Consider the following 115343-nt stretch of genomic DNA (forward strand, 5'->3'; position numbering starts at 1 on the left):
GCCGTCCGCGAACGAGCCCGAGCCGACGGAGGCGCCCACGGCCGGCCGGCCGTCCCGGTAGCGGCTGCGGATCGGCTCACGATGCCCGGCGGCCGTCGGCCACGGATCCTCCGTGGTGCCCAGGGCCGCGAAATCTGGCGCACGTCCCTCCGTGCGCCCACAGCGATGCCGTCGAGGTCGGTCGGTCAGGTATGCCTCCCGCGCCGGTCCGATGCCTTCCCGGGATGTCAGCCGACCGGGGCGGGGTTGCGGGGGTCGGCCGGGCGGGGGACGAAGACCGGGGAGTCCGACTGGTAGAAGAGGTCGATGTCGGCCTCCTCGCCGCCGACGATCAGGGTGTCCCAGGCACCGCTCTCCCGCAGGGTGCGGAGGGTGGCCGGGGCGATCGAGGCGAGGTGGGAGCGGAGTTCCCCGTCGCCGGGCAGGCCGGGCATTCGGGGCGCCAGCCGTTCGCGGATTTCGGCCATCCGGTCCAGCAGTGCGTCCAGGTCGCTCTCGTCCGAGGCGTAGGCGGAGCCGGCGGCCGCACCTCCGCCGGCCTCCGTGCTGCGCGCGATGACGTCCTTGATGGCGCGGGTGACGCCCTGTTCGTCGGTGGTCACCATGGCGTTCCAGGCCCGGCTCTTGTGCCGGTACTGGAGCATGGACATCGCGGCCTCGTGCCGGATGAAGTCGGCGTCCCGCAGCGGCTTGCCCCGCCAGGCGCGGCTGAGCGAGCGGGCCAGCGAAGTGGCCGAGGCCAGGCCGCTGTTGAGGCCACGGCCCGGCCAGAAGTGGATGGCGTTGGCCGCGTCGCCCAGCAGGAAGCCGTAGGTGCCGGGAGCGGTGGCGGTGGGCCGGTGCAGCTGGGCGGTGAACCGCGGGCGCTGCACCATGTCCAGGCGGAACGAGGTGATCGCGGACAGGTCCTCCTCGGCGACACCGAAGAGGCTGAGTCCCTGCCGGATCTCCTTCCACAGCGGGGAGCCGCGCAGCAGGGCGGGCAGGAAGAGGGTGCCGTGGGTGGGGCAGCGGAACTCGTTGTCCTCCTCCTGCCGGCTCATCAGGCAGGGGCGGGCGGCGATGCACTCCTCGAAGACCTGGCGTACCGGGTCGATGCCGATGACGCTCTTGGTTTCCTCCCGGGTGAGCCGCATGTTCAGGAAGCCCTCGCCGCGCAGCGAGTTGAGCAGGAACCGGTTCTGCGACACGGTGAGCAGCACGCTCATCGGGTCCGGCAGCTTCGACTTGACGCGCAGCCCCAGCACGATGTCCTGGAGGTGCTCGCCGTCGAGGGAGTAGATCGAGGCGTCAGCCGCGCCGAAGCGGTCGGCGTAGTGCTCGCGGGTGTGGGAGCGGCCGCCCTCGGCGACCACCAGGACGTGTTCCCGGGTGATCCGGTTCTGCTCCTCCGCCGCGTCGAATCGCTTGGGAACCAGGCGGATCGAGGGCCGCCGGTTGGCCAGGTCCAGCAACTTGTCCTCGATGTGGGCGATCCGGATGTTGCGGGGCGGGCGGCCGTCGACCGAGTCGGGGCCGACGGGCCACATCTCGGAGTAGGCGCCGCCGTCGTCGAAGAGGGCGTCGAGCACCTCCTCGGACAGGGCGAGGTACTGCCGGCTCTGGACGGTCACCACCTGCTGGCGGCGGAAGTTCCCCTGGGTCTCGTCCTTCCAGACGACCGAGGAGCCCTTCCTGGTCCAGCGCCCGTCGTAGACGGTGATGGCGGTCCGGCCGGGCAGCAGCTCGTCGAGCGCCAGGGCGAAGGCGAGGCCCACCGGGCCGCCGCCGGTGACGGTGACCCGCAGGGTGCCGGGATCCGCGGCGCTCGGCCGGGGCACTTCCAGGAGGGAGAGGTCCATGACCGTCTCCATGACGTCCGAGGCCTCGTAGAGGAACGTTTCGTCGCCGATCCGGATGGAGTCGTTCGGACGCAGCACATGCCGTGTGACCCGCTGGCCGTTGACGAACGTGCCGTTGCGGCTGTCCCGGTCGTAGAGGACGAAACCGGCATCCTCGTCAAGGATCTCGGCGTGCAACCGGGAGGCGCTGGGGCTGACGATCACGACGCCGTTGTCGCTCTTGCGCCCGAAACTGAGGGGCTCCCTGCCCAGGACCACGCTCTGCCCGGTGAAGGGGCCCGTGCTTCCCACGATGACCGACGGCACGCCACACTCCTTGAATAGGACGCCTGCTGACTCCTCGTACGCCAGCAACACGCCATGGCGAACGTGTTCGGTTCAACCATTCTCGAGAAATCTCGGCCACTCCGTTGAACCGGAGGTCCAGGTCCGTACGTGATGTCGGCGTCGGTAGGCGATCAGAGGAGAGCGGCCCATGCACAACGAGGAATCCGAGACCGTGGCGGAGAGCGCGCTCGCCGCCACCGTCGCGGGCACGACCGCGGCCGCGACGGTCGCATCGGTCGCACCGAGCACCGAACGGTTGATCGCCGGCCGCTACCGGCTGCTGTCCCGGCTCGGCGAGGGCGGTATGGGCACCGTGTGGCGGGCCCGCGACGAGACGCTGCACCGCGAGGTCGCCATCAAGGAGGTCCGGGCCCCGGCCCACCTGCGGGCCGGAGACATCGCGCGGATGTACAGCCGGCTGGAGCGGGAAGCGTGGGCGGCGGCCCGGATACCCGACCGCAATGTGGTGACGGTCCACGACGTGGTCATGGAGGACGACCGGCCCTGGATCGTCATGGAGCTGATCCGAGGGCAGTCGCTGGCCGATCTGCTGCGCGCCGAGGGGCCGCTCACGCCGCGCCACGCGGCGCACATCGGCGCGGAGGTGCTGAGCGCGCTGCGCGCCGCGCACGCCGCCGGGGTGGAGCACCGCGATGTGAAGCCGGCGAACGTGCTGCTCGCCGAGGACGGGCGGGTGGTGCTCAGCGACTTCGGCATCGCGGTGGTCGAGGGCGGCACCGCGCTGACCATGACCGGCGAGGTGGTCGGCTCGCCCGAGTACTTGCCGCCGGAGCGGGCGCTGGGGCGTCCCTCGGGCCCCGAGTCGGACCTGTGGTCCCTCGGCGTGATGCTGTACGCGGCCGTGGAGGGGATCTCGCCGTTCCGGCAGGACTCCGCGCTGAGCACGCTGCGGGCCGTCGTGGACGAGGAACCGCCGGAGGCGACTCGGGCCGGCCCGCTCGCCCCGGTCATCGCGGGGCTGCTCCGCAAGGAACCGGCCGAGCGTACTCCCGCCGCGGAAGCCGCCGCGGCCCTGAGGGGCATCGCCCACGAACCGGACGCCACCACGAGCGCCGCCCGCGTCCTGTCGGCCCCGGCGGAACCCGACACGGCAACGGCCGCAACAGCCGAGGCAACGGCTCCCAGCCTGATGGCGCCCACCCCCTCGGAGCCCGCCGTGGCCGCGCCCGCGGACCCGACCGCCGAGGCGCCGGCCGCCCCGCCCGGCAAGCGACGCCGTACGGCTGCCTTCGTCTCGGCAGGCGTGGCCGCGTGCGTACTGATCGCCACCGGGCTGGCCTACGCCCTCAGTGGCAACGACGAGGAACCCGAGGCCGGTTCGGGCGGCGTACGGATGTCGGTGGCGGGCGCGAACACCACCTACACCGGCAGCTGCCCGACCCCCGAGAGCCGGGCCCCGGCCTTCACGGCGACCTTCACCGCGTCCGAGCCCACCCTGATCTCCTACCGCTGGGTGTCCGGCGACGGCTCGGTGGTGGATCCGCACTGGCGCACGATGTCCATCGGGGACAAGGCCAACCCCACCGGGCACGACACCGTGCGGCTGACGACCTACGCGAAGGCCGGCACCCTGACCACCGGTATGGCCGTGGAACTCCAGAGCCCCACACGCATCACCTCCAACCCGGTCCCCTTCTCCATCACCTGCACCGGCTGATCGCGGCATCGGCATCGGCATCGGCATCGGCGTGCGGTTGTCGGTCCATCCCGGCGAAGACCGACAGCCAGACCGCCCGCCTGCGCAAAGGCTCACGCGGCGGGCTCGGATACCGGCATGGGTGGCCGGTCATCACGATCTGCGCCCGCAGGGTGTGTCCAGCCATCACACGGCCACGCGCGCCTGCCGCAGGCCGGGGCTTCCGGCGGTCGGTCAGGGAGCTGGGGAGTCGGTCGCGCGGGCGATGTCGTCGAGGCGGCCGTCGGTCCACGCGTGTCGCGCCGCGTCGCGAGCGGCCGGGGGTGGGCCCGGGTGTCGGTTACGGGTGCGGACGTTCTCCACGACCGCCCAGCCCTTGCCGCCGTCGAGGGTCCTGAACTCGACCAGGTGGTGGTCGAGGTGTCCAGTGATCATCACTGCCATGAGGGACAGGTACTCTCCCCGGAGGTCGGGGGTGAGCTCGCCCTCCGGCCCTCCCAGGAGGACCTGCTGTTCCTTGGCCAGGAGCGTGCAAGTGGTCTGAACGGCTCGGACGAGTGCCTCGAACTGCTCCCCGCCCAACCGCGTCCGTAAGAACTCCAGATGGGAGCCGAGGACGTCGGCCTCCTGGCCGCCTCCCGACCCACCGGGATCCGCCTGCGCTCCAGGGCCTCCAGGGTCCGGCGGAGGATTCTCGGTCATGCTTCCGCCCTTCCCCCAGCGGCCGTTGCCCTGCCCAGTGTAGGCAGCGGCCCGCGCTCCGACGGCGTTCTTCGGCCACCGGCCGGCCCCGGCTGCCTTCTCTGCGGCGCCCCTGGCCCCAGGCGTCCCGAACGCAATCGACTATGCCAATTGCACATTCGAAAGGAATGTGATTTAGGCAATTCCGGGATGGATTACCCGTGTTCACTCTCTCAACGTTGACAGCGTGCTGCGTCTTGAGGGTAAATGAGTTCACGGGTGGCCTGATGTGGTCGTAGGTAGGTTGGATCAGGCCACTCCGTGACCGGTTCATTCCGCCGGTCACCTGGTGTGGCCGTGACGATGTCGCAGTGGAGAGGCGTTTGGGTCGCGGGATTACCGTGTGGTCGTGTAGTGAGCGGGTATTGACGAATCCGACTCTTCCGTGGGGGATCAATGGCCCAGCTCAGTTCTTTTTCCGTCCCCGATTTCCACCTTCCGTTCGGAAACTCCAAGCATCCCGACGCCGCCCGGGCGAACGCCGAGGCGACCTCGTGGGTGTTGCAACACGAGCTCGTGACCGCCGCGGCCGAGCAGTTCTCGGGCATCGGGGTCGGCCACCTGGCCGGCCGGGTGAGCGGTGACGTCGCCTACGAGCGGGTCCTCTTGCTCGCCGAGTGGATGGCCTGGTCGTTCGTCCTGGACGACCAGCACGATCACCTCATCAGGACGGGAGAGGTCGCGGCCTGGCGGCCCGTCACCGATGCGATCACCGGCTATCTGCGAACGGGGCGGATCGAGGGGGCGGCAGCGGGCCGAAATCCGTTGGTGACGGGATTCGTCGACCTGTGCGACCGGATCCTGGCCGGCATGTCCGAGGGGACTGCGGCCCGGTACCGTGCCCATGTCCCCCTCATGCTCGACTCTTTGGACCAGGAGGCGAGCAACCGCGCCGCCACGAGGGGCCCGGGGGTCCAGGAGTACGTCCTCATGCGCCGCCACAGCTCCCAGATCCTTCCGATGATGGACATGGTGGAGGCCGGGCTCGGGATCGACCTCCCGCAGAACGTCCACGATCTCCCCGAGTTCCAGGCCCTCGTCGCGAGCGTGCTCGACGTCATCTCGTGGGGCAACGACGTGTTCTCCCTGCCGAAGGAGCACGCCTGTGGGGACACCAACAACCTCGTCTCCCTCATCTCCTTCTGGGAGGGGTGCTCCCTCCCCGACGCCGTCCAGGCGGTCGAGGGGCGCATCCAGGAGCGCATCGAGCAGTATCTGACCGAGGAAGAACGTCTGATTCAAGCCGTCATTGCGCTCCCCGGGACGGAACCGTCGCTGGTCGACGCGGTCACCCGCTGCGTGCGCAGTTACGAGGACTGGATGATCGGCGCCGACCTGTGGCAGCGTTACGAGTGCACGCGGTACAGCGACGAACGGTTCGCGGCCGGACTGGAGTCTGCGTACACCCGCCCGGATCTTGTCTCCGCGGCGTGACGGAAAGTCAGTTCATGGCATCTGAAGCGCATTCCGGTCCCGAGGTCCATGCTCCTGTCGCCCCAGGACGGTTACCGCTCCTGGGGCACGCGCTGCAACTGTGGCGCCGGCCGATCGAGTTCCTGGAGTCGCTCCGGGCGCACGGCGACATCGTACGGCTTGACATCGGCACCTGGCCCGTCCACGTGCTGACGAGCCCGGAGCACGTTCACTCCGTACTGGTCCAGCAGGCACAGCAGTTCGGCCGAGGAAGGATCTTCGACAGGCTTCGCCCGGTGTTCGGCAACGGGATCGTGACCACCGACGGCGACTTCCATCGCAAGCAGCGACGGATGATGCAACCCGCCTTCCACCGCAACCACATCGCCGAGTACGCGGAGGTGATGTCCCGGCAGGCGGAGGCGATGAGTGCGTCGTGGACGGCCGGCCGTGAGATCTCCATGGTCACGGAGACGCGCGGGTACGCGATGTCCTCGGTCGCCGAGATGATCTTCTCGGGGGACCTGAGCCGGCCCGCCGTCGACGAGGTGCACCGCTCGCTGCCCATCGTCCTGGAGGGCATGCTCGTGCGGGCGGTCATGCCCAAGTCGCTGGACCGGCTGCCCATTCCGTACAACCGGCGGTTCGACGGCGCGGCCGCCCGGCTGCGCCGGGTCATCGACGAGGTGATCGAGCAGTACCGTGCCGAGGAGCCGGCCGAGCGGGGCGACCGTCACGACCTGCTCTCCATGCTGCTGGCGGGCGTGGACTCCGAGACGGGCTCGACGATGGATGCCGAGCAGGTGCGGGACGAGGTCATCGCCATCATGCTCGCCGGCACCGAGACCTCCGCGACCACCCTGTCCTGGATCTTCCACGAGATCGGCCGGCACCCCGAGGTCGAGGCGCGCGTCCACGCCGAAGTCGACTCGGTCGTGGGGTCCCGGCCCGTGCGCCCCGAAGACATACCCGCGCTGACCTACACGCACGACGTCTTCCAGGAAGCACTGCGCCTGCATTCCCCCCTGCTCTTCACCCGCAGGGCCCTGGTCCCGCTCACCCTCGGTGGAGTCTCGATCCCGGCCGGCGCGGAACTGGCCTACAGTCCGTACGCGTTGCACCGGGACCCCGTGCTCTTCCCCGATCCCGGCGTCTTCGACCCGGACCGCTGGCAGAAGGGGGCGAAGGAGCGGTCCCGTACGCACAGCTACCTTCCGTTCGGGGCCGGCCAGCACAAGTGCATCGGCGATTCCTTCGCCGTGGCGGAGATCCTGACCGCGGTGGCGACCGTCGCCTCGCGATGGCACCTGAAGCCCGCCCCGGGCATCACCGTGCGCGAACGTCCCGCAGGGATACCGCAGCCCAGCGAACTGCCGATGATTCCCGTGGCGCGGAGGGTACAACACCCTTCTCGTTCGAGTGAGGAGATGCCGCAATAGTGTGCTGAAACAGCATCAACTCCTTCTCCGGCCCGTACACTCTGCCGCACGTGGTGGAGGGGGCAAAAGGATGTCGCAGGTCACGGAACCGAGAAGCTGGAACACTCAGCCCCTGCTGGAGCGGGAGGCGGAAGTCCTCGCGATCCAACGCGCGGTGGACGTGCTATGCGGCATCTCGGGCAATGGCTCGGCCACCCGCAGCGGGGGTGTGCTGACCTTCGCCGGATCGGCCGGCATAGGCAAGTCCACCCTGCTGAACGAGGCCCGCCGTCACGCCGCCGACCGCTCCTGCACCGTGCTCTTCGCGCGCGGCGGCGAGCAGGAGCGGCAGGTTCCGTTCCACGTGATGCGCCAGCTCATCCAGCCGGCCCTCGCCGCCATGAGCGAGGACGAACGGCGCGACGCGCTCGGCAACTGGTACGGCATCATCGCCCCCGCGCTCGGGCTGACCGCCGCCCCGAAGGGTCCGACGGGGCCCGACCCGCAGGGCGTGCGCGACGGACTCGACTGGGTGGTCACGCATTTAGCGGTACGCAACGCCCCCGTCGTGCTGATCGTCGACGACGCGCACTGGGTGGACGCGGAGTCCCTGAGCTGGCTCACCTCCTTCGCGGCGCGCGCCGAGGAACTGGCCATGCTGATCATGGTGGCCTGCCGGCCCGACGAGATCCCCGCCGACGCGGGCGCACTGCGCGCCCTCATGGGACGTCAGGGGACGCGCCCGCACGAGCTGGCTCCCCTGACCACGAGCGCCGTCGCGCGCATCGTGCGCGACGCCCTCGGTGAGAACGCGGACAACGTGTTCTGCCGCGAATGCTGGGCGATCACCGGCGGAAACCCCTTCGAGGTGGTCGAGCTGGTCATGAAGGGCCGCGACCGGGGGCTGAAGCCGCACCAGGGCAACATCCCCCAACTGCGCGACCTGGCTTCCGCGGTCAAGGGCAGCGGCCTGATCGACCGGCTCGACCAGCTCGGCCCGTCCACCGTCCGGCTCGCGTGGGCCGCCGCCGTGCTCGGCACCGCGGTCCCCCTCGGTATCGTCGGTGGCGTGGCCGCCCTCGGTGAGGCGCAGGCCGCCGAGGCCATCGACCGGCTGCGGGCCGCGCGCATCCTGACCGTCCTCACGGGCGTACGGCGCAAGGAAGTCGTGGAGTTCTTCCACCCGCTCATCGCCACCGCCGTGTACCGCTCGATTCCGCCCGGTGTACGCGTAGCCATGCACGGGATGGCCGCCCAGGCCGTGATCGACGACGGGCAGGGTTCCGCGGCCGCCGCCCGCCACCTGCTGGAGATGCACCCCGAGGGCGACCCGTGGGTCGTACAGCAGCTGCGCCAGGCCGCGCGCGAGAGCTTCTCCGCGGGCGCTCCTGATGCCGCGCGCCGCTACCTGGCACGTGCCCTGCGCGAGCCCCCGGAGGTGGAGGACCGCGCCGAGGTCCTGTTCGAACTCGGATCCGCCAACCTCCTGCACGACCCCGCGACGACGATCAACCAGCTCAGGGCCGCGCTGGAGGAGCCCAAGACCGACCAGGCCCTGCGCGAGGCGATCACGTACCGGCTCGCCCAGGCGCTCGGGCACACGGGTCAGCTGGGTCTGGCGGCAGGGCTCCTCGCGGACGAGGCCCGGCGTGCCACGAGCTCCCGTACGCGGCTGCGCATGCAGGCCGAGCAGTTCAAATGGAACGCCGTCCGGTTCGACGAGGAGAACTCGCCCGCCCGCTCCCGGCTCCTCGCCCAGTTCGCCAAGCGGCTCACCGGCCGGGGTCTGCCCGAGCGGCACATCCTCGGTCTGCGGGCCTGGGACGCCGCGATGCGCGGCGAGCCGGCCTCCATCGCCCTGGAGTACGCGGAACAGGCGCTTGACGGTGGCATGAGCTGGACCGACCAGGACTTCGGCTTCGAGGTGCCCGCCGTCCTCGCGGTCACGCTCATGTACTGCGACCAGCCCGGCCGGGCCGAGGACCTCTTCAACACCGCGATCATCGAGTTCGAGGGGAAGGGCTGGCGCGGCGCGCACCTGTCGTTCGTCTACACCCTGCTCGGCTACGTCCGCTACCGGCGCGGGCAGCTCGCCGAGGCCGAGGACTTCGTACGCAACGGCCTGCAGATCGCCGACCGCGTCGGCACCGGTATCCCGGCGCAGTGGTACGCGATCGGCACCCTCATCGAGACCCTGCTCGCCCGGGGGAACACCGCTGAGGCCCAGCGCATCGCCAAGGCCTACAAGCTGGCGGACGGCTTCCCCCAGGCCGTGGTCTATCCCGATCCGCAGGCCGTGTGGGGCAAACTGCTCCTGGCCCTGGGCAGGATCGACGAGGCGGAGCACCACCTCACCGCAGCCGGCCGGCGGCTGGACCTGCGCGGAACGCGCAACCCCTCGTGGAGCCCATGGCAGTTGGACTTGGCGCTCGCACAGGCAACGCACGCACCCGAGCAGGCACAGGCCACGGCGGCCGAAGCGGTCGCAAGGGCCCGCGCGTTCGGGACGTCCAGCGTGATCGGACACGCCCTGCGCGTCGCGGCCGCGGCCACGGACCCGTCCCAGGCGGCGGGCCTGCTGCAGGAGGCGGTGGAGCACCTGGAACAGTCTCCGGCCGCCTGCGAACTCGCGCACGCGCTCATCGACCACGGTATGGCCCTGCACGCCATCGGCGACCCGCACCAGGCGGCACAACAGACCTACCGGGGCATGGAGTTGGCCGCCGACTGCGGCGCCGACGGGCTCGTGAGCCGGGCCAGGACCCAGCTGGCCTCGGCAGGTCTGCGGCCCCGCCCCCTGCGCACCTGCGAGCAGGACACCTTGACCGTCGCCGAGCTCACGGCTGCCCGCCACGCCTCGGCGGGGATGGACAACAGGGCGATCGCCGCGGCGATGCACACCAACGCCCAAGCGGTGTCCGAGCTGTTGTCCGCGGTCTTCACGAAACTGGGCACCGACCGGCACGGACTGCACCGGGCGCTCGGAGCCTGATCGCACGGCCGGCCCGGAGGGGAGCCCGGGCCGGCGCCCTGTTCCTCAGGCGGGATCGTCGGTGCCTTCGTCCGGCACCGCGGGCTCCTCGGTCTCGGGCTTCCCCGGGGGAAGGAAGGCGACCGCCACGGCCGCGGCGAGCAGTACTGCCGAACCCGCGTAGAACGCGGCCGACACGGCATCGGTGACCGCACCCTTGAGCGCGGGCAGCAGATCGGCCGGGATCCCGGCAGGCAGGCGGGCGCCCTCCTGGGTCGCCTCCACCGTCTTGCCGATCGACCGCTCGACCTCGTCGAAGCGCTCGGGAGGGATGCGGGCGTCCCGGTGCAGGACCTCCTCCAGCCGTGCGCCCTGCAGGTGCGCCACGATCGCGCCCATGACCGCCAGCCCCAGCGCCGCGCTGATCTCCCGGGCGGTCTGCATCACCCCGGCCGCGTAGCCGCGCATCCGGCTGGCGGTGCCGTGCAGGGCCGTCATCCAGGCAGGGCTGACACAGAGGCCCATCCCGATGCCCATCACGCAGTAGAAGGCGACCAGCCACGCGTAGTCCTGCCGGTGCAGTGCCACCGCCGAGCCGAGCAGGGCCGCCACGCACAGGACCATGCCGATGCCGAGGGGGACGCGCGCTCCCAGGCGGTCGTAGAGCCTTCCGCCGACAGGAGCGAACAGGATCGTGGGCAAAGTGAGCGGCAGTACGGCGACACCGGCTTCGAAGGGCGACAGTTCCATGACGTCCTGGAGCCAGATGACCCCGAACACGGCGAATCCGACGAACGCGAAACGGACCGTGGAGATCACGGCCGTGCCGACCGCGAACTCTTGGTGCGCGAACAACTCGAAGTGGAGCAGCGGATGGGCGATCCGGCGTTCGCGCACGATCAGGAGGGTCAGCAGCACGACACCGGCGCCGAGCAACGTGATGACGGCGATCGAGGCCCACCCCCAGTGCCGGGCCTGCATGAGGGCCATGACCACGCACACCAGCCCGCCGATCAGCAGCGGTGCGCCACCCCAATCGACCCGTTCGCGCCGAGGTGGCTCGCCGGTGAGCAGGAGGCGCGCGAGGGCCACCGCGGCGATGCCGATGGGAGGGTTGACGAAGAAGATCGCGCGCCAGGAGAACTCCGAGGTGAGCAGCCCTCCGACCAGGGGGGCCATGCCGTAGAAGAGGGTCGAGACGCTGGAGGAGATGCCCATGGCCTGGCCGCGCTGCCCGCTGTCGAACTCCTTGTAGACGAGTACGTGGGAGGCGGGCCGGAGGAGCGCCGCACCGGTGCCCTGAGCGGCGCGCGCGGCGATGAGCCAGGCTTCGGACTGGGCCAGGCCCGCAGCGACCGATGCCACGACGAAGAGCAGGGTCCCGATGCGGAAGGTGCGCTCGTGCCCCAGGACGTCCCCGAGGCGTCCCCCGAGTGCACTCACGCCTGCGAAGCTGAGCAGGTACGCATTGATGATCCACTGGAGTCCGGTGGTCGAAGCGCCCAGGTTCCGCTGGATGGTCGGCAGGGCGACCAGCACGGCCAGAGCATCGATGGCGATCATCGACGAAGCGCAGGTCATCGCGCCCAGGACCCACCACCGGTGACGCCTGGCCAGGAATTGCCGCAGCCGTTCCACCCGTTCTCTTCCGGTAGATCCAGAGTGACGGACACCAGCGGAGCGGACGGGAGCCCGGTCCGCACCGGGGAGACGGCAAAACGTATCAAAAGGGGATGCTTGTGGCAGGCGGGACACTCCGCGTTCCCGGCCCGCTTCCCGGCCCGCCGCTTCCCGGCGCGATCAGTGCGGAGTGCTCCGATGCCCGCCCGTCTCCGTCGGGGCGGCCTCGTCGGTCACCCGGGTCCCCGGATGCAGCAGCGCACACAGGAACGCCAGGCCCAGGGCGATGGCCATCCCGGAGAAGACCCACTGGTTGCCCGCGGCGTAGTCCGCGCGGATGGCGCGGCCGGAGGTCCGTATCAGTGTGGCCGCGGGCCCGTCTCCGGTCGGCCGGCGGTCGTCCGGATGGCCGGTGATCGCCTCCGCGACGCCGCGCGCCGCGCTGCGGGCCTCGCCCTCCGGCATGCCGGTCGCGGTGAGCGTCGAGGTGACCCGGCTGGTCGTGGAGTGGACGAGGATCGTGCCGAAGACCGTCATGCCCAGGGCGGAGGCGTAGTTGCGCACCGTCTGGGTCAGGCCGGTGACCTCGCCGTACGAGGAGTCGATCGCCCGGTTCACGGCGTCCGTGGAGGCCGGGGAGAGCAGGAAGCCGATGCCGGCTCCGGCGAGGCAGACGTAGGGCCACTGGTCGTGGGCCGACAGGACGGTCAGTTTCCACGCCCACAGGGCGAATCCCAGACAGCCGAGCGCCGAGCCGATCAGCATCGCGGGGCGGGCACCGCGCTTGTCGAGGATCCTGCCGCCGGCCTGGGCCGCGAGAGCGAAGCCCGCGAAGAAGTACAACAGGTAGAACCCGGCCTGATACGTCGAGGCGCTGAGCGAGATCTGTGCGTACACCGAGGCGAAGAACATCACCGGGACGAACGCCAGCATCGCGCAGAAGAGCACGAGGACGTCGGCCGTGAACGCCCGGTCGCGGAAGACGCGCAGCTTGATGAGCGGATCGACGGTCAGCAGTTCGTGCCGGCAGAAGAGCACGATCAGGGCCAGCCCGCCGATGATGCACGCCCATGTCGCGAAGGCGCCCCAGCCCCAGGACGGAGCCTGCTGCAGCCCGAGGACGCTCAACCCCAGGCCGGAGGCGACGAGTGCGGCGCCCGGCACGTCCAGGCGTTCGGGCCGCCGCGGGTTCGGGATGCGCGCGGATGCGATGAGGACGAGCGAGACGAGTGCGATGGGGAGGTTGACCCAGAAGATGGCCCGCCAGGTCCAGGTGGTCAGGACACCGCCGAGTAGCGGGCTGACGACGGTGAGCGAGCCGGCCACGACGTAGAACACGGCCAGGGCCCTGCCCCGTTCGTTGACGGGGAAGGAGCCGACGACGATGGCGACGGCGGCCGGGAAGAGCAGGGCCGCGCCGATCCCCTGGAGGGCACGGGAGAGCACGAGCCAGCTCTGGGCGAAGTCTCCCACCGGCGCCGCACTGCACAGCAGGGACGCCCCGGCGAAGACCACGGTGCCGACGACCACCATGCGGCGGTGCCCGAAGATATCGGCGAGGCGCCCGCCGAGTGCGAAGAACGCGGCGAGGGCGAGCAGGTAGGAGTTGACCACCTGCTGCATGCCGGACGAGCTGAGGTCGACGTCATCCGTGATGTTCGGGGCTGCGATGCTGACGATCGTCTGGTCCACGAAGATCATCGAGACGGCGAAGAGCATGGCCGCCAGGGTCAGGACCCGTCTAGGGCCACCATCCCGCCCATGGGTGTTCCCCGACGGGGAGCCGGCCGGTATGCCGTCGTCGGGGCCCCCCTCGGCCCCTCCGCCGCGAGCACCCGGGCAGGCACCCCCGGCGGTGCCCCCACTGCCGTTCACACGTCCCATCCTCCCCGCGGGGGATCGGTCGCGCACACCGGGGCTGGGCCCCGGCGAGGGCGACGGTCCGTGTGCGGTGGCCTCCAGCGCCTATTCGAGCCGGTGGGCCAAGGCGTGGTGCTAGGTGACCGGCGGTCCGGTCAGGGCCGGTGGCGGTCGTGACCGCGGCAGACGGGCGCGCGGGTGGCCGCGTGGGTGGAGGTGCCGAGGAACGTGGCCCTGTAGCAGTCAGGGGCGCTCTTCCCGCCCGGGACCGCGCAGGTGGCCTCGCCCCGGCCGTCGCCCGTCTCGATGCAGAGCACCTTCGAGCCCGTCGAGAACAGGACTTCCTCGCCCTCCAGGGGCCGGCCCCCACTGGTCAGCCGGGCCTTCAGGGTGGCACCGGGGTGGCTCAGCGCACCCGGTGCGCCCTCGTCCTTCCCGTCGCCCTGAACCTTCAACGTCAGACCGGCCGGGGTCGTGCCGACGGTCCTGGTCCCGATGGCGATCCCCAGCGGCATGTCGAAGCCGTCGATCGGGGGCTCGATGACGGTGTTGGTGGCGGCGTCGATCGCCGAGACGCTGTCGTTCCCGGAACTGGTGACGTAGACGCGCGAGCTGTCCGGGGTGACCGCCACTCCCATGGGCTCTTGTCCGGAGGGGACGTCGGCGATGACGGCGGGCGGGGTGACGGTGAGGTCGATCACCGACACGTTGCCGGCGCCGAAGTTCGCGGTGTACGCACGCCTGCCGTCCGGGCTGACCGCCACGTCCGCCGGGCTCGTCGTCCCCCCTCCGACATTGATGGTGTGGACGACGGTGTCGTTCGCGGTGTCGATCACCGAGACCGTTCCGTCCCCGAAGTTGGTGACGTAGACGCGTGTGCCGTCCGGGTTCGCCGCCACGCCTTGGGGGAACGAGCCGACGGGGATGGCGTGTTCGACGGTGTTGCTCACGGTGTCGACCACGGCCACGGCGCCCACGTCGAAGGAGGGGCGGACGGCGATGTACGCCTTGGTGCCGTTCGCCGCGAGCGCCAGGTCTTGGGGGTTGTTCCCGACGTCGAAGGTGGTGACCTGCACCGGGACGTCCACGGTGTCGACCACCGACAGGGAGCCGTCGTTCTCATTGGTGACGTAGGCCCGGTTGCCGTCCGCGCTCACCGCCACGGCCGTGGGGTTGTTGCCGACGTCGACGGAGAGGAAGCTGTCGTCGGTGGGGAAGACGATCGCCATGGTGTTCGCCAGCGCGTTGGCGACGTACACGCGCGTGCCGTCCGGGCTCACCGCCACACCGTTGGGGTCGGCATCGGGCTCAGTGCTGACGGCGAAGGTGCCGGCGACGGAGTTGTCGACGGTACTGATCATCGTCAGGCGGTCCGACCCGCCGTTGGCGACGTAGGCGAAGGTGCCGCTCTGCGCGCCGAGCGGCGGTGTGGTGGCCGCCGAGGCCGGGGCCGCCAACGAGGCCAGCACGGCCAGTCCCGCCATCCACCCCCGTGCGGGCTTCAACCACCGGCCACCCGCGGGGCGCGGCCCCAGTGGCTCCTGTTCCGCCTCGTTCAGGACCGTGATGGCCGACACCATGAAAGACCTCCTGCAGTGGACGACACCGGTGCGCGATCAGCCAGGGGACGCCGGGGGATGAGCCGATGCCCGTCAGGCCCTTCTGCGACCGCCGCGAGCCCTGGAACCCGCCGCGCCCGATGACGCTAGGAGCGGCGGACGCGGCCATGCGCCCGACACCCTCGGACGGGAACCGTTCGGACGATCCGAATGGGCCGTCCGGCTCCGACGGTGGCCCGGTCATCGGCGGGGCCGGACGGCTTGGCCCGCCCCGCTGCGCCGTGGTCGCACCGCGTCGGGTGCCGATGCCGGGGCAGGTGTCGGGGCGGCTCCACCCGGACTCACCGTGCGCGGTGCCCCTCCGGCGGGGCGGACGCGGGCCACACTGGGGGAACGGGCTTCGGGCGGTCTCCCGAGAGGCCCGGAGACCCAACCCGGCGGAGGGGATTCCGGCCGGTACCGGCAACCTCCGTCGATCGGGCACCTCCACATGAGCGAACTCACTGTCACGGCTCCGAGGAGACTCCTGGCCGGCGGCCTCCTCTGGGCATCACTGGTCCAGATCTTCATCGTGAACAACGCCGTCGTCATGCCCCGCGCGTCGCGACAGAGCCTGACGGACGAGATCATTTCGGCGCTCGGCGTCACTCGGTGCGCGCGGGTCGAGGGCATCCGGTTCTGCTCTCCTTGGCACGAGGCCGCGAACACCGCCTGGGTCGTCGGTGGGCTGTGCCTGGCCCTGGGCGCGGTTCTCAACACGGTGCTCCTCCCGGCCGGCCGGCGGCGGGCCGTGACCACCGGCGCCTTCGTCCTCAGCGGACTGGGGCTCGTCTCGGCCGGACTCAACCCCTACAACCTCCGTCTGGCACTCCACCTGCTTTCCGCCGGGACGTGCTTCATCGCCGGGGCGGTGGGCGTCCTGCTGCTCGGCAGCGGGTTCCGGCACATGGGCCGTTCCGCCTGGGGAGTGACGGGCATGGTGTGCGGGGTGGTGTCCCTCGTGGGCACCGCGGTCACCGCGGTGCATCCGGCGCCCTCGTTCCAGGGGCTGTTCGAGCGGGCGTCCGCGTGGCCCAGCGTGTTGTGGATCATCGGTACGGGGGTGGTCCTGGCACGTGCGGCCTGGCGGACGTCCCGCCATCTGGACGACCGGCCCGGGGCCCGCAGGGCACGGCGCAAGGAGGCCTGAGGAGTCCGGTGGGGGCCTTGGCCATTAGCCCGCGTGAAGTGCCGATCTGCCGCAGGCTCGGCATGCCGCACGGCCTCTCCCCGCCGGTCCGCGAGGATGTGCCGCAGGGGCAGGCGGCTACCCCCGACGGCCACCCTCCGCATACGAAAAGTGACCTCTGATCATGCCTTCTCCAGAGCCGGATCCAGAGCCGGATCCAGGACCGGAACCGTTTCCGCCCGCTCGGGTGGGGCCGGGCAGTGATTTCGCCCGACTGGCCAAGAAGATCAGGGCCGCCGGCCTGATGGACCGACGCCCCGCCTACTACGCCCTGCGCATCGCCGTCGTCACCGCGCTTTACGTCGCGGGCTGGGCAGCGCTCGTAGTGATCGGCGACAGTTGGTGGACGCTGCTGGACGCGGTCTTCCTCGCCTTCGTGTTCGGGCAGGTCGCCCTGCTCGCCCATGACATCGCGCACCGGCAGGTCTTCCGGCTGCGCCGGGCGACCGAAGTCTCGGGACGCCTCGTCGGGAACCTCTGCATCGCGATCGGCTACGGCTTCTGGCGGGACAAGCACACCCGCCACCACACCCACCCCAACAACGAGGAGCTCGACCCCGACATCCATCCCAGCGTCATTCTCTGGACCCAGGGCCAGGCGCGCGCCGCGCAGGGGCTGCCGCGGCTCGTGGCCCCCGTCCAGGCGTTCCTGTTCTTCCCCCTCCTCACGCTGGAAGCGTTCAACCTCCGCCTGGGCTCGATCCGGTCACTGGGGGACAGGTCCCTGAAGGACCGGGGGTGGGAGGCGGGCCTGCTCGGCGCACACTTCGCCGCCTATCTGGGCGCCCTGTTCCTGGCGCTTCCGCCCGGCAAGGCGATCGCGTTCCTCCTGGCCCACCAGTGTCTCTTCGGCATCTACCTCGGCTCCGTCTTCGCCCCCAACCACAAGGGCATGCCGACCCTGCGGGGCACGGACCGGACCGATTTCCTACGCCGCCAGGTACTGACCTCGCGCAACGTCCGGGGCGGCCGGATCATCGACATCCTCTTCGGCGGCCTGAACCATCAGATCGAGCACCACCTCTTCCCAAGCATGCCCAGCCCGCACCTGCGCCGGGCCCAGGCCATCGTCCGCGGCCACTGCCAGGAGCTCGGGATCGGCTACCTCGAGACCAGCCTGACCGAGTCCTACCGACAGGCCCTCGCCAGCCTCCACCACGCGGGCGCCCCGCTCCGGGAAGCCCGCACGACCTGATGAGCCGAGCTTTCTCGGGGGCCCTGCACAGCCCGCGCCGCACGGTGCCCGACACCGGCACCCGCATCGAACTCCTCGGGAACAGCCCCGACAAGCTGGAGTCGATCGTCATGGTCCGGCCCGCAAGCGAAGCTGGATGTCAGTCGAGCGGTACGGCCGCGAGGCGGTCGACGGTATGGGGGTAGAGACGGTTGCCGCGCTGGACGATCATGGTCGGGCCGTCGGGCATGTTCACGGCGCCCGCGGCGAGCGTCCACGCGACGCGGCGGGCGGCGACGTCCACCGCGATGACCGCCTGACCGTCGCCGCCGACCGCCGCGTAGAGCTCCCCGCGGAACGGGGCGGGAGGCGCCAGCATGGAGACGTACGCGCCCGGGTCGTGGGTCCACAGCTTCTTCCCGGTCGACTCGTCGAAGGCCTGGAGCGACCCGTCCGCCACGTACACCGTGCCGTTCACGCAGACGGGTGCGCTCAGCAGCTTCGTACCCTCCGGCTCCAGCTTCCAGGCCACCGCTCCCGTCACCAGGTCCACCGCGGTGATCCGCTCCTCGAAGTCGAAGACGTGGCGGTCCGAGGCGACCGGGGGGTTGATGCCTCCCGATCGGTCGGGTGAGGCCGCCTCCTGGTCGGTGCGGACCCGGCAGGTCCACAGGACGCGGCCCTCGCGCAGGTCGACGGCGAAGACGCGTGCGGGGTCCGAGCAGAGCAGGCGGCCGCCGGAGATGATCGCCGACATCATGAGCGAGCCGAGCGAGTCCAGGACGGCGCCCTCGATGCGCGTGCGCCAGCGCAGCTTCCGGGCGCCCAGCTCGTAGGAGAGCAGCCAGGCCTCCTCCTGCTGTCGCTGGTCATCGGAGCGGAAGTAGGCCTTCAGGTAGAGGCATTCGGCGTCCGCGGCGAGCAGCTGGGTGGTCTGGGCGAGGCCGCCCAACACGGCCGGGTCGGCCGCGTCGGCGGGGAGACGGCCGGTGGCCGGGTCCAGGAATCCCGCGCTCGCGTTGCCGTCGTCGTCGAAGACGAAGCCCACGAGCCGGTCTCCCGCCACGGCCACGTCGACCTTCGCGGTCTGGGTCTCCCACAGGATCCGGCCGTCGGCGGTCGAGATGCCGCGCAGGACGTCGCTCGTGTGGATCAGGACCTCGTCGGACGCGACGGCCGGGGAGGCCGAGAACGGGGACGGAACCGACCACAACGGGGCCGGTGGGGAGCCCGGCGGCCGGGAGCTCCGGCCGGAGCCGGGCGACGCCGTGCGGTTCCCCGAGCCGGAGCCGGAGCCGGGCCCTGAACCGGGGCCCGCGCCGGGGAGGTTCCCGGTGGCCCAGAGCGCCGAGGCGCCGGCCGCGGTGGTGAGCGCGGTGGCCGCCGCGCCCGCGATCAGGGTGCGGCGGGAGAGCGCGGGGCGCGGGGCGGGGGCGCGCAGCGGGGCGGGGGCGACGGCGGCGACGTCACCGATCCGGCGGGACAGGTCGGCGAGGAGCGCCTGCGGCAGCAGCTCCGCGAACTCTCCGGGGTCGAACGGCCCCCACTCGTCGCGCAGTCGGCCGGGCGCGGGCCGGTCGCCCGGTTCCGGTGACAGGCAGGCGCTGAGCGTCCCGCGCAGCCCGTCCGGCAGGCCCGTCAGGTCGGGGTCGGCCCCGTGCCGCAGCAGTTCGAGGGTGCTCTGCCGGCCGCGGGCGTCGTAGGGGCCGTGACCGGTCGAGGCGAACACGAGGACCGCCGCGAGGGCGAACACATCGCCTTCCGGGCCGGGCGATTCCCCGCGCGCCTGCTCCGGTGACATGTACGCCGGTGTGCCCGCGAGCCCCCCGGCCTCCGTGAGGCGGGGGCTGCCCGGGGCCTGGGCGAGCCCGAAGTCGATGAGCCGGGGGCCCTGCGCGGTGATCAGTACGTTCGACGGCTTGACGTCCCGGTGGACGAGTCCGGCACGGTGCAGGGCGGCGAGTGCGGCGGCGAGTGCGGAGCCGAGTCCGCGGACGACCGGTTCGGGCAGCGGCCCCCCGGCCGCCACCGCCTCCGTCAGCGAGGGCCCGATGAGGTAAGCCGTCGCCAGCCAGGGCCGTGCCGTGTCGGTGTCGGCGCCGAGGAAGGCCGCCGTGTGCTCCGCTCCCAGGGTTCGTGCGGCCTCGGCCTCCAGAGTCAGCCGCTGACGGTAGCCGGGCTGGTCGCGCAGGTCGGACCGGACGGTCTTGACCGCGGCGAGACGGCCGCCGGCGGTGCGGGCCAGGAAGACGGTCCCCATGCCGCCGGCGCCCAGCCGGCCGAGGAGCGTGTACTCCCCGAGCCGTTCGGGATCGTCGGGCAGCAGGGGCAAGAGCGTGGACATGACCGGTGGACTCCTTCGGGGCGGCGGTCGTACCTGGTCAGTCCGTCGGGAGGGCGACGACGGCGGACGGGCGGGCGACGAGCAGGGTGCCGGGGGCCGCGGCGAGTTGGAACGGTTCCCGGGCCTCCACCCCCGCGAGACCGGTCTGCCACAGCCGTTTGCCCGAGGGGAGGCCGGTCGCCGTGACCTGGTGCAGGGTCGCGAGGTAGAGGGTGCGTCCGGAGTCGCTCGCGGTCATGCTCCCGAGCATGTTCCACGCCAGGTTCTCGGTGAGCGTCTGCTCCCACCGCGTCCGGCCGGTGTTCGGGTCGACGGCGACGATGGGGCCCGTGCCGTCGTCGGTCAGGTACAGGGTGTCGCCACTGAAGAGGGGTGGGGCGTTGGTCCCGGCGACCAGGGCCTGCGACTCCCACAGGCGGGTGCCGGTCTTCAGGTCGTAGGCGTGGGCGCGACCGCGGGAGAGCAGGAACAGTCGGCCGCCGCCCGCCGGGTCCACCACGGAGGCGGGGCCGCCGTGCACGTCGGGGTAGGAGCGGTTCCAGAGCATGCGTCCGCTGCTCCGCTCGAAGCCCGCGATCGTGAGGGTCCGGACGGCCGTGACATTCCGGAACATCTGCTGGGGAACCTGCACCTCCACGACGACCGTCTCGGGTCCGACGGCGGTGGCGAGTTGCGCGTTGCCGAATCCGCTCGGCAGCGGGGTGCGCCACAACTCCTTGCGCTGGTCCAGGTCGAACGCCGCCAGCAGGTATCCGGCTGTAGGACTCCCGTCCCCCAGGAGCAGCCACGCGGTGGCGCCGTCGGCGGCGAGCACCCCCGCGAGCCGCTCGCTTCGCTGGAGCCACTGGGTACGGCCGTCCCGCATCGAGCAGAGCGACAGCCCCTCGCGCGTGGCCGTCAGGAAGCGGTCGCCGTGCACGTGGACGGGCGGGGTGCTGCCGCCGGCGGGCAGCTGCCACACCTCCTTGCCGGTGCGCAGGTCGTGCCCGTACAGGACGTCGCCACGCGTCATCAGACAACGGTCGGCGCTGCTCACCGGGAGGAGCCGGGTGCGGGCCGTCGGGTCGTCCAGGCGCCACAGGGCGGCCGGCGGCATGCCGGGCACGCGGAGGGTCGTACCGGAACCGCTCCCTGCCGTGGCCGGTCCGGTGCGGCCGTCCGCGCGGGTCAGGGCGGACCAGGCGAGGGTTCCGGAGACTCCGAGGGCGGCGCCCGCCGTGCCGGTCAGCAGGCCGGACAGGACCCGACGGCGGGTGGGCCGGGCGGCCGGGGCGGGGGGCGGGGGAGTCGCCACCTGGATGGCGGGGGGCGGGGGCTCGTGCGCATCGGCGTCCGCCGGGGCCCGGTCGTCCGCATGCCCGTCCCCTTTTCCGTCCGCGTCCGCGTCCGCGTCCGCGTCCGCATCGACATCCACATCCGCATCGGCCATCTCCAGGTCGGCGATCGCCTGCGTGCGTACGGCCAGTGCGGCGACGACCCGGCCGGGCAGCGGGTCCGGTGTCCGCTCCGCGTCCTGCCCGCCGGGGGCCAGCGTCCGGCACAGCTCTGCGGCGGTGGGACGGTCATCCGGGGAGGCGGCCAGCGCCGCGGCCACCACCTCGCCCAGTTCTCCCGGCAGTTCGGGCAGTTCGGGCCGGTTGTGCAGGGCGCGGTAGGCCAGCACGGGCGGCGGGCCGTCCCCGAAGGACAGCCGCCCGGTGGCCGTGTGGAGCAGCAGCACCGCCAGCGAGTACACGTCGGCAGCGGTGGAGGAGGGTCGTCCCGCGGCCACTTCCGGGGCCATGAAGGCGGCGGGCACGGTCGACACCCGGCTGTGCGGTTCGGGCCGCCCGGGCTCTGCCCGGGGTCGCTGCCCCTGCCCCTGGCCCCGTAGCCGGTCCGGTTCGTGAGGCGAGCGCGGGGACGGCATGCGGCAGGCGTGCACGGCCATCAGCAGCGGGCGGCCCGTGGTGAGCCAGACGCCGTCGGGTGCCACCGCGCCGTAGCTGATGCCCCGGGCGTGCAGGGCGGCCAGGGTGTCGGCGATCTCCGCGGCGAGCCGCACGGACTGTTCCAGGGGCAGGGTGCCGGACTCCGTTCCGGGCCGCCGCCCCACGTCGGAGAGGGACACCGCAGGGGTGTGCACGAGGGCCACCCACGCGGGCTCGGTCCCGGTGTTCAGGTCCAGTACGGTCGGCACTCCCGGCACGGGCCCGCGGCTCAGGGTCTCGGCCGCCCGGTACGCGGCCGGGGGCAGCAGGCACACCACGGCGTGCCCGTGGTTCCGGTCGCGGCCGACGTACATGCCGCCCCGCGGCGGCACCGGCCGGGGGCCGGGCCAACGGGCCAGCAGCCGGTACGGCCCGGCCGACCGCGGGTCTTCCGGGCGCAAGCCCTCCCCGAGACGTCCGCCCCCCATGCGCTCCCCCCTCACCTCGTGGCCCCGCCGGGGGCCGGTCACATGCCCGGCAGGGCACGGACCGCGCTGCCGCGTTGCCAGATGACGCCGCCTCCGGCGACCGTTCCCCGCCAGGGAACGTCGGCCCGGACCTCCCCGGCGGGGGAGGGCGCGAACACGTACTGTTCGGCTGCCCGCCCGCCGTGCACCACGAGGATGCCGAGCTCGGGCCTGCGCAGCGGCACGAAGATCCCGGATCCCGATACCAACGGAGCCTGGTCCCGGGCCAGTTCCTCGGCAGCCGGCACGGTCCAGGCGGGGGCTCCGGTCTTCATGTCGATGCTCCGGAGCTGGCGGCCGTCGGCGACGTACACGGTGTCGCCGGCCGACGTGGGCACGCCGAAGCCCGCGCCGTCGTCCGCGGGCAGGGTCCACAGCTGTTCGCCGCGCCCCCGGTCCAGGCACGTCAGCGTCCGGTCTCCGGCCCCGCCCAGCAGCACTCCGCCCGCGGACAGGGCCGTCCGCGAGCCGTCGGTGCCGGCGGGCCGCCGCCACACGGTGCCGCCGTCGGCGGAGGACAGGGCCACCACCCCGCCGTCGGCGGAGGCCAGGAACAGCCGCCCGTACCCGGCGGCCGCCGGGAACACCGTGCCCGACACCGGGGCGGGCACGCGCCAGCGCACCGCGCCGTCCGCCCGCTCGAGCGCGGCCAGGCGGCCGTCGGCGTCGAGGACGTACACCTGGTCCTCGTCGGCGGCGAGCAGCCCGGTCACCCCCTTCAGGGCGCGGTGGCGGACCGTACCGCTGCCGTGGTCGAGGAACAGCAGGGTGCCGTCCGGGTCCAGGGCGACGGGTCGGCGGCCGCCGACGAGGTCGCGCACCACCGGTCCGCGCCAGCGCCGTTCGCCCGAAACCGGATCGTGGAGGAGGAGCGTGCCGTCGCCGTCCGGGAAGCACACCCGGCCGTCGACGTCGGCCGGCCCGAAGGACGGCTGCGCCGCGGCGCCGTCGTACGACCACAGGGGCGCCGGCACCGTGCCGGGAGGGCCGCTCCAGCGAGGGGCCGGGGCAAGGGTGCGGCCGGGGCCGTCGTCCACCCGGAGGGTGCGCAGGGCGGTGGCACCGGTCGCCGCGAGCAGTACGGCGGCCCCGGCGCCGGTGAGCACCCTGCGCCGGGTCGGCAGCCGCCGGCCGGCTCCCAGAGCGGCTGCGGCCCGTGCGATCTCGGCGGCGTCCGCGACCACCGTGGGTGGCAGCCAGCGGGTGGCGGCGCGCAGGGCGGCGCCCTGCGGGTCGAGTTCCGCAGCCACCTCCGCGGCGGCGAGCCGGTCCTCCGGCTGCTTCTCGAGGCAGCCGCGGATCACGGGCGTCAGCCCGGCCGGAACGCCGGTGAGGTCGGGGGCCTCGTAGGCGATGCGGAAGTCGGAGCGGACCGGGTCTCCGTCGTAGAAGGCGTGCCGGCCGGTCAGCGCGAAGACGAGCAGCGCGCCGAGGCAGAAGACGTCGCTGGGCGGCCCGAGGGGACCCTTCACCACCTGCTCGGGCGACATGTAGCCGGGCGTTCCGGGGCGCTGTCCGGTCGCGGTCAAGGTGGCGTCGCCGGTCACCCGGGCGATGCCGAAGTCGACGACGCGGGGGCGGTCGGCGCCGAGGATGACGTTCGAAGGCTTCAGATCGCGGTGCACGACCCCGGCCGCGCCAAGGGCCGTCAGGGCCCGGCCGAGCGCCCCGGCGAGGACGCGCACGGCGGGCTCGGGCAGGGGCCCGTACCGCAGTACGGCGTCGGCGAGCGTCGCGCCGGGGACGAATTCAGCAGCTATCCACGGCACGTGCTCGGCGGTCGAGGAGCCGAGCACGTTGGCCACGAAGGGGCTGCGGACCGCCGCCGCCGCGGCGGCCTCGCGGGTGAACCGATCCCGCAGGCCCACGTCGCGGAAGAGTTCGGGCCGGATGGTCTTGAGGGCGACCGGACGCCCCCGGCGGCGGGCGAGGTAGACCGTCCCCATGCCGCCGGCCCCGAGCACCCCCAGGATCCGGTGACCGCCGAGCTGCGCGGGCGTACCGCCCGGCAACGGGGCGATCACTGGTGTCATGGCGTTGATCGTATGCGTGCGGTCGTCAACCAGCCTTGCAATCAACAAAGTTGACGTACACCCCGGACGGGCGGGGGTGCGCCTCTGCTTCAGCCGGTCTGGGCGAACTCGTTCGCGAGGCGGGGGATGTAGTCGGCGAGGGCCGGGGCCCAGCAGGCGTAGGTGTGATCGCCCTTGCAGGTGGGGGACAGGGCGGAGCCGTTGCCGTAGTTGACGAAGCGGTTCGGGATGCCCAGTTGGTTCAGGCGGTTCGCGACGTTGGTGGAGGCGACCGCCGTCTTGCCGTCGATCAGACCCTGGTTGCCGGTGTAGAGGGTGACCCCGGTGTCGGCGAGCTTGCCCAGGTTGGCGAGCGAGGCGGGGTTGACCTCGTTCCAGATCCGGTCGTTGAAGATCGCGTACGGCGAGCCGAAGATCGCGTCGCTGTCCACCACCGGCCCGTAGCCGGTGCAGTTGCCGGTACCCGAGGTGGTGGAGGCGCACCAAGCACCGGTCAGGTTGAGCTCCGTGGCCAGCACCGCGGCACGGACCTCCCACAGGCCGAAGTCGATGCCCCCGGACAAGGAGGCGACGCGCCCGAACAGGTCGGGGCGGGACTGGGCGTAGTGCAGGGCCCCGAAGCCGCCCATGGACAGGCCGACGACCGCACGGTGGCCGCGGTCGGGCAGGGTCCGCAGGTTGGCGTCGATGAAGGGGACCACCTGCAGGAGGTGGAAGGTCTCCCAGTTGGCGGCTCCCTCGGCGGTGTTCTGCATGCGCCAGTTCGCGTACCAGCCCTTCAGGCCGCCGTCCGGTACGACGGTGATCATCCGGTCGTCCCGCAGGGCCGGGGCCGCGGCGGCGTCGTCCACGGTGCCGCCACCGCCGTGCAGGAAGTACGTCACCGGCCAGCGCTTGCCCGGCTCGGCGTAGTAGCCGCTCGGCAGGAAGATGCGTACCTTGTGCCGGCCGGAGAGCTGCGGCGTGGTGACGGTGAGGGTGAAGTCGGTCGCGGAGCGCACCTCGGCGGCTCCGGCGACCTGGGTCAGACCCTGCCCGTCGGCGAAGGCCGGGATCGTGGGGGCGTCGGCGACGCCGGCGGCGTGGGCCGCGGAGCCGGTGAGGGCGGTCGCGGCGACCGTCGCCACGGCGGCGGCGGTCAGCGCGGTGGCCCGTACCGCGGCGCGGAAGCCGGCCGCGCCGCCGGTGAGTAGGGATCGCACGGTGGCTCTCCTTTCTGTGAGGCTGGTCTTGCGGCGGGTCAGGAGCAGACGCAAGAGCAGGAGCAGGAGCAGGGTCAGGAGGGCGTCTCGCACAGGGCGGTGGTCAGGGTCTTGTACATCTGCGCGCCCGGGATGTTCGTGACGAGATGTGCGTTGGTCACGACGGAGGCGTGCCGCCCGTCCTCGGTCACGAGCGTCTGAGAGTAGTAGCCGGGGACGGCTCCGTCGTGTCCCCAGGCCGTACCTCCGCAGGGCAGGGCGGTCTTGAACATCCCGAGGCCGTAGCCGTTCCCCGAGCCGGGCTGACCGAGCTCGAAGGTCTTCTCCATCTCGGCGAGGTTCGCGGGCGAGAGCGCCGTGCCGTCGACGATCGCCTGGTAGAAGGCGGTCATGTCCCGGAGCGTGGAGATGACGGCGCCGGAGCCGTAGAAGGTGGACGGTTCGAACGCCGTTCCGTCCAGCCAGAAGAAGAACGAGCCGATCCGGGTACCCCGGTAGCCGTGGATCGCCGGGCTCGGCACGGCGCGGTCCGTGGGGGCGGGGAAGCGGGTGTGGGCCAGGCCGAGCGGCTGGATCACCTGCTGGGTGACGGCCTGGTGCAGGGGCAGGCCGGTGATCTTCTCGATCAGCATGCCCAGGATCTCGTAGTTGGTGTTCGAGTACTGGAAGGCGGCGCCCGGCTGGGAGGCCGGGGCGAAGCGCAGCCCGTCCTGTACCAGGGCCGCGAGCGTGTACGAGCCGTCCGGGCGGGCCTGGGCGAGCGGGAGGCCGTTCACCGGTATGCCGCTGGTGTGCTGGAGCAGGTGCCGGACGGTGATCCGGTTCCCGTCGTAGCCGTTCACGGAGACCACACCGGGCAGGTGCCGCTCGATGGGGTCGTCGAGGCCGATCCCGTTCGCCTCCGCGAGCTTCAGTACCGCGACGGCGGTGAAGGTCTTCGACTGGCTCCCGACGCGGTAGTACTCGTCCGGGGCGATCGGATCGTTGGTGTTGACGGTGGCCGTGCCGGTGGAGAGGTTCCACGAGGCGTCGCGGGTCCCCGCGTACACGCCCGCCCCCGGACCGCCGCCCGCCTTGAGCTCGTTCAGGGCCGCGAGCGTGGCGGAGTGGTCCGCGGTCGCCCGGGCCGGGGTCTGCGTCCGGGCCTGCGCCTGCGCGGCCGTGGGTACGGCCAGGAGCGCACCGGCCACACCGAGGACGAGGGAGAACCGTAACGCGGTCGGCTTCAACTTCATCATCGAACCTGCTCCTCGTGGAGGGAGTGGAGGGAGTGGAGGGAGTGGAGGGAGTGGAGGGAGTGGAGGGAGCGGAGGGAGCGGAGGGAATGGAGGAAGGCGTCTGCCGGAACTGCCCGTATTGCCGGAAGGGGAGCGGCTTCGCCGTGCGTCCCCATCGGGCTCAGGACCAGCTCTGGTACGGAAGGCTGTTGCACGCCCAGGTACGGAAGCCCTGGGAGCTGTCGTCGATGCAGCGCGAGGTGTGCTGGTTCTGGAAGCGGACGGTGCCGTCGTCCCAGACCTTGATCCACCAGCTCTGCTCCGGGCTGGAGTTGCAGACCGCGGTGCGGAAGCCGCTGTTGGTGTCCTCGATGCAGCGGCCGGTGTTGATGTTCGCCAACTGGCGGGTCCCGTCACCCCAGACGTGCACGCTCCACTGCTGCGGATTCGAGCCGTTGCAGCTCCAGGTGCGGAAGCCGTTGGCGGTGTCGTCCATGCACCGGCTCGTGGCCTGGTTCCGGAAGGACTGGACGGCGTCGTACGTCCTTGCCTGGACGGCGGTGCCGGCCCCGCCGGCCGAGCCGGAGGTGGCGGAGGTGGCGGAGGTGGCGGCCAGGGCGCCGGTCGCCGGGGTGAGGGAGGCGAGGGCAAAGGCCCCGCCGAGCAGAAGAGTTCGTGTGACGCGCATGTGATCCGTCGTCTCCTTCGTGTCCGTGGGACTGGCTGGGCCACAAGCTAGGAGTCGGGGGAGGGGGTTGGGCACCCGGAACCATCCGGAGTGACACAGCGGCGTTCGCGACGCCCTGCGGCAATGTCGCACGATCGAGGGGCGGCCCACCGAAGACCGCCCCGTCCTAGCTCATCGCCGGCCCGGCATCGTTCAGCCAGGCCCACTCCGACCACGTGGAGAAGCCGGTCTGCCACCGGTGGTAGACACCGGCGTGGCTGGTGGCGAGCACCTCGATGCGGCCGTCGGCGTTGGCGCCGGCGGCGATCTCGGTGCCGCCGCCACCGAAGGTCTCCCACTCCGAGAACGGGGCGTTCGGGCGCGTCTGCCAGGCGTGGCTCGCGGCGTTGGCGTTGATCGCGTACACCTCGACCCGGCCGTCGGCCGACCGCGCGACGGTCAGTTCGGCGTTGGTGATGCCGCCCATGCCCGCCCAATCCGACCACGAGGTCGGGCTGGTCTGCCAGCGGTGGAACACGCCGTTGGCATTGGAGGCGAACACCTCGAGCCTGCCGTCCTGGTTGTAGCCGGCGGACAGGTCGTGACCGCCGCCCCCGAAGTTCTCCCAGGCGGACCAGCCGCCGTTGACTCCGGTCTGGTAGAGGTGCTCGAAGGTCGCGTCGGAGAGTGCGAAGACCTCGAGGCGCCCGTCGGCCGCGGTCTCGATGGCGAGCCGGGAGTTCGCCGGGCCGCCGGCGGTGCCCTCCCAGTTGGCCCAACCGCCGCTCGGTGCGGTCTGCCACCGGTGGAACACGCCCGTCGTGTTCGAGGCGAACACCTCGATGCGGCCGTCGGCATTGTTGCCCGCGGCCAGTCGGTATCCTCCGCCGCCGAAGTTCGCCCAAGCCGACCAGCTCCCGCCGGGTGCGGTCTGCCACATGTGGTCGAAGGTGCTGTCCGACAGCGCGAACACCTCCAGCCGGCCGTCCGCGTTGGCTGCCACGGCCAACTGCGCGTTGCGCGGCCCCCCTTCGAAGCGCCACTGCGACCAGTCGCCGTTCACCGCCGTCTGCCACGCGTGGTACACGCCGTCCGCGCCGGCGGCGAAGGCCTCGAGCCGCCCGTCCGCGGACCGCCCGGTGGTCACCCGGCCCGACGCGTACGGGTGCTGGGGGCCGCTTGCGCTCGTACCGGACCACAGGGCGTTGGCGATGAGTGCCGCGTCGCCCGCCTCGATGGCGTACAGGCCGCGCAGGTCCTCCCTCGGCCGCTGAACGTGCCAGCACACCTCTCCGATCGCCTCGTTGTTCCACGAGCCGCCCGGATACATCCGTTCCACCTCGTCGAAGAAGGCGTTGGTGGCGTAGGCCGGGTCCAGACGCTCCTCCCGGGTTCCCCACCAGTCCTGCTGCTGGAACAGCCCGAGGCTGGTGTAGTCGACCGCCTGGGCGTAGTTGTTGAGGCTGGACTCCACGATGACCGTGGCGATGGCGATGGTCGCGGCCCGCTGGTTCAGGCCCCGGTCCTTCACCGCCTGCGTCACCTTTCGCGCGCAGGACACCTTGTAGGCGTTCATGTAGCCGGCCATCTTCGCCTGCAGCTGGGGATTGAGCTGGTCGGCCATGATGCCGTCGGTGGCCGACGGGCCGGCCGGATCGCACGGCACGGTCGGAATGGCGAAGCCCTGCGGGCCGCTGAAGTACCGCGAGACGCCGGAGCGGTCGCCGCCCGGGCCCGGAACGGGTGCGGGCGACGCGGCGGAGGCGACCGAGGCGGTCATACCGATGACCAGCGCCCATATGCCGGCCGCGAAGGCCAGTCTGGTGAACATGCGGCACAAGCCGGATATCGCCATGGTGTTCCCTTCTGTCGTGAAGTGAAGTGCGCGGTATCCGTTCGGCCTTCGGCTGCCGACCGCGGCGGCTGCCCTGTCCGACGCGCATCGGGCAGCGGCCGGAGGAGTCCGGGCACACAGAGTTCACCGGGCACCATCGCCCGTGTCACTCCGGATCGTTCCGGATGCTTCTGCGGCGCCCCGGCGACTACCTTGTCGACCGCATCGGCTGACACCTCGACGACGCCGGCGGCGGTCCGGCAGCTCCCCCCACCCGCCCTTAGTCGAGGTGCGCACACCTGTCAGTCCGGAACCTTCCGGGGTCTGCGGACCCGTGCACCGTTGCTACCTTCCAGACGCATCGTCAGGCTCCCGACCAGGAGGACACAGTGAGCGCGCAGCACCCCAGCCGCAGGAACATCCTGAAGACCGCCGGTGGCCTCACGGCCGCGATGGCCATGGGCGGCGCGGGAGTCCTCGCCGCCGCGTCGACCGCTTCCGCCGTCGGTGACATCCCCGGCCTGCACATCACGGAACGCGGCGAGCAGGATCACCGGATGTGGTACTACCGGTTCCAGACTTCCGCCATCGGCGGCTGGACCCCGGCCGTCAACGTGCTGCTGCCCGACGGCTACCACACCAGCGGGCGCCGCTACCCCGTCCTCTACCTGCTCCACGGCGGCCTGGAGGACTTCATCACCTTCGACCGGTTCCACGACATCCGGGGTCTGACCGCCTGGAAGGACATCATCGTCGTGATGCCCGACGGCGGGCGCGCCGGCTGGTACTCCAACCCGGTGAGCTCCAACATCGGCGCCCGGAACTGGGAGCACTTCCACATCGGGCAGCTGATCCCGTGGGTCGACGCGAACTTCCGCACCTACGCCGAGTACGACGGCCGCGCCGTCTCCGGGTTCTCCATGGGCGGCTTCGGCGCCCTGAAGTACGCGGCCAAGTACTACGGCCACTTCGCCTCGGTCAGCGCCCACTCCGGTCCGGCCAACCTGCGCGGGGGCAATGGCGATCTGGTGACCCACTGGGCCAACGCCTCCTCCGCCGCGGTGGAGCTGAACGGCGGCACCATCTACGGTGCGCCCTTCTGGGACCAGGCCCGGGTCAGCGCGGACAACCCGTGCGAGCGCATCGAGAGCTACCGGAACAAGCGGGTCTTCCTGGTCGCCGGAACCAGCCCCGAGGACATCCAGGGTTACGCCAACGAGACCCTGGTGCTGGCCACCCAGCGGGAGTTCAAGTGGAACCTCGACCGCGTGGGCATCCCCTACGAGCAGCACGAGGTGGGCGGCGGCCACTATGTCCGCCGGGATCTGCTGGAGCACGACATCAACGGCATCATTGACCGGCTGCGCAAGGCGTGAACGGCTCCCTGAGCCGCGTCCTCACGGCCGCTGCCGTACTCCTGTCCGCGCTGTCGGCGCTGGCCGCCACGGGTTCGGCCGAGGCACGGACCGCCGAACTCACCGCGGCCTGCCCGACCACCGGGCCGGTGACCCAGCACTTCCACAGCGGCCACAACGGCGTCGACATCGGTGCCGACGTCGGCACACCGATCTACGCGGTGGGCGACGGCGTGGTGACCATCTCCGGATACGTCGGCGACTACGGCCAGTGGATCCGCATCCTGCACCCCGACGGGAGGATCTCCGAGTACGGGCACATGTCCCGGCGGGACGTCTTCGAGGGCGACCACGTCGTGGCCGGCCAGCAGATCGCCCTCGTGGGCGCGGAGGGCACCAACGTCGACGGCCCCCATCTCCACCTGCGGATCTGGGGGGACCAGTCCACTTCCTACGGCATCGACCCCGAGGCCTACCTCGCGGAGCGCGGCGTCGTGCTGCCGTGCACCCCGGGCAGCGGTCCGAGGCCCAAGCCGTTGGTGCATCCGGCGGAGTCGGGCCGGGTGGTGTCGGCGAGGTCGGCGGACGGACGACTCGAGGTGTTCGCCGCCGGCGCCGATGGTGTGCAGCACGCCTGGCAGCAGGAAGCGAACGGCAACTGGTCGGCCTGGGAGCAGCTCGGCGGGCCGGGCAACGCCGAACTGGCGATCGCCTCCAACGCCGACGGCCGCCTGGAGATGTTCGCCCTGGCCGGCGATACCTTCCAGCACCGCTGGCAGCTCTCTCCCTCCGGCGGCTGGTCGAACTGGGAGACCTTCGGCGGCGGCGGGCGCGACACGGCGGCCGGAGTGAACGCCGACGGCCGGATCGAGGTCTACGCCTCCAACCCGTCCGGCATCTTCCACAGGTACCAGGTCGCCCCCAACGGCGGCTGGTCGGACTGGGAGCCCACCGGCGGAGGCCCCGCCGACGGCCGCCTGGAGATGGAGAAGTCGCCCGACGGCCGGCTGGAGGTGTTCGCCCTGAGCGCCGGCACCTTCCAGCACAAGTATCAGACGGCCCCCAACGGCGGGTGGTCGAACTGGGACGCCTTCGGAGGAGGCGGCCACGACCTCACCGTCGATCACAACGCCGACGGCCGCCTGGAGGTCTTCGCCTCCGGCCCGGAAGGCGTGTTCCACAAGTACCAGACGAGTCAGTCCAGTTGGTCGAACTGGGAGCCGACCGGTGGTCCCGCCGACGCGCAACTCACCAGTGCGCGCACAGCGGACGGACGCGTCGAGGTCTTCGCGATGAACGGCACTACGGCCGTGCACGCCTGGCAGACGGCCGTCAACGCGTCCTACGGAGCCTGGTCCGCCTTCGGCGGAGGCGGCACCGAAGTCACGGCGGTGGCCAACGCCGACGGGCGGATCGAGGTCTTCGGGACCAGCCGCGCCGGCACCTACCACCGATGGCAGACCGGCTTCTCCAGCTGGTCCGACTGGGTCTGGGTCAACGACACCGCCGGCCCCGCCCTCGACTGACGGCCCGCTCCCGACGCCCTCCGACCGCCCCACCCGACCCGTGGTCGGCCGTGCCCGCAAGGGCCCGGCCGGCCGGGCGGCCTGCCTGGAGAGACTCATGCTTCCGATCAGCAGACGGAACCTGTTGGTGGGCGCCGCAGGGGCGGTCGCACTGCCCTTCCTGGGCGACGGCCGGGCCGCGGCCCGGGCCGCCGACGCCGCACCGCCCCCTCGATGGGTCGGCGCGGGACCCTTCACGTACGTCTACGACCCCTCGACCGCGGAGGGACCGCGCTATCTCAACGACCACACGCTGATCAAGGCGCAGGGCCGCTGGCACCTGTTCAGCATCGTCGGACGCAGCGCGCCGCGCGGTGAATCCCCCGACAGCACGAGGGAGACCTCCTTCGCCCACGCCTCCGCGCCGAGCCCGAACGGGCCGTGGACCACCCATGCCGACGCACTCACCCTCGCCCCGTCCTACTTCGGCGAGGAGCACCTGTGGGCGCCCCACGTCGTGGAGGCGGGCGGCAGGTTCTGGATGTTCTACGCGGCCGGCGGCGCGAGCGGCGCCGCGATCAGCCTCGCCACCTCGTCCGACCTGTTCACCTGGACGCGCGAGCCCTCCGGCCCGCTGTTCCGCGGGCTCGCGGCGCGTGACCCGATGGTCCTGCGGGTCGACGGCGAGTGGGTCATGTACTACACGGAACTCTCCGGCCCGGGCGGCCACCATGTCGTGGCCTGCCGACGGTCCGCGGATCTGGTGCACTGGAGCGCACCGGGCACCGTGTTCACCGACGCGACCACGGACACGACGGTCTCGGTCACCGAGTCTCCGTACGTCGTGGAACGGGACGGCTGGTACTACCTGTTCATCGGGCCGCGGGGCGGCTACGAGGGCACGGACGTGCTGGCGTCCCGGGACCCCTTCCACTTCGACCTGGACGGCTACGCGGGCCACGTACCCGGTCACGCCGTGGAAGTGGTCGCCGACGGGGACACCTGGTACGCGAGCGCCGCGGGCTGGTTCCGGGGCGGGCTGCACGTGGCGCCCCTCCAGTGGCGGGACGCGCCACCGCCGTGGCAGAGCACCGACAACCCGGTGGCCGGCCTCGACGCCGCCGGCCGCCTCAAGGTGTTCGCGCTGGACGCCTCCGACCGCTCGATGCTCCGCCGCGTCCAGCTCGACCCGGACACCGACGGCTGGTCGCCGTGGGAGACGTTCGGAGGGCCGGCCGGTGCGGTCCCCACGCTCGGCCGCAACGCCGACGGCGCGCTCGAGGTGTTCTCGCTCGCCCCCGGGGGAGCCAACCTGCACCACCGGGCCCAGCGTCCGGACGGCGGCTGGTACGACTGGGAGGAGTTCGGCGGCCCGGCCGGCGCGGCCCCGGCCGTCGCCCGCGGCGCCGACGGCCGGCTGGAGGCGTTCGCCCTGAGCCCCGGCGGAGCCTCCGTCGCCCGGCGACGGCAGGGGGCACCGGGATCCCTGGCCTGGGACCCGTGGGAAACGGACTTCGGCGGTGCCGCGGGCGCGCCGCCGGTGGTCGCGGCGAACGCCGACGGCCGGCTGGAGGTGTTCGCCCTCTCGCCCGGCGGCGCCGGGATCTTCCACCGGTGGCAGGAGACGCCGGGCGGCGCCTGGACCGCCGCGTGGCAGCGCTTCGGCACCGCGTCCGGCGCCGCGCCGCGGGTGGCCAGGGACGGCAGCGGCCGGCTCACCGTCGCCGCGATCGGACCGTCGGGCGTCGGAACCTTCGGCCGGCGGCAGTCCGTGCCGAACGGAGGCTGGGACGAGTGGCTGCCGATGTTCGGCTGGAGCGCCGCCGCCCCGGCGTTCGCCGCCAACACCGACGGCCGCCTCGAGGCGTTCTCGCTGACGCCCGGGGGCGCCCGGCTCGACCACCGCTGGCAGACCGCTCCCGGCGGAAGCTGGGCTTCCGGCGGGGAGTTCGGGGAGCCCGGCATCCGGCTCGCCGCCACGCCCGCGGCCGCGCTCGACCCCACCGGACGCACGCACGTCTTCGCCGTCACCACCGAAGGCAGGATGCGCACCCGCGTCCAGGATCGGCCGAGCGGCGGGTGGCGGCCGTGGACGGCCTTCGGAGACCGGACGGTCGCACCCGTCGTATCGGGCCGCCCCGCACTCTGAACCCGGAGTGCGGATCGCGCCACGTGAAAGGGGCGAAAGGGCGGTTCCGCGGGGGCCGTGGCTCCCCGGGCACGGTGACCTTCCCCACCCCGGCAGGTTCCGTACGCGACGTCCGCGAAAGGGGGTGCAAGGGCCCGATCCCGCACGCCCGCCCGCGGTGGCGGCATCCCGCGCTCGATCGCCGCGGCACGACAACTTCCCCCGTACCGCTCGCCAGAGAGTCGAAAACGACCGCAAACCGCCGTCGCCGCACGAGGGTCGCAGTGACCCGGGACACAGGGGGAGCCGTCCGCGAGGAGGGGGCCGGCGAGCCTCCCGGCAAGGGGCGCGGAGCGCCTCCCGGGGCAGCTGGTGCGGGCCGTCCGACCTGAGGGGCCGTCCCGGCCGAAGTGGCTGAACTGCGCCGATGAACTCCCTCGAGAGATGAGTATTGTTCCACTCGTCGGTCCGGCACGACGCGTGGAACGGGGGGAGCGGTGAGCGGGGTGGTCGTCCATCTGCCGCAGGGGTGCAGTGGCGCCGACGGCGGCGAACCGTACGGCGATGCGGTGACGTTACGGCTCGGACCGGGCGAAGTCGCCCGCTTCGGACGCGGATCCGCGAAGGTCCCCGTGGAGCTCCGCCTCGCCGACGCGGCGATCTCCCGGCTCGCGGGGGAGATCCGCGTGGCCGACGACCACTGGCAGTTGACGAACCACAGCGCCACCCACAGCTACCTCGTGGAGAACCCGGAGGGCGCCGGGGAGTACCTGAGGGTTCCGCCCCGAAGGGTCGGGGCACCCGTCCCGTTCGAGTTCTCGCGCGTCGTGCTGCCCACCCGCAGCGACGTCCCCGTCTCCTTCCAGGTGTTCGCTCCCGATCACGTCTACCTGGACCCGGAGGCCATGGGCGCCCCTTGGGGCCGCCTCACGGTCACCGCCTACTCGCTGGACGAGACGGCCACCTACTTCCTGGTACTCCTCGCGCTCTGCGAACCGCGCCTGCGCGACCAGTCCCGCGTCGCGGTCCCCACCACGCCCCAGATCGTCGAGCGGCTCAGGGGCCACGTCGCCTGCGCCACCCTGACCGCGCGCGCGGTCAGCTCGCACATCGACTACCTCGCCGAGGAGAAGCTGCGCATCGGTGCCTCGGACCCGCGCGAACCCGGCAAGGGCGACCGCCGCAACGGCAAGCGGGAGGAGATCGTCGGGCTCGCCCTGCGGTTCGGGCTCGTGCGCGAGGAGCACCTGACGCTGCTGCCACCCCTGACGGGGGCCGGCGGGCGGGAGCGGCAGGGCGCGCGATGACGACGCCCCGCACCCTGCGCGACGACATCACGGAATGCGACGGTACGGACCTGCTCCCGCCCGGTCACCGGGTGCGGGGCTGGACGATCACCGACCTGATCGGGGCCGGAGGCTGGTCCACGGTCTACGCCGCTCGGCCCGCCGACAGGCAACCGGACCGGACCGGCCGGGCCCCCGCGCATCCGTCCGCGGCACCCGCCGACATCGCTCTCAAAATCATGCCGACCGCCGGGTATGCCCCGCGCCAGACGCGCAGGATCGTGGAGTCCGCCCGCCGCGAGGTCGAACTGGGACGCAGGGCCGGGCACGCACGGCTGATCCGCCTCGTGGACTCCTTCGTCCTCGAGGCACCGGACCGCCCCGCCCTGGACGGCGCGATCGTGCTGGTCATGGAGCGGGCCGCCGGCAGCCTGCGGGAACTCCTCGACGCGGGGGTGGCCGAGGCCGACCGCCCCCGGCTGATCGCGGGGATCTGCGAGGGCCTCGCCCACCTCCACCGGTCGGGCTGGGTTCACGCAGACCTGAAGCCGGAGAACGTCCTGCTGGACCGCGACCGCTCCGTGAAGCTCTCGGACTTCGGGCTGGCCACCCAGATGACGGGAACCCACGGGTACGCGCCCCCCATGGGCACCCTGGACTACCTTCCGCCCGAGCGCTGGCGGGCACCCCTCGGGGAGCTCGGTGTGAAGGTCCGGCCGAGTGCCGACATCTGGGCCCTGGGCATCATCATCCACGAGGTGTTCGGCTCCGGCGCCTCCCCGTTCTCCGGCGCCACGCCCATGGCACGGGGCGCCGCCGTCCAGGAGTACGGAGAAGGGCGCGCTCCGCTGCGCATGGACCAGGCCGTGCCGCCGTTCTGGCGCGCCCTGGCCGCCGACTGCCTCGCCCCGACCCACGCGGCACGTGCCCGGCACACCGCCGAGAGCCTGCTCGCCCGCATCACCGCCGAACAGGGGACGGGCGGGAGGGGCGCCGGACGGCTGTGGGGCCGGGCCCGCGCCGCGATCCTCACCACCGCGCTCTGCGGGATCGCCGGTACGACCCTGTGGTCGGACGCGGCACGGGCGAGCTCCTCCGCACTGGACGGCCCGGGGGGCGCGGTGACCGGCACGATCAAGGTGTTCAACGCGGAGAAGGGCTGCCAGGAGCGGGCCGACCGGGACCCGCAGTGCAGTCTGGGCCTGGCCATCGACCCGATGCGCCAGTACACCGCGGACAACGTCGTACCGTCCCGGGTGTGGCACGGCGACGTCCTCGCCGTCGACTGCCAGCTGCCCGACGGCCGGGCCGTCATCGACGAGGCGGACCTGCAGTCCACCCGCTGGTTCCACGTCCGTCTCCCGCCCGGTTCCACACCCCCCACAGCGTGGCTGCCCGCAGTCCGCACGAAGGACCGCCCGGCGCTGCAGGGCTGCCCGGCCCCCGCGACCGGGCGCTGACGCCCCCGGTCGCCCTCGGGAGCGCGTCCGTCCGAAAGCCCCGGGAGGCGGTGTCATACCGATCGGGCGGACGATGGATCCGTAGGACCCGGTTCCCGGAGGGCCCGCCCGAGCGGCTCGGGCCTCACGGTGGCCGTGGGCGCAGGGGAGACTGCGGCGTTGGGTACAGGTGCCAGATGAACGAGCGCGTCCCGGTCGACGAGCTGATCAGCAGCGCCGCGCAGGCGGCCGGCGGATGGCTGGGCGCGCTGCCGGTCGCCCTGGTGGCCACCAGCGCGGACGGAACGATCGTGCGCTGGAACCAGGTCGCGCAGGAATTGCTCGGCTACGCCCCTCCGCAGATGCTGGGGCGCAACATCGCGGACCTCCTCCATCCAGGATCCGATCGCAGCCTGGGCCGCTCGCTCTGGGAAGCCGCGGCAGCCGGACGGGGCGTGATGGGCACGGTGACCGCCTGGCACCGCGACGGGCACCCGCTGGAGCTGGAGATCTGGGCCTCCCCGGTGTCCGACCGCCGGTACGACGTGGCCACCGTGCTGGTCTTCGCCGCCGATGCCCACGCGGCACGGCGCATCCGGGGGTCGTCGGCGGTCTGGGACGGCTTGTTCGCCCGCTCTCCGGTCGGCATCGCGATTCTCGACTCGCAGCTGCGGTTCCTGCAGGTCAACGCCGCGCTCGAAGTCATGAACGGTCTGCCGGAATCGGCACACGTGGGTCGTCGCCTGGCGCAGATCCTCCCGGAGGTGAACGCCCGCGAGATGGAGGAGTCCATGCTGCAGGTGCTGGAGACGGGGCGGCCGGTCCTCGACCGTCGCCGTGTCGGACGGACGCCTGCGGAACCGGACCACGACCGCGTGTGGTCGTGCTCCTACGTACGGGTGGAGGATCCCGCCGGCATGCCGATCGGCGTCATCGCCTCGCTCGTCGACATCACCGAGCAGCAGCGCGACCACGTGGAAGCCGAAGCCGGACGCCGCCGCCTCGCCCTGCTCAGCGAGGCCAGCATCCGGGTCGGCTCCAGCCTCGACCTGGAGCGCACCGCGCAGGAACTCGCCGATCTCGCCGTACCGCGCCTCGCCGACGCCGTCACCGTGGACGTCCTGGACGCGCTGGCGCGCGGGGACGAGCCCGGCATGGGTCTGACCGGCGGGGCCGCCCTGCGGCGCCTCGGCAAGGCCCCGCTGTCCGGATCCAAGGTGACCGACATCCTCGCCCCCCTCGGCAGGACGCTCGTCTTCCCCGTCGCCGCCCCCTACACGCAGGCCCTCGCGGCCCGGCAGCCGTTCCTGGCCGCCCGTCTCGACGAACAGGCCGTGGCCCCGGCCGCCCGGCACTCGGCCAAGCCCGCCCAACTGGTCGCGGTGGGTGTGCACTCCCTGGTCATGGCGCCCTTGGTGGCCCGGGAGACGGTGCTCGGCGTCGCCACCTTCTACCGCACGCGCCCGATAGGACCCTTCGTCTCCGAAGACGTCACCCTCGCCGGTGAACTCGCTGCCCGCGCCGCTCTCAGCATCGACAACGCCCGTCTTTACCATCACGAGCACGACACTGCGGTCATCCTCCAGCGCAGCATGCTCCCGCAGCACATCACCCCGCCCCCCGGTATCGCTGTCAGCCACCGCTACCTCCCCGCGAGCGACGTCAACGAGATCGGCGGGGACTGGTACGACGTCCTGCCCGTGGCCGACGGCAAGGCAGCCCTGCTCATCGGCGACGTCATGGGGCACGGCATCGCCGCCGCCGCGGTCATGGGCCGACTGTCCGCCTCCGTACGGGCCCTCGCGCGCCTGGACCTCTCGCCGGTACGGCTGCTGCACCAGCTGGAAGCCGTCCTCGGTGATCTCGCCGAGCCGATGCTCGCCACGTTCCTGTACGTCGTCTGCGACCCGGCCACCGGACACTGCACCGTCACCCGGGCCGGACACCCGCCGCCCGCACTCGTGCTCCCCGACGGCACGGTCCGACTCCTGGACACCCCGCCCGGTGTGCCCCTGGGGGTCGGGGGCATCGACTTCACCCCCACCGAGATCAGCGTGCCTCCCGGCAGTCTTCTCGTGCTCTACACCGACGGACTGATCGAGGCCCGGGGCCGCGACCTCGACGAACGGCTCGCCGAGCTGACGCAGCTCCTCGCGGATCCGCAACGGCAGCTGGACCACCTGTGCGACTCGCTGATCAGCCACCTCGTTCCGGCGGCGGCCGACGACGACGTGGCACTCCTGGTCGCCCGCCTCGGCGGGCTGCCGTGAGGGTTCGGGCATCCGGAGCGCGCGCGGAGCGCCCCGCGGCGCGTGGCTGCGGGGCGCCCCGTGGGGCTGCACTCGGAGGGAGTGACGACGGATGGGGCGCCCTGTGTGCTGGCGGCCGTGGCGGTGGCGGCGCCTGTGAGGCCGAGTCCGGCGAGGGCTGCCGTGGCGATGATTGGCGGCGAAAATTCGTCGAATGCACATTCGGTTCCCCTTCTCACCCACGGGGGTGGCACGTCCTGTTGGGCCGGCCGTCTCGACGACGCGCGGGGGAGGGGGTGCGATGCTGGAGTGAGGGGCCCGGAAGGGGCTGCGGGGGTGGCGGGAACGAGGGGCAAGCGCAGCCCGAGCATTCCAAGAAGCCCCCTGATGGCCCCGCGCATCCTCCGGTTCCCCAACCGAACGCCGAGAAGCGGCCCGACGTAGGACCGTAGGCGACGGCCGGGCCCGCGGTGCCGGGCGCCGCGGGCCCGGCGAGATCCGGCGGGGACGGTCTAGCCGCGTGACCGTCTGCGGCGCAGGAGGATGCCGACCGCCGCCCCGGCCAGGGCCGTTGCCGCCACTCCGGCCGTGGTCCACCAGACGGCGGGACCCGTGCCGGGTTCCGCCGGGGCCTCGGAGGCCGTCGCAGGTGTAGGTGTCGGCGTGGGCGTCGGGGTCGGGGTCTGCGTTCCGGTCGGCGCGGGCGACGGGTCGGCGGGGCGGGGACCCGGGGTGCCGGTGGCCGGGGCCGGGTCCACCACCGGTACGCCGACTTCGAGTTCGCCGTGCCCGAGGGCGGGGAAGCCCACGTCCACACTGACCTTCCAGGCACCGGGCGGCAGGGACTCGGCCGTGGTCCAGCCGGCCGGCGTCGCGGCGGGATCGCGCACCAGGCGCCAGGGCCCCAGCGTGCGGGCGCCGTCGGCGCTGACCGCGTTCACGGTGGCGGCGACCGCCTCTTCGACGGCGTCGCCGTCGTTCTCCCAGGTCACGTCGGCGGTGACGTGGCCTTCCCGCTGCCCGGTGACCACCACCTTCACGGTGTCGCCGTGGGCGTGCGCCACGGCCGGGGACAGCAGGATCAGTCCGACGGCGGTCAGGAGGGCCTGGAAAGCGATTCGTGTGCGCATCGTGGCGTGCTCCGGGTGGGGTGAGGGGCCGGCGGACGGCCGCGCGGGGCGGCCGTCCGCCGGAGGGGACTTCGGGGGGTTCCGGGGGCCGGAAGGGTCAGCCGGCCTTCTGCACGGTCCAGGCCTGTGTCGCACGGCCGTCCGCGCGCTGGAGGTCGAGCAGCCAGTTCCCGTAGTAGGGACGGCTGCTCACGGTCAGCGCGAAGCCGCCGCTCGGGTCGGTGACGCTCACCGCACCACCGCGGGCGGTCAGCTTCCAGCTCTGCGCACCGGTGCGGCCGCAAGGCTGCTGGGCGACCCACATGCCCGCGGCGGGCGTGCCGCCCGGCTGCAGGCACTTGCCGGAGACCGCGGAGCGGATGCGGACCAGTCCGCTGCCCGCGTCGTCGAAGTACCACTGCTGCTGCGCGTACCCGTTGGAGCGCGCCCCGACGAGCACGGTCCCGTCGGCACTGCGCCCGCCCCACACCTCGGCGGCCATGCCGGTGCTGCCGTTCCCGAGCAGGTACCGGGTCCCGGGGGTGGTCGCGCCGCCGCCCGTGACCTTCGTACGGAAGGACGCGGCCTTGCCGGCTCCGCTGTCCCGGCCGGCGCCGTCGCGGACGGAGACGGCGACCGTGTAGGAGGTGTCGGGCCGGAGGTTGTAGACGCGCAGCACCGGGGACTGGACCCAGCCCAGGTGCTTGCCGTTCAGCAGGACCTGGTACCAGGCGGCTCCCTCGACCTTGGGCCAGCTCACGACGGCGGAGTCCGACTGGATCTGGCCGACCGTCACGGCCGGTCCGCCCGTGGGCTTCTTGGTCGGGGTGGGCGTCGGCTTCTTGGTCGGCGAGGGGCTCGGGTTCGGACCGGGGTCGGTGCCGCCGCCCTTGTTCTTCATCAGGAACTGGTTGTCGGCGATGTTCCAGTGCGTGGCCAGGTAACTGCCGGCCTTGGGACTGGTGTGGAAGTAGTCGTCGTGGTTGCAGTCCAGGATGTTCTCGGAGGCCTGGTTGGTGCAGATGTTGCGCATCTGCGGGTAGTACGGGGTGTCCGAGTAGCACATGACGTCGAACTCGTCGGTGCAGTGCGCGCCGCGGCTGGTGTTCGGGGCGCTGTTGTTGACCGCGCCGAGGTTGTGGCCGAGTTCGTGCGCCGCGGTGTGGCCGCCCCAGCAGCCGGAGTCCGTACGCCCGTACGAGGGACCGAAGTTGCTCAGATTGGCCTGGCCGGGCCGCTCGTCGCCGTTGAAGGTGCCTATGCCGCAGTAGACCTGGGTGTCCGCGAAGATCATGTACTTGCGGTCGCGGCGGTCGAGCCCCTTGCCGGCGAGGGCGGCGTTGGTCGCGCTGAACTCGGCGAGCGCGGAGTCCGGGAGCTCGATGTTGAGCACGGTCGGGGTGCAGTCGGAGGCCGTCACGTAGCGGATGTGCCGGACGCCTCCGGTCTCCTGGGCGCTGGCGGAGTAGATGAGGTCGGCGTCGGCCGCCCATTTGCGGAACGAGGCCACGTACGCGGAGTAGCGGTCACGGCCGGGGCCGTGGACGTACACGACCTGGACGCGGTTGCCCGTGCTGCCGTCTCCGTCGCACTGGACGGTCTGGCCTGCGGGGCCGGCGGCGACGGCCTGGCCGGTGGCCGAGGGCGCGGGCGCGGCGGACTTGTCGGCCGCACGGTCGGCGTCGGCCGCGGGCGCGTCCTGAGGACGCCCGCCGCCTTCGCCGGCCGCCGGGTCGTCGGCGGCGGGGCGGGCCGGGTCGGCCGCCGGAGCCGAGGCCTTGACGGCGGGCGGGATGTCCTTCCTTATGTCGACGCCCTTGGGCGGGGCGTCGGGACCGTGGGTACACAGGCCCGCGCCGGTCCGGTAGACGCCGGCACACCGGTCGCCCTTCGGCGCGGGGGCGAGGCCGTCGTAGACCATGCCGCGCGCGCTCTCGTTGGCGGGCGCGGCCGCGAGGGGTTCGGGCTCTTGGTCCCGGGCGGGCGCGGCGGCCGGTGCGGCGGCCTCCGCACCGGCTTGTACGGACACGGCCTGGGCACCGTCGCCCAGTCCGGAGTAGGCGATGCCGGCGGCGATCACCGCCGCCGAGGCCATGGCGGCGGTGAGGAGCATCAACCGCCGGGGCTTGCGGCGATGTTCACGCCGTCCGCGTCGTCCTGTCATGGGCACCTCAACTGAAATGTCGGAGGAGTGGGTGCGCGGAAGCCTGCCAGACGAATGCGGCGGAGAATTCGGACAAAGAGGGTTGGGGTTCGAGAAATCGTTCCGTTACCTTGTCCGTCAGATCTGATGAACACTCAACAGGCAATAAAACAAGGGGAGTTACGCGCGTCGCGTGGTATTGGTCCAGGCCTTGTCGAGGGTGGTCGTTATCCAATCGAGATAACAAGTGCAGTCCTGTTGACGGGAATTCAGTCAAGGATTCACCTAATTGCTACCTGTTGAATTCCCTTGGTCACGACCCGTAAGGAAGGCCCTGCCCGGTCGGCCCGCGAGCCGTGCTTGCGGCCGGTGCGACTGATCGTCGCCGCGGAACTCACCCTCGTGGACGGCTCCGACGTCCGGGCCCCGCGGCTAGCATGCGGGGATGGAGATCGGAGTGGGCCCGACGGAGGTCCACTACGTGGAGCACGGGACCGGTCGGACCGTGCTGGTGCTCCACGGGGCCGGCGTCGACCACCGCGAGGCCGAGGCGTGCTTCGAGCCGGCCTTCGACGGTGTTGCAGGGCTCCGGAGGATCTATCCCGACCTCCCGGGAATGGGCCGGACGAGCGCTCCCGAGACGCTGCGCAGCGCCGACGACGTCCTCGACACGCTCCTCGACTTCGCCGACGAGGTCACCGGCGGGACCGCGTACCTCCTCGTCGGTCACTCTGCGGGCGCGTACTACGCGCAGGCGATGGCCGCGAGGCGCCCGGCGCGGGTCGCCGCTCTGGCGCTCGTCTGTCCCTTGCTGCCGGGACTGCGTGACATCCCGGAGCACCGTGTCGTCGTCGCCGGACCGGGCGAGATCGGGGACGAGGTCTTCCGGAGCTACTTCGTGATCCACACACCGGAGATGCTCGAACGGTACGAACGTCACGTCGCCCCGTCCGCCGCGCTCGTCGATCAGGCGGCGCTGGAGCGGATCGGCGAGCGGTGGGAGCTCACCCCCGATCACGCGCCGGCCTATGCGAGCCCGACCCTGGTCGTGGCGGGGAGGCTGGACTCGACGGTCGGGTACGCGACCGCTTGCGACCTCGTCGACCAGTACCCGCACGCCTCGCTCGCGGTGGTCGACGACGCGGGACACGCCCTGCCTCACGAGCAGCCGGACCTCCTGCGCGCCCTCCTCGCCGAATGGCTCGCGCGCGTGGAGCGCTCGAACTGACCTCCGACGGGATGGCGCAGGCCGGTGAGGGGTACGGGCCTGCGCCACGATGGACCGTGGCGCAGCGCTCCTCGAGCAGTCTCGCCGCGGACGCGGCGGCCAGCCGGGTGGCGGGGCCACTGGCGAGTGCGGTGGCGCCGGACGCCACCAGCCGTACCGCGGCCGCGACTTGCTCGGGAGGCGCGTCCCTGGATGTGGTCCATACCAAACCCTTGACAGGGTATTCGTTCACAACTTAAATCACTTTGTGATGGAAGGGTCCACCGGACTCGACTCCTCGCCCCCACCCCTGTCGTGTGGCAACCATTCGGGTTCCCGCATGGAGCTCGGCATTGTCATATCCATGCCACAGGGCGATACGTCCGTCATGCTCCCTGGAAGGGAGAGTCATGCACCCCCCACGCTTACCCCGACTCTTACTGCTGTCCCTCGTCTCGGTCCTCACCCTCGCGTCGCTGTCCACCGGACTTGCGCAGGGCGCGCCCGCGCCGGAGGCGCGGCCACCCGCCGCAGCGGTCGCGGCAGCGGCCGCACTCACCTTCTCCGACGAGTTCGACGGGCCTGCGGGCTCCGCCGTAGACGGCGGGAAGTGGCAGATCGAGACGGGCGACAACGTCAACAACCACGAGCGGCAGTACTACACGGCGGGCAATCGCAACGCCGCCCTCGACGGCCAGGGCCACCTTGCCATCACCGCCCGCCGTGAGAACCCGGCCAACTACCAGTGCTGGTACGGACGATGCGAGTACACCTCCGCACGGCTGAACACGGCCGGCAAGTTCACCACGACGTACGGCCGCGTCGAGGCCAGGATGAAGATCCCGCGCGGACAGGGCATGTGGCCCGCGTTCTGGATGCTGGGCAGCGACATCGGCCAGGTCGGCTGGCCCAACTCGGGTGAGATCGACGTCATGGAGAACGTGGGCTTCGAGCCAGGCACCGTCCACGGCACCCTGCACGGTCCCGGGTACTCCGGCGCCGGCGGAATCGGCGCCGGGTACTCCCTGCCCGGTGGTCAGGCGTTCGCCGACGCCTTCCACACCTTCGCCGTCGACTGGAGCCCCAACGCGATCACCTGGTCCGTCGACGGCACGGTCTACCAGCGCCGCACCCCCGCCGACCTCGGCGGAAAACAATGGGTCTTCGACAAGCCCTTCTTCCTCATTCTCAACCTCGCGGTCGGCGGCTACTGGCCCGGAGACCCCAACGGCAGCACGGTCTTCCCCCAGCAGCTCCTGGTCGACTACGTACGGGTCAGCACCGACAGCGGTCAGCCGGGCGGCGGCGGTCCCGTCACCGGAACCGGCGGCAAGTGCGTGGACGTCGCGGGTGCGGCTACCGCAAACGGCACCCCCGTACAGCTCTACGACTGCAACGGCACCGCCGCCCAGCGCTGGAGCGTGGGAACCGACGGCACCATCCGCGCACTCGGCAAGTGCCTGGACGTCGCCTCGGGAGGTACGGCCGACGGTACGCCGGTCCAGTTGTGGGAGTGCAACGGCAGCGCCGCCCAGCGGTGGGCCGTCCCCGCCGCGCAGGACATCGTCAACCCGCAGGCGAACAAGTGCCTGGACGCCTCGGGCGGCAGCTCGGCCAACGGCACCCGATTGCAGATATGGACCTGCACCGGCGCCGCCAACCAGAAGTGGACGGTGACCCGATGACCCCGAGCCTCCTGCGCAGGCCCACCGTGCGCGGTGTCCTGGGCACAGCGGCGGCAGTCGCCCTCGTCACTGGCCTGAGCGGCCATCCCGCGATCGGCGCGGCAGCGGCGACCGGCCGGATCACCGGCCTCGGCGGCGCGTGCGTCGACGTCGCCGGGGCGAGCAGCGCCAACGGTACCGCCGTACAGCTCTACGACTGCAACGGCACCGCCGCACAGCAGTGGAACGTCGTCGGCGACGGTACGATCCGCGCGCTCGGCAAGTGCCTGGACGTGGCCTCGGGCGGCACTGCCGACGGAACCCGGATCCAGCTGTGGGACTGCAACGGCAGCGCCGCCCAGCAGTGGTCGGTCACCGCGGCCCGCGACATCGTCAACCCGCAGGCGAACAAGTGCCTGGACGCGACGGGCAACAGTTCGACCAACGGCACCCGGCTGCAGATCTGGAGCTGCACCGGCGGCGCCAACCAGAAGTGGACGGCCCCGGGCGGGGGCGGCACTCCGGTACCCGGACCGGGGGCCATGGCCGTGGCGCCGTACCTGTACAACGGCTGGGGGAGCCCGCCGAGCCCCACCACCGTGACGAACGCGACCGGCGTCAAGTGGTTCACGCTCGCCTTCGTCCTCAGCAACGGCTACTGCAACCCGCAGTGGGACGGCAGCCGGCCGCTGACCGGAGGCGTCGATCAGCAGACGGTCAACACCGTGCGGACGAACGGCGGCGACGTCATCCCTTCCTTCGGCGGCTGGAGCGGCAACAAGCTGGAAAGCTCCTGCGGCAGCGCGGGCGAGCTTGCCGCGGCGTACCAGAAGGTCATCAACGCGTACGGGCTGAAGGCCATCGACATCGACATCGAGGCCGCGGCGTACGACAGCCCGACCGTCCAGCAGCGCACGGTCGACGCGCTGAAGACCGTCAAGGCCAACAACCCCGGCATCAAGGTGTACGTCACCTTCGGCACCGGGCAGAACGGCCCCGACAGCAGCCTGATCGGCAAGGCCGCCGCGTCCGGGCTGACCGTGGACAGCTGGACGATCATGCCGTTCAACTTCGGCGGCGCCGGCCAGAACATGGGTCAGCTCACCGTCCGTGCGGCCGAGGGCCTCAAGAACGCGGTCAAGAACGCCTACGGGTACTCGGACGACGTCGCCTACCGCCACACCGGCATCTCCTCGATGAACGGCATCACCGACAACGGCGAGACGGTGACCGTCGAGGACTTCCGCACCATTCTCGGCTACGCCGGACAGCGTCACCTCGCGCGGCTGACCTTCTGGTCGGTCAATCGCGACCGGCCCTGCACCGGCGGCGGAGCCGACACCTGCTCGGGCGTATCCCAGCAGCCGTGGGAGTTCACCCGTGTCCTCGCCCAGTACAACGGCTGACCCCTCCCGTCCCCCCACCCCCCACTCACGCCGTACAGCCGGCACAGGAGAGAACGTGCTCAGCTCCCCCCACACGCCCGGAGCGGTGCGCCACGGCGCAAGCCGGGCCCGCGTCACACGGCCCTGGGTCGCGGCCTTCGTGGTCGCCGCCTCGGCCGCTTCGGTCCTCACCGCCCTTCAGCCCAGCCAGGCCGCCACCCCACCGGCAGCCACCCCGAACGCTTCCGCGCAGGCGGCCGCCGAGCTGCCGACGGGCTGGTCCACCGTCGTCAATGCCGGCAGCGGCAAGTGCCTGGACGCGCGGTCGGCCGCGACCGCGAACGGCACGGCGGTGCAGCAGTACTCCTGCAACAACAGCACCGCGCAGCAGTGGAGCTTCACGCCGACCAGCGACGGATTCGTGCGGATCGGCAACCGCAATGCGAGCACCCAGGTCGTCGACGTCAGCGGCACCTCCGCGGCCGACAACGCCGCCTTGCACCTCTGGGCGTACGGCGGCGGCAACAACCAGCAGTGGCAGGCCGTCGACGAAGGCGGCGGCGCGTACCACTTCGTCAGCCGCCACAGCGGCAAATGCCTGGACGTCCCGGCCGCCTCGACGGCCGACAGCGTCCAGCTGGTGCAGTACACCTGCAACGGCACGGCGGCCCAGCGCTTCCAGGTGGCGCCCGTGAACACCGCCCCCGGGGATGTCGACCTCGGCCCGAACGTGGTCGTCTTCGACCCGTCCATGCCGTCGTCCACCATCCAGAGCCGGCTGAACTCCATCTTCCAGCAGCAGGAGACCAACCAGTTCGGTTCCCAGCGCTACGCCGTGATGTTCAAGCCGGGCACGTACGGCAACGACGTCAACGTCGGCTTCTACACCCAGGTCCTCGGCCTCGGCCAGTCGCCCGACGCGGTGACGATCAACGGCGCCGTGCACGTGGAGGCGGACTGGTTCCCGCCGCAGAACGCCACCCAGAACTTCTGGCGCGGCGCGGAGAACCTGTCGGTGAACCCGACCGGCGGCACCGACCGGTGGGCGGTCTCGCAGGCGTCCGGCTACCGGCGCATGCACGTCCGCGGCAACCTGGAGCTGAGCGACGGCGGCTGGGCGAGCGGCGGATTCATGGCCGACAGCAAGATCGACGGCCAGGTCCGGTCCGGCACCCAGCAGCAGTGGCTGACCCGCAACTCCCAGCTCGGCAGCTGGACCGGCTCCAACTGGAACATGGTGTTCGTCGGCAGCCAGGGCGTGCCGGGCAACACTTTCCCCAATCCGCCGTACACCACGGTGAACCAGACGCCGACGGTCCGCGAGAAGCCCTTCCTGTACGTGGACGGCGCGGGCGCGTACAAGGTGTTCGTACCCTCCCTGCGCACCGACTCCACGGCCACCAGTTGGGCGAACGGGACCGCAGCGGGCAGCTCGCTCGGCATGGACCAGTTCTACGTCGTCAAGGCCGGAGCAACGGCCGCACAGATCAACGCCGCACTGGCCGAGGGCAAGAACCTGCTGGTCACCCCCGGTGTCTACCACCTCGGCCAGACCCTGAAGGTGACCCGCCCCGACACCGTTGTCCTCGGTCTGGGCCTCGCCACCTTCATTCCTGACAACGGTGTCACGGCCATGACGGTCGCCGACGTCGACGGCGTGAAGGTCGCAGGTGTCCTCTTCGACGCCGGAACCACCAACTCGCGGACCCTGATGGAGGTCGGCCCGGCCGGCGCCGCCGCGAACCACGCGGCGAACCCCACCTCACTGCACGACGTCTACTTCCGGGTCGGCGGCGCCGCCGTCGGCAAGGCGACGACGAGCCTGGTGGTCAACAGCGATCACGTCATCGGCGACCACATGTGGATCTGGCGCGGCGACCACGGCAGCGGCATCGGCTGGACCAGCAACACGGCCGACACGGGGCTCGTCGTCAACGGCGACGGCGTCACCATGTACGGCCTGTTCGTCGAGCACTACCAGAAGCACCAGACCATCTGGAACGGCAACGGCGGCCGGACGTACTTCTACCAGAACGAGATGCCGTACGACCCGCCGAACCAGGCCGCCTGGATGAACGGCTCCACCCAGGGCTACTCGGCGTACAAGGTCGCGAACTCGGTCACCAGCCACCAGGCCTACGGGCTCGGCAGCTACTGCTACTTCAACGTCAACCCGAGCGTGACCGCCGAGCGTGCCTTCGAGGCCCCCAACAACCCGAACGTGCGCTTCCAGAACATGGTGACCGTCTCGCTCGGCGGCACCGGGACCATCCGCCACGTCATCAACGACCGGGGCGGACCCTCCAACGCGTCCACCAACGTGGCCAACCTGGTGAGCCACCCATGAGGCGGCTCGCAGCACGGCTGCTGATCCTGCTGGCCCTGGTGTTGGGGCTGACCGCCCCGGCCCACGCCGCCGGACTCGAGGCCTCCGCCGCACCCCAGGCACCTGCCTTCAAGGTGATCGCCTTCTACAACGGCACCTGGGACGCCGCGCACATCGACTTCGTCAAGGAAGCCAACGAGTGGTTCCCGCGGACCGCCGCGCAGAACAACTTCACCTACACGGCGACCACGAACTGGGAACTGCTGGCGAACGGAGGGGTGAACGGCTACCAGGTCGTCCTGTTCCTGGACGACGCACCCAAGACGGGCGCCCAGCGGTCCGGCTTCGAGCGGTACGTGAGGGCCGGCGGCGGCTGGATGGGCTTCCACTCCTCGGCCTTCACCACCAACGCCGGCTCATGGCCCTGGTACTACAACGGGTTCCTCGGCAGCGGGAACTTCAGGACCAACACCTGGGGGCCGACCACGGCGGTGCTGCGCACGGACGACCGGACGCACCCCTCGACCACCGGGCTGCCCACGACGTTCACCTCGGCGGTCAGCGAGTGGTACGGCTGGTCGAACGACCTGCGCGCCAACGCGAACATCAAGGTCCTGGCATCGGTCGACCCGACGAGCTTCCCCCTGGGCACGGACCCGAACCAGTCCTGGTACAGCGGCTACTACCCGATCCTCTGGACCAACACCCAGTACAAGATGCTGTACGCCAACTTCGGGCACAACGCCATGGACTACGGCTCCAACACCCGGCTGTCCTCGACCTTCGCGAGCCCCACGCAGAACCGCTTCCTGATCGACGGGCTCAAGTGGCTCGGGGGAGTGGCCGGCACCACGGATACTACGGCGAACGGCGTGCAACTGGTGCAGCGCGCCTGCGACAACTCGGCCGCCCAGAGCTTCCTCCTGACCGCTCACCCCTGAGGCTCTGCTTCCCCCCTGAAATCCATGTTCGGAAGCACAGGCCGTACCGCCCGTACCGCCCGGGGCACCCCCGGGCGGTACGGGCTTCGCCTTCACCTGTGTGCCTTCAGCGCGTTCATCTCCTTGGCGAGTGCCGCCACCTTGGCGCTCAGTTCGCCGATCTGCTTGTTCAGGGCTGCCAGGCCGTCCTGCCGGCCGAAGCCGCCGTTCCCGTCGACCGCGCGGCTCCGTGCCCGGGCGGCCCCGGTCGGAACGCCCTTGATGGAGATCTCCACTTCCTGCCAGGCCCCCAGCACGGCCGACTGTTCGGCGCTGCCGACGCCGAACAGTTCCCCGGCCTTCTGGAAGGTGGTGTGGGCGAACTCGTGGAACTGGGCCTCGGGTCCGGACACTTTGAGCGCTTCGAACCAGATGGGCCCGGCGGTCTCCCACGCGAATCCGCCGATGCCCACGGCCGTCAGGTAGAACGCCTTGTTCGGGATTCCGGAGTTGAGGTGCACCCCGCCGTTGTCCCCCTCATCGGTGTCGGGGAGGTGGATGAACTTGCTCATGCGGTCGGGCTGGGGGTCCTTTCCGAACAGCGGATTGTTGTACGCGTGCCCCGGGGCCTTCATCGAGCGCAGGGCATCGGCATCGATTCCGGGGGTCCACACGTCGGCGCCGATCAGCCAGTCCGCCTCCTCGGCCGCCTGCTTCAGCGACCACTGCTTGACCAGCGATCCGAAGACGTCCGAAACCGACTCGTTGAGGGCGCCGGACTGGTTGTGGTACTCGAATCCGGCGGTGTGCTCCGTGACCCCGTGCGTCAGCTCGTGGGCGATCACGTCGAGGGATCCGGTGAGGTCGCCGAGCACCTTTCCGTCCCCGTCGCCGAAGACCATCTGGCGTCCGTCCCAGAACGCGTTGTTGAACTTCACGCCGAAGTGGACGAACCCGTCCAGGCGCATTCCCCGGCCGTCGATCGAATCACGCTGGAACACCTCCTTGAAGAAGTCGCGCGTCAGACCGAGTCCGTCGAACGCCCGGTTGGTGGACTCGTCCACGGAATCCGGTCCGTCTTCCGACCTGGCCATGACGGCGGCTTGGAGGAAGTTCCTCTCCTCGCAGTCGAAGACCGTGCGCCGGCCGTTGCCAGGGGCGGCCGCGCCGGCGAAGGACGCCCGGACCTCTCGCTGACCTCGCAGGCGAGCGGTGGTCAGCATGGTGTCGAGGGCGGCTTGGCGCACCTCACTCTGTTCGCTCTCCAGGAGTCTTCTGAGGAGGTACGGGGGGATGATGCAGTTGAGTCGCGGGGTCCTGCTCATAGGACACCTCATGAAGGGGAGGGACGACGTCGACCCCTACTCGCTGGCGCGTGCCTTCTCCAGGAGCTCCAGGTAGGGAGTCTCGGCCGTGGAGCCACGTACGGGCGAAAGCCCGTACCGGTCGATGTTCTTTTCGTTCGCGTAGGGATTCAGGGGATCGAACTCTATGCGGTCATTCGGTGGCGAGACGTCCACGACGACGCGTGGCCATTCGCCGTTGTCCACTCTGAACACCGTTATCTGCTGACGTCCCCGGGTCACGTTCAGAATTTCACTGCTGTTCGAGATCTGGGATCGATACCGGTATTGTGTGTCGGCGGGATATCCTTGCTCCCTCTTGGCCTCCGCCGCGAGCTTCTTGCCTCCGATCCCGGAACGCTCGTAGGTGGTGGGCATCTTCATTCTGTCTTTTCTGATCACATACACCTCGGTCTGGGCTCTGATGGCCTCGTACGTGAGCTGCTCCGGATCCTTGATCTCGATGACCACGTCCTGCGCGACTTCCTCCCCCGGATTCAGTACGCTGCCCACCGGCGTGACGAAGGCGCCGTCGTAGATCAAGGTGAAGGCGCCGGGCTTGGCGTCGGCGCTGTTGTTCGCGGGCCCGCCATGGACCCAGTACTTGCTGTCGAGGATGTAGACGGGAACTTGGCCCGCGTTCTTCACGTGCAGATGGACCGTCACGTGCAGCTGCTTCGATCCTTTTTGGAGACTCGACTCCTTGAACTCCGCCCCGCTCTCTATCAGTGGGGTTCTCACATAGGGAAGATAGATCTGCGAGTAGGCCAGGTTGGCGCCCGCGATGAGGGTCGAGATGATGGCCCCGATCGCGATCGTCTTGGGATTGCGGAGGCCTTTCCAGGCCCGCAGCCTGATGAGTCCGACCAGAGCCACCGAAGACCAGATGCAGAGGGCGATTCCGATCACGGTGTAACCGGTGAAACGCTCGCCGATCTGCAGCAGGAGGAGGCAGATTCCACAGAGGAGCGCGATGATGACTCCGGCCAGAACGGCCACGCCCGAGTAGCGCCATCGCCGCTTGCCCCAGTAGTCGAAGGCCGCCACGGCCGCAGCCAGCTCCATCAGGGCCGCAGCGAGGACGGTGACTCCTGCGATCCGTCCGCCGTAGGTCAGGGCATCGCCGCTGTCCGACATTCCGATCCGGAAGAGCGGACATGCCGTCGCGAGGAACCCGAAGACCATGAGCAGGCCGATGGTCAGACGCCGGACGGGCCGGTCCGGCCAGACGCTGCAGTCCCCGCCGAGCCATTGGATGTCGTGGTGCCCGTCGACCGTCACACCGGCACGGTCCAGGATCTTCCGGAGATCCCTGGCGGACCGGGCATCTCCCACGTGGGCGCTGTCGATCAGGACCTTCCGCAAGCCGAGGTCGTCAGGCGGTCCAACGGAAACCTCGGGTGTGTTCCCCATGACATCAGCCTCCTCTCAGTCGGAGGAACGTGCCCCCGGAGCGTGCCCTCGGAGCACCGCCGCGTCAGGGTGCGGTCGAGGCTGCGCAGGGCGAAGCTGGAGTTGACGTGTAGGTGTCGCTCATCGACGGAGGAGCTCCCATGCGTAGACGCATTCTCGGATTCACCGCCGCACTCGTTCTGGCCGTTCTCGGCACCGCGGTCCCCGTCGCATCGGCTGCCGTACCGACGGTCACCGGAGCGGAGTGCACCGCCGACCAGGTGGGCAAGGTGGAGTACGACTCCGGTACCGGCCTGTACACCTGCATAGGCGGCGCGTACGACGGCGAACCGATCACCACGAGTTGAACGCTCAACTGCGCCATGTGGCACCGCCCTACACCCAGTTGACTTCCGCCCGCTTCAGCAGCGGGTCGTCCGTCAGTTGGAACAGCGGCACGGCGAAGTTGCCCGACCTGAACCGGCCGCCGAAGTGGAGGCCGAGCACCCGGTGGTCGGCCAGGTCGAAGACGGGGGAGCCGCTGTTGCCGCCGAGCGTGGAGCAGTCGTGCGTCAGGGTGAACCCGGGCCCGTCCGGGACCAGTGCCGTGGCCGTGCCGGGTTGGAGCCGCTTCACGTTGTAGATGTCCATGAAGATGCGGCTCATGGCCTCCGGTTCGTTGCGGCGACCGTCCGCCGCCGGGTAGCCGACCACGTACACGGGCCGGCCCTGCAGGTCCGGCGGAGCATCGGCGGCGATGGGCAGCGGAGTCGGCAGCGGCCCGCCGCCGCCCGCCACCGGGGACACCCGGAGCAGCGCCATGTCGACGTCCGGGTGGATGCCGATGATCTCGGTGACCTCGAACTCGAACGATCCGTCGGTGGCGGGCGCGCCGAGTTCCTCGACGGTGTCGATGCGCGCACCCATCCCCTGGCGGAAGCTGAACCCGCCGTCGCCGTCCGCCCGGCTGAACTCGGCCGCGACATGGCGGTTGGTCATCACGGCGAACGGCGAGACCAGGAAGCCCGTGCCCAGCCAGTCCAGTTCCGCGTGGCCGGAGACTTCCACCCGGCCGACCCGCTCGATCGAAGCCCGGATGCCCGGCCGTTGGCCGTCCAGCAGGGCCCAGTCGCCCGGCTGCGAGGTGAAGTCCTGGCCCTGGACCAGGATCGCCGGGCGGCCTTCGAGCAGGATGATAGCCTCCACCCCGAAGGACTCGTCCGCATCCACGTCGTCCCTGCGGCCCGCCGCCAGCTTCTCCAGCCCGCGCACCCCGGCCTCCAGCACCCGGGCCCGCTCCTCCCGGGCGGCGTGCCCGATTTGCGCGGCCGCCGCCTCCCGCGGGGGAAGTTCCTCGGTGGATTCGGGGATTTCGGCGTCCAGCCCCTTGCGTACGCGTGCGGCCACCTCCAGCAGGTCCTCTCGGAAGACCTGCTCGGGCCGGGTCGCCACCGGTGATCCTCCGCGCATCTCACACCTCCTGCGATCGTGCCCGTCGCGTCAGCGCGACTGGGCCGCAGCGATCTCGTCGTGGATCTGCGGGGTGTGCTCCCGCAGGTGCCTCATGATGGCGCTCAGTTGAGTGCCGACGTTCACGAAGGCCGTGCTCTTGCCCTGGAAGCTGACGTCCGTCACGCGTCGGCTGCCCCGGTGCAGGGCCACCACCGTCCAGTCGTCGGTCAGTACGGGCGAGCCGGAGGAGCCGCCCCGGGTGTCGGTGAAGTAGCGCACGTCCGTGTCGTCCGCCTCGAAGGCGAGGTTGTTGCGCAGCGCGATCCGCTTCGGCTCCCCGCCCGGGTGCTGAATGATGTTGAGTGCCACCGGCGTGTCCTTGTCCACCGCCAGCGGTGCGGACGCGATCCGCAGGAAGGTGTCGGGCGGGGCGCCGGTCAGGCGCAGCACGGCGTAGTCGAGCTCCTCGTCCCAGGCCACGAGTTCGCTCGCCTGGGCCTCCTCGGCACCCGTGTCGTCCTCGCTCAGGTAGTCGAACCGGGAGCGTGATCCCCGGGCCTGGAGCTGGAGGTCCGACGGGTCCGCCACCTGTTGCCGGCCGTCGGTGCGCTTGCGGGCGTTGACCACGTGGTGGTTGGTGACGAGGAGGCCGGGGGCGATGAGCCAGCCCGTGCCGCTGTGGGGCAGCGCCACCGGCTGGAGCAGGGCGCCCCCCTGGTACGGCAGCACCTTGATGCGGGCGACCGAGGAGCCCGCCCTCTCTCCGTCGCTCAGGAACCCGAAGGGCACCGTGTCGTCCCGGAAGATGATCTCCTCCTTGGATTCCCCGGTGGGGACGTCGGGTGCCACGTCCGGCTCGCCGGCCGCGTCGCGCGCCACCCGGTCCAGTGCCTTGAGGACCACGTCGCGGGCGGCGGCGTCGGTGAGCTGGTCCGTGGCGTTGCGGAGCCAGACGGCCAGCGGAACGGTGCCGTCGATCAGCCGCTCCACCCGGTTCAGCTCGTTGAGGTCCGACTGGACCTGTTGGCCGGGCGCCGCCAGGATCGGCAGCGAGGCGCGGTACTTCGGGAGGATTCCCGCGAACAGCAGGTTCCGCAGTGCCGGGTCCGACAGTCCCGTCTCCACCGCCGTGTCCCGCAGCTGTACGACGTCGTCCTGGGAGAGATACGTGTCGCTCATGGTCGATCAGGCCGCTCGGTGGCCGTTCCCTTCGGCTGGGCTCGCTGCTGAGGGGTCCGCCTCGCCAGGCTCCGGGGCGACCGGCCGCGTGCCCGCGGGGCCGGCCGGGCCGGGGGCGGCGGAGCCCATCGCCGCCGCCACGCCCGAGGCGAGCTCGCCGCTCCGGTCGTCGAGGGTCAGGAGGCGCCCGGCGAGCCGGTCGAGCGTCCCGAGCCGGCGCGCCTCGCGCAGCATGCCCTGCACCCCCTGGTGGGCGGCTCCGGTCGCGGACCGAAGGGCAGTGGTAGAAGGTTCGGGCGAGCCGGCGGACTCCTCCAGGAGGCGGATCAGCGAGCGCCGCAGCTCGGGCCGATCGGCGACCACCCGGGCGATCGCCTCGCCGAGTATGTCCAGGACCCCGTCCTCGGTCTCGGGCAGGCCCACGACGTCCAGGGCGTGCTCCAGGATCCGCGGGTGGTCGCGCGAGACCTCGGCGACCGCGGCACGCACCAGGGCGGGCTGCCGGACGAGCTCCGCGTCGGGCAGCCGCCGCAGTCGCTCGGCGAGCCTGGATCCGGCCTCCTGATCGTGTTCCTCGGTGCGGGACGCCAGCTGTGCACGGGTCAGCAGGGCGCCCAGCGCCTCGAAGTCCTTGCCCAGGCCCGTGGCGATCTCCTCCGCCTCGGCGAGGTCGTCGTCTGCCTCGGTGAGGTCTCCGTCGGCCTCGGCCAGCCGCGCCGAGAGGAGGAGCAGCTCCAGCTGCAGTGCGGGGAAGCCGTCCTCATCGGCGCGCTCCACGGCCGCGTCGGCGGCCGCCCGGGCTTCGGCGCGACGGCCCAGCCGGTCCAGGGTTTCGACCCACAGCGGGTGCAAGGGGCTGCCCGAGGTCCACGGGCGCCGCCCCTCGATCCGGGCGGCGGCTTCGTCGACGTACCCCTGCGACAGCAGGTTCTCGACCTCGCGGGCGGCGATGCGCTCCCAGTCCTCCTGGTCCGCCTCCGCCATCACCTCGTCCGAGGTGTGGCCGCCGAAGCGCCCGGCGAGGTACGCGGCGGAGCGCCCCGCCATGTCCTCGTCGGCCCCGACGAGGAACTGCTCGACACCGGGCAGCCAGCGCAACTCCACCTCGCGCGGACTCTCGTTCAACCGCAGCCGGTGGTAGATCTCCTCGGCCCGCGCCTCCGGGCCTTCGCGTACCGCGTAGTACGCCACGGCGCGCTGCCCGACCGCCCGCACCACGTCCACATGGGCGCGGTCGGCCAGCCGCAGCATGATGGCCCGCAGATCGGCCCGGTGGCGTACGGTCCCCGGGCCGGCGGATTCCACCTGGTCGAGCCGGGAGAACAGCTCGAAGAGGCGCTCCGCCTCCATGTCGGAGTCCACCGTCAGTCCGCACGGACCGGCGAGGACTTCCCGGATCAGTTCGGGGGTGATGGTCCGCAGTGCCAGGCCGGCCTGCGCCAGAGTGCGGACGTCCGGGTCTCCGATGCGCCTGAGGATCCGCTCGTAGAGGGTCCCCTGGATGAGCATCTGGTCGACCTTGCGGTAGAAGTGGCGCCGCCGCCGGGGCAGGCTCTCGATCAGTTCGTTCAGCGATTCGGCCCGGTCGCCTTCCTGCTCGGCCGCCCGCGCCGCCAGCTTCAGGCTCAGGGGGTTCCCGCCCACGCGGTCGGCGAGCTTCGCGGCGAGCCGTTCGTCGCTCACCCCGCAGGAGACCAGGAGGGCCACGGAGGCCTCAGGGCCGAGGTCGTTCAGCTCGATGGTCAGGGGCTCCACCACGCGGGCCGGATGGTGTTTCAGCAGCCGCCCCGCGACGACGGTCCGCAGTCGCGGGTGCACCTTCTGGAGCGCCGACCAGAGCCCCCACATGCGGCCGAGCTCCGGCGAACCGCTGTACATGGCCTCCTCGAAGGAGTCGATCACGAGAAGCAGGGGCGGCTGCTCCTGCGCGGACACGCCCACTGCCTGGACGACGAGCGTCGCGAGCTGCGCCGCCAGCATGCCCTCGCGTGCCGAGGCCAGGGCGTGCACCCCCGACTGGGAGAGCCGGGCCATCGTCGCCCGGGTGGTGGCGAGCTCGTAGAGCTCGTCGACCGTGCCCTCTTCGGCCCGGTGGAGGCCGACGGTCTCCTCGCAGGCGTGCGCCAGGGCGTCGAAATCGGCGTGGTGCCCGGGGTACTGGACGCTGAGCTGCCGGGCCATCTCCGCGATCAGGGTGGCCGGTTCGTGGGCCGAGAGGGTGGGCCTCGCGAAGTCGACGTACGCGAAGGGGAACGTGGTGGGGAAGTCGCGCAGGCTGTCCCGGAGGAACGTCGCGAGCAGGGTGCTCTTGCCGACGCCGTTCAGCCCGTGGATCAGCACCGGCCGCTTCGTGCCGGTGCCGACCTCCCGGGTGAACTCGTCCTGGAGCGCCGTGGGCAGCCCGATGTAGGCGCGCAGTCGGGCGAGTTCCTCGGCGCGCCCCTGGAAGGAGCTGCGTGCGAGGCGTTCGAGGGGCTGCATCAGCCGCGCCCGGTCGAGCAGCCGCTGGACGTGCGCGATGTCGGGGATGCCGGTGATGCCCGGGATCTGCGCCAGCCACAACACCGCCTGCAGTATGCGCGGCAGCTCGTCCAGCCTCTGGTCGGCGAGGTCCGGGGGCGTGCCGTCGAGGTAGGCCAGCGCGAAGTGTTCCGGGCTCAGGCCGGGCGGGATCTGCTCCAGGTTGGCCAGCAGGGCGCGGCGGGCCCCCTCCGGACCGGCGAAGCCGGCGAGCGCCGTGTCACGGACCTCCGACTTGAGTGCCCAGGTGACGGTGTTGCGCGCGCCGACGGCACGGCAGTCGGACAGCAGCGCCACCCCGGCGTCCCCGGAGGGCTCCTTTTCGCCGGGCAGCTTCAGCCGTGCGGGTTCGAACCGGCTCAGCAGGGACGCCGCTTCCCGGTAGGCCCTGCGCTGGTCCGACACGTCTGCGGGGCCGGGGGAGGCCGCGGCGGCGCTCAGCTGCTCGCTCAGGCGCGCGCCGAAGTCCTCACGGGGGCCGAGTGCGCCGTAGAGGCGGACCGACGCCGCTGCCGCCGTACAGATCTTGCGCATGTAGCTGTCCGGTCCGCACGCCTCACAGGCCTGCAGAACGGTGGGGACGGCCGCTTCCACGAGGGCGGAGATCCGCTGGACGTTCGGGGGAGTCGACGTCGAAGCCTCGGTGAAGAACTGCCGGAAGAACTCGCGCAGATCCTCCGGGCCGAACATCCGGGCGGTGTCCCTGACCTCGTCCCTGCGTATCTCGTACGGGAGCTGGCGCATCGTCGGCGAGTACCCGAGCAGCACCAGCCGGGGCGGTACGTCCGGCGGGGTCGGCCGCTGCTTGTGGATGGTCAGGGCCAGCTTGCCGATGCAGTCCCAGACGTCGGAATTGACGTCGAGCTTGTCGCAGTCGTCCAGCACCAGCCAGTACTGCCCGCGCGCGGTGGTGGCCTGGCTGACGACGCGGTGCACCGCCGCATCGATCTCCGGTAGTGGATCGTTCAATTGTGTCGGATTCAATGGCGCGAGGGGCGCGAGGGGCTCGAGGGGCGAGGGGGCCGTACTCGAGATCATCGGTGAGACCGGGTCCGGGTCCGCGACGGACTCGGTGAGCCTCTGGACCAACTGCTCGGCCGTCGAGGTCCGGTTCAATGTCACCCGCACCGGGCGGAAATTGCAGTGCTCGCCCACGTGCCGGATGAGTTTGTAGCTGTAGGAGCGTCCACTGTCCGGTTCCCCGTCCACCACCAGAACGGATTTATCGGGATTCTCGAAGAATTCGCGGAGCCGCTTCCTGAAATCCGCCCGGTCGATGAACACCTCGGTGCCGTTGCCGAGCACGCTGGTGAGGAAGAAGTCCTGAGGGGAAATGTGCAGCTGAACGGCCTTCTCCAGCTCGCGCTCGAGGCGCTCGGCCTCCTTCCCGATCGGGAGGGAGGTGAGGCTGCCCATCTGCGTGAGGGTGCTGAGGAGCAGGAGTTGCATTTCGACGCCGCTGTTCCGCACTGCCTCGACCAGGGCGATCGCATTGTCGTTGCTGACATAATTCAGCGGGATTCTGCTCACGAACTCGGGTGGGAACCCGAATTGGACCAGCTTGGGTCGGGGTTCGCCGGCAATGAAGAAGTGATCTCGCACCATTTCGGTGACGAGTCCCCATTCGGTGTCCTTGGGAGACATACCGCACCTGCACATCCGCCGTGGCGGCGTGGGAAGACGGACTGCCTGATACCTGCCATGATTTCACTCGGCCGGGTCACTCGCAACGCGGCCGAACACCGTGCGCAGCCCCTGCTGGACGGGCGCGCTGCGCAGGTACTCCGTGATCCCGTGATGATTGTCGCTGTCGTTCCTGACCAGATGGTCGGTGACGAGGCCGGGCGGACCGTACTCGGGCCGCAGCCAGTGGTCGAGCGCCACCAGGTCCCGCAGGTCCGAGACGTTGGACCAGGCCGCCACACCCGCCGGGACCGCCGGCGGGAGCGGGAGCACGTCCTGGACCTCGGTGATGCCGAGAGGGCACCCCACGCTGACGAGCAGGGTGACGTCCCGTCGCTCCTCGCGGAGCACCTCGTACGCGATGACCGAGCCGAGGCTGTGCCCCAGCACGACGAGCGGCCCGTCGCGCACGCCGGCCAGCTCGCCGCGGACGACCTCGCGCATCGCCTCGCCGACGCCGCCGAAGAAGTACGCGTACACGTCCTCGAAGGTGAGCTTCACGAGCAGCTCGAAGACGGGTGCGCGCAGGAAGAGGGGGAGCGGCAGTGCCTCGGCCAGGTCGGGCGGGGCCGCTGCGGGCGCCGCGTCCTCGGCCCGGCCGAGGGTCTCGGCCGAGTACGTCATCTTCGCCAGCCAGTGCGCGAGTTCCTCCTCCCCGGCCCGCGCCGACCGGCTCCCGAGGGCCGGACCCGCCTTCCGGCGCGCCTCGCGGAGCGTCTGCTCGATGAACTCCTCCGGAGTCCGCGGGGCCGCCGCCGGGTCCGGGGTTTCCCGGACGGGCGGCGGGCCGCCGGACAGCGGGTCGGGCCGGTGGTCGGGCAGGGGGGTGTCGTACCGGACCGGCGCCCAGTAGGCCATCCGTGATGCCGCGCCCATGTCCGTGCCGAACAGGGCCGTGTCCCACTGGGCCTTGAGCAGTTCCTTGCGGACCTTGTTCCCGTTTCCGTGGACGTAGACGACGGTGGCGTCGTCCATCTCAGCTGTCCAGGACCACGTCGTCGTAGCTCTCCAGCCGCTTCCAGCGCTCCGCGGGCGCGCGGGTGACGGGCATGAGGTCGGCGGCGGGCAGCGGCCCGAAGTCGAGGCCGGTGAGCTCGACGATGTCGGTGACGGGCACCTGGAACGTGCGGAACGGGCCGAGCGGCGGCGGATCGCCGGGCTTGGCGCCCGCCATCGCCCGCTCGCGGTCCCGGCTGAGGTCCGGGCTCTGGTCGAGGATGTACCCCGTCGAGGCGAGTCCGCCGTTGTGGACGAAGGCAGCCACCTTCCAGAACCGCAGCGGCACCTGGATGCCCCGGTAGGGCGGGTCGGAGTCGTGCAGTACGGGACCGGTGAAGACGGACAGCTTGCGGTCGAACCGGGCCGCGTGGTCGAGCAGATGGTTCTCCAGCCCCTGCCACAGCTCTTTGCCCTGGTTGAAGGAGTCCTGCTGCGGGGCCGCGTTGGTGAAGTGGAAGGTGTCGGTGTTCGCGCGGTTGGCCTCGGCCACGGCACCCCAGACCGGGTCCAGACGGCGGACCAGGTGCCCCCGGTCCAGGGAGTTGTCGCGGTAGATGTCGTTGCCGGCCTGCTGGGCCTCGGGTACGCGGGGGTCGAACCCCCAGTTGTCGTCGCGGGGTACGTCCTCCAGGAGCCGCTCGCCGTCGATGCAGACGGCGGTGGAGGCGGCCAGCCTGCGGTCGGGGCGCAGGACGACGGTGAAGTGGGTGTAGGGGAGGACCACGGTCTCGACCCCGGCCGCGGCCGGCAGGGGGAGCGGGACGACGGAGCCGAGGAAGGACTCGTCGTAGCCGGTGCGATCGGCGAGGGAGCCCTGTCGTGCCGTGGCGTCCGCGGCCCGGTCCGGCGGCGTATCAATTGCGTTCATAAGATAGCAATACCGCGCACAAGCGATCGTTCTACGGTGCGGTGTGACGGGCCACCCGAACAGCGGCCCTCCCGCCGGCTCCCCCCGGCAGGCCCGATCGGGCGGCGTCCCCCACGCCCCGGTTCAGGCGGCGGCCACCGCGGAACCCATGCTGTCGACCCCCCTGTGCCCACCACGCCCCGAGGAGTACCCGTGCCCACTGGCCTGTCCATCCACGTCGGTCTGAACAAGGTCGATCCCGCGGCGTACGACGGCTGGGACGGCAAGCTCCTGGCCTGCGAGAACGATGCCCGAGACATGGCCTCCGTAGCCCGAGCCGGCGGGTTCGGCGACACCGTGATCCTGACCGACGACGGCACGGTGGAGAACATCACCGGAGAACTGCGCAAGGCGGCCGGACGGCTCAAGAGCGGGGACATCCTGCTCTTCACCTATTCGGGCCACGGCGGCCAGATGGACAACGTCGTCGGATCGGACGACGAGCCCGACCGGCTGGACGAGACGCTGGTCTTCTTCGACCGCCAGTTCCTCGACGACGAGCTGTACCGGGAGTTCCGGCGGTTCGAGGAGGGGGTCAGGATCTTCGCCCTGCTGGACTGCTGTCACAGCGGCAGCGCCATCGAGTCCCTCCAGGGGCTACTCACCCCGGAGGCGCTCCAGTCGCAGTTCCAGACCCGGGATCCGGACCAGGTGGAGGCGGCGTCCCGGCTGATGCCGCTGCTCAAGCAGCAGGAGATCTTCATCCGGGACCGGCCGTTCTACGAGGGCCTCCAGCGCGAGCTCAAGGACGGCGACGGCGGCCGCCCGGCGCCCGCCGCCGTACTCATCTCCGCCTGCCAGGACAACCAGGTGGCCTCCGACGGAGACGTCAACGGACTGTTCACCGCGAACCTGCTCGAGGTGTGGGGGAAGGGAGCCTTCCTGGGCGACTACCGCACCTTCCACCGCAACATCCAAAAGCGCATGCCCGCCAACCAGAGCCCGAACTTCTACACGACGGGCAACCCCTCGGACGGCTTCCTCAAGCAGAAGCCGTTCACCATCTGACACGGCCAGCCCGAACGAGCGGCCCGAACGGGCGGGCCTCTCAGCCGCGACCGCCATCGGTTCCCTTCGCCGTGGCGATGCGCCAGGGCGCGAACGCGCTGGCCGTCCGCGGCAGGAGGCCCGCCACCTCGGGGCAGTGCCGCACCACCACACTGCTCATGCCGTTGCGCTCGATCCAGTCGAGGCCCAGCGGGGTGTACACCTCCGGCCTGAAGTCGACCGTGAGGAACCGGTCGCTCTGCAGGCGGCGGGTCGCCATCAGAATGAAGATGCGGAAGGCGGTGTCGCTGAAGCCGAAGCCCTGCGGCGGGTTCTCGGCGAAGAGACCGACCATGGTGTCGATGTGATCGACATCGCGGTAGACCTCCTTCAGGCGTGCGACGGTCTCCGCGTCACTGGACACGTCCTCGAACCGCCGTGCGCGGGGCTTGTGCAGACCGGCCCGGAAGTCGTTGTAGCGCGGTACGCCGCGACGCCGCGTGCGCACCAGATCGACCACGGACAGGTCGATGACCTCACCGTCCCGCTCGAACGCCCGTAGGGCGTGCGGGTAGTTGTTCAGCGTGATGGCGCCGGGATGGGCGATGCCGAGCGAGTACAGGGAGTCGGCCAGACCGGTCCTGCGGATGAGGGCTTCCGCAGCGGGCCCCTGCACGTCGTTGAAGCCGAGCGTGTCCAGCCTCCGCCCGAGCCGGTGGTCCACGATCTCGAAGTCGTCGGGGAGCAACGGGTGCATGCGGTAGACGGTGACGAAGTCCTCGGTGAGCGAGTACGGGGCGGCGTGGTGGTCCGGAAGGGTCTCGGGGATCCCGGTCAGTGAATGCGCCTCGAAGAGCCACAGCCCCAGCTGTTCGAGCCACTTCTTCGGCGGTCCCTGCCAGTTGGTCTTCAGGCCGATGTCGATCACTTCGGTGGCGAGGATCGCGGGGGTCCACTCCACGGTGTGGATCTTCGCGATGAGAGCCGAGACGACCAGGCGCGCCGTGTGGTAGACACGGTCCTCGCTCAAGGCCGGGTACTCCTGCCGCAGTGCCGCGCACACGGCATTGTGCTCGCGGGCGAAGAGGGTCTGCAGGGCGCTGAGGCCGTACCACCAGCTCTCCGCGAACCCGGTGAGCGGGAGTCCGTCCGGCCCGGCCGGCAGGTGGCCGTCCTCCAGGCGCAGCGCGGCACCGCCCCCCGGCTCGCGCAGCGACCTTCCGATGTCCTCGTTGCCGCCGTAGACTTCCGAGCCGTCCCACCAGTGGGACGCCGCATTGGCGAACAGCGTCGGCGGACCGTTGCCGTCGGCCGGGTACAGCCCCTCGTTCTCGGCGAAGCGCATGACGTCCTCGGGACGTCCGCCCGGAGTGTTCCGCCACGTGACACCGGGAGGGAGCGGCACCTCGACGCTCCTCGTGCCCGTGGGGTAGCGCTTGTGGTTGACCCAGTCGTGCACCTGGAACTGGATCCACGCGGCGGCCAGGACGTTGAGGGAGCGGGCCGGAATGAAGACGTCGCGGTGCAGCAGCTCGCGACTGACGGTGACCGGGTTCGGTACGTCGAACAGTTCCGGTTGGTAGACGGGCGCGAGGTTGCGGCCGAAGGCGGATCCGACGGCGCCCATCCCCGGTGCGGACAGGTCGTTGTAGGTGCCGTCGTAGCTCCGTGCGAGCCGCATGTCCTCGTCGATGGGATCGGGTACGGGCCGGGCTCTGGGCGGAGCCTCGCGGACCTCGGTGTCGATCAGGTTGTCCTGCCGCAGCTTCTGCCGGAAGGCCAGGAGGTTCAGCAGTCCGAGGCTCGTGGGCAGCCGGTGCCAGGGGACGCATCGGTTGAGGCCGCGGAAGGCGGCGCGCAACGGCACGCCCAGCACGACGTTGCGCCGCGGCTCGACGACGGCGAACCGGTGGCCCAGCCGGTGGGCGCTACTGGCTTCGTAGGCGACCTTGCGCGCACGGTTGAGGTTTCCGAGGGGCCGGAAGTCCTCCGTCGTGTTCCACGGGTTGAAGGCGAGATCGTCGACCCGTGCTGCTGCGGCGCGGGCATCGGCGGAGCTGATGTCCTGGCACGGGACGGTCAGCGTCGCCACCCGCACGAGAGGCGCGTCCCCCTCCTTCCACTCGGCCGCGCCGTCCTCGATGGACGTCCGGCGGGCATCCACGTAGCGCTGGACGTACAAGTCGAAGACGACATCCGCCTCCTTCAGCCGCCGTGCGAGTTCGTGCTGCAGGAAATCGGGGTCGGCGGCGGAAGGCGCGGGGGCCGACGGAGCGCCGTCCGCGGGCTTCAGCTGATAGCGCACCGGCCCCGCGTCACCCCACAGGATGGCGCCGCGGCTCCAGTACGTCTCCAGCGCCAGGCTGCTCACCGGCCGGCTGGTACCCGCCCGCACGTTGCGGCGCATGCGCGCGGCCGTGGACCATCCGACCGCGAGCGGCAGGGTGACGAAGAGCGCGACGGCCTTCCGCAGCGTCGAGTCGGCGCCCGCCATGGCCTTCGCGAACTCGACGAACTCGACCGCGTCGCGCGCGTGCGAGACCGGATGGCTGGTCATCAGCAGGTCGTGCGCTTCGCCGGCCCCCGCCGCGATGCGCAGGGCCGCTCCGCGCGTGTCGGGGGCGTGGTCCGGCTGGCGGGCGCCGTTCGCATTGGAGAGCCGCACGGTGACCGGGTACTCGGCACCCGGTTGGGCGAAGCCGGTCCGCAGGTCGGGGGGCAGGTCGCCGACGAAGGCCAGGCGCGCGTTCTCCGCGCCCAGAACGGCCTTGGCGTGGAACGTACGTGCGAGGTCGGAGGCGCCGCTGCGCTTCTTGGACTTGAGCTGGACCCGCAGGAGCTCGCGGGCGAGCCGCTCGAAGACGAGCCGTTCCGCCTCGGGGTTGCCGCCCATGTAGTGCTCGTACTGCCTGGTCTCGGCCATGTGTGCCTCTTCGCCAAGGCGCACCCCGCGCTCTCTCCGGACGCAAGGCCGGCGGACGACGAGGTGACGCTGTACGGCTGCCCGGGGCTGGGTCCGCGGGCACCTGGGTTACACACGGCAACCCTGACTCAGTGGTGCGGCCGCGTCGCGCGGAACAACGCAGACGGGTGGTGCGGGAGCGGGACGCGGCGAGTACTGGCAGACTGGATCCGGAAGACCGCACGGCATGCTGTCCGGCGCGTGCGAGCGCTTCTTCCCGCATCAGTGGGCCACCAGGGCCACCACAGCTCCTCGCCCGAGGCGTCATTCCCAAATCCGGGGACGCTCGGGGCGTCTCCGTCACCAACGCGGGGGAGTGGACGAGGGAACCGCGATGAGGGTTTACGAAGCCATAGTCAAAGGCCTGGAAGACATCGGAGTCCGCGCCGCTTTCGGCGGTGCCGGAGAGAACGCCGCCGGCCTGATGCTGGCGCTGAAGCACTCGCAGCAGATCCGGCCGGTCATCACGCGGCACGAGCAGGCCGCGTCCTTCATGGCCTGCGGCCACGCGATGTACACGAACGAACTGGGTTTCTGCTTCGCGACGGCAGGTCCCGGCGCGTTCAACCTGTTCTCCGGTCTGGCCGTCGCCATGTCCGACTCCTACCCCGTCCTGGCCGTCTCGGGCTACGCCTCGAGGGAGTGGCAGGGATGGGGCTCCCTCAACGAAACCTCGGGCCTGAACCGGACGCCCGACTCCCGGGCCATGTTCGCCGCCACGACGAAGAAGTCCTTCCTGCTCGCAGACGCCGCCGACACCTGCGACGTGCTCGAGGAAGCGGTCAACACCGCCTTCGAAGGACGGCCCGGGCCGGTCCACATCCACGTACCCGAGGACCTCACCCATCGTGGTGTCGAGGTGACGAACTTCCGGCACATCCGGCTCGACGTGGCCCCGGTCCTCCCGGATCGGGCCCGCGTGGCGGAGATCGCCGCGATGCTGGCCGACGCCCTCACACGGCGCAAGCGCATCGTGGCGCTCGTCGGGTTCGGCGCGATCCGCAGCGGAGCGGGAGCGGAGGTACGGCGCTTCGTCGAACGCTTCCAGATTCCCCTGCTCACGACGCTGGACGGCAAGGGCATCGTCTCCGAGGGCCACCCGCTCGCGGTGGGCGTCTTCGCGGACAGCGGACACTCCAGCGCGTGGAAGGCGTTCCGCGAGGCCGATGTCGTGCTGTGCGTCGGCAACTCCCTGAACCAGCACGCCACGTTCAACTACCGCGAAGACCTCTTCGAGAACAAGGTCCTCGTCCATGTGAACATCTCCGAGACCGAGTTCCACAAGGCCTACCGGCCCGACTACGCACTGCTCTGCGACGCACGGCTCGGGCTGGCCGCCCTCCACGAGGCGCTGGACGAACGGGTCGGCGACATCCCGGCGGCCGACGTCGACGGCCGCGACTACGAAGCCCGTCACATCACGCACCTGACCGGAAAGATCCACCCGGGGGAACTGGCCCAGGCGATCGGCCGGATGCTGCCCCCACGAGGTGTGCTCCTCGCCGACGCGGGAGCACATCTCGCCTGGCTCGGCTACTACGTCGAGCTGGAGGAGGGGCAGAACTTCCGCAAGGTCGGTTCCTTCGGGCCGATGGCCGGCCATGTCAACGGCGCCATCGGAACGAAGGTCGCGCACCCGGAACGGACCGTCGTCGTCGGATGCGGCGACGGCTGCTACTCCTTGTCCGGCTTCGAGCTGATGACCGCCGTCGAGAACGACATCCCCGTCATCTGGATCGTCTTCGACGACCAGGAATTCAAGCTGATCAAACTGTTCCAGCTCGTCACCTACGGGGAGGCGGCGCTCGTCGAGTTCCAGAACCCCGACTTCGCCGCGTACGCGCGGGCCTGTGGTGCCGACGGCTATCGCGTCGAGACGCTGGAGGAGTTCGAGAAGGCGTTCCGCGAAGCGCTCGCCTCCGGCCGGCCCTCCCTCATCGACGCCCGGATCACGCGCTGGGCCGTACCCCACTACAGCCCCTCGCCCGACGGCGTCATCGCCGGCCTCGTCGAGTCCATCGAGGCACGCTTGCGCGGCTGACGGCGCCCGTGAAGGGACAGCAGCATGAACGACCCGATGAACAGACACAGCCGTGCTGGCTTCGAGGCCCTCGTGAACCGCCCGCTGCTCACGTCGATCTGGCGTCGCCGCACCCACCGGGTCAGCCGCGGCAGCTCGGTCGAGGCCGGTTCGATGAGCTGGGTGTCCACCGCACCACGAGCCCCGCTGACAGAGCTCGAAGAGGCCGTCCTCATCGCCATCACGGGCTGCTCCGGCCTCACCATGCCGGACCGTCCCTTCGCGGATCCCCGCGACGGCAAGCCCATCATGGCCAAACCGAACCTCAACATGACCGGCCGGACCGCGGGCAGCCCCGACAACGCCCAGGGCACGCACTTCTTCCTGATCAACGACACCGGCACCTACTTCCTGCGCAACCTGCCCCCCGTACCCGACGGCGGGGCGACGGCGTTCGACGCGGAGACCCTCTGCGCGCGCGCCGCCGAGGCGAAGGTGCGGCTCCTCGACCACCGCATCGACGTACCGGAAGGCAGACGGGACTTCCCCGCCTACCTCGACTCGAACCGGTTCCTGTCGAACCTCCCGGGAACCACGCTCCTCTTCCCCGTGGTGGACCTGTCACGGCAGTACATCAACGGCCTGATGTACCTGCTGACCCAGCCCGAGGGGGCCCGGCCGGCGATCGTCGACGACCGGAACCTCTACCGCTCGGCGGGCGTGCGGAAATGGGTGAAGTCGGGGTTCCTCAACGAAGACATCAAGCTGCCCCTGGGATTCATCTGGGCCATGCGGACGCAGATCGAAGCCGACCTGCTGCTCCAGAACCTCATGCTCACCGCCGACGCCATGGGCCTCGGAGCCTGGATCCACGCCTCGATCGCCCCGTCGATCATGCTGGGCGACCCGAAGTTCCGTCCCGCCTACGGACCCATGCTCGATTTCGACTGGACCGTCCCGCGGTGGAGACCGGCGGACCTCCTGCGCTGGCAGGTGCCGCTCCCGCGCTACGCAGACCTGAGGGCGAGCGCCGTGGGCCTGCGGCACCACGGTGAACACCTCATCAAGGCGATGTGCCCGCCCAACTACGACACCATGGGCGAAGCGGTCGACGCCGTCGTGGCGGGGAAGTTCGGGCCGACGGGCATCTACTCCGACGAGGGGCTGTTCGCGCGCATCTACCGGGGCGAGTTCGGCAGGCAGTACCTGCACGAGGCCAGCGACTACTCCGCCGACGTCATCGCGTGCACGCGGGACATCTGCACCTACATCTACGAGACCCACGGGCGCTTCCCCGCCCACTGCGACACGATCCACGTACCGGGCGTGTGGCTCCAGGCCCATCACCTCGAAAACGCCTACTACGAGCGCTACTTCCGCGACGGTCTGACGGAGGCCCACCGCACTCACGACGCGTACTGGCACGGGGAGAGGTGACGGGCCCGGACCCTGCGTCAGTCGATCCGCTGGCAGATGGCCACCGGCAGTCTCGGCGACCAGGTTCCGGTGCCGTGGTCGTAGGCCTGGGCGTAACCGTTGTTCCCGGGGGCGCAGGGAGCGGTGATGTTCGTCTCCAGATAGGCGGCCCCGCCGGGGACGGGGGGATTCGACTTGGCGATCACGGTGCTGTGGTATCTGAGCTTGTCCGTGTTGTACTTGACGACTATGTAGACCTTGTCGCCGAGGGTGAAGTTGCCGCCACCGATCTTGAGATGGCCTCGGTAGGTGTACTGGAACAAGTAGAGGTCGCCGGGCGCCTTGTCCGGACTGGACGGGGTCCTCGACAGGGCCTGGGTGGTCAGGCCGGCCGGTGCCGCGTCGGTCGTCGCCGTCGCCGTCGGTGTGACGCCGAGGCCGACCACGGCCAGCGCTGTTGCGGTTACTGCGGAGCGGCGCGCCCGGCCGGAGACCGAGCGCCGGAACGTGTGCATGACTGCTCCTATCCCTAGGACTCGCAGCTGCCGAAGGTGACCACGTAGGTACCGGCCTGGCTCTGGTTGGCGCCGGCCCGGTCCGCCGCTCCGCCCCTGGAAGCGGCACCTATGTCGGTCAGGGAGGGGTCGCGGATGATCTCCGCGTGGCCTTGCGTACTGATGTTCAGCCACCAGTTGACCGCTGCCTTCGGAGTGCCGCTTCCGCCCCACCCGTTGTAGACGATCTCGCGGCCCGTCCACGCACCGCCGTTCGCGCAGTAGCCGGCGTCCTTGATGCGGCGCCCGATCTGTTGGTCTCCGCTTCCGGCGACCTGCGGGTTCTGGTGCGGATTCCTGCCCTTGCCCCACCACTGCTGGGTCAAGGAGTTGTTCAGGTGAGTACGGGCCGCCGACGTCAGCTCGGAGTCGAGCGGAAGTTCCTCAAGACCGAGGCGCCGGCGCTCGTCGTTGATCAGGCACACGGTGGCGAGGGTCTGGAACATGGTCCCGAAGCCGAAACGGCCCGGGTTGGCGGAAGGCGCTATGTCGTCGGCATCGGGGCCCATCGCGGAGCAGTCCACCGGGGTGGCGGAGGCCGGTGCGGCAACGGCCGGGCCGGCCGCCGGGACCACCGGAACCGAGAGGGCGACCGCGACGGCGAAGGAGACGACGGCTGTGGGGCGCGAAATGTGGATTCTCATGGTGACTCCCTCCTCTCCCGCGTTCCGGCACAGGAACCGATCCGGAACGGGAGGTGGTGGGGACGGCATGGTGCGCCGCTTCCCATGGTGCGCTCCATCGGGCGGCGCTGCCACTCGCGGACCGGCGGCTGCTCCAGCCGCTACCGCGGGGCGCCTCCGGACCCGCGGTGCTTGATGCCGCACCTCGCCGCGTGAGCGCGGCCCACCTCCGCGGCCTTGGTGCCGAGGTGGTGTCCGAGCGCCCGGTAGGCGTCGAACTGGGCGTGGTCGAACCACTGGTCGAAGGTGGCCTGGCGCGGGAAGGCCTTCTCCCGGAGGGCGTAACTGAGCAGCTCGTACGGCATGTCGGGGGTCAGGCTGGCCTTCACGAAGATGATGGTCCCCAAGGTGCTGGCCGGTGCGTCGGGCGAGAACTGGACGGGTTCCGGGTACTCGATCGTGCCGCGCACCACGCAGGTGGCGGAGAACCGGCCGTTCAGGGAGGACATCGGCACTTCGGGCGCGAGCGGTTTCGCGCTGCCGGGTACCAGGTTCAGCAGGTCCTGCCCCTCGTCGTCGAAGGTGATCTTCACTCCGAGGTCCTCGTAGGCGAGCGTGATCGCCTGCGCGAGGGTGGTGGCCAGCGGCGGCGAATCCCCCGAGGCGTCGATGACGTAGACGGTCCGGCAGCGCAGCCGGAGCATCTCGACGAGACCGAGGTTGTCGAAGTGCCCGCCGTCGGTGCACAGCAGCAGGGGAGTGGTGTCCGAGTACCGGCCCACCAACTCCTGGAGCTGGTACCGCAGCCGTCGTACCCGTGGCAGGCGCGGCATGATCCGGTTGGGCCCGTACGTCGCCAGTTCCGCGAGGTACAGGGGGTTGGGCACCCAGGTGCCGAGCCGCACGTTGGACAGCGCGAGCAGCCGCTCCATGAACATCGTCTGGGAGCCCATCGCGGAGGCGAAGGCCGCTCCGGACACGGCGACGGCGGACTGCACGGTCAGGTCGCGCCCGATCAGCGCCGGGGCCGTCTTCTGTAGCGTGCCGGTGCGGATCCAGCCCGTATCGGGTCCGCCGCAGTAGTCGGAAGCGAAGGTGAAGGGGACGGCCGGCCGGCCGGGCGCCGTGCGGTTGCGCAGCGAAACGGCCGCGGAGGCGGCGAAGATGACCTGGGGGAACCCCTCCACCCGCTGCGCGTAGGGGTTCAGCGGGGTCGGCTCGTTGTTGTAGTCGTACGGCAGGGCGCCGACCGAGCCGTCCTTCAACACCGCGCGGCGCACGGCGAAGGCGCCGGCCAACCGCTGTCGGTAGAAGGGGTGCAGGCTGAACATGGTCTGGTCGATCACGAGCGCCAGCACGATCAGGACGATCGGCACCCCCCACTGCCACACCGGGTGCCAGCTGCCCGCGTAGACGGCGGCCCAGGACATGAGGGCGAGGCCGAAGAACGCGACGAGGAGCAGAACCAGCCAGCACACCAACGCTTTCACCCAGCTGGTGCCGACCTGCGTGACGAGGGACGTGCCGCCCCTGGCGAACGGACCGGCCTGCTCGCCGTCCGGCTTCAGCCTCTTCACCGTCTTGTGCACCGCGGTGAACCACGTGCCCAGGGCGGTCGCCGCCGCGGTGATCGCGCCGAGCAGGGCCACTCCGGTTCCGCTGTCGTCCCAGTAACCGCCCTTGTCGGCCTTGTGGGCCAGGGAGGCGAAGAACCAGATCATCGAAGGAAGGACGACCGCGTACAGGGCGACCGCCAGCGCGAGGAAGGTCAGCGTGTTCACCGTGCTGCGCAGCCATGCGGGGCGGGACGCGGCGCTCCCGGCCCGCGCGAAGGCGTACCCGACGGACACCAGGCCGGCCAGGCCGAACAGGGCGAGGACGGGTTGCCATGCGTTCGGGTGCAGGCCCAGGGAGGAGTCGAAGCCGTCCGCTTCCGCCGTGAGGGGGCGGAGCTCGGCCAGCGGAACGTGCGAGTAGAACTGGTGCAGGAACTGGCCTGCCACGGCGAAGACCAGCGCCAGCATGCCGAAGGAGACGGCCATCCCGCGCAGCACCGCCCCCGCGGCGTACACCTTCTCCTTGGGCGCGTCCGCCAGGTACTTCGCGTGCCGGCGGACGTGGTCCTCCTCCGGGCTGCCCGGCGCGAACACGTCCGCGGGGTTCGCGAGACCGGGGCGCACCGAAGGGCTCCCGTCCGGGGCCCGGCGCCGGGCATCGGTCAGGGCCAGTTGGAAGGCCCCGGCGGTGTACCCGCCGCCGGACACCGACACCAGGTACCTCGCCTCGAGCAGTTGCACGCGCAGTGCCTGCAACGCCCCGAGGGTGACCGAGGCCGACCGGATGCCGCCGCCGGAGACGCAGAAGCCGAGCTCCGCGGGGTGGCGACCGGGCGGCTGGTAGGCGCGGGTGCGCCAGCGGGGCACCGGGCCGTCCTTCGGGTTGCGGGCCTCGGCCCGGTGCGGCCCCGCCGCGTCGGGGGCGGTCCACTCGGGCCGGGGCTCCCAGTCGTGCGGCGCGGCGGGCGGGAGGATCACGTCCGGGTCGCTCCACTGGCTCTCCGTACCGTCCGCGAGCCTGTGGGCGTGGGCCACGACGGGACGGGGGCGGTCCTCCCGCGCACTCTGCACGAAGGAGGGGTCCAGAACCCGGCGGCAGTAGAGGGTGACGAGGATCAGGACGGCCGCTGCCACCAGCGGGACGACGAGCGCCCATTTCACCTGGGCGAAGAAGGCCGCACGCGTCAGGTCCGGTACCGGATCGGCGGCGAGCCGGTTCAGAGCCCTCCAGAGGAAGAGGTTCTCCAGGCAGTCCGCAACCACCAGCACGGGGGTGAGGGCGAGGGCGCGCCGGGCCCACAGCCGGGTGGACTCCCGGTAGAGGAAGAGGTGCCCGAGACCGAAGGCCCCGGCCAGGGCCGCCGCGCAGCCGGGAATGAACATGCACCAGTCGAGAACGAGGCCGTCCTGAAACAGCTTGCTGCCGTCCCCGCCTCCGGCGCCGTGGACGATGGCGCGGGCCCCTTCGGCCGTCGTCGCGAACTGCAGGAGCACTTCTGCGTTCCCTGAGGGCCTGTCAAGGAACGGCGGATCCAGCGAGTACCAGATGATCGCGCAGAGACCGGCGGCGAGCCCGAACAGACACAGCCCCACCGCCCAGCCCGGAATCTCTCGCAGCCTCGACTGCGTCGGAGCATTCGGCATGTACGCAGAGTAGTCAACCGGATACGGTCCGGACGTTATTTGTGTCGGCTTTCGGGCGGTTTCTCTCGGAAGGGATCCAGCGCTGCGGCACGTTCGTGGTACGGCAACCGCGACATCTTGGAGACCAGGGCCCACATCCGGCGTTCGTCGGCCAGCTCGCCCGGAAGGCGCAGGCCGAGGGATTCGGCGAGCGGTTTGCGTCCCGAGTTCACGAGTGCTCGCACGGCCGCAGCCCATTCGTCGGTTGCCGACACGGCCGCGCGGTACCACACCGGAATCAGGACGCCCGGCAGGACGACGGCCACGAGCAGCAGCGGGACATCGGGGTGAGCGGTGGTCAGGGCCGCCGCCGCACAGAGGACGACGGCGCAGTGGCCGACGACGAGGGCAACGAAGAAGTCGACGTTCGCGCGTGCGAGATCGACCTGCCGGCGGACCTGATCCGGCGCGTTCCCGGTCAGTTCGTTCCACATCACCTGGGTGTCGAGGCGGAACCGGTCGTAGCCGTACTCCTCGAGCCGCCGGATCGCGTTCCCCAGCCTCGTCGGTGCCAGCTGCGCGGGGTCGACCGGGTAGCGGGCGAGCCGTTCGCGGAGCAGAGCACGCTGTACGGCGGTGCGCCGCCGGTCCTTGCGGGCGGCCCGTTCGATCCGCGGGTGGGCGCGCAGGGCGGTCAGCCGGGCCAGGTCGTCCGTTGCCAGCCGGTTCTCCTGCTCCTCGCGCTCCAGCCGCATCAGCGTGAGCCGGTCCTGCAGATCGTCCTTGGCCCGCCCCCGGCGAGCGCACCCGTACGCGACGAACGCGCTCGGCCAGAAGGCGTACCCCTCGAGCACGCGGTAGAGGGGGTTCTGCAGGGCGCTGAGGGCCAGGCCGAGGAGCACCGAGACGCTCAGCACGCCGACGGACAGCGGCGTGACACCCGCCGACCACGACGTCGCGGACCAGCCGCGCCCCAGGCTCGGCCATACGGCCACGACGAAGAGGCACACGTTCAACGCGGTCGGCAAGAGCCATCCCACCAGCACGGTCCACGCTCCGCCCAGAGCGCTCTTGGCGATGTCACCCATGGGTCACCACTCGTCGTCATCGTCGTCGAAGGGTGGTCCGGGCGGTGCGCTCTCGTCCCACCCCGCAAGCTCGGGTGCGGCCGCCGCGGGGGCCGGAGGCGGGCCTGGCACCGACGCGGCCGAGCGCAACGCGGCAACGAACTCCAGGCACGAGGCGTAACGATCCTCAGGACGCTTGGCCAGCGCCTTCGCCATCACGGCATCGACACCGGGCGCGATCTCCGGACGCCTCTCCGAGAGGGCCGGGGGTGGATCGTACTGGTGTGCCCACAGGAGGGCCATGTCGCCGCCACGCTCGAACGGCGGCCCGCCGGCGATGGTTTCGTAGACGACACAGGCCAGGCTGTAGAGGTCGCACCTGCCGTCGACCGGGCTCCCCGAAATCTGTTCCGGCGCCATGTAGTCGAGCGTGCCGACGAACGAGCCCGCGGTGGTGAACCCGGCGGGCGACAGCGATCTCTTCGTCAGACCGAAGTCCGTGAGGTAGACGTACTCGGGGTGGTCGCCGTCGGCGCCGCCGACGACGAGGATGTTGGCGGGTTTGACGTCCCGGTGCACCAGATCGTGCGCATGGGCCGCGTCGAGTGCGGATGCCACCTGGGCGGCGATGCGCAGGGCGATCGGGACGGGGAGCGGGCCCTCTCGGTCCAGCATGGCCCGCAGGTCCTGCCCGGCGACGTAGCGCATGGCGATGTACAGGACGCCGTCGGTCTCACCGGCTTCGAGGATCGGCAGGATGTGCGGGTGGTCGATCGACGCGGCGATCCGCGATTCGTGAACGAAGCGGCGACGGAAGGCGTCGTCATCGTGGAGCTCGGGGGAGATCAGCTTGAGCGCGACCCTACGGCCCAGGCGCAGATCCTCGGCGCGGTAGACGACGGACGTTGCCCCGCGGCCGATCTCGCGCTCCAGCCGGTAGCCCGCAACTTCGCTACCCTCCGGGAGACCTCGGTGTTCCTCCATCGGTCAGCCACCGTTCTGGTGGTCACACACCACCCTCGATGAGCGTCCAGCCCGAGGAGACCTGGGGGAGCGAGCCGACGTTGGCGTAGGTTCCGTTGACGAGCGTCGAGGTCCAGGCGGTCCCGTCGTTCTTGTAGAAGAACAGGCTGTCCGAGGTCCGGCCCACCTTGTCCCAGATGCCCGAGGTGCCTATCTGGCGGAAGGCGATGCCCGAGCCGTCGGTCGCCTTGGACACGCGGAACTCGAGTCCGCCACCGGACCTTGCCCAAGACAGCACGGAATCCTTGGTCGCGGTCAGGTTCCCCAGGAAGTCGTCCCTCGGGATGCTGCCCGTGTCCGTGTAGACGCCGCCCTTGAGGGTCCCGTAGCCCACGTTGCTCCAGGGGAAGTCGCCCGCCCCGTGCCTGGCCGCGGAGACCAACGTGTCGCACGATGCGGCCATGGTCCCCCAGCCCTTGCTGAAGTTGTCGTACACGCGGCCCTGTCGGTAGGCGCCGTTCTTGAGGGTGCCCGTGACGCCGTGGCCGGTGTTCCCGTTGTAGAAGATCACGGAGTCGCCGGACGCCTCCACGAAGGTCCAGCCCGTGGAGAAGTTGTCGAAGCTCTGGGTGCGGGCGTACCTCCCGCCCGTGAAGGTGCCGACCTCCCCGGCCCCGGTGTTCGTGTTGTACAGCACCAGCGAATCGCGGCTCGCTGCGGCGTGCGTGTAACCGGCCGGGAGGTTGAACGCCGACTTGTACTGCCAGCGGCCGGCGGAGAGGGTGCCGGTCCCGGCTTCGCCGCTGCCGGCCTTGTAGAACAGGATCGAGGTGCTCGGCGTCGTCTGGTTGCAGTACGGCGAAGCAGCGGTCGCGGGCGTCACCGGACCGACCAGGAGGACGGCCGTCGCGGACGTTGCAGTGGCAAGGGCGGCCACCAGGGATTTCCTCATGACTCTCCCCATTTCCTCGCACTTGGGCGCACGCGGCACCGGGGCGCGTGCGGCCGGCCGTCAGGGCGTGCCGGAACTTCCCGCGCTGCCGTGCGCGAATCCGAAGGAGGACGCCCACACACGGAGCCGGCCCCCACGGCGCCGGACAGCCGCCGCAACCGAGCTCGTTCCACGCTCGTGCTCAGACGCCCTTGTTCATCGTGCGCCGCCCCCGGCCGCACCGCATCTCGGTGTGACGGCAGGCAATCGGATCTTCACAGGAGATCGAGAACCGGTTCACATCTGATCCCCATGGCGCCCTTCTAGCTTCGGCCTCATGGCATTGCACAGATCCCCTTCGCGAACACCCAGGAGGTTCGCGGCGTTCGCAGTCCTGGCCGCACTGGTCGGCGGAGTCACCTTCGCCCATGCGCGTTCGGAGCCCCAGGACGGCACGTTCGCGAGTGCGGCCTCGGTAGCGGTCACGCCGGTACCGACCGCATCCCCCACTAAGAACAGCGACAACGCGGCGGCGAACGCCCTGTGGGACGCCATCGGTCGCGCGGAAGGGATGGCGAAGGCCAATCTGCGGCTCGGCCTCACCGAGACCACGCCCGGCCACAGCGTGTACTGGGGCCTCACGCAGACCACGCCGGCCGATCAGCTCCGGCTGCTCCAGGCGGTGTTCGGTGAGGAGTCGGTGCTTTCCGCCGAGGCCCGGGGCCATCTGCGCGGGCTCATGGGCTCCGTGACCGCCGACCAGGACTGGGGGATATCGGCAGGCCTGGACGACTCCGGATCCGTACACCTGAAGAACGGCTGGCTGGCGCGCAGCGAGAGCGGTCTCTGGGTGGTCAACAGCATCGGCCGGGTGGAGGCGGACGGCGACACCCTGCTGCTCGCCGTGCTCTGCGACGGCCAGGCCTCGCAGAAGGCGGGCATCTCACTGGTCGAAGACCTCGCCGAGCGGACACGGGCCGCCGTCACCGGTGGATAGCAGGGCCCCCGATGACGGCAGGCAGCGGCCGGGCGACGCGTCGGGGCCGTGTACGCCGGTGCCGGACCGAAGTGCGGGCCGGCACCGGCGTACACGGGTGGGTGGGGCTATGCGGGGTCGGGAGCGTGCAGTTCGCCTGTCCGCGCCACTGCCGCGTACCAGTGTGCGCTCGACTTGGGCGTGCGCTTCAGGGTGTCGTAGTCGACGTGGACCGCACCGAAGCGTTTGGCGTAGCCGTAGGACCACTCGAAGTTGTCGAGGAGGGACCAGAGGAAATAGCCGCGCACGTCCGTCCCGGCCCCGATCGCCCGGTGGACCGCGTCGAGGTGTGCGTGGACGTACGCCGCGCGCTCCGGGTCGTGGACCGTGCCGTCCGGGCCGACCTCGTCCTCGTACGCCGCTCCGTTCTCGCTGATGACCAGGGGCAGCCCCGGGTAGCGCGCGGCGGTCCGGGTCAGCAGGTCGTACAGCGCGCTCGGGTCGACCGACCAGCCCATCGCGGTGCGTTCGCCCGGTGCCCGGTGGAAGGCGACCTCGTCCGCACCGGGCCAGGGGGAGTGCTCGCTGTTGCCGTGGCCGTCGTCCTGCGGCCGCTCCGCGCCCTGCACGACGTGCGAGACGACCGTGGGGGTGTAGTAGTTGACGGCGAGCAGGTCCAGGGGCTGGTGGATCGCGGCGGTGTCGCCGTCCCGTACGAAGGACCAGTCGGTCAGGTGCGCGGTGTCCGCGAGCAGGTCCTCCGGGTAGGCGCCCTCCAGCATGGGGCCGAGCCAGATGCGGTTCCCGACGGCGTCGATGCGCCGGGCCGCCTCCTGGTCTGCGGGGGAGGAGGTCAGGGGGCGGACCTCGTGGAGGTTGAGGGAGACCGCGAGCCGAGCGTCTCCGGGCAGCGCGGACCGCAGGGCCTGTACGGCGAGGCCGTGGCCGAGGTTGAGGTGGTGGGCCGCGCGCAGGGCGGCGACCGGGTCGGTGCGGCCCGGGGCGTGGACGCCGGAGCCGTAGCCGAGGAAGGCGCTGCACCAGGGCTCGTTGAGGGTGATCCAGTGCTTCACCCGGTCGCCGAGGGCGTCGGCGACGAGGCCCGCGTACTCGGCGAAACGCTCGGCGGTCGCCCGCTCGGGCCAGCCGCCCGCGTCCTCCAGATCCTGGGGCAGGTCCCAGTGGTAGAGGGTGAGGGCGGGTTCGATTCCGGCGGCCAGCAGTTCGTCGACGAGCCGGCGGTAGAAGTCCAGGCCCTTCTGGACGGCCGGTCCCCGGCCGGTCGGCTGGACCCGGGACCAGGAGACGGAGAACCGGTAGGCGCCCAGGCCGAGTTCGGACATCAGCCGGACGTCGTCGCGGAACCGGTGGTAGTGGTCCACCGCCACGTCGCCGGTGTGGCCTTCGAAGACCTTGCCCGGGGTGTGGGAGAAGGTGTCCCAGATGGACGGGGTCCGGCCGTCCTCGCGGGCGGCGCCCTCGATCTGGTACGCGGCGGTGGCAGTGCCCCACAGGAAGCCGGGCGGGAAGGTGCGGACGGTGGTGAGTGGCCGGGTCTCGGACGCGGTCATAGGAGAGCGCTCCCAACGCAAGCTTGGATGATGCGGTGCGGACAGGGGGAGGGGGCGGGCCGGCGGTCAGTTCTTGACGGCGCCGGCGGTGATGCCGCCCACGATGTGCTTGCCGAGCACGGCGAAGACCAGCAGCAGCGGCAGGGTGGAGAGGAGGGCGCCGGTCAGCACGACGGCCTGGTCGACGGTGTGGTTGCCCGCGCCGAGTCCGGCCAGGGCGACCTGGAGCGTGGGGTTGCCGTCGGGGGTCAGTGCGATGAAGGGCCAGAAGAAGTCGTTCCAGGCCTGGACGAAGACGAGCATCCCGAGGACTGCCATCGCGGGCCGGGCCACGGGGAACACCACGTGCCAGATGATGCGCAGGCTGTGGGCGCCGTCCATCCTGGCCGCCTCCACCAGCTCCACCGGCAACGCCTCGATGAGGTACTGCCGCATGAAGAACACGCCGAAGGCGGCGACCAGCGAGGGCAGGACGACCGACTGGAGCTGATCGACCCAGCCGAGGTCGGTGATGATCTGGTAGAGCGGGATCACGCTGAGCTGCGGCGGGATCGTCATGGTCGCCACCACCAGTGCCAGCAGCGCGCCGCGGCCCTTGAAGGGCAGTTTGGCGAAGGCGAAGCCGGCCAGGGTGGAGAACAGGACGGTGGACAGGGCCACGAGCCCGGCCACGATCGTCGTGTTGACCAGCGCCTCGCCCATGTCGACCTGGTTCCAGGCGAAGGAGAGGTTGTCGAAGAGACGGGGGCCGGGCAGGAGCGGTGCCGGCGCCTCGACCACCCGTTCGCCCGTGTGGGAGGCGGCGACGAGGTTCCAGTACAGGGGGAAGAGGGAGACGAGGGCGGCCACGCCGAGGAGGACGTAGGTCAGCGGTCCCGCGTGGTGCTGGCGCCCCGGCGACTGCCGGAAGCGGTTGGTGCGCGGCGCCTTGGTCGTGGTGGTGCTGGTGGTGGTCGTGTCGAGTGCGTGGGCCATGAGATCAGCTCCCCGCCTTCTTGCGCATCGGGCCGGCGAGGCCGCTGGTACGGCGGCCGCGCCTGAGGTCGCGGTTGTGGTGGGAGCGGGTGATCAGGGCCTGGACGCCCCCGATGAGCAGGAGGAGCAGCAGCATGACCCAGGCGATGGCGGAGGCCTGGCCCAGCGCGCCGGTCACCCAGCCCTTCTCGTACATGAGCAGGCTCAGCGTCTGGAACTGGTTGCCGCTGCCGCCGCTGATGCCGACGCTGCCGCCGAAGAGCATCGGCTCGCCGAAGAGCTGGGTGGCGCCGATGGTGGAGACGATGACAGTGAAGAGGATCGTCGGCTGGATGGAGGGGATGGTGACGCTGAGGAACTGGCGCCACCGCGATGCCCCGTCCAGGGCGGCGGCCTCGTAGAGGTCCTGCGGTACGGCCTGCATCGCCGCCAGGTAGATGAGCGCGTTGTAGCCCGTCCAGCGCCAGGTCACGATCACCGAAATGGCGATCTGGGCCGGCCACTTGGACGATTCCCAGGCGACCGGTTCGAAGCCGACCCAGCCCAGGGCCGTGTTGATCAGTCCGTAGTCGGTGTTGAAGAGCTGGGCGAAGACGAGGGTGGCCGCCGCGATCGAGGTGGCGTACGGGGCGAGGACCGCGACACGGAAGAAACCCCGGCCGCGGAGCTTGTAGTTGAGCAGATGGGCCAGGCCGAGGGCCATCAGCAGTTGGGGGACGGTGGAGATCAGACCGATGGTGAAGGTGTTGGCGAGGGCGTTCCAGAAGAACTCGCTGGTCGCCAGGGAGGTGTAGTTCTCCATCCCCTTCCACTGGGCGCTGCCGCCGAGTTCGACCCGGTGGAGGGAGAGCCAGCCCGTGTAGATCAAGGGGAAGAGCCCGAAGGCCGCGAAGGTGAGGAAGAAGGGGGCGATGAAGAGGTAGGGGACCGCCTTCAGGTCCAGGCGGTAGAGCGTGCTGCGCAGACCGCTCCGGCCGGAGGGCCGCTGCCTGCGGGAGCCGGGGCCGGAGCCGGCGCTGAGGCCCGGGGGTCGTGCTGCGGGCGGCGGGGAGCCGCCACCCGTCGCCCGTACGGAGGTGGCCACGGGGGCGTCCTTCCAGGTCGGTACGTTCGGTGGTGCGGTGGTGTGGTGGTGCCGACCGCGACGGGCCGCCGTCACCCGCGGGGAGGCCGCGCGAGGGCCCCGAGAAGGCCGCGGGGAGGTGGTGCGGAGGGGGGTGGGTGGCGGCGGGCCCGTCGCGTGGCCCCGCTACTTGTCGATCTTGTCGTCGACCAGCTTCTTGACGTTCTCCCACGCCTTCACCGGATCGGTGCCGCGCTGCTCGATGTCGAGGATGCCGTTGTCGGTGAGGAAGGTCTTCACCTGGCCGTCCCAGCGGCTGATCGGGGCGGGCGTGATGCCGGCCGCGGCCTCCGAGTAGATCTTGCCGATGGGGGTGTCGCCGAAGTACGGCAGCTTGGCGTCCTGGACGGTCGCGGAGGTGAGCGTGTCCTTGGAGGAGGGGATGTTGCCGTTCACGCCGAAGACCTTGGCGTGCTGCGCCGGAGCGGTGAGCCAGGCGGCGAGCTCGGCCGCCTCCTTGGCGTGCTTGCCCGACTTCGGCACGGCGAGGAAGGAGCCGCCCCAGTTGCCGGCCACCGGCGGCGAGGCGATGTCCCACTTGCCCTGGTTCTCCGGGCCCGCCTGCTCCTTGATGATGCCGGTCATCCAGCTGGGGCAGGCGACGGTGGCGAACTTCGAGTTCTTGAAGGCCGCGTTCCAGGTGCCCTTCTCGTCGAACTGGCGCAGCTTCGCGGTCAGTTCGCCCTTTGACGCCGCCACGGCGGTGTCCCACGCCTTCTTCACGCCGGGACTGTTCTGGTAGTCCAGTTCGCCCTTGGCGTTGGCGTACTGGACCGGCTCGCTGGACACCACGGCGTTGAACAGGCCGCTCGCGGAGTCGTGAAAGGAGGTGCCCTCGGGGGCGCTCTTCTTGTACGTCTCGCCGGTCTCGATGAACTTCGCCCAGTCGCCCGCCCAGAGCTTGGAGACCTCCGTGCGATCGGTCGGCAGGCCCGCCTTGGCGAAGAGGTCCTTGTTGTAGCAGATGGCCATCGGGCCGATGTCCGTGCCGAGGCCTATGGTCTTGCCGTCGGCCGTGGTGGCCTGCTTGACCTTCCAGTCAAGGAAAGCGCCGAGGTCCGCGCCGCCCGTCTTGCCGAGGTCGGCCCACTTGTCCGCCATGGCGGAACCGGTCGCCTCCGCGATGTAGCCGACCTCCAGGGCCTGGATGTCCGCGAGGCCGCTGTCGCGGGAGAGGCGCAGCTTGAGGGTGTCCCAGTACTTCTGGCCGTCGGCGACGTTCGATTCTTCGATCTTGATGTTGGGGTGGGCCTTCTCGTACTCGGCGTAGAGCTTGGCCCCGGTGGTGTTGTCGTAGCCGAAGGATCCGAAGGTCCCGATCCGCAGCGTGATCTGCTCGCCGCCGGCCGCGCCGCTCTCCTTGTCGCCGTCACCGCCGCAGCCGGTGAGCAAAGCCGCGCCGGTCGCGACGGCGACGGCCGTGGCGACCGCGGTGACGGTGGTACGGCGTCGGCGTCTGCTGCTGGAAGTGCGCATTCCACTCTCCTCGTCCAAGGTGGTGCTCGTTGTGCGCCAGGGGGTCCGGCGGGCTGTTCGCGGCTCGGCGAGGGCCCGCCCGGACCTGATGTGAAGGCCGTTGTCGCACCCCTGAATGGGAGCGCTCCCACGTCGCTGCCGGAAGGTTGCTGCCTGGCGGGTGCGGGTGTCAAGAGATGAACGCGAATTCATTACATGGCGGCCCCCGGGGCGGGTCCGTCTCCACGCCTCGGGTGGAGCCCCGTCGGGTTGTGAACGCGGGCGTGGAAGAAGCAGGGAATCGACGGTAGTGTGGGAGCGCTCCCATCGGGCGAAGGCGTAACGTGTGCCGCGCGACGCGATGGGTCCATCATCTTGCGATGGCGTACGAGGGGAGTTCGAGGGTCGTGAGCGGACGGCAGAACGGCAGGCCCACCCTGGAGGAGGTCGCGGCCCTGGCCGGTGTCGGCCGGGGCACGGTGTCCCGGGTGATCAACGGTTCGCCGAGGGTGAGCGAGCAGGCCAAGGAAGCAGTGGCCCGCGCCGTCGCGGAGCTGGGGTACGTGCCCAACCAGGCGGCCCGGGCCCTGGCCGGCAGCCGGACCGACGCGGTGGCCCTGGTGATTCCGGAGACCGAGGCCAGGGTGTTCTCGGAGCCGTACTTCCTCGACCTGATCCGCGGGGTCAGCGCCGAGCTGGCCGAAGCCGACAAACAGCTGCTGCTCACCCTGGTCCGCACCGAGGCGGAGCGCCGGCGGTTCGAGGACTATCTGGCCGCCCAGCGGGTGGACGGCGTCCTGCTGGCGTCCGTGCACGGGGACGACCCGCTGCCCGACCGGATCGCGAGGCTGGGGCTGCCGGTCGTCATGAACGGCCGGCGCTCCGAGGCCGAACCCGTCGCCTACGTGGACTCCGACAACATCGGCGCGGGCAGGGCGGCCGTGGCCCACCTCGCGGGGCGGGGCCGGAGCCGGATCGCGACCATCAGCGGCCCGCTCGACATGTACGTGGCACGTGCCCGACTGGGCGGCTACCGGGCGGGGCTCGCCGAGGCCGGAATCCAGCCCGACGAATCGCTCGTCGCGACCGCCGACTTCACCGAGGAGGGCGGCCGGCTGGCGATGCGCGAGCTCCTGGAACGCAACCCCGGGCTGGACGCGGTCTTCGCCGCCTCCGACGTGATGGCGGCCGGCGCGCGCGGGGTGCTGCGCGAGGCCGGACGGCGGATCCCCGAGGACGTGGCCCTCGTAGGGGTGGACGACTCCGCGGTGGCCCGCCTGATGGACCCACCGCTGACGAGCGTGCGCCAGCCGATCGAGGAGATGGGCCGCACGATGACCCGCGTGCTGCTCCGGAAGATCGCGGAGGAGTCCGGACCCGGTTCCGCGCCGCCGGCGGGGAAGGGCGAGGAGCCGCGCAGGGTCCTGCCGACGGAACTGGTCGTGCGGGATTCCTCCTGAGCGGTACGGGGCGGCGAGCCGAGGCCCGGAGCCCTTCGGAAGGGGAGGCTTCCGTGGGGCTCCGGGCCCGTCACCCGTCCTGCGTCACAGTGCCGGGTGGGCGTTCTTCATGAGCTCCTGGAACTGGGCGGAGAACCACTGGCCGGAGAGCGGTGCGTCGGGGAGGGAGCCCGACATGCTGTTGCCGTTGCGGGCGTTGCCCGTGTAGGTCGGGTCGCACATGCGGTCGAAGCCCTTGCCCTCGTTGTTCGGGATCTCCTTGCTCGCCCCGTCGGACTCGCCCGGCGGCTTGATCCACACGTAGGCGTCGATGCCCGCGGCCGGGGCCGCCTGGGGGCGTTCGCCGAGGCCGGCGCCCGCCTGGTTGCACCAGTTGCCGAGGTGGATGCGCCGGTCGTAGCGGCCGCCGTTGACGTACGTGTCCACGCTCGTCAGTGCGCCGGGGCCGGTCGGGCGTGCCGTGCCGCCCCAGCCGTTGCGGGAGGTGTCGATGAGCATCCCGATGTTCGCGTCGAAGCCGATGGAGACCAGCTTGGAGCGCATGCCCTGGGCGTAGGACAGTTCGTCGGTGTAGCGGTTCCAGTCGACCCACTTCGACTGGCGTACGGAGGTGCCGTTGACCGAGTCGTCGATCTTGAAGTGGTCTTCCTTGAGGGCGCTGTAGTTGGCCGTGTTGACGATGAAGCCGTGGACCTTGGAGACCGTGGAACCCTCGGCCGTGGCGGCCAGCTTGAACATGTCGGCGGAGGCGCCCAGGTTGTCGTCCCAGCCGAGCCAGCCGTGGTGGCCGGCGTCCACGTAGTTGTAGACGTTGGCGATCGAGCCGAGCTTGTTCAGGGCGTAGCCGACGCCCTTGATGTAGTTGCCGTTGGCCTTCATCACGTCGCAGTTGGCGGTGACCGTGGGACGCCCGGAGACGTTGGTGACCAGGTTGGGCAGGGAGTCGATCTCGACGGTGGTGACGATCCGCAGGCCCGCGTACTTGGAGTCGGCGAGGATCGCGGCGATCGGGTCGATGTACGTGGTCTTGTACTTGTCGATCTCCGTCGGACCGAGCTCGCCGTTGGAGGCGAGCGCGGCGCAGTCGCGGCCGGGCAGGTTGTAGATCACGAGCTGGACGACCATCTCACCGCTGCCCTTCTGCGTCAGTGCCGCGTCGAGGTGGTCGCGCAGCCCCATGCCGCCGTTCACGCCGGCGATGGCTGCGGTCCGGTCGAGCCAGACGCCGGTGGGCTGGTTGGCCACCCTGGTGCCGCCCGGTTCGGCGGCGGCCTTGGCGGACCATTCGGGGTTCACGTACACCTTGGCACCGGCGTACGGGTTGTCGGCCTTGCCGCCCGTGGGCGGCGGGGTGGTCGGCGGCGTCGTGGGCGGTGTCGTCGGGGGAGTGGTCGGCGGCTGGGTCGGGTCCGTGGCGCCGTTGCAGGTGACGCCGTTGAGCTTGAACGTCGCGGGGACGGCGTTCGTGCCGGTGTGCGAACCGTTGAACCCGAAGGACGTCGAACCGCCGGTGGCCAGCGACCCGTTGTACGACATGCTCTTGGCGGTCACGGCCGCCCCGGACTGGGTGATCGTGGCGTTCCAGCCCTGGGTGACCTGCTGGCCGTTCGCGTAGGACCACTCCAGGGTCCAGGCGGCCACCGGGTCACCGGTGTTGGTGACGACCACGTTCGCGCCGAAGCCGGTGTTCCACTGGTTGGAGATCTGGTACTCGACCTTGCAGCCGGGGGTGGCGGCGCCGGCGCTGGTACCGAACACGGTGGCGGTGGCGCCGGCGGCCGTGACGAGACTGAGGGCCGCCAGCAGGGCGGTGCGGGGGATCGTGCGGCTCATTGCGTGGGGTGCCTTTCAGTTGAGGGCGCGCAGCGGTGGCGCGGCCCGGTGCCGAATGTGGTGGACGTGCGATCAGGACCGGCCGGGAGGGGCCGTTCGAGGTGTGCGAGGTGTTCGAGGTGCTCCGGGTCCGGCCGGGACACGGAAGGGCGCGGACGTCGATCCGGACCATGGCGCGGCCGACGGTGCTCGGGCAGGTGCCGCCGTCGCGTGGGGTGAGCACTGCTCCGCCGAGCAGTGCCGACAGACGCGGGGGGTGCCACCTGAGCGAGCTCTTGCGGCAAGGCCGTGCTCTGACGACGGGGCCGACTGTGGAAGCGCTCCCACTGGTTGGGGCCAGACGGTAGCGCCAACTGGCGCCAAGCAAAAGAGGAGTTGAGTAAATTCCCCGCGGAATGCATTCGACTCTTCGCGCGTCTTGACGCCGCCGCGGCACGTCTGCACAGTGGGAGCGCTCCCACTGGTTCGGAGCTTGTTGCGCACCCGTTCTTCTTCCCGTCCCCGTCTCCCCCGAGCCGCGAGGAGAACCATCCGCATGTCTGCACATCCCCCACCCCGACCACGCGTCCGGCGCAGGCTGCCGGTGGCCGCGTCCGCCGTGGCCCTCTCGCTGTCCCTCCCCCTGGGCCTCACGGCCGTCGGCGCGACCACCGCCGCGGCCGCCGCGGTGCAGTGCGGCGTCGACTACAAGACCAACGACTGGGGCTCGGGCTTCACCGCCGAGCTCACCCTCACCAACCGGTCTGCCACCGCGCTCGACGGGTGGACGCTGACCTACGACTACACGGGCAACCAGCAGCTGACCAACGGCTGGAACGGCACCTGGACGCAGTCGGGCAAGAGCGTCCGCGTCGCGGCCCCGGACTGGAACAAGACCATCGCCGCGGGCGCGGCCGCCACGACCGGCGCCCAGTTCAGCTACAGCGGGACCAACGCCGCTCCCACCGCATTCGCGGTCAACGGCACCCCGTGCACCGGAGCCCACCAGCCTCCGGTCGCCGTGCTGACCAGCCCCACCGCGGGCGCGGTCTACACGGTGGGCACCCCCGTCCCGCTCGCCGCCACCGCCGCCGCGGCCGACGGCGCCACCGTGGGCAAGGTCGAGTTCTACAGCGACATCACGCTCCTGGGCACGGACGCCACGGCGCCCTTCACCCTCGATGCCACCGGCCTCGCAGCCGGCTCCCACTCCCTCTACGCCAAGGCCTACGACAACCTCGGCGCCTCCGCCGAGTCGGCCCCCGTCGGCATCACCGTCGCCGCGGGCGCCGCCCTCGTCGCGACCCCCGCGCAACTCGCCGTCCAGCGAGGGCAGTCGGCCGCCTTCGACCTGAAGCTCTCCAAGCAGCCGGCCGCGAACGTCACGGTGAGCATCGCCCGCACCTCGGGCAACACCGACCTCACCGCGATACCGGCCACTCTCACGTTCACCCCGGCGAACTGGAACACTGCCCAGAAGGTGACCGTCACCGCCGGGACCACCGGCAGCGGCACCGCAGTCTTCACCGCGACCGCCCCCGGCCACGCCAAGACCGAGGTCACCGCGACCCAGCTCGCCGCCGACTCCACCTACAACGCCCGCTTCCTCGACCTCCACGGGAAGATCACCAACCCGGCCAACGGCTACTTCTCGCCCGAGGGCATCCCGTACCACTCCGTCGAGACGCTGATCGTCGAAGCCCCGGACCACGGGCACGAGACGACCTCGGAGGCGTACAGCTACCTGATCTGGCTGCAGGCGATGTACGGGAAGATCACCGGGGACTGGAGCAAGTTCAACGGTGCGTGGGAGGTCATGGAGAAGTTCATGATCCCCACCCACGCCGACCAGCCGACCACCGGGTCCTACAACGCCTCCAAGCCCGCCACCTACGCCCCCGAGCACGACCTCCCCTCGCAGTACCCGGCCAAGCTCGACGGTACGGTCACCTCCGGCGTGGACCCGATCGCCGGCGAGCTGAAGAGCACGTACGGCACGGACGACATCTACGGGATGCACTGGCTCCAGGACGTCGACAACGTCTACGGCTTCGGCAACGAGCCCGGAAAGTGCTCCGCCGGACCGGCCGCGACCGGACCCTCGTACATCAACACCTTCCAGCGCGGCCCCGAGGAGTCGGTCTGGGAGACCGTTCCGCACCCCACCTGCGACACATTCGCCTACGGCGGCAAGAACGGCTACCTCGACCTCTTCACCGGGGACTCCTCCTACGCCAAGCAGTGGAAGTTCACCAACGCCCCGGATGCCGACGCGCGCGCCATCCAGGCCGCGTACTGGGCGGACATCTGGGCCAAGGAGCAGGGCAAGCAGTCGCAGGTCACCGGGACGGTCTCCAAGGCGGCCAAGATGGGCGACTACCTGCGCTACTCCATGTTCGACAAGTACTTCAAGAAGGCCGGGAACTGTGTCGGCCCGACCGTCTGCCCCGCCGGCACGGGCAAGGACAGCGCGCACTACCTGATGTCCTGGTACTACGCCTGGGGCGGCGCCACCGACACCTCGGCCGGCTGGTCCTGGCGGATCGGCTCCAGCCACGCCCACGGCGGCTACCAGAACCCCCTCGCCGCCTACGCGCTCAGCGAGTACGCCCCGCTGAAGCCCAAGTCGGCGACGGGCGCGGCGGACTGGGCGACCAGCCTCGACCGGCAGCTGGAGTTCTACCGCTGGCTCCAGTCCGACGAGGGAGCCATCGCGGGCGGCGCCACCAACAGCTGGCAGGGGCGCTACGCACAGCCCCCGGCCGGAACCCCCACCTTCCACGGCCTCTTCTACGACGAGAAGCCCGTCTACCAGGACCCCGCGTCCAACCAGTGGTTCGGCTTCCAGGCCTGGTCCATGCAACGGGTTGCCGAGCTCTACCAGCAGACGGGTGACCCCGCCGCCAAGACCGTGCTCGACAAGTGGGTCGGCTGGGCCCTGTCGAAGACCACGATCAACCCCGACGGGACCTACCGCATCCCCTCCACCCTCAAATGGTCCGGCGCCCCCGACACCTGGAACGCGTCCGCTCCCGGCGCCAACGCGGGCCTGCACGTCACCGTCGCCGACTACACCGACGACGTGGGCGTGGCCGCCTCCTACGCCAACACGCTGACCCACTACGCCGCGAAGTCCGGGAACACGGAGGCCAAGCGGGTCGCCAAGGCCCTGCTCGACGGAATGTGGGCCCACCACCAGGACCCGTTGGGCATCTCCGTCCAGGAGACGCGCACCGACTACAGCCGCTTCAGCAACCCCGTGTACGTGCCGAGCACGTGGACCGGCAAGATGCCGAACGGCGACGCGGTGAACTCCGCCTCCACCTTCGCCTCGATCCGCACCTTCTACGAGAACGACCCGGCCTGGCCGAAGGTCGAGGCCTACCTCGCCGGCGGCGCCGCGCCCGTCTTCACCTACCACCGCTTCTGGGCCCAGGCGGACATCGCCCTGGCCATGGGCTCGTACGCGGAGCTGCTCGAATAACAGCCCGCCCCGCCAGGAGAACGGTTCCGCGTACGACGAGGCCGGGCAGCCCGCAAGGGCCTGCCCGGCCTCCACGTAGGACGAGGACGTCAACGGCTTCTCCACCGCCGACGGCCCTGCGCAGCCTCGTGGGCCCGGATCCGTGGGTGGACCTCCACTTCGTGCACACCCGCGGGCCCCACGTCGGCGACGCGCAGCCGCTGCACGGGGACGCCATCATCGACGTCCGGGGCGGGTGCTGACCGGCGACGACGACTTCGACCACTGGGTGACCAGGTCTCCAATCGCCCCAAGGAGGCGCGGGCATGACGACCGAATCGATCCTCCCCGAACGGGCGGAAGGTGCCGCGCCGGTGCTGCGGCAGCAGGTGCTGGTGCTGTACACGGCCTCCGCGGCGCTGGACTCCCATGTCGTGGGCTGGTCCCTGTACGACGGCACCGGCCGCACCTCGCCCACCACGGGCGACAGCGACGAGCCGCCGTACGCGTCGGGGGTGGCGTCAGGATCCGGCCTTGCGCTTGTTGTAGACGTCGAAGCCGACGGCCGCGAGCAGGACCAGGCCCTTGATCACCTGCTGGTAGTCGGTCCCCACACCGACCAGCGACATGCCGTTGTTCAGTACGCCCAGCACCAGACCGCCGATGATCGCACCGAGGACGGTGCCCACACCTCCGCTCGCGGAGGCGCCGCCGATGAAGGCGGCGGCGATCGCTTCCAACTCGAAGTTGATGCCGGCCTGCGGCGTACCGGCGTTGAGCCGTGCGGCGAAGACCAGCCCGGCCAGGGCCGCGAGGACGCCCATGTTCACGAAGGCCAGGAAGACGACCCGCTTGCTCTTCACCCCGGACAGCCTCGCCGCGGCCTCGTTGCCGCCGATGGCGTAGGTGTGCCGGCCGAGGATCGAGTTGCGCATCACGTACCCGAAGCCGACCAGCAGGACGCCGAGGATCAGCAGGACGATCGGCACCCCGTGGTAGCTGGCCAGCAGCAGCGTGAAGACCACCACGGCCGCGGTGATCGCGCCGAGCTTCAGCAGGAACAGCCCGGCCGGGAGCGGCTCCAGTCCGTACGAGGCGGCCCGCCGCCGTCCGCGCACCTCCTGCAGGATCGCGACGGCCAGCACCGCGAGGCCCAACAGGAGCGTGAGGTTGTGGTAGTTGGTGTGCGGGCCCACCGCGGGGAGGAAGCCGCTGCTGATGTTCTGGAAGCCCTTGGGGAACGGAGCCACCGTCTGGCCCTGCAAGAGGATCTGGGTCCCCCCGCGGAACAGCAGCATGCCGGCCAGCGTGACGATGAACGAGGGGATCCCGAGGTAGGCGATCCAGAACCCCTGCCAGGCTCCGGCGAGAGCCCCGATCAGCAGCGCGGCCGCCAGCGCCACGGGCCACGGCGCATGGTGTTTGACCATCATCACCGCCGCGGCCGCCCCGACGAAGGCGGCGAGCGAGCCGACCGACAGGTCGATGTGCCCGGCGATGATGACGATCATCATGCCGATGGCCAGGATGAGGATGTAGCCGTTCTGCTGGATCAGATTGGTGATGTTGAGCGGCTGGAGGAGGATGCCGCCCGTCCAGAACTGGAACAGCAGCACGATCAGCGCCAGCGCGACGAGCATTCCGTACTGGCGCAGGTTGCCGCGCAGGGCTCGGGCCAGGACGGCACCGGCCGACGGGCGTCGGCCGGTCTCCGGTGTGCCGGGCGTGGTGTCTGGGGTGGTCTGGGTCTGGGCCATGCCTCACACCTGCTTGTCGGGGTATGCCGTGCTCATGGTCATGAGCCGCATGAGGGATTCCTGGGTGGCGTCCGCGCGGGTGACCTCACCGGTGATCCGGCCTTCGGCCATGGCGTAGATCCGGTCGCACAGGCCCAGGAGTTCGGGGAGTTCGGAGGAGATGACGAGTACGGCCTTGCCCTGGGCGGCGAGTTCGGCGATGACGGAGTAGATCTCCGCCTTGGCGCCGATGTCGATGCCCCGGGTGGGTTCGTCGAGGATCAGCACCTCCGGATCGGCGAAGATCCACTTGCTGAGGACGACCTTCTGCTGGTTGCCGCCGCTGAGCTTGCCGGTCTCCGCGAACACCGAGGGGGCCTTGATGTTCATGGTCCGCCGGAACGATTCGGCGGTCCGGGCCTCCTCGTGCCGGTCGACCCAGCCCCGCCGGGCGACCTTGCCGAGGGCGCTCAGCGAGATGTTCCGGCTGATGTCGTCGCTGAGGTTGAGGCCGAGCTGCTTGCGGTCCTCGGTCACGTACGCGATGCCGTGCCCGATCGCCTCCGGCACGGTCCGGGTACGGATCTCCCGGCCGTGCAGCCGCACCCGGCCCCCGGTCCACCGACCGTACGAGCGGCCGAAGACGCTCATGGCCATCTCGGTGCGGCCGGCGCCCATGAGGCCGGCCATGCCGACGATCTCGCCCCGACGGACGTGCAGCGAGGCGCCGTCGACCACGTTGCGCCGGTGGTCGATCGGGTGCTGGACGCTCCAGTCCTCGATCTCGAAGGCGACCTCGCCGATCTGGGGAGCGCGCTCGGGGTAGCGGTGTGCCAGGTCGCGGCCGACCATGCCGCGGATGATCCGCTCCTCGGAGATCCCCTCGGAACCGATCGTGATGGTCTCGATGGTCCGCCCGTCGCGCAGGATGGTGACGGCGTCGGCGACCCGGGCGATCTCGTTCAGCTTGTGCGAGATGAGGATGCAGGAGACGCCCTGAGCCTTGAGTTCGAGGATCAGGTCGAGGAGCCCCCGGCTGTCCTCGTCGTTCAGGGCGGCCGTCGGCTCGTCCAGGATGAGCAGCTTGACCTTCTTGGCGAGCGCCTTGGCGATCTCGACCAACTGCTGTTTGCCCACGCCGAGATCGGCGATCCTGGTGTGCGGGCTCTCGTCCAGTCCGACCTGCCGGATCAGTGCGGCGGCGTGGGTCAGCGTCCGGTGCCAGCCGATGAAGCCCCGGGTGGCGTGCTCGTTGCCGAGGAAGATGTTCTCGGCGATGGACAGGTAGGGCACCAGAGCGAGTTCCTGGTGGATGATCACGATGCCGCGCTGCTCGCTGGCCCGGATGTCCTTGAACCGGCAGGGCTCGCCTTCGAAGTAGATCTCGCCCTGGTAGCCGCCGTGCGGGTGCACCCCGCTGAGCACCTTCATCAGCGTGGACTTGCCGGCGCCGTTCTCGCCGCAGACGGCGTGCACTTCACCTGCGGCGACGGTCAGGTTGACCTCGGAGAGGGCCTTGACACCGGGAAACGTCTTGCTGATCGACCGCATCTCGAGAACGGGTCGGGCCATGGTTGTGCATCCGTATCGTCGGGGCGGTGCGGTGCCGGGCGGTCTCCCGGGCGCCGCACCGCAGGTTCGGTGTCGCCGGACGGACCCGTAGGCCGGGTCCCGCGGGCTACTTGAGCTGGTCCGCGGTGTACTGTCCGCTGTCCACCAGGACCTTCTGGTAGTTCTCCTTGTCGACGCTGACCGGCTGGAGCAGCTGCGCCGGTACGGTCTTGACGCCGTTGTCGTACTGCCCGGTGTCGTTGACCTCGGGCTTACCGCCGGTCAGGAGGGCGTCGCCCATCTGGACTGCGGCCTTGGCGAGTTGACGGGTGTCCTTGTAGACGGTCTGGGTCTGCTCGCCCGCGATGATCGATTTCACGGACGCCAGCTCTCCGTCCTGGCCCGTGACGACGGGCAGGGGCCGGCCGGCGCCGTAGCCGACGCCCTTGAGGGACGAGATGATGCCGATCGATATGCCGTCGTACGGCGAGAGCACGGCGTCGACGCGGGCGGCGGTGTACGACTTGCTCAGCAGGTTGTCCATCCGGGACTGGGCGAGACCGCCGTCCCAGCGCAGTGTGGCGATCTGGTTGAAGGAGGTCTGGCCGCTCTGCACGACCAGCTTCTTGTCGTCCACGTACGGCTTGAGGGCGCTCATCGCACCGTTGAAGAAGAACGTGGCGTTGTTGTCGTCCGGTGAGCCGGCGAACAGCTCGATGTTGAAGGGGCCCTTGCCGTCCTTGAGGCCGAGCTTGTCGACGATGTAACTGCCCTGGAGGACGCCGACCTTGTAGTTGTCGAACGTCGCGTAGTAGTCGACGTTCTTCGTGCCGCGGATCAGCCGGTCGTAGGAGATGACGGGGATGTGGGCGTCGGCGGCCTTCTGCAGCACGTTGCTGAGCGAGGAACCGTCGATGGCGGCGATCACCAGCAGTTTGGCTCCCTTGGTGATCATGTTCTCCACCTGGGAGACCTGGTTCTCCACGACGTTGTCGCCGTACTGGAGGTCGGTCTTGTAGCCCTTGGCCTGGAACTCCTTGACCATGTTGGTGCCGTCGTTGATCCAGCGTTCCGACGACTTGGTCGGCATCGCGATGCCGACGAGGCCCCCTTTGGCGTCCGCGCCGGTCCCGCCGTCGCCCGCTCCGTTGGCGCTCTGGCCGCAGGCCGCCAGAGACAGCGTGAGGCCCACGGTGACAAGGCCGGCTGAAAGCTTCCGCACAGTTCCTCCAGTGATGTTCCGCTACCGGCACGGTGCGACCCGGCTGGGCGACCGGAAGCGGTCGGGCGGGTCCGGCCGGGGAGTCGATTCCTCGCGCTGCGCGAAGTCGGGTTGCAGTGGCTCCGGCCTGGCGATACCTGAGTGTTAACGCTCACAACTGTGTCGTCAAGGGTCTGTTCGGATCACCGTCGGGTTAACGGCGGTACAGGCGATCAGCCACTGCGTCCCGGCCCCGGGCCGTCCGGTGGGCGGCTCTCGGAGCGGCCGGCTGCGCGGGCCGCAGTGCCCCTGTCCAGCGGACGGCGGTGCCCCGCCGCATGCGCTCGTCCGCCAACGCCCGCGCAGCTCTCGTCGGCGGTCGGTGGCGTACCGTAGCCCGGAGTCGAGGAGGGAAGTGCACGTGGGAAACGACAGTGCCGGGATCGAGCGGCGCCACCCCGTGATGGCGGACGTGGCGAAATTGGCCGGCGTGTCCCACCAGACGGTGTCCCGGGTCCTCAACGGCGCCCCGCACGTGCGGCCCGACACCCGGGAGCGGGTGCTCACCGCCATCCGTGAGCTGGACTACCGGCCCAACTCCGCCGCCCGCGCCCTGGTCACCCGCCGTTCGCAAACCCTCGGCGTCGTCAGCTTCAAATCGACCCTGTACGGTCCCGCCTCGATGCTGGACGGCATCGAGCAGGCTGCGCGCAGCGCGGGGTATTCCGTCAGCGTGACGAGTCTGCGCTCCCTGGACGGCCGCTCGGTTCAGGAAGCTGTCGACCGGCTGCGCGACCAGGGCGTGGAAGGCGTGGTCGCGATCGCGCCCCAGATCTCCGCCGTCAGTGCGGTGGCCAAGCTCTCCAGCTCCGTACCGGTCGTCGCGGTCGGACCGGGCAGCCAGTCCAGGGTCCCCATGGTCTCGGTGGACAACCGGTCCGGCGCCGAAGCGGCCACCAGGCACCTGCTCGATCTGGGTCACCGTACGGTGCACCACCTGGCCGGCCCGGCCGGCTGGATGGAGAGCCAGGACCGCCAGGAGGGCTGGCGCAGTGCGCTGGAGGCTGCCGGAGCCCCCGTGCCGCGCGTGGAGCCCGGCGACTGGAGTGCGCGCGCCGGCTACCAGGCGGGCTTGCGGATCGCCGAACTGGACGACGTCACCGCCGTCTTCTGTGCCAACGACCACATGGCGCTCGGCCTGCTGCGCGCCCTGCACGAGGCCGGCCGTTCGATCCCGGGCGACATCAGCGTGGTCGGCTTCGACGACATTCCCGAGGCGGCCTACTTCACCCCGCCCCTGGCCACGGTGCGGCAGGACTTCGGCGAGCTCGGCCGCCGGGCCCTGGAACTGCTCGTCGAGGAGCTGGAGGGCGGCGCGCGCACCCGCCCCCACGTACGGATCGCGCCCGAGATGGTGCTGCGCCGCAGCGCGGGGCCCGTAGCCACCCGCCGTTGATCCGGAAGCGTCGGACCAGGGGCTGACCGCCCCCCCGGGGCCGCACTCTCCGCCGCGTCTGCGGGCAGCACAGTGCCGAGGGCTTCGGTATTTCTTGACAGGCAGAGTGTTAGCGCTAACAATCTGGATCATTGTGGAAGACGTCCACCTTCAACTCGGCAGGAAGAGGCATCGATTTCCCGTCCGGGGCTCGGGGAGGTACGTCGCCGTGGCCTCGGAGCGGGACGGTGCTCCCGTCCCCGGGTTCATCGTGACCGGGGTCCTGAAGGGGAACGCTCTACTCAGGACGGTCTGCCCCGGCGTACTGCGCCGTTCCCTCGCGTTCGCCGAGTGGGAGCACAGGCTCCGGCCTCGGATCGGCGATCCATGCCCCGTTGCCGCCAGGGCGCATCCCGATGTGCGCTCCGCGGCGGCGGCCGTGGGCGGGGTGCTCCGGGGCGCCTGGGGGCGTACAGGCCCGACCCCGGCCGGGGCGACGCCTGTGCCGCGCTGTACGTCGAGTACCGCGCCCGTACGGCCACTTCGGCAGCGGTCCGGACGGTCGGCTCCACCGACTACGCCGCATCCGGGACGCCGCCCGGGCCGCGCCCGCTCCCTCGACCGCGGCCCGCGACGAAACGGGCGAGCTGCCGTGAACGCGGCCGTCGGCCTGCCCCGTCGCCGGGTGGAGCGGTGTCCCCGCGACGAGCAGGCGCCCCAGAACGCGATCCTCTGCGGCCTCGCCGGGAGCGGTGTCGAAGACGACCCCGCACCCTCCTCCGGCACCGCCGCACACTGGCCCGGGGGATCCGGCCCCGCCCCTTCCGAGTCGATGACGCGCGCCCGTGCGGCGGGCGTCGCCCCCTCCCCGCGTTGAACGGAGTAGTCGCGTGTCGCGAGACGCACTCGAATCCCATGGTGTGGTGACGGTGGCCCGGGAGGCCGCCTCAGAGCTCCCGGACGGGCGACGGATCACCCGCTGGACGTTCGGCTCCCCTGGGGGAGTGAGGGCGGAGGTCCTCAGTCTGGGAGCCCGCTTGCAGGCCCTGTACGCGCCGGACCGGGACGGACGCTTTGCCAATGTCGTCCTGGGCTGCGAGAGCACGGCGGACCTGTTCGGGGAGGCCGCCTTCTTCGGCGCGACGATCGGCCGCTACGCCAATCGAATCGCCGGCGGAACGCTGCCCCTCAACGGCACGACACACCGGCTGGCGACCCAGCAGGGCGGACACACGCTGCACGGTGGACCGGACGGTTTCGCCACCCGCCTCTGGGACGGCGTGCCGGTCCGCGCGGGCCGGCGGGCCGGGGTCCGCCTCCGCCTGGTCAGCCCCGACGGTGACCAGGGATTCCCGGGCGCCCTCACGGCGGAGGTCACGTACCTGCTAGGCCCCGACGGCGAACTCTCCCTCGGCTACCGGGCGACCACGGATGCCCCGACGGTCGTCAACCTCACCAACCACATGTACCTCAACCTGGCCGGCGAGGGCTGTGGGACGGTGCTCGGCCACCGGCTGCGGGTCGAGGCCGCCCGGTACTCTCCTGTGGACGCAGAGCTGATTCCGCTCGGTCCGGCCGAGTCCGTCACCGGCACGCCTTTCGACCTCCGCGAGGCACGGGCCATCGGTGGCCGCATCACCGAGGAACACCCGCAGATCCGCCGGGCCGGCGACGGCTTCGACCACAACTGGGTGCTCGACGGAACCGGGCTCAGGCAGGCCGCCGTCCTGAGCCACCTCGACAGCGGCCGGCGCGTCGCATGCCTGACGACGGAGCCGGGGCTCCAGGTCTACACCGGAAACCACTTCGACGGCTCGCTGGCCGGCCGTTCCGGTCGCCCGTACTTCGCGTACGCGGGCATAGCGCTGGAGACCCAGCACTTCCCGGACTCGCCCAACCGGCCCGAGTACCCCTCCACCCAGCTGCGCCCGGGGGAGGAGTACCGCTCGACGACGGTGTACCGCTTCTCGGCCGAGTAGGGAGTGCTGCCCGAGACCGCAAGAGGGGGCCGGGGTGCGCGCGACGGAGCCGGGCCGTGGAATGCCGCGGCCCGGCTCGCGGGGCACAGCGGCTCAGCGGGCGCCGAGGAGGTGTTCGAGGGCGAGCTGGTCCAGCTGCTCGAAGGCCATGCCCCGTCCGGCGGCGGCATCGACGTCGAACTCGTCGAAGGCGGACCGGTCGGCGAGCAGCCCGGCCAGGCCGTCCTCGGCGGTGGGGAGGGCGAGTTCGGGCAGACGGGAGGCGGCGAGCGCGGCCCGGACCTCCGGGTCGGCCCGGAAGGCGCGGGAACGCTCGGCCAGGAGCAGGTAGTTGCGCATGCAGGCCGCCGCCGAAGCCCAGACGCCGTCGGAGTCCTCGGTGCGCGGCGGCTTGAAGTCGAAGTGGCGGGGGCCGTCGTAGCCGGCCGATTCCAGTAGGTCGACCAGCCAGAATGCCTGGCGCAGGTCGCCCGCGCCGAAGCGCAGGTCCTGGTCGTACTTGATGCCGGACTGGCCGTTGAGGTCGATGTGGAACAGCTTGCCGTGCCAGAGGGTTTGGGCGATGCCGTGCGGGAAGTTCAGCCCGGCCATCTGCTCGTGGCCGACCTCAGGGTTGAGGCCGACCCGCTCGGGCCGGTCCAGCTCGTTGATGAACGCCAGGGCGTGGCCGATGGTGGGCAGCAGGATGTCGCCGCGCGGCTCGTTGGGCTTGGGTTCGATCGCGAAGCGCAGGTCGTATCCCTGGCTCTCCACGTACTCGCCCAGCAGGTCGAAGGCCTCCTTCAGCCGGTCGAGGGCGGTGCGCACGTCCTTGGCCGCGCCCGACTCCGCGCCCTCGCGGCCGCCCCAGGCGACGTAGACCGAGGCGCCGAGTTCCGCGGCCAGGTCGATGTTGCGGATCGTCTTGCGCAGGGCGTACCGGCGGACGTCCCGGTCGTTGGCGGTGAAGGCGCCGTCCTTGAACACCGGATGGGTGAAGAGGTTGGTGGTGGCCATCGGGACCTTCAGCCCGGCCGTGTCGAGTGCGGTGCGGAAGCGCTTGACCGCCTGCTCGCGCGTCGCGTCGCCGGCCGCGAAGGGGATCAGGTCGTCGTCGTGGAACGTGACGCCGTAGGCGCCGAGCCCGGCCAGCCGCTCCACGGTCTCGACCGGGTCGAGGGCGGGCCGGGTGGCGTCGCCGAAGGGGTCCCGGCCCTGCCAGCCGACGGTCCACAGGCCGAAGGTGAACCGGTGCGCGGGAGTGGGGACGAGCGGGTCGCTGGTCATGAGGGTCTCCGGTTCAGGTCCGAGGGGTATTTGTAATGGCGAAAAACAAATTAGTATGCCGAGACGCCAGAAGGAACCCCACCGGAGGAACGCATGTCTGCTCAGCGTGTCGTGATCGGTGTCGACAGCTCGACCCAGTCGACCAAGGCCCTCGCCGTCGACGTGGAAACCGGCGCCGTCCTGGGCGAGGGCCGCGCCGAGCACGCCGTCACCGCGGGCGCCGGACGCGAGAGCGACCCCGAACAGTGGTGGCGGGCGCTCGGCGAGGCCGTGGCCGGCACCGGCTGGGCGGATCGTGCCGCCGCCTGCTCGATCGCCGGCCAGCAGCACGGCCTGGTCACCCTCGACGCGGCCGGCCGGCCGGTGCGCCCGGCACTGCTGTGGAACGACGTACGCTCCGCCCCGCAGGCAGCCGACCTCGCAGCCGCGTTCGGGGCGGCGGAGCTCGCCCGCCGCACCGGAAGCGTCCCGACGGCCGCCTTCACGGCCGCCAAGTGGGCCTGGCTGCATGCGAACGAGCGTGCCGCCGCCGACCGCGTCGCGGCCGTCAGACTTCCCCATGACTTCCTGACGGAGCGGCTGACCGGTGAGGCGGTGACGGACCGCGGAGACGCGTCGGGAACCGGCTGGTGGGGCCTGGACGGCTACGACCGGGACGTCCTCGGCCGGATCGGCCTCGACCCCGGGCTGCTGCCCCGGGTCCTGCCGCCGGGCGCCCCGGCGGGCGTCGTCCGAGCCGGGATGCCGCTGCGCGAGGGCGCGCTGGTGGCCACCGGGACCGGCGACAACATGGCCGCCGCCCTCGGGCTGGGCCTGACCCCCGGACGTCCGGTGCTGAGCCTCGGCACCTCCGGCACCGTCTACGCCGTCGGCCGGACCCGGCCCTCCGACCCGAGCGGAACCGTCGCAGGCTTCGCCGATGCCCTCGGCCGCTGGCTGCCGCTCGCCTGCACGCTCAACTGCACCCTCGCCGTCGACCGCTTCGCCGCCCTCGTCGGCCGCGACCGCGAGGACGTCGAGCAGGGCGGCACGGTCGTGGTGCTTCCCCACCTGGACGGCGAGCGCACCCCGGACCTCCCGCACGCTTCCGGCCTGGTCCACGGCCTGCGCCACGACACCACGCCGGGACAGCTGCTCCAGGCCGCCTACGACGGCGCCGCCCACGCCCTGCTCGCAGCCCTGGACGACGTACTGCGCGCCGGGGGCGAGAGCCCCGCCCCCGACGAACCCCTGCTGCTGATCGGCGGCGGAGCCCGCGGCCGGGCCTGGCAGCGGACCGTACTGCGGCTGTCCGGCCGGGCGGTTCAGGTGCCCGAGGCCCGGGAACTGGTCGCGCTCGGGGCAGCGGCCCAGGCCTCCGCACTGCTCACCGGTGAGCCCGCCGACGCCGTCGCCCGGCGCTGGCGGACCGCCGCGGGCCGGGTGCTGGACCCGGTGACCCGTGACGACGACACGCTCGAACGGATCACCAGTACGCTGCGGCGGGCGCGGGCCCTGCAGGAGGCCCCGCCGGGAGAGCGATAGGAGGGGCGGGTCGATGACGGGGACCGGCAGGATGAGCGGGGGCGCGGAGGCCGCGCCCGCCTCGCAGCAGGGGATGCGCCGGCAGAACCTCGCGGCGGTGATCGGCGCGGTCGCCGCGCACGGACCGCTCTCCCGGGCGGACGTCGCCGGGCACACGGGTCTGACCAGGCCGGCCGTCTCCTCCATGGTCGACGAGCTCATCGGCCGCGGGGCACTGACCGAGACGGAGACCGCGCCCAGCGGACGGGTCGGCCGCCCCGGACGGGCCCTGGCCCTGAACGACCGGGGTCCCGCGGGCCTCGGACTGGAGATCGGCGTCACCCATCTCGCCGCGTGCGTCGTGGACCTGCGCGGTGAACCCCGGGTGTGGCGTCGGGTGGAGCGGGCCAACGCGGGCCGGCCGGCCGGAGAGGTACTGGCGGAGGCCGCCGCGCTGGGCGCAGAGGCGGAGGCCGAAGCCGCTGCCCTGGGCCTGCGCGTCGAGGGCCGCGTCCTGGCCGTGCCGGGGGTGGTGCCGAACGCGCCGGGCGGGCTGGTCGCCAATGCGCCGAACCTCGGCTGGCAGTCGGTCCGCCCCGCCGACCACTGGCCCGACCCCGACACCGTGCCCGAGCCGGAGAACGAGGCCAACCTCGGGGCGCTGGCCGAGCAGTGGCACCGCGGAAACCCCGCCGAGACCTTCGTGCACGTCTCCGCCGAAGCCGGAATCGGTGCCGCACTGGTCATCGGCGGGCAGCTGTTCCGGGGCGCCCGCGGCTTCGCGGGCGAACTCGGCCACCTTCCCGTCCACCCGGAGGGCGCCCCGTGCGCCTGCGGGGCACGCGGCTGCCTGGAGCAGTACGCGGGCGAAGCAGCCGTGCTGCGCGAGGCCGGGCTGGGAAACGTAGGCGACCCGGTGGCCCTGCTGGCCGAGCGGGCGGCCGCCGGGGACGCGGCGACCCTGCGCGCCCTGGACCGCGCAGGACGGGCCCTGGGTCTCGCCCTGGCCTCGGCGGTGAACCTGATCGACCCGGACGCCCTCGTTCTGGGTGGCGCCTACGCCGAACTCGCCGACTGGCTCCTCCCGGCGGTACGCGCCGAACTGGCCGCCCGGGTCACCGTCCGGCCCTGGACCCCGGAGGCGGTGCGCCCCTCCGCCCTGGGGCGCCGCGGACCGGTGCTGGGCGCGGCCTGGTCGACGGTCCGGCAGATCATCGCCGATCCCGCTCGCCTGCCGGCGCGCCGCCCGACCTCATAGCGCGTCCAAGTGAGCCCGCAGGCACGGATGTGCTCTCACTCCACGGCGGCATCGAGGAGAATCTGCGCCAGTTCGCGCGGCTGGGAGAACATCGGCCAATGACCGGTGTCCATCCTGGCCAGCCGCCAGCGCTTGCTGTTCAGCAGCTCGGCCACATCGTCGTCGGGCTGGGCGTCGTCGGGCTCGGTCCCCGGCATCACGCACAGGATGTATGTCGCCGGAAGTTCACCGAGCGGCCCCGCCAGCACGGCGGGTTCGGTCAGCGTGGCACCTGGGTGAGGCGTCGAGCCACGCACGAGGCGTGCGATCTGCTCGTCGGTGAGACCTTCGCCGTCGTAGTGAGCAGCCGGCGCGAGCGGCCAGAACCCTCCGTTCTCGGCGATCGATGCCTCCACCGCCGCCCCGCCGTCCGGCCAGGCGGAGACGAACGACTCGCCGTCGGTCGGAACACTCGAGTCGACGAATACCACGCGGGCCAGTCGGTCACCGATCCGCTCCGCGGCCTGACCGACCGGGATGCCCGAGTAGCTGTGACCCACCAGGACCACGTCACGCAGACCCCGGCGTTCCACCTCGGCAACGATGTCCTGGACGTGAGTCGCTTGCCCCGCCGGTACACCCCGCTTGTCAGCAAGACCGGACAGCGTCAACGGATGGACGCCGTGGCCGGCCGCACGCAGATACGGCACCACTTCATCCCACGCCCACGCCCCTAGCCGTGCACCTGCAACCAGCACGAAATTCACCATGTCCGCACCGTAGCTCGCGGCCGGACCGCACGTGACCGAGGCCCCGGTTCACAGTCCCTGTGCCAGTCGGTGGTACGCCTGGTTCCAGCGGAGATCGCGCCGGAACTGCTTCGGAGTGGTGCTCTCGTCGATGAGCGCGAGTTCCAGGCGGAGCATCTCCGCCAGGTCGTCGAGGTGGTCGGAGGTGAGGGCGGTGCTGAGGACGGTGTGGTGCGGTCCTCCGGCCGTGAGCCAGGATTCGGTGGAGGTCCGCAGGTCGGGGCGGGGCCGCCAGACCGCGCGGGCCACGGGCAGGGCGGGCAGCGGGTGCGGGGGCGCCACCACGTCGACGTCGTTGGCGATCAGGCGGAAGCGGTCGCCGAGGTCGGCGAGGCCGACCACCACGGCGGGGCCGGGGGCGGCGTCGAACACCAGGCGCACCGGGTCCTCCCGCCCGCCGATGCCGAGCGGGTGGATCTCGCAGCCGGGCCTGGCGGCCGCGAGGGTGGGGCACACTTCCAGCATGTGCGCGCCGAGGATGAGCTCGTTGCCCGGTGTCAGATCGTAGGTGTAGTCCTCCATGAAGGAGGTGCCGCCCGGGAGGCCGGTGGCGGCCACCTTGAGGGCGCGCAGCAGGACGGCGGTCTTCCAGTCGCCCTCTCCTCCGAAGCCGTACCCCTGGGCCATGAGCCGCTGGACCGCGAGGCCGGGAAGCTGGCGCAGCCCGCCCAGGTCCTCGAAGTTGGTGGTGAAGGCCCCGAAGCCGCCCGTTTCCAGGAAGGCGCGCAGGCCGGCTTCGATGCGGGCCGCGTAGCGCAGCGAGTCGTGCCGGTCGCCTCCGGGGCGCAGTTCGGGCGCCAGGTCGTAGAGGTCCCCGTACTCCTTGACGAGGGCGGTCACCTCGGCCTCGTCCGCGGTGTCGACGACCTCCACCAGGTCGTTGACGCCGTAGGTGTTGACGGAGACGCCGAAGCGCAGCTGCGCCTCGACCTTGTCGCCCTCGGTGACGGCCACGTCGCGCATGTTGTCGCCGAAGCGGGCGACCTTGAGGGTGGCCAGTTCGGATCGCGCGGCGGCCGCCCGCGCCCAGACCGCGATGCGTTCGGTCGTCACCGGGTCGCTGACGTGTCCGGCCACGGTCTTGCGGGGTACGCCGACACGGGCCTGGATGTGCCCGAACTCGCGGTCCCCGTGCGCGGCTTGGTTGAGGTTCATGAAGTCCATGTCGATGGTGTCCCAGGGCAGGGCCACGTTCGACTGGGTGTGGAGGTGCAGCAGCGGCTTGCGCAGCGCGTCCAGTCCGGCGATCCACATCTTGGCCGGCGAGAAGGTGTGCATCCAGGCGATGAGCCCGATGCACCGGTCCTCGGCGTTGGCGTCGAGGCACACCCGGCGGATGGCGCCGGCGTCGGTCAGTACCGGCTTCCACACCACGCGCGCGGGAATGCCGGCGGTGTCGGCCAGTGCAGTGGCGATCTGCCGCGACTGGTCGGCGACCTGCTTCAACGTCTCCTCTCCGTACAGGCCTTGGCTGCCGGTGAGGAACCAGATCTCCTGGGCGGGGGAGGCTTGGCTGGGCACATGGACTCCTGTAGGTGACGTTCCGCAGCGGTGGTGAGTGCGGCGGGCGGATGGAGGAAGAGGGAAGGGATGACGGGGCGGGGTCAGCCCGCGGTGTGGGCCGTGTCGCGGATGTTCCTCAGGCGGTGCAGCAGGCCGCCGGCGGCGAAGTGGTCGTGCAGGAGCCGGTACTCGGCGAAGAGGGCGTCGTAGGCGTCGGCTCGGGAGACGTCGGGCGTGTAGACGGAGGGCCGTCGGCGGCCCATGGCGGCGGTGGCCGCTCGTACGTCGGGGTGCGCGCCCGCGGCCACGGCGGCGTGGATGGCCGACCCGAGGGCGGGGCCCTGATCGGACGCGGCGAGGGAGACGGGGCGGCGCAGCACGTCGGAGTAGATCTGCATCAGCAGTTCGTTCTTGGCCAGTCCGCCGGCGACGATGAACTCGTGCACGGGCACGCCGCCCGCCTCCAGGGTCTCCACGATGACGCGGGTGCCGAACGCGGTGGCTTCGAGCAGCGCGCGGTAGACGTCCTCGGGGCGGGTCGCGAGGGTGAGCCCCACGAGGACTCCGGAGAGGTGGTGGTCGACGAGGACCGAACGGTTGCCGTTCAGCCAGTCGAGGGCGACCAGTCCGTGGCCGCCGACCGGCTGTAGTGCGGCTTTGCGGGTCAGCAGGGCGTGCAGGTCCTCGCCGCGTTCGGTGGCCTCGGCGAGGTAGTCCGACGGGACGCCTTGGTCCAGTACCCAGGCGAAGATGTCGCCGACCGCGCTCTGTCCGGCCTCGTAGCCGTAGGCTCCCTCGACGATCCCGCCGTTGACGACGCCGCAGATGCCGGGGACGTCCGCGAGGACGGGCGCGTTGACGACGTGGCAGGTGGACGTCCCCATGATGGCGAGGAGCGAGCCGTCCTCGACGGCCCGGGCCGCCGCTGCGGTGACGTGGGCGTCCACGTTGCCCGCGGCCACGGCGATGCCGGGGCGCAGCCCTGTCCAAGCCGCCGCCTCGGTGCCGAGCGAGCCCACGCGTGAGCCCAGCGCCGAGAGGGGGAATTCGAGGCGGGTGCGTGCGAAGTCGGCGAACCGGGGGTTCAGCGCGGCCAGGTACTCCTCGTTCGGGTAGGCGCCGTCCTGGTGGATCCCCTTGTACCCGGCCGTGCAGGCGTTGCGGGACTCGGACCCGGTGAGCTGCCACACGATCCAGTCGGCGGCCTCGATCCACCGCGCGCAGGCTTCGTAGACGAGCGGATCCTCCTCCAGGACCTGGAGGGCCTTCGCGAACTGCCACTCGGAGGAGATCCGGCCGCCGTAGCGGGCGATCCACTTCTCCCCGCGGGCGTGCGCGAGTTCGTTGATGCGGTCGGCGTGCGATTGGGCCGCGTGGTGCTTCCACAGCTTGGGCCACGCGTGCGGCCGTCCGGCGAGCTCCGTCTCGGCGAGGGGGGTTCCGTCGGCCAGCGTGGGCAGGACGGTGCACGCGGTGAAGTCGGTGGCGATGCCGATCACCGCGGCCGGATCGACCCCGGCCGCCGCCACGGCCTCCGGGACCGCGTGACGCAGTACGTCCCGCCAGTCCTGGGGGTGTTGCAGGGCCCAGTCCGGAGGCAGGTGCGCACCGCCGTCCGGCAGGTGCCGGTCGATGACGCCGTGCGGGTAGGCGTGGACCGCCGCGGCCAGTTCCTGACCGTCGCGCACCCGCACCACCACGGCGCGGCCAGACAGTGTGCCGAAGTCGACGCCGACCGTGTACTGCTCCGATTCCTCGGAGTACGGGGTGGGCGCGAGGAGACGGGGTGACGTCAACATAGTGCCTTTCGAAGGAGCCGTGGGGCGGCGGGCGGAGCGGCGGGCGGAGCGGCGGGCAGCCCGGCAGGCGGATGTGCCGCCCCGCGATCCTGGCAGTCGGGCGGGTGATCCCTCCGTAGTGTGAGCGCTAACAATTTGAGAGGCAAGGGGTTGTGCGGGTTGCGCGCGAGCTCCGGTGGCACAGCGGCGGTAACGGACAGGTAACGCGCGCAAGAGGGTTGAGAACGCAGCTTGTTAACGCTCACAATGCGACGGCGCCCTCTCCCGAGGGACCCCTCTCCTGCCGACCCCGCCCCGACCCGCCCGGCCCCCGACGCCGGCCTCCCCGGCCTCCCCGGCCGGCGCGGCGGCGCGGCACCCCTGGGACTCCTCTTGGGCACAGCCCGGCCCCGGCCGTGCGGCGCCTCTTCCGTTGCACCTCGAAAGGACACTCGACATGGCCCGCAGAGCAGCTCTCGTCCTCACCACCGCCCTTCTCGTCTCCTCGGCGCTGACCGCCTGCTCGACCGAGAGCCCCGCCCCCGGTACCTCCTCGGCGGCCAAGGGAGGCTCCGGAGACGCGATCACCCTCGGCTTCGCCCAGGTCGGCGCCGAGAGCGGTTGGCGCACCGCCAACACCAAGTCCGTGCAGGAGGCGGCGAAGAAGGCCGGGATCACCCTCAAGTTCTCCGACGGGCAGCAGAAGCAGGAGAACCAGATCAAGGCGATCCGCACCTTCATCCAGCAGAAGGTCGACGTCATCGCCTTCTCTCCGGTCGTGGAGTCCGGCTGGGACACGGTGCTGAAGGAGGCCAAGGACGCGGGCATCCCGGTCATCCTCACCGACCGCGCCGTGGACACCAAGGACACCTCCCTCTACAAGACCTTCCTGGGCTCCGACTTCGTCAAGGAGGGCAAGTCCGCGGGCGAGTGGCTGACCGGCGCGTACGCGAACGAGCAGGGCCCGGTCAACATCGTCGAGCTCCAGGGCACCACGGGTTCCGCACCCGCCAACGACCGCAAGGCCGGCTTCGCCGACGCGATCCGCGCCGACGGCAAGTTCAAGATCGTCGCCTCGCAGACGGGCGACTTCACCCGCGCCAAGGGCAAGGAGGTCATGCAGGCGTTCCTGAAGTCCCAGAAGGACATCGACGTCCTCTACGCCCACAACGACGACATGGCCCTCGGCGCCATCCAGGCCATCGAGGAGTCCGGCAAGAAGCCCGGGACGGACATCAAGGTGATCTCGGTGGACGGGATCAAGGACGCCTTCGTCGCGATGACCGAGGGCAAGATCAACGTCGTGGTGGAGTGCAACCCGATGCTCGGCGACCAGCTGATGGAGCTGACCAAGAAGGTCGCGGCCGGGGAGAGCGTGCCGACTCGTGTCGAGACCGTGGAGGGCGTCTTCCCGCAGGACAAGGCCGCGGCGGCGCTGCCGTCCCGGAGCTACTGAGACCGCGCGTGCCGGCTCCGGGGGAGGCGGATCGGCCCCCTCCACCGCCCGGAGCCCGCTCCACCACCCACCCACGAGAGGAGGGCGGATGACACCCCCGTCCACCCCGCGGCCCCCACACGGCGCGGTCCCGCGGCCGGTCCTGGAAGCCCTGGACATCCGCAAGCAGTTCCCGGGCGTGCTCGCCCTCGACGGAGTCGCCCTGCGGCTCTTCCCCGGTGAGGTGCACGCCCTGATGGGCGAGAACGGCGCCGGGAAGTCCACGCTGATCAAGGTGCTCACCGGTGTCCACCCCGTCGAAGGCGGCACCATCCTCGTCGACGGCCGGCCCCACACCTTCGCAGACCCCCTCCAGGCGCAGCAGGCCGGAATCAGCACCGTCTACCAGGAGGTCAACCTGTGCCCGAACATCTCGGTCGCCGAGAACATCCTCATCGGGCGCGAACCGCGCCGCTTCGGTCTCATCCACTGGTCCGCGATGCGGCAACGGGCGGCAGAGCTCCTGACGGAACTGGACCTCGACCTCGACGTCACCGGTCTGCTCGGCTCGCACTCCCTGGCGGTGCAGCAACTGGTCGCCATCGTCCGGGCGGTGGACGTGTCGGCGAAGGTGCTCGTGCTGGACGAACCCACCTCCAGCCTGGACCGCGAGGAGGTCGCCCAGCTCTTCACCCTGGTGCGGCGCCTGCGGGACCGCGGTGCGGCCATCCTGTTCGTCACGCACTTCCTCGACCAGGTATTCGAACTCTGCGACCGCGTCACCATCCTGCGCAACGGCAGCCTGGAAGGCGAGTACCCCATCGGTGAACTCACTCCGGTGACGCTGGTCCAGCGCATGATCGGCGGAGAACTGGCCACCCTCGACCAGCTGTCCGAACGTGCCCACGAGGAAGCGGCCGGACGGGAGACCGGCGAGCCGTTCCTCCGGGCCCGCCAACTGTCCCGCACGGGCTCGATCGAACCGTACGACCTCGACATCCATGCCGGAGAGGTCATCGGACTGGCCGGCCTCCTGGGCTCGGGCCGTACCGAGGCGGCGCGCCTCCTGTTCGGCGCTGACAGCGCGGACGGCGGCGAAGTGAGCATCGAGGGCGAGAAGGTGCTCCTGCGCAGCCCCCGCCACGCCATCGCCCGGGGCATCGCCTTCTGCTCCGAGAACCGCAAGTCCGAGGGACTGGTGGGCGAGCTCACGGTCCGCGAGAACATCGTCCTCGCTCTGCAGGCCGCCCGCGGCTGGACCAGGCCGCTGGCCCGTCAGAAACAGGACGAACTGGCACGGCACTGGATCGAAGCCCTGGACATCCGCCCCGCCGACCCCGAAGCGCAGGTACGCAACCTCAGCGGAGGCAACCAGCAGAAGGTCCTCCTCGCGCGGTGGCTGCTGACCGAACCGCGGCTCCTGATCCTCGACGAACCCACCCGGGGCATCGACATCGGGGCCAAGGCGGAGATCCAGAAACTCGTGGCCCGCCTGGCGGGCGAAGGCACCGCCGTGCTGTTCATCTCGGCGGAACTCGAAGAGGTCCTGCGCCTGAGCCACCACATCGCCGTGCTCCGCGACCACCGCATGGTGGCCGCCCTCAGGAACGACGACACCGTCACGCCCGAACGCATACTCACCACCATCGCCACCGGAACGGACTCATGACCCTCCAGCCCGCCACGTCCGGGGCGGTCGGCGGAATCGGGAGACGGCTGGCCGGCCACCGCCTGCTGTGGCCGACGCTCATCCTCCTCGCCCTGCTCCTCGGCAACCTCGCGTTCCACCACGACTTCCTCTCCGTCCGCGTGCGCGACGGACACCTCTACGGCAGCCTCGTCGACATCCTCCAGTTCGGCGCGCCCCTCACCCTGGTGGCGCTCGGCATGACCCTCGTCATCGCCACGCGGGGCATCGACCTCTCGGTGGGTTCCACCGTCGCCATCGCCGGCGCCCTCGCCTGTGGGTACATCTCCACCGCCGCACGACCCGGCGGCGTCGCCACCATGCTCACGGCCGTCGCCCTCGCCCTCGGCGTCGCCCTCGTGCTGGGCCTCGCCAACGGCTTCCTCGTGTCGGGGCTCGGGGTGCAGCCCATCGTGGCCACCCTGATCCTCATGGTCGCGGGCCGCGGCGTCGCCCAGCTGATCACCGGCGGCCAGATCGTCACGGTGACCAGCGCCCCCTACAAGATGATCGGAGGCGGCTACTGGCTGACCTTCCCGTTCGCCGTCCTCCTGGCAGCCGCCCTCTTCGCGCTCACCGCATTCGTCACCCGTCGCAGCGCACTCGGCATGCTGATCGAGTCGGTGGGCGGCAACCCCGCCGCCAGCCGCTTGGTCGGCATCCGCGCCGGCGGTCTGCTCGCCCTGGTCTACGTCTTCAGCGCGCTGTGCGCCGCCGTCGCCGGGCTGATGATCAGTTCCAACGTCTCCAGCGCCGACGGCAACAACGCCGGCCTGTGGATCGAACTGGACGCGATCCTCGCCGTAGTCGTCGGCGGCACCGCCCTGACCGGAGGACGCTTCTCCCTCGGTGGCACCGTCCTGGGCGCCCTGATCATCCAGACCCTCTCCACCACCGTCTACACCCTGGGCGTCCCGCCCGAAACCACCCTCGTCTTCAAGGCCTTCGTCGTCATCGTCGTCTGCCTCGTCCAGTCCCCGGTCTTCCGGGCCAAGGTCCTGCGCCGCCGCGGGACGACCACTCCCCGATCCCACACATCGGCGGGCGCCGCCCCGCAGCAGCAGGAGGTACGCGCATGAGCACCGGCATCGCGAGCGCCGCCGCGCACCTCACCCGACCCTTCGCGACCGTGTCCCCGCGCACCCGCACCCGTATCCCGCTGATCGTCACGGCCGCCCTGCTGGTCGTCATGTTCGGCGTCGGTTCGGTGCGCTACGAGGGCTTCCTCTCCGCGCAAGTCGTGCTGAACCTGCTGATCGACAACGGGTTCCTCCTGGTCGTCGCGGTCGGGGCGACCTTCGTCATCCTCACCGGCGGCATCGATCTGTCCGTCGGCTCCATGGTGGCCCTGTCGACCATGCTCACCGCCTGGCTGGTCGAGTCGCACGGCTGGCCGCTGGCCACCGTCGTCCCCGTGGTCCTGCTGGTCGGCGCCGCGAGCGGGACGCTCATGGGCTGGATCATCCACACCTTCGAGATCCAGCCGTTCATCGTCACCCTGGCCGGCATGTTCCTCGCCCGCGGGCTCTGCTACACGATCAGCACCGAATCCCTCACGATCAGCGACCCCACCACCGCAGGCATCGCACAGACCCGGCTGTACGGCCCGGCGGGACTGTTCGTCTCGATCCCGGTGGTCATCGCCCTGGCCGTGCTGGTGATCGCCTTCGTCGTACTGCACCACACGCGCTTCGGCCGCAACGTGTACGCGCTGGGCGGCAACGAGGCCTCCGCACGTCTGATGGGCCTTCCGGTGAGCTCCACGAAGATCGCCGTGTACGCCGTCAGCGGCCTGTGCTCCGCACTCGGCGGCCTGCTGCTGACCTTCTACATGCTCTCCGGCTACGCCCTCCACGCCATGGGCATGGAACTCGACGCGATCGCCGCCACGGTGATCGGCGGCACGTTGCTGACCGGAGGTTCCGGCTTCGTCCTGGGCACCGCCCTCGGCGTGCTGGTCCTCGGCACGATCCAGACGGTCGTCAACTTCCAGGGCACGCTCAGCTCCTGGTGGACCCGGATCGTCATCGGCGCCCTGCTGCTCGTGTTCATCGTGCTGCAACGCCTGATGAGCGGACGCCGCCCCGCCGCCGACTGACTCCCGGCTCCTGAAGGAACGGGGGAGTGGCGGCGGTTCGGCTTCCCCGGCCGGGCCCGCGCGGAGGTCCACACGCGCGGGCCCGCCGACGTTCCCCGGCGGGGTCATTCCCCGAGGGGGGAGATCCTGCGGGCCGTACTCGCGCGCACGATGAGTTCGGGCGCCACGACCAGGTGCGTCGACTCGTCGGTCCGGCCTTCGATGTGGTCCAGGAGCAGCCCGATGCTGGCGCGGCCGATCGAGGCGAAGTCCTGACGGATCGTCGTCAGCGGGGGCGGGAAGAACTCCGCCTCGGGGATGTCGTCGAAGCCGGCGACCGCCACGTCCTCGGGCGTGCGCAGCCCGGCCTCCCGCAGGGCCCGTAGCACGCCGAGGGCCATCTGGTCGTTGGCGACGAACACCGCGGTGAGGCCCGCTCCCCGCCCTCGTGACGCCAGGACCCGCCCCGCGAGCTGCTGGCCGGCCTGGTATCCCGACAGCGGACTCCAGTCGCCGCGCAGCAGGGGCGGCACTTCGGCGCCGGCCTCTCGCAGCGCGTCCTCCCATCCCTGCGTGCGGGCCTCGCTCTCGAGCCAGTCGGGAGGGCCCGCGACGTGCCAGACGGTGGCGTGTCCCGACGCGAGAAGGTGTTCCGTGATCATGCGGGCGCCGAGGTTCTGGTCCAGCGACACCCCCGGCAGGTCCAGGGTGTGGCCGCCTTCCACGGTGACCACCGGGCACGGTGCTTCCAATGCCGCCAGGGCCCTCACCGCGTCGCGTTGGGGAGTGACGGCGACGATCCCCTCCACGCCCCACCCGGCGAGGTGCTGCATGGCTTCGGCGAGGGCCGTCCGCGTGGCGGTCCGGAGTGTGACGGCGGACGTCAGATAGCCGCGGTCCCGAGCCGCTTCTTGAACCCCCGCCACGGTGCTGGCGGGCCCGTGCAGCGTGGTGTTCACCGCGATGACGCCGAGCGTGTGGGTCCGGCGGGTGGCCAGAGCCCGGGCTGCCGAGTTGCGGCGGTACCCCAGCTGCTCGATGACCTGTGTCACGACGGCTCGGGTCTTGGCGCTGACGTTCGGATGGTCGCTGAGCACCCGTGAAACGGTCTGGTGGGACACGCCGGCGACGCGGGCGACGTCCGTCATCGTGGGCGCTCGCGAGACGTCCGGTAGCTGGGTCAACGCTCTTCCTCTCCTCGTCGAGCGGCCCTTCGCAAGGTACCGAGCCAGCCGCGGCCGGCACACGTCCCGGACCGTTCGGGAGATGGCCGACGAGTATCGATGTTGGCGTTCACATTATGCAGCGGTACCCGCATGTTGTGGGCGGGAATCTTCTCGTACATCTTGAGATCTATGGTTGTTAGCGTTCACAATCTGACAGGGTGGCTGCGGCTGCACAACCGCGATGCCTGGTGCGCCCCCGATCGGTCCAGCCCACTCATGCGCGATTGCGGGGCCCGCCGGACTCCGGTCCCGGGAAACCGCCGCGCGCATGTCGGAGAGACGGTGAGAGCGTAGTGAGCGAGACCCCCCTCAAGGACCTCCGTCGCGAGGTCCTCGCGGCCAACCTGCGCATCCCGGAAGCCGGTCTGGCCACCCTCACCTGGGGAAACGTCAGCGGAGTGGACCGAGAGGCCGGTGTGTTCGTCATCAAGCCGTCCGGGGTCTCGTACGCCGATCTCACCGAGGAGGACCTGGTCGTGGTGGCGCTGGAGGACGGCCGCGTGGTCGAGGGGCACCTCAGGCCTTCCACCGACACCGAAACCCATCGGTGCCTCTACCGGGCGTTCCCCTCCATCGGCGGCGTCACCCATACGCACTCGGCGCACGCCGTCGCCTTCGCCCAGGCGCGCCGCCCGATCCCCGTGCTGGGCACGACGCACGCCGACACCTTCAACGGCCCCGTCCCCGTGACGGCGGACCTCACCGCGGAGCAGTGTGCGAAGGACTACGAGTACAACACCGGACAGGTGATCGTTGCCCGGCTCGACGGCGACCCCCGCCGGGCGGAGGAGGTCCCCGGAGCGCTCGTCTCACGACACGGCCCCTTCACCTGGGGCGCCACCGCGAAGGCCGCGCTGGAGAACGCCGTCGTCTGCGAGGCCGTGGCGGAGATGGCGCTGCACACGCTGGCGCTCGGGTCGCGCCTCGGGGAGGCCTCCGAACCGCCGAGGCATCTGCTGGAGCGGCACTTCACCCGCAAGCACGGCCCGGACGCCTATTACGGCAACACCCCTCACGCCCCGGGCCCTTGAGGCGCCGCACCCGCACGCGGCGCGGCCCGGATCGCCCTGCGTCGGCGCCGCGGCGGGTGGGGGGGGGGGGGGGGGGGGGGGGGGGGGGGGGGGGGGGGGTGAGTGCCGAGAGCCGGCCGCCTGGCCGACCGGTGCAAACCCGTCCAAGCCGAGGTGGCGGTGGGGCTGTTCTCGATTGAGGGGGGCGTGAGTGGGGCGAGGGTCGGTGAACTCCTCGTCGGTGTAAGTGCCTTGACGCGTCGTCCGGCGGCTGGCTTCAATGGGAGCGCTCCCACTCCAACCCCCCATTCATCGAGGAAGGCTCCACCCGTGCCTCCTGTCACCTCAGCCCGCGGCGTGCCGCGTCGCGCGGCCGCCGTGCTCGCCGGCCTCGCACTGGCCGCCGGCGGCCTCTCCGCCGCAGCCCTCACCGTTCCGGTCGCGGCTGCCGCCCCCGTGACCCTCGCTGCCGACACGCCCGTACGGGTCAACCAGCTCGGGTATCTGCCCGACGGCCCCAAGCGGGCCACCGTGGTCGGCTCCGCGACCACCCCGCTCGCCTGGCAACTGCGCGACGCTTCCGGCGCGGTGGCCGCCTCGGGCACCACCACGGTGCGCGGCGCCGACCAGGCGTCCGGGCAGTCCACCCACCTGGTGGACTTCGGTGCGTACACCGGCACCGGTGCCGGCTACGCCCTGGTCGTGGGCGGCCAGAGCAGCCACCCCTTCGACATCTCCGCATCGCTGTACGACGGACTGCGCGCCGACAGCATGTCGTTCTTCTACCAGCAGCGCAGCGGCATCGCGATCGACGCCGCCCTGGCCGGCGGCAGCGCCTACGCCCGCCCTGCCGGGCACCTGGGCGTCGCCCCGAACAGGGGCGACACCAGCGTGCCCTGCCAGGCCGGGGTGTGTGACTACCAGCTGGACGTGCGCGGCGGCTGGTACGACGCGGGCGACCAGGGCAAGTACGTGGTCAACGGCGGCATCTCCGTCTGGGAGATGGTCAACTCCTTCGAGCGGGCCCGCCGTTCGGGTGGCGACGCGGCGCTCGGCGACGCGACGCTGAAGGTGCCGGAGCGCGGAAACGGGACACCGGACGTACTGGACGAGGCGCGCTGGGAGCTGGAGTTCCTGCTGCGGATGCAGGTCCCCGCCGGGAAACCGTCGGCCGGGATGGCCTTCCACAAGATGCACGACGCCAAGTGGACCGCCCTGCCGACCAAGCCCGAACTCGATGCCGAACAGCGTGAGCTGCACAAGCCGTCGACCGCGGCGACGCTGAACCTGGCGGCCTCCGCCGCGCAGTGTGCCCGGGTATACGCGTCCTACGACGCCGCGTTCGCCGCGCGCTGCCTGGACGCGTCCCGCCGCGCATGGACGGCTGCCAAGGCCAACCCGAGCGTGCTGGCGCCGGCGACCGACAACACCGGCGGTGGGGCGTACGAGGACGCCGACGTCTCCGACGAGTTCTACTGGGCGGCGGCGGAACTCCTGGCCACCACGGGCGAGTCGCAGTACCGGGACGCCGTCACCTCCTCTCCGCACCACGCCAAGCCCGCCGACTCGTTCTGGTGGGGCGGCACGGCGACGCTCGGCCGGATCACCCTCGCCACCGTCCCCGGAGTGTCCCTGCCCGCCGACGACATCGCCCGGCTGCGCGGCCTGCTGACCGCGGCCGCCGACGGTCACCTGACCACCATGGCCGGACAGGGCTACGCGGTGCCGCTGCCCGCCACCGGGTATGTGTGGGGCTCCAACAGCGCCGTCACCAACAACGCGATGGTGCTGGCCGTCGCATACGAGCTCACCGGCCAACAACGCTACCGGGCCGGAGCGGTGGAGTCCCTGGACTACCTGCTCGGCCGCAACGCGCTCGACCTCTCCTACGTCACCGGCTACGGCGACCGCTCCGCCGAAAACCAGCACCACCGGTTCTGGGCCCACCAGAACGACGCCTCGCTGCCGCACCCGCCGGCCGGTTCCTTCGCGGGCGGGCCGAACGCGGGGCTGGAGGATCCGGTGGCCAAGGAGAAGCTCGCCGGCTGCGCACCGGCCGCGTGCTACGTGGACGACATCGGGTCGTACTCCACCAACGAGGTGGCCATCAACTGGAACGCCTCGCTGGCCTGGCTGGCGGCCTTCGCGGCCGAGCGGCGCGGCGCCCCCGCGGCGCCCGTGGTCCAGGTGGCACCGGCCACCGTGACGGTCCCGGAGGGCGGTTCGGTACCGGTGGGCGTGCGGCTCTCGGCGGCGCCCGCGCAGAGCGTCACGGTGACGGTGGCCCGGAGTGCCGGCGACCAGGACCTGTCGGCGGCCGCGACACTAGTCTTCACGCCGGCCAACTGGGCTACGGCGCAGCAGGTTTCGATAGCTGCCGCGCAGGATGCCGACGCGTCATCGGGCAGCGCGACCTTCACGGTCGGTGGCCCCGGCGTGCAGCCGGCGACGTTCACGGCGGCGGAGGCGGACGACGACGCGCCGTCGGCCTCCTGCACCGTCGCGTACCGGATCGACAACGCCTGGGGCAACGGCTTCACGGCGACGGCGACCGTGAGCAACACCGGAGCCTCGGCGATCTCCGGGTGGACCCTCGGCTGGAGCTTCGCAGGTGATCAGCGGATCAGCAACGCCTGGAA

General features: G+C 71.0%; 76 protein-coding genes and 2 pseudogenes (2 of these 78 running past the window's edge). 37 read left to right on the forward strand and 41 right to left on the reverse strand.

What is annotated here, in order from left to right:
• Positions 1-61, forward strand: the 3' portion of a protein-coding gene (locus tag ACE1OC_RS37305; protein WP_407840727.1) for an AfsR/SARP family transcriptional regulator. The gene continues 2876 nt to the left of window position 1, outside the view; 61 of the gene's 2937 nt are visible here — the last part of the coding sequence; its start codon lies off the left edge, out of view; it ends in the stop codon at positions 59-61.
• Positions 62-227: 166 nt separating this feature from the next.
• Here the strand turns inward: ACE1OC_RS37305 and ACE1OC_RS37310 are convergent, their stop codons facing one another.
• Positions 228-2147, reverse strand: a complete 1920-nt coding sequence (locus ACE1OC_RS37310) for an FHA domain-containing protein (RefSeq protein ID WP_407840728.1) — start codon at positions 2145-2147, stop codon at positions 228-230.
• A gap of 169 nt (positions 2148-2316) precedes the next feature.
• Between ACE1OC_RS37310 and ACE1OC_RS37315 the strand changes: the two genes are divergently transcribed.
• The gene (locus ACE1OC_RS37315) at positions 2317-3846 is read left to right on the forward strand and encodes a serine/threonine-protein kinase (RefSeq protein ID WP_407840729.1); all 1530 of its coding nucleotides are present in this window, start codon (positions 2317-2319) and stop codon (positions 3844-3846) included.
• Between the two features lie 213 nt (positions 3847-4059).
• On the opposite strand, the gene ACE1OC_RS37320 is transcribed toward ACE1OC_RS37315, so the two are convergent.
• Complete coding sequence (locus ACE1OC_RS37320; RefSeq protein WP_407840730.1) at positions 4060-4527, reverse strand: hypothetical protein; 468 nt, start codon at positions 4525-4527, stop codon at positions 4060-4062.
• A 435-nt stretch (positions 4528-4962) separates the two neighbouring features.
• On the opposite strand from ACE1OC_RS37320, the gene ACE1OC_RS37325 reads away from it, so the two are divergent.
• The 3 genes from ACE1OC_RS37325 (at position 4963) to ACE1OC_RS37335 (ending at position 10389) form a co-directional block, all read left to right on the forward strand.
• Positions 4963-6000 (forward strand): terpene synthase family protein, encoded by a 1038-nt coding sequence (locus ACE1OC_RS37325; RefSeq protein ID WP_407840731.1) that lies wholly within the window; start codon positions 4963-4965, stop codon positions 5998-6000.
• Between the two features lie 14 nt (positions 6001-6014).
• On the forward strand, positions 6015-7418 hold the full coding sequence (locus tag ACE1OC_RS37330) for a cytochrome P450 (protein ID WP_407840733.1): 1404 nt from the start codon (positions 6015-6017) through the stop codon (positions 7416-7418).
• Between the two features lie 70 nt (positions 7419-7488).
• Complete coding sequence (locus ACE1OC_RS37335; RefSeq protein ID WP_407840734.1) at positions 7489-10389, forward strand: ATP-binding protein; 2901 nt, start codon at positions 7489-7491, stop codon at positions 10387-10389.
• A gap of 45 nt (positions 10390-10434) precedes the next feature.
• Here ACE1OC_RS37335 and ACE1OC_RS37340 read toward each other — a convergent pair whose 3' ends face one another.
• The 3 genes from ACE1OC_RS37340 to ACE1OC_RS37350 form a co-directional block, all read right to left on the reverse strand.
• Positions 10435-11949 (reverse strand): MFS transporter, encoded by a 1515-nt coding sequence (locus ACE1OC_RS37340; RefSeq protein ID WP_407840736.1) that lies wholly within the window; start codon positions 11947-11949, stop codon positions 10435-10437.
• A gap of 219 nt (positions 11950-12168) precedes the next feature.
• Entirely contained in the window at positions 12169-13707 is a 1539-nt protein-coding gene (locus ACE1OC_RS37345; RefSeq protein WP_407840737.1) for an MFS transporter, read from the reverse strand.
• A gap of 296 nt (positions 13708-14003) precedes the next feature.
• The gene (locus ACE1OC_RS37350; RefSeq protein WP_407840738.1) at positions 14004-15428 is read right to left on the reverse strand and encodes a beta-propeller fold lactonase family protein; all 1425 of its coding nucleotides are present in this window, start codon (positions 15426-15428) and stop codon (positions 14004-14006) included.
• A gap of 469 nt (positions 15429-15897) precedes the next feature.
• On the opposite strand from ACE1OC_RS37350, the gene ACE1OC_RS37355 reads away from it, so the two are divergent.
• Positions 15898-16596: a DUF998 domain-containing protein gene (locus ACE1OC_RS37355; RefSeq protein ID WP_407840739.1), complete on the forward strand. Its 699-nt coding sequence runs from the start codon at positions 15898-15900 to the stop codon at positions 16594-16596.
• Between the two features lie 283 nt (positions 16597-16879).
• Positions 16880-17830: a fatty acid desaturase family protein gene (locus ACE1OC_RS37360; protein WP_407840741.1), complete on the forward strand. Its 951-nt coding sequence runs from the start codon at positions 16880-16882 to the stop codon at positions 17828-17830.
• A gap of 139 nt (positions 17831-17969) precedes the next feature.
• Here ACE1OC_RS37360 and ACE1OC_RS37365 read toward each other — a convergent pair whose 3' ends face one another.
• The 7 genes from ACE1OC_RS37365 to ACE1OC_RS37395 form a co-directional block, all read right to left on the reverse strand.
• Positions 17970-20153 carry a protein kinase domain-containing protein gene (locus ACE1OC_RS37365; RefSeq protein WP_407840742.1) on the reverse strand — a complete coding sequence of 728 codons (2184 nt, stop codon included), beginning with the start codon at positions 20151-20153 and terminating at the stop codon, positions 17970-17972.
• Between the two features lie 37 nt (positions 20154-20190).
• Positions 20191-22551 carry a PQQ-binding-like beta-propeller repeat protein gene (locus ACE1OC_RS37370; RefSeq protein ID WP_407840743.1) on the reverse strand — a complete coding sequence of 787 codons (2361 nt, stop codon included), beginning with the start codon at positions 22549-22551 and terminating at the stop codon, positions 20191-20193.
• A 38-nt stretch (positions 22552-22589) separates the two neighbouring features.
• Positions 22590-24623, reverse strand: coding sequence for a protein kinase domain-containing protein (locus ACE1OC_RS37375; RefSeq protein ID WP_407840744.1), 2034 nt, complete (start codon positions 24621-24623; stop codon positions 22590-22592).
• Between the two features lie 89 nt (positions 24624-24712).
• A complete protein-coding gene (locus ACE1OC_RS37380) occupies positions 24713-25918 on the reverse strand; it encodes an alpha/beta hydrolase (RefSeq protein ID WP_407840745.1) in 1206 nt (401 codons plus the stop codon).
• Positions 25900-27063, reverse strand: a complete 1164-nt coding sequence (locus tag ACE1OC_RS37385; protein WP_407840746.1) for a serine hydrolase domain-containing protein — start codon at positions 27061-27063, stop codon at positions 25900-25902. Before ACE1OC_RS37385 ends, ACE1OC_RS37380 begins: the two co-directional genes overlap by 19 nt.
• Before the next feature lie 160 nt (positions 27064-27223).
• Positions 27224-27730, reverse strand: a complete 507-nt coding sequence (locus tag ACE1OC_RS37390; protein ID WP_407840747.1) for an RICIN domain-containing protein — start codon at positions 27728-27730, stop codon at positions 27224-27226.
• Positions 27731-27896: 166 nt separating this feature from the next.
• Positions 27897-29564 (reverse strand): peptidase M23, encoded by a 1668-nt coding sequence (locus ACE1OC_RS37395; RefSeq protein WP_407840748.1) that lies wholly within the window; start codon positions 29562-29564, stop codon positions 27897-27899.
• A gap of 368 nt (positions 29565-29932) precedes the next feature.
• Here ACE1OC_RS37395 and ACE1OC_RS37400 point away from each other — a divergent pair, with 368 nt between their 5' ends.
• From ACE1OC_RS37400 to ACE1OC_RS37425, 6 genes are all read left to right on the forward strand, one after another.
• Positions 29933-30919: an alpha/beta hydrolase-fold protein gene (locus ACE1OC_RS37400; protein WP_250739712.1), complete on the forward strand. Its 987-nt coding sequence runs from the start codon at positions 29933-29935 to the stop codon at positions 30917-30919.
• On the forward strand, positions 30916-32424 hold the full coding sequence (locus ACE1OC_RS37405) for a peptidoglycan DD-metalloendopeptidase family protein (protein ID WP_407840749.1): 1509 nt from the start codon (positions 30916-30918) through the stop codon (positions 32422-32424). The genes ACE1OC_RS37400 and ACE1OC_RS37405 overlap by 4 nt, the downstream gene beginning before the upstream one ends.
• A 97-nt stretch (positions 32425-32521) precedes the next feature.
• Positions 32522-34552, forward strand: coding sequence for a family 43 glycosylhydrolase (locus ACE1OC_RS37410; RefSeq protein ID WP_407840750.1), 2031 nt, complete (start codon positions 32522-32524; stop codon positions 34550-34552).
• Positions 34553-35028: 476 nt separating this feature from the next.
• Complete coding sequence (locus ACE1OC_RS37415; RefSeq protein WP_407840751.1) at positions 35029-35838, forward strand: serine/threonine protein kinase; 810 nt, start codon at positions 35029-35031, stop codon at positions 35836-35838.
• Positions 35835-37277, forward strand: a complete 1443-nt coding sequence (locus tag ACE1OC_RS37420) for a serine/threonine-protein kinase (RefSeq protein ID WP_407840752.1) — start codon at positions 35835-35837, stop codon at positions 37275-37277. Before ACE1OC_RS37415 ends, ACE1OC_RS37420 begins: the two co-directional genes overlap by 4 nt.
• Positions 37278-37453: 176 nt before the next feature.
• A complete protein-coding gene (locus ACE1OC_RS37425; RefSeq protein WP_407840753.1) occupies positions 37454-39526 on the forward strand; it encodes a SpoIIE family protein phosphatase in 2073 nt (690 codons plus the stop codon).
• A 491-nt stretch (positions 39527-40017) separates the two neighbouring features.
• Here the strand turns inward: ACE1OC_RS37425 and ACE1OC_RS37430 are convergent, their stop codons facing one another.
• Positions 40018-40635 (reverse strand): hypothetical protein, encoded by a 618-nt coding sequence (locus tag ACE1OC_RS37430; RefSeq protein WP_407840754.1) that lies wholly within the window; start codon positions 40633-40635, stop codon positions 40018-40020.
• Positions 40636-40732: 97 nt separating this feature from the next.
• Positions 40733-42778, reverse strand: coding sequence for an RICIN domain-containing protein (locus tag ACE1OC_RS37435; protein WP_407840755.1), 2046 nt, complete (start codon positions 42776-42778; stop codon positions 40733-40735).
• 424 nt (positions 42779-43202) lie between these two features.
• On the opposite strand from ACE1OC_RS37435, the gene ACE1OC_RS37440 reads away from it, so the two are divergent.
• From ACE1OC_RS37440 to ACE1OC_RS37460, 5 genes and pseudogenes are all read left to right on the forward strand, one after another.
• Positions 43203-43985 carry an alpha/beta fold hydrolase gene (locus ACE1OC_RS37440; protein ID WP_407840756.1) on the forward strand — a complete coding sequence of 261 codons (783 nt, stop codon included), beginning with the start codon at positions 43203-43205 and terminating at the stop codon, positions 43983-43985.
• Positions 43986-44374: 389 nt separating this feature from the next.
• A complete protein-coding gene (locus ACE1OC_RS37445) occupies positions 44375-45649 on the forward strand; it encodes a lectin (RefSeq protein ID WP_407840757.1) in 1275 nt (424 codons plus the stop codon).
• On the forward strand, positions 45646-47034 hold the full coding sequence (locus ACE1OC_RS37450; RefSeq protein ID WP_407840758.1) for a ricin-type beta-trefoil lectin domain protein: 1389 nt from the start codon (positions 45646-45648) through the stop codon (positions 47032-47034). The genes ACE1OC_RS37445 and ACE1OC_RS37450 overlap by 4 nt, the downstream gene beginning before the upstream one ends.
• Before the next feature lie 85 nt (positions 47035-47119).
• Positions 47120-49360: an RICIN domain-containing protein gene (locus ACE1OC_RS37455; RefSeq protein ID WP_407841803.1), complete on the forward strand. Its 2241-nt coding sequence runs from the start codon at positions 47120-47122 to the stop codon at positions 49358-49360.
• A pseudogene (locus tag ACE1OC_RS37460) lies at positions 49357-50259 on the forward strand (ThuA domain-containing protein); the annotation flags it as partial. The gene ACE1OC_RS37455 and the pseudogene ACE1OC_RS37460, both read left to right, overlap by 4 nt.
• 113 nt (positions 50260-50372) lie before the next feature.
• Here ACE1OC_RS37460 and ACE1OC_RS37465 read toward each other — a convergent pair.
• Positions 50373-51584, reverse strand: coding sequence for a M4 family metallopeptidase (locus tag ACE1OC_RS37465; protein WP_407840759.1), 1212 nt, complete (start codon positions 51582-51584; stop codon positions 50373-50375).
• Between the two features lie 36 nt (positions 51585-51620).
• Positions 51621-53015, reverse strand: coding sequence for a hypothetical protein (locus tag ACE1OC_RS37470; protein ID WP_407840760.1), 1395 nt, complete (start codon positions 53013-53015; stop codon positions 51621-51623).
• Positions 53016-53155: 140 nt separating this feature from the next.
• On the opposite strand from ACE1OC_RS37470, the gene ACE1OC_RS37475 reads away from it, so the two are divergent.
• A complete protein-coding gene (locus tag ACE1OC_RS37475; protein WP_407840761.1) occupies positions 53156-53362 on the forward strand; it encodes a hypothetical protein in 207 nt (68 codons plus the stop codon).
• Positions 53363-53390: 28 nt separating this feature from the next.
• Here the strand turns inward: ACE1OC_RS37475 and ACE1OC_RS37480 are convergent, their stop codons facing one another.
• From ACE1OC_RS37480 to ACE1OC_RS37500, 5 genes are all read right to left on the reverse strand, one after another.
• Entirely contained in the window at positions 53391-54464 is a 1074-nt protein-coding gene (locus ACE1OC_RS37480) for a trypsin-like serine peptidase (RefSeq protein ID WP_407840762.1), read from the reverse strand.
• Between the two features lie 30 nt (positions 54465-54494).
• Positions 54495-55625, reverse strand: coding sequence for a trypsin-like peptidase domain-containing protein (locus ACE1OC_RS37485; protein ID WP_407840763.1), 1131 nt, complete (start codon positions 55623-55625; stop codon positions 54495-54497).
• A gap of 6 nt (positions 55626-55631) precedes the next feature.
• On the reverse strand, positions 55632-59675 hold the full coding sequence (locus ACE1OC_RS37490) for an AAA family ATPase (RefSeq protein WP_407840764.1): 4044 nt from the start codon (positions 59673-59675) through the stop codon (positions 55632-55634).
• 177 nt (positions 59676-59852) lie between these two features.
• Complete coding sequence (locus ACE1OC_RS37495) at positions 59853-60803, reverse strand: hypothetical protein (protein ID WP_407840765.1); 951 nt, start codon at positions 60801-60803, stop codon at positions 59853-59855.
• A 1-nt stretch (position 60804) separates the two neighbouring features.
• Positions 60805-61695 carry a DNA/RNA non-specific endonuclease gene (locus tag ACE1OC_RS37500; protein WP_407840766.1) on the reverse strand — a complete coding sequence of 297 codons (891 nt, stop codon included), beginning with the start codon at positions 61693-61695 and terminating at the stop codon, positions 60805-60807.
• A 192-nt stretch (positions 61696-61887) separates the two neighbouring features.
• On the opposite strand from ACE1OC_RS37500, the gene ACE1OC_RS37505 reads away from it, so the two are divergent.
• On the forward strand, positions 61888-62742 hold the full coding sequence (locus tag ACE1OC_RS37505) for a caspase family protein (RefSeq protein WP_407840767.1): 855 nt from the start codon (positions 61888-61890) through the stop codon (positions 62740-62742).
• Positions 62743-62782: 40 nt separating this feature from the next.
• Here the strand turns inward: ACE1OC_RS37505 and ACE1OC_RS37510 are convergent, their stop codons facing one another.
• The gene (locus ACE1OC_RS37510) at positions 62783-65644 is read right to left on the reverse strand and encodes a peroxidase family protein (protein ID WP_407840768.1); all 2862 of its coding nucleotides are present in this window, start codon (positions 65642-65644) and stop codon (positions 62783-62785) included.
• A gap of 373 nt (positions 65645-66017) precedes the next feature.
• On the opposite strand from ACE1OC_RS37510, the gene ACE1OC_RS37515 reads away from it, so the two are divergent.
• Both ACE1OC_RS37515 and ACE1OC_RS37520 read left to right on the forward strand, forming a co-directional pair.
• The gene (locus ACE1OC_RS37515) at positions 66018-67724 is read left to right on the forward strand and encodes a thiamine pyrophosphate-binding protein (protein ID WP_407840769.1); all 1707 of its coding nucleotides are present in this window, start codon (positions 66018-66020) and stop codon (positions 67722-67724) included.
• 36 nt (positions 67725-67760) lie between these two features.
• On the forward strand, positions 67761-69140 hold the full coding sequence (locus tag ACE1OC_RS37520) for a hypothetical protein (protein WP_407840770.1): 1380 nt from the start codon (positions 67761-67763) through the stop codon (positions 69138-69140).
• A 17-nt stretch (positions 69141-69157) separates the two neighbouring features.
• Here ACE1OC_RS37520 and ACE1OC_RS37525 read toward each other — a convergent pair whose 3' ends face one another.
• The 6 genes from ACE1OC_RS37525 to ACE1OC_RS37550 form a co-directional block, all read right to left on the reverse strand.
• The gene (locus tag ACE1OC_RS37525; protein ID WP_407840771.1) at positions 69158-69634 is read right to left on the reverse strand and encodes a hypothetical protein; all 477 of its coding nucleotides are present in this window, start codon (positions 69632-69634) and stop codon (positions 69158-69160) included.
• Positions 69635-69648: 14 nt separating this feature from the next.
• On the reverse strand, positions 69649-70317 hold the full coding sequence (locus ACE1OC_RS37530) for a CAP domain-containing protein (protein ID WP_407840772.1): 669 nt from the start codon (positions 70315-70317) through the stop codon (positions 69649-69651).
• Positions 70318-70457: 140 nt separating this feature from the next.
• Complete coding sequence (locus ACE1OC_RS37535; protein WP_407840773.1) at positions 70458-73496, reverse strand: hypothetical protein; 3039 nt, start codon at positions 73494-73496, stop codon at positions 70458-70460.
• Between the two features lie 35 nt (positions 73497-73531).
• The gene (locus tag ACE1OC_RS37540; RefSeq protein ID WP_407840774.1) at positions 73532-74563 is read right to left on the reverse strand and encodes a hypothetical protein; all 1032 of its coding nucleotides are present in this window, start codon (positions 74561-74563) and stop codon (positions 73532-73534) included.
• A 3-nt stretch (positions 74564-74566) separates the two neighbouring features.
• Positions 74567-75526, reverse strand: a complete 960-nt coding sequence (locus ACE1OC_RS37545; RefSeq protein WP_407840775.1) for a serine/threonine-protein kinase — start codon at positions 75524-75526, stop codon at positions 74567-74569.
• 22 nt (positions 75527-75548) lie between these two features.
• Positions 75549-76457, reverse strand: a complete 909-nt coding sequence (locus ACE1OC_RS37550; protein WP_407840776.1) for a hypothetical protein — start codon at positions 76455-76457, stop codon at positions 75549-75551.
• A 316-nt stretch (positions 76458-76773) separates the two neighbouring features.
• Between ACE1OC_RS37550 and ACE1OC_RS37555 the strand changes: the two genes are divergently transcribed.
• Positions 76774-77433 carry a serine hydrolase gene (locus ACE1OC_RS37555; RefSeq protein ID WP_407840777.1) on the forward strand — a complete coding sequence of 220 codons (660 nt, stop codon included), beginning with the start codon at positions 76774-76776 and terminating at the stop codon, positions 77431-77433.
• A gap of 107 nt (positions 77434-77540) precedes the next feature.
• Here the strand turns inward: ACE1OC_RS37555 and ACE1OC_RS37560 are convergent, their stop codons facing one another.
• The 4 genes from ACE1OC_RS37560 to ACE1OC_RS37575 all read right to left on the reverse strand — a co-directional run bounded on the left by ACE1OC_RS37560 (position 77541) and on the right by ACE1OC_RS37575 (position 82557).
• The gene (locus ACE1OC_RS37560) at positions 77541-78983 is read right to left on the reverse strand and encodes a GH1 family beta-glucosidase (protein WP_407840778.1); all 1443 of its coding nucleotides are present in this window, start codon (positions 78981-78983) and stop codon (positions 77541-77543) included.
• Between the two features lie 66 nt (positions 78984-79049).
• Positions 79050-79958: a carbohydrate ABC transporter permease gene (locus tag ACE1OC_RS37565; protein WP_407840779.1), complete on the reverse strand. Its 909-nt coding sequence runs from the start codon at positions 79956-79958 to the stop codon at positions 79050-79052.
• Between the two features lie 4 nt (positions 79959-79962).
• Positions 79963-81042 (reverse strand): carbohydrate ABC transporter permease, encoded by a 1080-nt coding sequence (locus ACE1OC_RS37570; RefSeq protein WP_407840780.1) that lies wholly within the window; start codon positions 81040-81042, stop codon positions 79963-79965.
• A gap of 165 nt (positions 81043-81207) precedes the next feature.
• Positions 81208-82557: an ABC transporter substrate-binding protein gene (locus ACE1OC_RS37575; protein ID WP_407840781.1), complete on the reverse strand. Its 1350-nt coding sequence runs from the start codon at positions 82555-82557 to the stop codon at positions 81208-81210.
• A 359-nt stretch (positions 82558-82916) separates the two neighbouring features.
• On the opposite strand from ACE1OC_RS37575, the gene ACE1OC_RS37580 reads away from it, so the two are divergent.
• Complete coding sequence (locus ACE1OC_RS37580) at positions 82917-83996, forward strand: LacI family DNA-binding transcriptional regulator (protein WP_407840782.1); 1080 nt, start codon at positions 82917-82919, stop codon at positions 83994-83996.
• Positions 83997-84080: 84 nt separating this feature from the next.
• Here ACE1OC_RS37580 and ACE1OC_RS37585 read toward each other — a convergent pair whose 3' ends face one another.
• Entirely contained in the window at positions 84081-85829 is a 1749-nt protein-coding gene (locus ACE1OC_RS37585) for a glycoside hydrolase family 6 protein (protein WP_407840783.1), read from the reverse strand.
• A 535-nt stretch (positions 85830-86364) separates the two neighbouring features.
• On the opposite strand from ACE1OC_RS37585, the gene ACE1OC_RS37590 reads away from it, so the two are divergent.
• Positions 86365-89292, forward strand: coding sequence for a glycoside hydrolase family 48 protein (locus tag ACE1OC_RS37590; protein ID WP_407840784.1), 2928 nt, complete (start codon positions 86365-86367; stop codon positions 89290-89292).
• A gap of 113 nt (positions 89293-89405) precedes the next feature.
• A pseudogene (locus ACE1OC_RS37595) lies at positions 89406-89522 on the forward strand (phytanoyl-CoA dioxygenase); the annotation flags it as partial.
• 270 nt (positions 89523-89792) lie between these two features.
• Here the strand turns inward: ACE1OC_RS37595 and mmsB are convergent.
• The 3 genes from mmsB to chvE all read right to left on the reverse strand — a co-directional run bounded on the left by mmsB (position 89793) and on the right by chvE (position 93780).
• Positions 89793-91028 (reverse strand): multiple monosaccharide ABC transporter permease, encoded by a 1236-nt coding sequence (gene mmsB / locus ACE1OC_RS37600; RefSeq protein ID WP_407840785.1) that lies wholly within the window; start codon positions 91026-91028, stop codon positions 89793-89795.
• A gap of 3 nt (positions 91029-91031) precedes the next feature.
• Entirely contained in the window at positions 91032-92579 is a 1548-nt protein-coding gene (mmsA, locus tag ACE1OC_RS37605; protein WP_407840786.1) for a multiple monosaccharide ABC transporter ATP-binding protein, read from the reverse strand.
• 106 nt (positions 92580-92685) lie between these two features.
• Complete coding sequence (gene chvE, locus ACE1OC_RS37610; protein ID WP_407840787.1) at positions 92686-93780, reverse strand: multiple monosaccharide ABC transporter substrate-binding protein; 1095 nt, start codon at positions 93778-93780, stop codon at positions 92686-92688.
• Between the two features lie 442 nt (positions 93781-94222).
• On the opposite strand from chvE, the gene ACE1OC_RS37615 reads away from it, so the two are divergent.
• The 3 genes from ACE1OC_RS37615 (at position 94223) to ACE1OC_RS37625 (ending at position 97173) form a co-directional block, all read left to right on the forward strand.
• The gene (locus ACE1OC_RS37615; RefSeq protein WP_407841804.1) at positions 94223-95215 is read left to right on the forward strand and encodes a LacI family DNA-binding transcriptional regulator; all 993 of its coding nucleotides are present in this window, start codon (positions 94223-94225) and stop codon (positions 95213-95215) included.
• A gap of 631 nt (positions 95216-95846) precedes the next feature.
• Entirely contained in the window at positions 95847-96071 is a 225-nt protein-coding gene (locus tag ACE1OC_RS37620; RefSeq protein ID WP_407840788.1) for a hypothetical protein, read from the forward strand.
• Positions 96072-96084: 13 nt separating this feature from the next.
• Positions 96085-97173: an aldose epimerase family protein gene (locus tag ACE1OC_RS37625; RefSeq protein ID WP_407840789.1), complete on the forward strand. Its 1089-nt coding sequence runs from the start codon at positions 96085-96087 to the stop codon at positions 97171-97173.
• 93 nt (positions 97174-97266) lie between these two features.
• On the opposite strand, the gene xylA is transcribed toward ACE1OC_RS37625, so the two are convergent.
• On the reverse strand, positions 97267-98439 hold the full coding sequence (gene xylA / locus ACE1OC_RS37630; RefSeq protein ID WP_407840790.1) for a xylose isomerase: 1173 nt from the start codon (positions 98437-98439) through the stop codon (positions 97267-97269).
• A gap of 93 nt (positions 98440-98532) precedes the next feature.
• On the opposite strand from xylA, the gene xylB reads away from it, so the two are divergent.
• Both xylB and ACE1OC_RS37640 read left to right on the forward strand, forming a co-directional pair.
• Positions 98533-99963, forward strand: coding sequence for a xylulokinase (gene xylB / locus ACE1OC_RS37635; protein WP_407840791.1), 1431 nt, complete (start codon positions 98533-98535; stop codon positions 99961-99963).
• A gap of 13 nt (positions 99964-99976) precedes the next feature.
• Positions 99977-101200: an ROK family protein gene (locus tag ACE1OC_RS37640; protein ID WP_407840792.1), complete on the forward strand. Its 1224-nt coding sequence runs from the start codon at positions 99977-99979 to the stop codon at positions 101198-101200.
• A 35-nt stretch (positions 101201-101235) separates the two neighbouring features.
• Here the strand turns inward: ACE1OC_RS37640 and ACE1OC_RS37645 are convergent, their stop codons facing one another.
• The 3 genes from ACE1OC_RS37645 to araB all read right to left on the reverse strand — a co-directional run bounded on the left by ACE1OC_RS37645 (position 101236) and on the right by araB (position 105290).
• On the reverse strand, positions 101236-101949 hold the full coding sequence (locus ACE1OC_RS37645) for an alpha/beta fold hydrolase (protein ID WP_407840793.1): 714 nt from the start codon (positions 101947-101949) through the stop codon (positions 101236-101238).
• A gap of 48 nt (positions 101950-101997) precedes the next feature.
• Positions 101998-103509 carry an L-arabinose isomerase gene (araA, locus tag ACE1OC_RS37650; RefSeq protein ID WP_407840795.1) on the reverse strand — a complete coding sequence of 504 codons (1512 nt, stop codon included), beginning with the start codon at positions 103507-103509 and terminating at the stop codon, positions 101998-102000.
• An 83-nt stretch (positions 103510-103592) separates the two neighbouring features.
• A complete protein-coding gene (gene araB, locus ACE1OC_RS37655) occupies positions 103593-105290 on the reverse strand; it encodes a ribulokinase (protein ID WP_407840796.1) in 1698 nt (565 codons plus the stop codon).
• A 436-nt stretch (positions 105291-105726) separates the two neighbouring features.
• Here araB and ACE1OC_RS37660 point away from each other — a divergent pair, with 436 nt between their 5' ends.
• The 4 genes from ACE1OC_RS37660 to yjfF all read left to right on the forward strand — a co-directional run bounded on the left by ACE1OC_RS37660 (position 105727) and on the right by yjfF (position 110489).
• A complete protein-coding gene (locus ACE1OC_RS37660) occupies positions 105727-106725 on the forward strand; it encodes an ABC transporter substrate-binding protein (protein WP_407840797.1) in 999 nt (332 codons plus the stop codon).
• Positions 106726-106813: 88 nt separating this feature from the next.
• The gene (locus ACE1OC_RS37665; protein ID WP_407840798.1) at positions 106814-108373 is read left to right on the forward strand and encodes a sugar ABC transporter ATP-binding protein; all 1560 of its coding nucleotides are present in this window, start codon (positions 106814-106816) and stop codon (positions 108371-108373) included.
• Positions 108370-109470: an ABC transporter permease gene (locus ACE1OC_RS37670; protein ID WP_407840799.1), complete on the forward strand. Its 1101-nt coding sequence runs from the start codon at positions 108370-108372 to the stop codon at positions 109468-109470. The genes ACE1OC_RS37665 and ACE1OC_RS37670 overlap by 4 nt, the downstream gene beginning before the upstream one ends.
• Positions 109467-110489 (forward strand): galactofuranose ABC transporter, permease protein YjfF, encoded by a 1023-nt coding sequence (gene yjfF / locus ACE1OC_RS37675; protein WP_407840800.1) that lies wholly within the window; start codon positions 109467-109469, stop codon positions 110487-110489. The genes ACE1OC_RS37670 and yjfF overlap by 4 nt, the downstream gene beginning before the upstream one ends.
• A 104-nt stretch (positions 110490-110593) precedes the next feature.
• Here yjfF and ACE1OC_RS37680 read toward each other — a convergent pair whose 3' ends face one another.
• On the reverse strand, positions 110594-111616 hold the full coding sequence (locus ACE1OC_RS37680; protein WP_407841805.1) for a LacI family DNA-binding transcriptional regulator: 1023 nt from the start codon (positions 111614-111616) through the stop codon (positions 110594-110596).
• A 371-nt stretch (positions 111617-111987) separates the two neighbouring features.
• Here ACE1OC_RS37680 and araD point away from each other — a divergent pair, with 371 nt between their 5' ends.
• Both araD and ACE1OC_RS37690 read left to right on the forward strand, forming a co-directional pair.
• Positions 111988-112725: an L-ribulose-5-phosphate 4-epimerase AraD gene (gene araD / locus ACE1OC_RS37685; RefSeq protein WP_407840801.1), complete on the forward strand. Its 738-nt coding sequence runs from the start codon at positions 111988-111990 to the stop codon at positions 112723-112725.
• Between the two features lie 309 nt (positions 112726-113034).
• Positions 113035-115343, forward strand: the 5' portion of a protein-coding gene (locus ACE1OC_RS37690; protein ID WP_407840802.1) for a glycoside hydrolase family 9 protein. The gene runs 163 nt beyond the window's last position; only the first 2309 of its 2472 coding nucleotides appear in the window; its start codon is at positions 113035-113037; the stop codon falls past the right edge of the window.

Source organism: Streptomyces stoeckheimensis (genome assembly GCF_045822005.1).
In the GTDB taxonomy this organism is placed as follows: Bacteria; Actinomycetota; Actinomycetes; order Streptomycetales; family Streptomycetaceae; genus Streptomyces; species Streptomyces stoeckheimensis.

Excerpts from the sequence above, each read along its gene's own strand:
- ACE1OC_RS37315 (WP_407840729.1), top strand. The coding sequence starts at position 2,317 with ATGCACAACGAGGAATCCGAGACCGTGGCGGAGAGCGCGCTCGCCGCC.
- ACE1OC_RS37320 (WP_407840730.1), bottom strand. The coding sequence starts at position 4,527 with ATGACCGAGAATCCTCCGCCGGACCCTGGAGGCCCTGGAGCGCAGGCG.
- ACE1OC_RS37325 (WP_407840731.1), top strand. The coding sequence starts at position 4,963 with ATGGCCCAGCTCAGTTCTTTTTCCGTCCCCGATTTCCACCTTCCGTTC.
- ACE1OC_RS37330 (WP_407840733.1), top strand. The coding sequence starts at position 6,015 with ATGGCATCTGAAGCGCATTCCGGTCCCGAGGTCCATGCTCCTGTCGCC.
- ACE1OC_RS37335 (WP_407840734.1), top strand. The coding sequence starts at position 7,489 with ATGTCGCAGGTCACGGAACCGAGAAGCTGGAACACTCAGCCCCTGCTG.
- ACE1OC_RS37340 (WP_407840736.1), bottom strand. The coding sequence starts at position 11,949 with ATGACCTGCGCTTCGTCGATGATCGCCATCGATGCTCTGGCCGTGCTG.
- ACE1OC_RS37345 (WP_407840737.1), bottom strand. The coding sequence starts at position 13,707 with ATGCTCTTCGCCGTCTCGATGATCTTCGTGGACCAGACGATCGTCAGC.
- ACE1OC_RS37350 (WP_407840738.1), bottom strand. The coding sequence starts at position 15,428 with ATGGTGTCGGCCATCACGGTCCTGAACGAGGCGGAACAGGAGCCACTG.
- ACE1OC_RS37355 (WP_407840739.1), top strand. The coding sequence starts at position 15,898 with ATGAGCGAACTCACTGTCACGGCTCCGAGGAGACTCCTGGCCGGCGGC.
- ACE1OC_RS37360 (WP_407840741.1), top strand. The coding sequence starts at position 16,880 with ATGGACCGACGCCCCGCCTACTACGCCCTGCGCATCGCCGTCGTCACC.
- ACE1OC_RS37365 (WP_407840742.1), bottom strand. The coding sequence starts at position 20,153 with ATGTCCACGCTCTTGCCCCTGCTGCCCGACGATCCCGAACGGCTCGGG.
- ACE1OC_RS37370 (WP_407840743.1), bottom strand. The coding sequence starts at position 22,551 with ATGGGGGGCGGACGTCTCGGGGAGGGCTTGCGCCCGGAAGACCCGCGG.
- ACE1OC_RS37375 (WP_407840744.1), bottom strand. The coding sequence starts at position 24,623 with ATGACACCAGTGATCGCCCCGTTGCCGGGCGGTACGCCCGCGCAGCTC.
- ACE1OC_RS37385 (WP_407840746.1), bottom strand. The coding sequence starts at position 27,063 with ATGATGAAGTTGAAGCCGACCGCGTTACGGTTCTCCCTCGTCCTCGGT.
- ACE1OC_RS37390 (WP_407840747.1), bottom strand. The coding sequence starts at position 27,730 with ATGCGCGTCACACGAACTCTTCTGCTCGGCGGGGCCTTTGCCCTCGCC.
- ACE1OC_RS37395 (WP_407840748.1), bottom strand. The coding sequence starts at position 29,564 with ATGGCGATATCCGGCTTGTGCCGCATGTTCACCAGACTGGCCTTCGCG.
- ACE1OC_RS37410 (WP_407840750.1), top strand. The coding sequence starts at position 32,522 with ATGCTTCCGATCAGCAGACGGAACCTGTTGGTGGGCGCCGCAGGGGCG.
- ACE1OC_RS37420 (WP_407840752.1), top strand. The coding sequence starts at position 35,835 with ATGACGACGCCCCGCACCCTGCGCGACGACATCACGGAATGCGACGGT.
- ACE1OC_RS37425 (WP_407840753.1), top strand. The coding sequence starts at position 37,454 with ATGAACGAGCGCGTCCCGGTCGACGAGCTGATCAGCAGCGCCGCGCAG.
- ACE1OC_RS37430 (WP_407840754.1), bottom strand. The coding sequence starts at position 40,635 with ATGCGCACACGAATCGCTTTCCAGGCCCTCCTGACCGCCGTCGGACTG.
- ACE1OC_RS37435 (WP_407840755.1), bottom strand. The coding sequence starts at position 42,778 with ATGACAGGACGACGCGGACGGCGTGAACATCGCCGCAAGCCCCGGCGG.
- ACE1OC_RS37440 (WP_407840756.1), top strand. The coding sequence starts at position 43,203 with ATGGAGATCGGAGTGGGCCCGACGGAGGTCCACTACGTGGAGCACGGG.
- ACE1OC_RS37445 (WP_407840757.1), top strand. The coding sequence starts at position 44,375 with ATGCACCCCCCACGCTTACCCCGACTCTTACTGCTGTCCCTCGTCTCG.
- ACE1OC_RS37450 (WP_407840758.1), top strand. The coding sequence starts at position 45,646 with ATGACCCCGAGCCTCCTGCGCAGGCCCACCGTGCGCGGTGTCCTGGGC.
- ACE1OC_RS37465 (WP_407840759.1), bottom strand. The coding sequence starts at position 51,584 with ATGAGCAGGACCCCGCGACTCAACTGCATCATCCCCCCGTACCTCCTC.
- ACE1OC_RS37470 (WP_407840760.1), bottom strand. The coding sequence starts at position 53,015 with ATGGGGAACACACCCGAGGTTTCCGTTGGACCGCCTGACGACCTCGGC.
- ACE1OC_RS37475 (WP_407840761.1), top strand. The coding sequence starts at position 53,156 with ATGCGTAGACGCATTCTCGGATTCACCGCCGCACTCGTTCTGGCCGTT.
- ACE1OC_RS37480 (WP_407840762.1), bottom strand. The coding sequence starts at position 54,464 with ATGCGCGGAGGATCACCGGTGGCGACCCGGCCCGAGCAGGTCTTCCGA.
- ACE1OC_RS37485 (WP_407840763.1), bottom strand. The coding sequence starts at position 55,625 with ATGAGCGACACGTATCTCTCCCAGGACGACGTCGTACAGCTGCGGGAC.
- ACE1OC_RS37495 (WP_407840765.1), bottom strand. The coding sequence starts at position 60,803 with ATGGACGACGCCACCGTCGTCTACGTCCACGGAAACGGGAACAAGGTC.
- ACE1OC_RS37500 (WP_407840766.1), bottom strand. The coding sequence starts at position 61,695 with ATGAACGCAATTGATACGCCGCCGGACCGGGCCGCGGACGCCACGGCA.
- ACE1OC_RS37510 (WP_407840768.1), bottom strand. The coding sequence starts at position 65,644 with ATGGCCGAGACCAGGCAGTACGAGCACTACATGGGCGGCAACCCCGAG.
- ACE1OC_RS37515 (WP_407840769.1), top strand. The coding sequence starts at position 66,018 with ATGAGGGTTTACGAAGCCATAGTCAAAGGCCTGGAAGACATCGGAGTC.
- ACE1OC_RS37520 (WP_407840770.1), top strand. The coding sequence starts at position 67,761 with ATGAACAGACACAGCCGTGCTGGCTTCGAGGCCCTCGTGAACCGCCCG.
- ACE1OC_RS37525 (WP_407840771.1), bottom strand. The coding sequence starts at position 69,634 with ATGCACACGTTCCGGCGCTCGGTCTCCGGCCGGGCGCGCCGCTCCGCA.
- ACE1OC_RS37530 (WP_407840772.1), bottom strand. The coding sequence starts at position 70,317 with ATGAGAATCCACATTTCGCGCCCCACAGCCGTCGTCTCCTTCGCCGTC.
- ACE1OC_RS37535 (WP_407840773.1), bottom strand. The coding sequence starts at position 73,496 with ATGCCGAATGCTCCGACGCAGTCGAGGCTGCGAGAGATTCCGGGCTGG.
- ACE1OC_RS37540 (WP_407840774.1), bottom strand. The coding sequence starts at position 74,563 with ATGGGTGACATCGCCAAGAGCGCTCTGGGCGGAGCGTGGACCGTGCTG.
- ACE1OC_RS37545 (WP_407840775.1), bottom strand. The coding sequence starts at position 75,526 with ATGGAGGAACACCGAGGTCTCCCGGAGGGTAGCGAAGTTGCGGGCTAC.
- ACE1OC_RS37550 (WP_407840776.1), bottom strand. The coding sequence starts at position 76,457 with ATGAGGAAATCCCTGGTGGCCGCCCTTGCCACTGCAACGTCCGCGACG.
- ACE1OC_RS37555 (WP_407840777.1), top strand. The coding sequence starts at position 76,774 with ATGGCATTGCACAGATCCCCTTCGCGAACACCCAGGAGGTTCGCGGCG.
- ACE1OC_RS37560 (WP_407840778.1), bottom strand. The coding sequence starts at position 78,983 with ATGACCGCGTCCGAGACCCGGCCACTCACCACCGTCCGCACCTTCCCG.
- ACE1OC_RS37565 (WP_407840779.1), bottom strand. The coding sequence starts at position 79,958 with ATGGCCCACGCACTCGACACGACCACCACCAGCACCACCACGACCAAG.
- ACE1OC_RS37575 (WP_407840781.1), bottom strand. The coding sequence starts at position 82,557 with ATGCGCACTTCCAGCAGCAGACGCCGACGCCGTACCACCGTCACCGCG.
- ACE1OC_RS37580 (WP_407840782.1), top strand. The coding sequence starts at position 82,917 with ATGGCGTACGAGGGGAGTTCGAGGGTCGTGAGCGGACGGCAGAACGGC.
- ACE1OC_RS37585 (WP_407840783.1), bottom strand. The coding sequence starts at position 85,829 with ATGAGCCGCACGATCCCCCGCACCGCCCTGCTGGCGGCCCTCAGTCTC.
- ACE1OC_RS37590 (WP_407840784.1), top strand. The coding sequence starts at position 86,365 with ATGTCTGCACATCCCCCACCCCGACCACGCGTCCGGCGCAGGCTGCCG.
- mmsB (WP_407840785.1), bottom strand. The coding sequence starts at position 91,028 with ATGGCCCAGACCCAGACCACCCCAGACACCACGCCCGGCACACCGGAG.
- mmsA (WP_407840786.1), bottom strand. The coding sequence starts at position 92,579 with ATGGCCCGACCCGTTCTCGAGATGCGGTCGATCAGCAAGACGTTTCCC.
- ACE1OC_RS37615 (WP_407841804.1), top strand. The coding sequence starts at position 94,223 with ATGGCGGACGTGGCGAAATTGGCCGGCGTGTCCCACCAGACGGTGTCC.
- xylA (WP_407840790.1), bottom strand. The coding sequence starts at position 98,439 with ATGACCAGCGACCCGCTCGTCCCCACTCCCGCGCACCGGTTCACCTTC.
- xylB (WP_407840791.1), top strand. The coding sequence starts at position 98,533 with ATGTCTGCTCAGCGTGTCGTGATCGGTGTCGACAGCTCGACCCAGTCG.
- ACE1OC_RS37640 (WP_407840792.1), top strand. The coding sequence starts at position 99,977 with ATGACGGGGACCGGCAGGATGAGCGGGGGCGCGGAGGCCGCGCCCGCC.
- ACE1OC_RS37645 (WP_407840793.1), bottom strand. The coding sequence starts at position 101,949 with ATGGTGAATTTCGTGCTGGTTGCAGGTGCACGGCTAGGGGCGTGGGCG.
- araB (WP_407840796.1), bottom strand. The coding sequence starts at position 105,290 with ATGTTGACGTCACCCCGTCTCCTCGCGCCCACCCCGTACTCCGAGGAA.
- ACE1OC_RS37660 (WP_407840797.1), top strand. The coding sequence starts at position 105,727 with ATGGCCCGCAGAGCAGCTCTCGTCCTCACCACCGCCCTTCTCGTCTCC.
- ACE1OC_RS37665 (WP_407840798.1), top strand. The coding sequence starts at position 106,814 with ATGACACCCCCGTCCACCCCGCGGCCCCCACACGGCGCGGTCCCGCGG.
- ACE1OC_RS37670 (WP_407840799.1), top strand. The coding sequence starts at position 108,370 with ATGACCCTCCAGCCCGCCACGTCCGGGGCGGTCGGCGGAATCGGGAGA.
- yjfF (WP_407840800.1), top strand. The coding sequence starts at position 109,467 with ATGAGCACCGGCATCGCGAGCGCCGCCGCGCACCTCACCCGACCCTTC.
- ACE1OC_RS37680 (WP_407841805.1), bottom strand. The coding sequence starts at position 111,616 with ATGACGGACGTCGCCCGCGTCGCCGGCGTGTCCCACCAGACCGTTTCA.